93 protein-coding genes and 6 pseudogenes (1 of these 99 cut by a window edge) are annotated in these 115,343 nt (G+C 64.2%); 54 read left to right on the top strand and 45 right to left on the bottom strand.

Annotated features, from left to right (window positions below):
- The first annotated feature begins 23 nt into the window (after window positions 1-23).
- The 5 genes from WS68_RS26765 (at window position 24) to WS68_RS23480 (ending at window position 5,165) form a co-directional block, all read left to right on the top strand.
- The gene (locus WS68_RS26765) at window positions 24-221 is read left to right on the top strand and encodes a hypothetical protein (RefSeq protein WP_082710259.1); all 198 of its coding nucleotides are present in this window, start codon (window positions 24-26) and stop codon (window positions 219-221) included.
- A gap of 274 nt (window positions 222-495) precedes the next feature.
- Window positions 496-1,533, top strand: coding sequence for a sugar ABC transporter substrate-binding protein (locus WS68_RS23495; protein WP_059573032.1), 1,038 nt, complete (start codon window positions 496-498; stop codon window positions 1,531-1,533).
- Window positions 1,530-3,173 (top strand): sugar ABC transporter ATP-binding protein, encoded by a 1,644-nt coding sequence (locus WS68_RS23490; protein WP_059573031.1) that lies wholly within the window; start codon window positions 1,530-1,532, stop codon window positions 3,171-3,173. The genes WS68_RS23495 and WS68_RS23490 overlap by 4 nt, the downstream gene beginning before the upstream one ends.
- Entirely contained in the window at window positions 3,170-4,201 is a 1,032-nt protein-coding gene (locus WS68_RS23485) for an ABC transporter permease (protein WP_059573030.1), read from the top strand. The genes WS68_RS23490 and WS68_RS23485 overlap by 4 nt, the downstream gene beginning before the upstream one ends.
- On the top strand, window positions 4,194-5,165 hold the full coding sequence (locus WS68_RS23480) for an ABC transporter permease (protein ID WP_059573029.1): 972 nt from the start codon (window positions 4,194-4,196) through the stop codon (window positions 5,163-5,165). Before WS68_RS23485 ends, WS68_RS23480 begins: the two co-directional genes overlap by 8 nt.
- Window positions 5,166-5,414: 249 nt before the next feature.
- On the opposite strand, the gene WS68_RS23475 is transcribed toward WS68_RS23480, so the two are convergent.
- The 4 genes from WS68_RS23475 to WS68_RS23460 form a co-directional block, all read right to left on the bottom strand.
- Complete coding sequence (locus WS68_RS23475; protein ID WP_059573160.1) at window positions 5,415-6,206, bottom strand: hypothetical protein; 792 nt, start codon at window positions 6,204-6,206, stop codon at window positions 5,415-5,417.
- Between the two features lie 97 nt (window positions 6,207-6,303).
- Window positions 6,304-8,769, bottom strand: a complete 2,466-nt coding sequence (locus tag WS68_RS23470; protein WP_059573159.1) for a TonB-dependent siderophore receptor — start codon at window positions 8,767-8,769, stop codon at window positions 6,304-6,306.
- A gap of 364 nt (window positions 8,770-9,133) precedes the next feature.
- The gene (locus WS68_RS23465; RefSeq protein ID WP_059573028.1) at window positions 9,134-10,132 is read right to left on the bottom strand and encodes a FecR domain-containing protein; all 999 of its coding nucleotides are present in this window, start codon (window positions 10,130-10,132) and stop codon (window positions 9,134-9,136) included.
- Complete coding sequence (locus tag WS68_RS23460) at window positions 10,129-10,638, bottom strand: sigma-70 family RNA polymerase sigma factor (protein ID WP_059573027.1); 510 nt, start codon at window positions 10,636-10,638, stop codon at window positions 10,129-10,131. The genes WS68_RS23465 and WS68_RS23460 overlap by 4 nt, the downstream gene beginning before the upstream one ends.
- A gap of 286 nt (window positions 10,639-10,924) precedes the next feature.
- Here WS68_RS23460 and WS68_RS23455 point away from each other — a divergent pair.
- The 5 genes and pseudogenes from WS68_RS23455 to WS68_RS23430 form a co-directional block, all read left to right on the top strand.
- Window positions 10,925-11,821 (top strand): annotated as a pseudogene (locus tag WS68_RS23455) (helix-turn-helix transcriptional regulator); the annotation flags it as partial.
- A 500-nt stretch (window positions 11,822-12,321) separates the two neighbouring features.
- Window positions 12,322-13,026 carry a fumarylacetoacetate hydrolase family protein gene (locus tag WS68_RS23450; protein WP_059573026.1) on the top strand — a complete coding sequence of 235 codons (705 nt, stop codon included), beginning with the start codon at window positions 12,322-12,324 and terminating at the stop codon, window positions 13,024-13,026.
- 185 nt (window positions 13,027-13,211) lie between these two features.
- Complete coding sequence (locus tag WS68_RS23445; RefSeq protein ID WP_059573025.1) at window positions 13,212-14,087, top strand: CPBP family intramembrane glutamic endopeptidase; 876 nt, start codon at window positions 13,212-13,214, stop codon at window positions 14,085-14,087.
- A 129-nt stretch (window positions 14,088-14,216) separates the two neighbouring features.
- Window positions 14,217-15,035 (top strand): hypothetical protein, encoded by an 819-nt coding sequence (locus tag WS68_RS23435; RefSeq protein ID WP_156429634.1) that lies wholly within the window; start codon window positions 14,217-14,219, stop codon window positions 15,033-15,035.
- Between the two features lie 520 nt (window positions 15,036-15,555).
- The gene (locus WS68_RS23430; RefSeq protein ID WP_059573022.1) at window positions 15,556-16,641 is read left to right on the top strand and encodes a calcium:proton antiporter; all 1,086 of its coding nucleotides are present in this window, start codon (window positions 15,556-15,558) and stop codon (window positions 16,639-16,641) included.
- A gap of 95 nt (window positions 16,642-16,736) precedes the next feature.
- On the opposite strand, the gene WS68_RS23425 is transcribed toward WS68_RS23430, so the two are convergent.
- Window positions 16,737-17,714, bottom strand: a complete 978-nt coding sequence (locus WS68_RS23425; protein WP_059573021.1) for a LysR family transcriptional regulator — start codon at window positions 17,712-17,714, stop codon at window positions 16,737-16,739.
- A gap of 1,501 nt (window positions 17,715-19,215) precedes the next feature.
- On the opposite strand from WS68_RS23425, the gene WS68_RS23420 reads away from it, so the two are divergent.
- Complete coding sequence (locus WS68_RS23420; RefSeq protein ID WP_059573020.1) at window positions 19,216-19,560, top strand: hypothetical protein; 345 nt, start codon at window positions 19,216-19,218, stop codon at window positions 19,558-19,560.
- 221 nt (window positions 19,561-19,781) lie between these two features.
- Here WS68_RS23420 and WS68_RS29105 read toward each other — a convergent pair.
- Window positions 19,782-20,282, bottom strand: a pseudogene (locus WS68_RS29105) (GFA family protein).
- A 197-nt stretch (window positions 20,283-20,479) separates the two neighbouring features.
- On the opposite strand from WS68_RS29105, the gene WS68_RS23410 reads away from it, so the two are divergent.
- The 4 genes from WS68_RS23410 (at window position 20,480) to WS68_RS23395 (ending at window position 24,291) form a co-directional block, all read left to right on the top strand.
- Window positions 20,480-21,781 (top strand): UDP-N-acetylglucosamine 1-carboxyvinyltransferase, encoded by a 1,302-nt coding sequence (locus WS68_RS23410; protein WP_059573018.1) that lies wholly within the window; start codon window positions 20,480-20,482, stop codon window positions 21,779-21,781.
- 218 nt (window positions 21,782-21,999) lie between these two features.
- On the top strand, window positions 22,000-22,341 hold the full coding sequence (locus WS68_RS23405) for a PadR family transcriptional regulator (RefSeq protein ID WP_059573017.1): 342 nt from the start codon (window positions 22,000-22,002) through the stop codon (window positions 22,339-22,341).
- The gene (locus WS68_RS23400; RefSeq protein WP_059573016.1) at window positions 22,338-23,453 is read left to right on the top strand and encodes a DUF1700 domain-containing protein; all 1,116 of its coding nucleotides are present in this window, start codon (window positions 22,338-22,340) and stop codon (window positions 23,451-23,453) included. The genes WS68_RS23405 and WS68_RS23400 overlap by 4 nt, the downstream gene beginning before the upstream one ends.
- Window positions 23,454-23,511: 58 nt before the next feature.
- Complete coding sequence (locus WS68_RS23395; protein WP_059573015.1) at window positions 23,512-24,291, top strand: hypothetical protein; 780 nt, start codon at window positions 23,512-23,514, stop codon at window positions 24,289-24,291.
- Between the two features lie 36 nt (window positions 24,292-24,327).
- On the opposite strand, the gene mqo is transcribed toward WS68_RS23395, so the two are convergent.
- From mqo to WS68_RS23370, 5 genes are all read right to left on the bottom strand, one after another.
- Window positions 24,328-25,971, bottom strand: coding sequence for a malate dehydrogenase (quinone) (gene mqo / locus WS68_RS23390; RefSeq protein ID WP_059573014.1), 1,644 nt, complete (start codon window positions 25,969-25,971; stop codon window positions 24,328-24,330).
- A gap of 570 nt (window positions 25,972-26,541) precedes the next feature.
- Window positions 26,542-27,891, bottom strand: coding sequence for a cytochrome c (locus WS68_RS23385; protein ID WP_059573013.1), 1,350 nt, complete (start codon window positions 27,889-27,891; stop codon window positions 26,542-26,544).
- 1 nt (window position 27,892) lies between these two features.
- Complete coding sequence (locus WS68_RS23380) at window positions 27,893-29,506, bottom strand: GMC family oxidoreductase (protein ID WP_059573012.1); 1,614 nt, start codon at window positions 29,504-29,506, stop codon at window positions 27,893-27,895.
- The gene (locus tag WS68_RS23375) at window positions 29,506-30,021 is read right to left on the bottom strand and encodes a sugar dehydrogenase complex small subunit (RefSeq protein ID WP_059573011.1); all 516 of its coding nucleotides are present in this window, start codon (window positions 30,019-30,021) and stop codon (window positions 29,506-29,508) included. The genes WS68_RS23380 and WS68_RS23375 overlap by 1 nt, the downstream gene beginning before the upstream one ends.
- 252 nt (window positions 30,022-30,273) lie before the next feature.
- The gene (locus tag WS68_RS23370; protein ID WP_059573010.1) at window positions 30,274-31,176 is read right to left on the bottom strand and encodes a glutamate/aspartate ABC transporter substrate-binding protein; all 903 of its coding nucleotides are present in this window, start codon (window positions 31,174-31,176) and stop codon (window positions 30,274-30,276) included.
- 257 nt (window positions 31,177-31,433) lie between these two features.
- On the opposite strand from WS68_RS23370, the pseudogene WS68_RS26755 reads away from it, so the two are divergent.
- Window positions 31,434-32,578 (top strand): annotated as a pseudogene (locus WS68_RS26755) (S8 family serine peptidase).
- Between the two features lie 719 nt (window positions 32,579-33,297).
- Window positions 33,298-36,060: a magnesium-translocating P-type ATPase gene (gene mgtA / locus WS68_RS23355; RefSeq protein WP_059573157.1), complete on the top strand. Its 2,763-nt coding sequence runs from the start codon at window positions 33,298-33,300 to the stop codon at window positions 36,058-36,060.
- 70 nt (window positions 36,061-36,130) lie between these two features.
- Here the strand turns inward: mgtA and WS68_RS23350 are convergent, their stop codons facing one another.
- Both WS68_RS23350 and WS68_RS23345 read right to left on the bottom strand, forming a co-directional pair.
- Window positions 36,131-36,460, bottom strand: a complete 330-nt coding sequence (locus tag WS68_RS23350) for a hypothetical protein (RefSeq protein ID WP_059573007.1) — start codon at window positions 36,458-36,460, stop codon at window positions 36,131-36,133.
- Between the two features lie 24 nt (window positions 36,461-36,484).
- A complete protein-coding gene (locus WS68_RS23345) occupies window positions 36,485-37,903 on the bottom strand; it encodes an aminotransferase-like domain-containing protein (protein ID WP_059573155.1) in 1,419 nt (472 codons plus the stop codon).
- A gap of 160 nt (window positions 37,904-38,063) precedes the next feature.
- Between WS68_RS23345 and WS68_RS23340 the strand changes: the two genes are divergently transcribed.
- Both WS68_RS23340 and WS68_RS28030 read left to right on the top strand, forming a co-directional pair.
- Window positions 38,064-40,394, top strand: coding sequence for an FdhF/YdeP family oxidoreductase (locus WS68_RS23340; protein WP_059573006.1), 2,331 nt, complete (start codon window positions 38,064-38,066; stop codon window positions 40,392-40,394).
- An 87-nt stretch (window positions 40,395-40,481) separates the two neighbouring features.
- A complete protein-coding gene (locus WS68_RS28030; protein ID WP_156429633.1) occupies window positions 40,482-40,781 on the top strand; it encodes a hypothetical protein in 300 nt (99 codons plus the stop codon).
- A gap of 371 nt (window positions 40,782-41,152) precedes the next feature.
- Here WS68_RS28030 and WS68_RS23335 read toward each other — a convergent pair whose 3' ends face one another.
- Window positions 41,153-42,466, bottom strand: a complete 1,314-nt coding sequence (locus WS68_RS23335; protein ID WP_059573005.1) for an Nramp family divalent metal transporter — start codon at window positions 42,464-42,466, stop codon at window positions 41,153-41,155.
- A 195-nt stretch (window positions 42,467-42,661) separates the two neighbouring features.
- On the bottom strand, window positions 42,662-43,918 hold the full coding sequence (locus tag WS68_RS23330) for an oxalate decarboxylase family bicupin (protein WP_059573154.1): 1,257 nt from the start codon (window positions 43,916-43,918) through the stop codon (window positions 42,662-42,664).
- Between the two features lie 304 nt (window positions 43,919-44,222).
- On the opposite strand from WS68_RS23330, the gene WS68_RS23325 reads away from it, so the two are divergent.
- The 8 genes from WS68_RS23325 to WS68_RS23290 all read left to right on the top strand — a co-directional run bounded on the left by WS68_RS23325 (window position 44,223) and on the right by WS68_RS23290 (window position 53,018).
- Window positions 44,223-45,818, top strand: coding sequence for an ABC transporter substrate-binding protein (locus tag WS68_RS23325; protein ID WP_059573004.1), 1,596 nt, complete (start codon window positions 44,223-44,225; stop codon window positions 45,816-45,818).
- A gap of 220 nt (window positions 45,819-46,038) precedes the next feature.
- On the top strand, window positions 46,039-46,956 hold the full coding sequence (sapR, locus tag WS68_RS23320) for a sap1 transcriptional regulator SapR (protein ID WP_059573003.1): 918 nt from the start codon (window positions 46,039-46,041) through the stop codon (window positions 46,954-46,956).
- Window positions 46,953-47,534 (top strand): D-alanyl-D-alanine dipeptidase, encoded by a 582-nt coding sequence (gene ddpX, locus WS68_RS23315; RefSeq protein ID WP_059573002.1) that lies wholly within the window; start codon window positions 46,953-46,955, stop codon window positions 47,532-47,534. Before sapR ends, ddpX begins: the two co-directional genes overlap by 4 nt.
- Before the next feature lie 40 nt (window positions 47,535-47,574).
- Window positions 47,575-49,173 carry an ABC transporter substrate-binding protein gene (locus WS68_RS23310; RefSeq protein WP_059573001.1) on the top strand — a complete coding sequence of 533 codons (1,599 nt, stop codon included), beginning with the start codon at window positions 47,575-47,577 and terminating at the stop codon, window positions 49,171-49,173.
- A 20-nt stretch (window positions 49,174-49,193) separates the two neighbouring features.
- Complete coding sequence (locus tag WS68_RS23305; protein ID WP_059573152.1) at window positions 49,194-50,264, top strand: ABC transporter permease; 1,071 nt, start codon at window positions 49,194-49,196, stop codon at window positions 50,262-50,264.
- 45 nt (window positions 50,265-50,309) lie between these two features.
- Complete coding sequence (locus WS68_RS23300) at window positions 50,310-51,251, top strand: ABC transporter permease (RefSeq protein ID WP_059573000.1); 942 nt, start codon at window positions 50,310-50,312, stop codon at window positions 51,249-51,251.
- A gap of 1 nt (window position 51,252) precedes the next feature.
- A complete protein-coding gene (locus tag WS68_RS23295; RefSeq protein WP_231753091.1) occupies window positions 51,253-52,209 on the top strand; it encodes an ABC transporter ATP-binding protein in 957 nt (318 codons plus the stop codon).
- Between the two features lie 41 nt (window positions 52,210-52,250).
- The gene (locus WS68_RS23290) at window positions 52,251-53,018 is read left to right on the top strand and encodes an ABC transporter ATP-binding protein (RefSeq protein ID WP_082710235.1); all 768 of its coding nucleotides are present in this window, start codon (window positions 52,251-52,253) and stop codon (window positions 53,016-53,018) included.
- A 279-nt stretch (window positions 53,019-53,297) separates the two neighbouring features.
- On the opposite strand, the gene bla is transcribed toward WS68_RS23290, so the two are convergent.
- The 11 genes from bla to WS68_RS23230 form a co-directional block, all read right to left on the bottom strand.
- Complete coding sequence (gene bla / locus WS68_RS23285; RefSeq protein ID WP_059572998.1) at window positions 53,298-54,191, bottom strand: class A beta-lactamase; 894 nt, start codon at window positions 54,189-54,191, stop codon at window positions 53,298-53,300.
- A gap of 521 nt (window positions 54,192-54,712) precedes the next feature.
- On the bottom strand, window positions 54,713-55,681 hold the full coding sequence (locus tag WS68_RS23275) for a peptidoglycan DD-metalloendopeptidase family protein (RefSeq protein ID WP_442857185.1): 969 nt from the start codon (window positions 55,679-55,681) through the stop codon (window positions 54,713-54,715).
- Window positions 55,682-56,063: 382 nt separating this feature from the next.
- The gene (locus WS68_RS23270) at window positions 56,064-56,462 is read right to left on the bottom strand and encodes an acyl-CoA thioesterase (protein ID WP_059572995.1); all 399 of its coding nucleotides are present in this window, start codon (window positions 56,460-56,462) and stop codon (window positions 56,064-56,066) included.
- A gap of 175 nt (window positions 56,463-56,637) precedes the next feature.
- A complete protein-coding gene (locus tag WS68_RS23265) occupies window positions 56,638-57,468 on the bottom strand; it encodes an alpha/beta fold hydrolase (RefSeq protein ID WP_082710234.1) in 831 nt (276 codons plus the stop codon).
- A gap of 192 nt (window positions 57,469-57,660) precedes the next feature.
- Window positions 57,661-58,776 (bottom strand): cupin-like domain-containing protein, encoded by a 1,116-nt coding sequence (locus WS68_RS23260; protein ID WP_197419664.1) that lies wholly within the window; start codon window positions 58,774-58,776, stop codon window positions 57,661-57,663.
- A 163-nt stretch (window positions 58,777-58,939) separates the two neighbouring features.
- Window positions 58,940-60,529, bottom strand: a complete 1,590-nt coding sequence (locus tag WS68_RS23255; RefSeq protein WP_082710233.1) for a long-chain-fatty-acid--CoA ligase — start codon at window positions 60,527-60,529, stop codon at window positions 58,940-58,942.
- A complete protein-coding gene (locus WS68_RS28025; protein WP_231753090.1) occupies window positions 60,526-62,178 on the bottom strand; it encodes an SDR family NAD(P)-dependent oxidoreductase in 1,653 nt (550 codons plus the stop codon). The genes WS68_RS23255 and WS68_RS28025 overlap by 4 nt, the downstream gene beginning before the upstream one ends.
- Window positions 62,115-66,920, bottom strand: a complete 4,806-nt coding sequence (locus tag WS68_RS23245; protein WP_059572991.1) for a type I polyketide synthase — start codon at window positions 66,918-66,920, stop codon at window positions 62,115-62,117. The genes WS68_RS28025 and WS68_RS23245 overlap by 64 nt, the downstream gene beginning before the upstream one ends.
- Window positions 66,921-66,923: 3 nt before the next feature.
- On the bottom strand, window positions 66,924-67,277 hold the full coding sequence (locus tag WS68_RS23240) for an acyl carrier protein (RefSeq protein ID WP_156429631.1): 354 nt from the start codon (window positions 67,275-67,277) through the stop codon (window positions 66,924-66,926).
- Window positions 67,278-67,322: 45 nt separating this feature from the next.
- Window positions 67,323-67,835, bottom strand: coding sequence for an FcoT family thioesterase (locus WS68_RS23235; RefSeq protein ID WP_059572989.1), 513 nt, complete (start codon window positions 67,833-67,835; stop codon window positions 67,323-67,325).
- 31 nt (window positions 67,836-67,866) lie between these two features.
- A complete protein-coding gene (locus WS68_RS23230) occupies window positions 67,867-68,784 on the bottom strand; it encodes a TauD/TfdA dioxygenase family protein (RefSeq protein ID WP_059572988.1) in 918 nt (305 codons plus the stop codon).
- Between the two features lie 850 nt (window positions 68,785-69,634).
- Here WS68_RS23230 and WS68_RS28020 point away from each other — a divergent pair.
- On the top strand, window positions 69,635-69,886 hold the full coding sequence (locus tag WS68_RS28020; protein WP_156429630.1) for a hypothetical protein: 252 nt from the start codon (window positions 69,635-69,637) through the stop codon (window positions 69,884-69,886).
- Window positions 69,887-70,007: 121 nt separating this feature from the next.
- Window positions 70,008-70,922, top strand: coding sequence for a LysR substrate-binding domain-containing protein (locus WS68_RS23220; RefSeq protein WP_059572986.1), 915 nt, complete (start codon window positions 70,008-70,010; stop codon window positions 70,920-70,922).
- Between the two features lie 94 nt (window positions 70,923-71,016).
- On the opposite strand, the gene WS68_RS23215 is transcribed toward WS68_RS23220, so the two are convergent.
- Window positions 71,017-72,171 carry a porin gene (locus tag WS68_RS23215; RefSeq protein WP_059572985.1) on the bottom strand — a complete coding sequence of 385 codons (1,155 nt, stop codon included), beginning with the start codon at window positions 72,169-72,171 and terminating at the stop codon, window positions 71,017-71,019.
- Between the two features lie 414 nt (window positions 72,172-72,585).
- On the opposite strand from WS68_RS23215, the gene WS68_RS23210 reads away from it, so the two are divergent.
- Window positions 72,586-73,767: an OpgC domain-containing protein gene (locus tag WS68_RS23210; protein ID WP_059572984.1), complete on the top strand. Its 1,182-nt coding sequence runs from the start codon at window positions 72,586-72,588 to the stop codon at window positions 73,765-73,767.
- A gap of 66 nt (window positions 73,768-73,833) precedes the next feature.
- Window positions 73,834-74,709: an alpha/beta hydrolase gene (locus tag WS68_RS23205; protein ID WP_059572983.1), complete on the top strand. Its 876-nt coding sequence runs from the start codon at window positions 73,834-73,836 to the stop codon at window positions 74,707-74,709.
- Here WS68_RS23205 and WS68_RS23200 read toward each other — a convergent pair.
- Window positions 74,681-75,667, bottom strand: coding sequence for a delta(1)-pyrroline-2-carboxylate reductase family protein (locus tag WS68_RS23200; protein ID WP_059572982.1), 987 nt, complete (start codon window positions 75,665-75,667; stop codon window positions 74,681-74,683). The genes WS68_RS23205 and WS68_RS23200 overlap by 29 nt on opposite strands.
- Before the next feature lie 348 nt (window positions 75,668-76,015).
- On the opposite strand from WS68_RS23200, the gene WS68_RS23195 reads away from it, so the two are divergent.
- Window positions 76,016-76,891, top strand: a complete 876-nt coding sequence (locus WS68_RS23195) for an alpha/beta fold hydrolase (RefSeq protein ID WP_059572981.1) — start codon at window positions 76,016-76,018, stop codon at window positions 76,889-76,891.
- Between the two features lie 115 nt (window positions 76,892-77,006).
- On the opposite strand, the gene WS68_RS23190 is transcribed toward WS68_RS23195, so the two are convergent.
- Entirely contained in the window at window positions 77,007-77,402 is a 396-nt protein-coding gene (locus WS68_RS23190) for a carboxymuconolactone decarboxylase family protein (protein ID WP_059514437.1), read from the bottom strand.
- A 387-nt stretch (window positions 77,403-77,789) separates the two neighbouring features.
- Window positions 77,790-78,053, bottom strand: coding sequence for a hypothetical protein (locus tag WS68_RS28015; RefSeq protein ID WP_156429629.1), 264 nt, complete (start codon window positions 78,051-78,053; stop codon window positions 77,790-77,792).
- A gap of 81 nt (window positions 78,054-78,134) precedes the next feature.
- Between WS68_RS28015 and WS68_RS28535 the strand changes: the two genes are divergently transcribed.
- Complete coding sequence (locus WS68_RS28535) at window positions 78,135-78,311, top strand: hypothetical protein (RefSeq protein ID WP_231753089.1); 177 nt, start codon at window positions 78,135-78,137, stop codon at window positions 78,309-78,311.
- A 306-nt stretch (window positions 78,312-78,617) separates the two neighbouring features.
- The gene (locus WS68_RS23180) at window positions 78,618-79,472 is read left to right on the top strand and encodes a helix-turn-helix domain-containing protein (RefSeq protein WP_059572979.1); all 855 of its coding nucleotides are present in this window, start codon (window positions 78,618-78,620) and stop codon (window positions 79,470-79,472) included.
- A gap of 127 nt (window positions 79,473-79,599) precedes the next feature.
- Here the strand turns inward: WS68_RS23180 and WS68_RS28010 are convergent, their stop codons facing one another.
- Complete coding sequence (locus WS68_RS28010; protein WP_156429628.1) at window positions 79,600-79,779, bottom strand: hypothetical protein; 180 nt, start codon at window positions 79,777-79,779, stop codon at window positions 79,600-79,602.
- 295 nt (window positions 79,780-80,074) lie between these two features.
- Here WS68_RS28010 and WS68_RS23170 point away from each other — a divergent pair, with 295 nt between their 5' ends.
- A complete protein-coding gene (locus tag WS68_RS23170; protein WP_059572977.1) occupies window positions 80,075-81,742 on the top strand; it encodes an ATP-binding domain-containing protein in 1,668 nt (555 codons plus the stop codon).
- A 93-nt stretch (window positions 81,743-81,835) separates the two neighbouring features.
- Here WS68_RS23170 and WS68_RS23165 read toward each other — a convergent pair whose 3' ends face one another.
- A complete protein-coding gene (locus WS68_RS23165) occupies window positions 81,836-83,398 on the bottom strand; it encodes a methyl-accepting chemotaxis protein (protein WP_059572976.1) in 1,563 nt (520 codons plus the stop codon).
- A gap of 315 nt (window positions 83,399-83,713) precedes the next feature.
- On the opposite strand from WS68_RS23165, the gene WS68_RS23155 reads away from it, so the two are divergent.
- The 6 genes from WS68_RS23155 to WS68_RS23130 all read left to right on the top strand — a co-directional run bounded on the left by WS68_RS23155 (window position 83,714) and on the right by WS68_RS23130 (window position 89,800).
- Window positions 83,714-84,289, top strand: a complete 576-nt coding sequence (locus WS68_RS23155; protein WP_059572974.1) for a GNAT family N-acetyltransferase — start codon at window positions 83,714-83,716, stop codon at window positions 84,287-84,289.
- A gap of 27 nt (window positions 84,290-84,316) precedes the next feature.
- A complete protein-coding gene (locus WS68_RS23150) occupies window positions 84,317-85,183 on the top strand; it encodes a MerR family transcriptional regulator (RefSeq protein WP_059572973.1) in 867 nt (288 codons plus the stop codon).
- Between the two features lie 311 nt (window positions 85,184-85,494).
- Complete coding sequence (locus tag WS68_RS23145) at window positions 85,495-86,160, top strand: lysoplasmalogenase (RefSeq protein WP_059572972.1); 666 nt, start codon at window positions 85,495-85,497, stop codon at window positions 86,158-86,160.
- Between the two features lie 174 nt (window positions 86,161-86,334).
- A complete protein-coding gene (locus WS68_RS23140; RefSeq protein ID WP_059572971.1) occupies window positions 86,335-87,933 on the top strand; it encodes a flavin-containing monooxygenase in 1,599 nt (532 codons plus the stop codon).
- A gap of 20 nt (window positions 87,934-87,953) precedes the next feature.
- Window positions 87,954-88,889, top strand: coding sequence for an SDR family NAD(P)-dependent oxidoreductase (locus WS68_RS23135; protein WP_059572970.1), 936 nt, complete (start codon window positions 87,954-87,956; stop codon window positions 88,887-88,889).
- Entirely contained in the window at window positions 88,886-89,800 is a 915-nt protein-coding gene (locus WS68_RS23130; RefSeq protein ID WP_059572969.1) for a metal-dependent hydrolase, read from the top strand. Before WS68_RS23135 ends, WS68_RS23130 begins: the two co-directional genes overlap by 4 nt.
- Before the next feature lie 366 nt (window positions 89,801-90,166).
- Here the strand turns inward: WS68_RS23130 and WS68_RS23125 are convergent, their stop codons facing one another.
- The 3 genes from WS68_RS23125 to WS68_RS23115 form a co-directional block, all read right to left on the bottom strand.
- Window positions 90,167-91,015, bottom strand: a complete 849-nt coding sequence (locus WS68_RS23125) for an arylamine N-acetyltransferase family protein (protein WP_059572968.1) — start codon at window positions 91,013-91,015, stop codon at window positions 90,167-90,169.
- A 151-nt stretch (window positions 91,016-91,166) separates the two neighbouring features.
- Window positions 91,167-91,874 carry a hypothetical protein gene (locus WS68_RS23120; RefSeq protein ID WP_059572967.1) on the bottom strand — a complete coding sequence of 236 codons (708 nt, stop codon included), beginning with the start codon at window positions 91,872-91,874 and terminating at the stop codon, window positions 91,167-91,169.
- A 101-nt stretch (window positions 91,875-91,975) separates the two neighbouring features.
- Window positions 91,976-93,448, bottom strand: a complete 1,473-nt coding sequence (locus tag WS68_RS23115) for an amidase (protein ID WP_059572966.1) — start codon at window positions 93,446-93,448, stop codon at window positions 91,976-91,978.
- Window positions 93,449-93,986: 538 nt separating this feature from the next.
- On the opposite strand from WS68_RS23115, the gene WS68_RS23110 reads away from it, so the two are divergent.
- Together WS68_RS23110 and WS68_RS23105 are read left to right on the top strand one after the other, a co-directional pair.
- Entirely contained in the window at window positions 93,987-94,379 is a 393-nt protein-coding gene (locus WS68_RS23110; RefSeq protein WP_156429627.1) for a DUF6670 family protein, read from the top strand.
- A gap of 545 nt (window positions 94,380-94,924) precedes the next feature.
- Window positions 94,925-95,359 (top strand): universal stress protein, encoded by a 435-nt coding sequence (locus tag WS68_RS23105; protein ID WP_059572964.1) that lies wholly within the window; start codon window positions 94,925-94,927, stop codon window positions 95,357-95,359.
- Between the two features lie 356 nt (window positions 95,360-95,715).
- On the opposite strand, the gene WS68_RS23100 is transcribed toward WS68_RS23105, so the two are convergent.
- The 4 genes and pseudogenes from WS68_RS23100 to WS68_RS23085 form a co-directional block, all read right to left on the bottom strand.
- The gene (locus tag WS68_RS23100) at window positions 95,716-98,157 is read right to left on the bottom strand and encodes a YadA-like family protein (protein ID WP_082710230.1); all 2,442 of its coding nucleotides are present in this window, start codon (window positions 98,155-98,157) and stop codon (window positions 95,716-95,718) included.
- Window positions 98,158-98,721: 564 nt separating this feature from the next.
- A pseudogene (locus tag WS68_RS29425) lies at window positions 98,722-99,168 on the bottom strand (MFS transporter); the annotation flags it as partial.
- Window positions 99,169-99,204: 36 nt separating this feature from the next.
- Window positions 99,205-99,483 (bottom strand): annotated as a pseudogene (locus WS68_RS29100) (IclR family transcriptional regulator); the annotation flags it as partial.
- Between the two features lie 121 nt (window positions 99,484-99,604).
- Window positions 99,605-100,234: an alpha-ketoglutarate-dependent dioxygenase AlkB family protein gene (locus tag WS68_RS23085; RefSeq protein ID WP_059572961.1), complete on the bottom strand. Its 630-nt coding sequence runs from the start codon at window positions 100,232-100,234 to the stop codon at window positions 99,605-99,607.
- Between the two features lie 158 nt (window positions 100,235-100,392).
- Between WS68_RS23085 and WS68_RS23080 the strand changes: the two genes are divergently transcribed.
- The 3 genes from WS68_RS23080 to WS68_RS23070 all read left to right on the top strand — a co-directional run bounded on the left by WS68_RS23080 (window position 100,393) and on the right by WS68_RS23070 (window position 103,236).
- Entirely contained in the window at window positions 100,393-100,980 is a 588-nt protein-coding gene (locus WS68_RS23080) for a malonic semialdehyde reductase (protein ID WP_059572960.1), read from the top strand.
- Between the two features lie 63 nt (window positions 100,981-101,043).
- Complete coding sequence (locus WS68_RS23075) at window positions 101,044-102,213, top strand: metallophosphoesterase (RefSeq protein ID WP_059572959.1); 1,170 nt, start codon at window positions 101,044-101,046, stop codon at window positions 102,211-102,213.
- Window positions 102,214-102,519: 306 nt separating this feature from the next.
- Complete coding sequence (locus tag WS68_RS23070) at window positions 102,520-103,236, top strand: MgtC/SapB family protein (protein WP_059572958.1); 717 nt, start codon at window positions 102,520-102,522, stop codon at window positions 103,234-103,236.
- A gap of 171 nt (window positions 103,237-103,407) precedes the next feature.
- Here WS68_RS23070 and WS68_RS23065 read toward each other — a convergent pair whose 3' ends face one another.
- Window positions 103,408-104,127 carry an autoinducer binding domain-containing protein gene (locus tag WS68_RS23065; protein ID WP_059572957.1) on the bottom strand — a complete coding sequence of 240 codons (720 nt, stop codon included), beginning with the start codon at window positions 104,125-104,127 and terminating at the stop codon, window positions 103,408-103,410.
- Window positions 104,128-104,198: 71 nt separating this feature from the next.
- Between WS68_RS23065 and WS68_RS23060 the strand changes: the two genes are divergently transcribed.
- The 3 genes and pseudogenes from WS68_RS23060 to WS68_RS23050 all read left to right on the top strand — a co-directional run bounded on the left by WS68_RS23060 (window position 104,199) and on the right by WS68_RS23050 (window position 106,370).
- Window positions 104,199-104,654, top strand: a complete 456-nt coding sequence (locus tag WS68_RS23060) for a DUF4902 domain-containing protein (RefSeq protein WP_059572956.1) — start codon at window positions 104,199-104,201, stop codon at window positions 104,652-104,654.
- Between the two features lie 217 nt (window positions 104,655-104,871).
- Window positions 104,872-105,495 carry an acyl-homoserine-lactone synthase gene (locus WS68_RS23055; RefSeq protein WP_059572955.1) on the top strand — a complete coding sequence of 208 codons (624 nt, stop codon included), beginning with the start codon at window positions 104,872-104,874 and terminating at the stop codon, window positions 105,493-105,495.
- A gap of 97 nt (window positions 105,496-105,592) precedes the next feature.
- Window positions 105,593-106,370: pseudogene (locus tag WS68_RS23050) on the top strand (hydroxymethylglutaryl-coenzyme A reductase).
- Here WS68_RS23050 and ribA read toward each other — a convergent pair.
- Window positions 106,333-106,995: a GTP cyclohydrolase II gene (gene ribA / locus WS68_RS23045; protein WP_173678661.1), complete on the bottom strand. Its 663-nt coding sequence runs from the start codon at window positions 106,993-106,995 to the stop codon at window positions 106,333-106,335. The pseudogene WS68_RS23050 and the gene ribA overlap by 38 nt on opposite strands.
- A gap of 166 nt (window positions 106,996-107,161) precedes the next feature.
- Between ribA and WS68_RS23040 the strand changes: the two genes are divergently transcribed.
- Window positions 107,162-107,629 (top strand): CBS domain-containing protein, encoded by a 468-nt coding sequence (locus WS68_RS23040; protein ID WP_059572953.1) that lies wholly within the window; start codon window positions 107,162-107,164, stop codon window positions 107,627-107,629.
- Window positions 107,630-107,820: 191 nt separating this feature from the next.
- Here WS68_RS23040 and WS68_RS23035 read toward each other — a convergent pair whose 3' ends face one another.
- Window positions 107,821-108,159 (bottom strand): DUF4148 domain-containing protein, encoded by a 339-nt coding sequence (locus WS68_RS23035; protein WP_059572952.1) that lies wholly within the window; start codon window positions 108,157-108,159, stop codon window positions 107,821-107,823.
- 519 nt (window positions 108,160-108,678) lie between these two features.
- Between WS68_RS23035 and WS68_RS23030 the strand changes: the two genes are divergently transcribed.
- The gene (locus WS68_RS23030) at window positions 108,679-109,077 is read left to right on the top strand and encodes a GreA/GreB family elongation factor (protein WP_059572951.1); all 399 of its coding nucleotides are present in this window, start codon (window positions 108,679-108,681) and stop codon (window positions 109,075-109,077) included.
- A gap of 149 nt (window positions 109,078-109,226) precedes the next feature.
- Here the strand turns inward: WS68_RS23030 and WS68_RS23025 are convergent, their stop codons facing one another.
- Window positions 109,227-110,348 (bottom strand): porin, encoded by a 1,122-nt coding sequence (locus WS68_RS23025; RefSeq protein WP_059572950.1) that lies wholly within the window; start codon window positions 110,346-110,348, stop codon window positions 109,227-109,229.
- Between the two features lie 595 nt (window positions 110,349-110,943).
- On the opposite strand from WS68_RS23025, the gene WS68_RS23020 reads away from it, so the two are divergent.
- A complete protein-coding gene (locus WS68_RS23020) occupies window positions 110,944-112,005 on the top strand; it encodes an alkene reductase (RefSeq protein ID WP_059572949.1) in 1,062 nt (353 codons plus the stop codon).
- A gap of 77 nt (window positions 112,006-112,082) precedes the next feature.
- On the opposite strand, the gene WS68_RS23015 is transcribed toward WS68_RS23020, so the two are convergent.
- Window positions 112,083-112,565 (bottom strand): GNAT family N-acetyltransferase, encoded by a 483-nt coding sequence (locus tag WS68_RS23015; protein WP_059572948.1) that lies wholly within the window; start codon window positions 112,563-112,565, stop codon window positions 112,083-112,085.
- A 192-nt stretch (window positions 112,566-112,757) separates the two neighbouring features.
- On the opposite strand from WS68_RS23015, the gene WS68_RS23010 reads away from it, so the two are divergent.
- A complete protein-coding gene (locus tag WS68_RS23010; RefSeq protein ID WP_059573144.1) occupies window positions 112,758-113,369 on the top strand; it encodes a LysE family translocator in 612 nt (203 codons plus the stop codon).
- A 727-nt stretch (window positions 113,370-114,096) separates the two neighbouring features.
- Window positions 114,097-114,639: a hypothetical protein gene (locus tag WS68_RS27995; protein WP_156429625.1), complete on the top strand. Its 543-nt coding sequence runs from the start codon at window positions 114,097-114,099 to the stop codon at window positions 114,637-114,639.
- Between the two features lie 142 nt (window positions 114,640-114,781).
- Here the strand turns inward: WS68_RS27995 and WS68_RS23005 are convergent, their stop codons facing one another.
- Window positions 114,782-115,343, bottom strand: partial view of a helix-turn-helix domain-containing protein gene (locus WS68_RS23005; protein WP_059572947.1) — the 3' portion only. Its footprint extends 377 nt past the window's final position; only the last 562 of its 939 coding nucleotides appear in the window; the start codon falls outside the window, past its right edge — the gene reads right to left on this strand; the stop codon is at window positions 114,782-114,784.

Below are 115,343 nucleotides of genomic sequence, written 5' to 3'. Positions count from 1 at the left end.
TCCAAACCGAGCAAGAGACCACGATGAAAACGTCGACCATCGTCATCGCGGCGAGCATCGCACTGGCGGCCTGCGCGCCGCTATCCGGCAAACATCGGGACGGCACGATGCTCTCCAACAAGTCGACGCCCGCTACCGTCGACTATGCGGGCCGCGCGTGCGTCAATCAGAATATGTACGTGAAAATGCAACCATGCATTTTTCCGCGCGAGCAACGCTGACGGCACGCGCACGCAACGCACGCGCAGCTGCCTCGAACCCGCCGCGCAGCGGCCAATACCGCGATACAGCGGCCCATTCAGAGGCTGATACGCGCGCGTACAAGCGGCTGAGCCGCTAAATCGTACCGGCCTCGCCCGCATCCGCGAAGAACGGATCGCCCGCGCAATTGCCGATAATCGATAAAGAAAGCACGAATCCATCGTTCCATTCGGCGAGACGCTTGCACAAAATGCTTAGCTCGTCTCAACGTCTGCTACCGGATTTCGTCGAAACATGGCCAAGCCGCCCTCGCCGTTCGCCCGCCTGCTGCCCGCCTTGCTGCGTACCGCCGTGCTCACGGCAGGCCTGATCGCCGGTTTTGCGCAGGCGGGCGCGCCAGACAGCGCCGATACCGCACGCGTTACGCTCGCTGGCAAGCGGATCGGCATCACGGCCGCCGGCACCGATCACTATTGGGATCTGCAAGCGTATCAAGGCGCGGTCGATGAAGTAAAACGCCTCGGCGGCACGCCGATCGCGCTCGACGCGGGACGCAACGACAGCCGTCAGATCGCCCAAATTCAAACATTGATCGCGCAAAAACCCGATGCGATCATCGAACAGCTCGGCACCGTCTCGGTGCTCGAGCCGTGGCTGAAAAAAATCCGGCAGGCGGGCATTCCACTCTTCACGATCGACACTGCATCGCCGTCCAGCTTGAATGTCGTCACGTCGGACAACTTCGTGATCGGCTCGCAGCTCGCGCTGCAGCTCGTCAACGACATTCGCGGCGAAGGCAATATTCTCGTCTTCAACGGCTTTTACGGCGTGCCGGTATGCACGATCCGTTACGATCAATTGAAGGCCGTGCTCAAGTGGTATCCGAAGGTGAAGATCATCGAGCCCGAATTGCGCGACGTGATCCCGAATACCGCGCAAAACGCCTACGCGCAGATCAGCCAGTTGCTGCAGAAATATCCGAAGGGCTCGGTCGCGGCGATCTGGGCTGCGTGGGACATTCCGCAGATTGGCGCGACGCAGGCCGTCGACGCCGCGGGCCGCCATGAAATCCGCACGTATGGCGTCGACGGCAGCCCCGATGCGATCACGCTCGTCAGGAATCCGAAATCGAGCGCGGCGGCCGTCGTTGCGCAGCAGCCAGCGCTGATCGGCCGGACCGCCGTGCGCAACGTCGCGCGTTATCTCGCCGGTGACCGGTCGTTGCCCGCGTATACGTTCGTGCCATCGGTGCTCGTGACCAAGGATAATGCAAACGCCGTGCAACGCGCGCCCGGGCAGGTGCCGGCCAGCGCCGAGGCTGCCCGGCGATGACGTCGGCCCCGGCTCCGCTCGCGCTCGACGTATCGCGCGTCAGCAAAAGCTTCGGCGGCGTAGCCGCGCTGCGCGGCGTATCGCTCGCGGTGCGGCGCGGCACCGTGCATGGGTTGATCGGCCAGAACGGCGCGGGCAAATCCACGCTCATCAAAATCCTCGCCGGCCTTCACGCGCCGGACCAAGGCAGCATTCTCGTCGGCGGCGCGCCGCTTGCGGTTCGCCGTGGCGCGCGTGCGCGCACGCAGGCGGCAAGCATCGGTTTCATCCATCAGGAACGGTTGCTGCCCGCGACGTTCACGGTTGCCGAGGCGCTGTTCTTCCCGCACCCGCCGACGATGCTGAGCGGCCGATCGCGGCTCAGCCAGCTGCTGCCGCTCGACGTGCGCAGAATGCGCCGCGAGAGCCGCGCGGTATTACATGAGCAGTTCGGCATCGATCTGCCACCCGATCGCCTGATCGGCGAGCTGTCTGTCGCCGAGCAGCAGATCGTGCAGATCACGAATGCACTGTTGCGGCGCAGCGAGATTCTCGTGTTCGACGAACCCACTGCCGCGCTCGTATCGGGCGAGATCGACCGGCTGCTGAAAACGATCGAGCGGCTGCGCGATGACGGCCTCACGATTCTTTACGTATCGCATTATCTCGACGAGATCCCCCGCATTTGCGATCACGTGAGCGTATTGCGCGACGGGGTCGACGTCGCGCATCTCGACGCGCGCGCCACATCGCACGACGTACTTGTCGCCGCGATGCTCGGCACACCATCGGCGGGCCCCGTTCGGTGCCACAATGCGGCCAAGCAGCCGATCGTGCCGCGCGTGCCGAGCGGGCTCGCGCTCGACGCACGCGGCCTGACGCTGCCCGGTCGTTTCGGCCCCCTGTCTTTCACCGTGCATCGCGGCGAAGTCGTCGGGCTGACCGGCGTGCTGGGCTCCGGCGGCAAAGAGGTGATCCGCGCCTTGTTCGGCCTCGAACGCGGCATGCGCGGCGAACTCACGGTCGACGGCCGGCCCGCGAAGGTGCGCCGGCCGCCCGACGCGCTCGCGCACGGCATCGCACTCGTGCCGGAAAACCGCATTGCGCATGGTGTCGCAGGCACGCTGCCGGTTCGCGAAAACATCGTGCTTGCCAGCCTGCCGCGCGTGTCCCGTTTCGGCTTCGTGCGCGAGCGCAGCGCCGCCCAGGCAGCCGAGACGTTGATCCGCCGGCTCGACATCCGTCCGGCTCGCGCCGATTGGCCCACCCGCTTCCTGTCCGGCGGCAACCAGCAAAAAGTCGCACTCGCGAAATGGCTCGGCCGCGCATCGTCGGTCTACCTGCTCGACGAGCCGACGCTTGGTGTGGACGTCGGCGCGAAAGCGCAGATCTACCGGCTGATCGACGAACTCGCCCGTGCGGGCGCGGCGGTGCTGCTGTTCACGACCGACCTGACCGAGTTGCTCGACATAACCGACCGCGTTTATGTGATGGCGCGCGGCCAGATCGTTGCCGAGCGCGCGTCGTTACAAACGACCACGCAGGACATACTCGGATGGGCAACGCTGACGCGAACCGCGCGCCGCGATGCCGGCGGCAGGCCGGATGAAGCCGCACGGTACTCGGATGCTGCGCCCCCAGCCAACGGTGCGACGGCATGAGCGACACATTCAAGCTCGGCTCGTCCCGCGCCGCCGCACCCCGCCGTAGCCATCGCGGCCTGAGCCGCCGCATCGCGTTGCAAAGCGCCGCGTGGCTGACGCTCGCCCTGGTCTTCGTCGGCTTGTCCGCCAGCTCGCCGTTGTTCCTGAGCATCGCGAACCTCGGCAACGTGCTGCAGCAAAGCGTCGTGACCGGATTGCTCGCGTTTGGGCTGACGATCGTGATGATCGGCGGCGGCGCGGATGCGATCAAAGGCGGCCTGGATCTGTCGATCGCCGCGAATCTCGGCTGGTGCTCAGCCGTATTCGCCGTGCTCACGCGCAACGGTTACGGCGATGCCGCCGCATTCGCCGCCACCTGCGCGGCTGGCGTGGCGATCGGCGCATTGAACGCCTGGGCGGTCACATCGTTGCGCATCCTGCCGCTGCTCGCGACACTGACGACCATGAACATCTGCGCGGGCCTCGAACTCGTTCTGACTGAAAACACGCCCGTTCCAAGTACGAGCCCGCTCGCGGCCGCGCTGCTCGGCAGTGGCCCGTTTGGCCTGCCGTGGCTCGCCTATGTGCTGATGACCGGCGCGGCGGCGCTCGCCGTTCTCGTCCATCGAACGCGTTACGGATTGACGCTCCATGCAGTCGGCGCGCACCGCACGGCAGCACTCGCCGTGGGTGTCGACGTCGATCGCTACGTGGCATCGAGCTATCTGGCCAGCGGCTTGTCGGCCGCGCTCGCCGCCCTGGTATCGTGCGCGCTGCTAAGCGGCAGCGCACCCGGCGCGGGTGACAATCTGCTGCCGGTCGTCGCGGCGGTGCTGCTCGGCGTCGTATTCTCGCGCCGGCTCGTGCCGACGATCCCCGGCACGCTCGTCGCGGTGCTGTTCGTCGGCATGCTCGCGAACGGCTTTCAGTTGAACAACGTATCGAGCTATTGGGTCAGCGGCATCGAGGGCGCGCTGATTCTTTGCGTCGTTGCGGCCGTCGCGCTGCTGCGCCGGCGCCAATCGGAGGGACCGTTCGATGCATGATCTCGCCGATCGCCTGCAGCGCTTCGCCGCCGTCGGCGCGCTCGCCGCGGTGCTCGCATTCTTCGCGTTCGCGGCGCCCGGATTCGCGACGCTCGCGAACGCCGAGCGCGTGCTCGTCAATAATTTCGCATTGCTGGCGATCGCCGCGCTCGGCGTGACACTCGCGCTGTCGATCGGCGCGATCGATCTATCGCTCGGCACGGCGGTCGATGTCGCGAGCCTCGTGTGCGTATCGGCGCTCGCGCATCATGCCGGTTTCACGAGCGCCGCGTTCGCCGGGCTGGGCGCGGCGCTCGCCGTCGGGACGCTCAACGCGCTGCTCGTCACCCGCCTCGGCATCGCGCCGTTTCTTGCCACGCTCGGCACGCTGTTCATCGGCCAGACGATCCAGCAGCTCGCGACCGGCGGCGGGCAACCGATCTACCTGTTGAGCACCGCGCCGCCGAGCGCATTCGGCGCGCTCGCGCACGGCGCGTTCGCCGGCGTCGCGCTGCCGCTGTGGATCGTCGCGGCGCTTGCGATCGCGCTCCATCTTGCGCTCGAACGCTCAACGTTCGGCCGTCAGGCGCGCACGCTTGGCGCGCACCCCGGCGTCGCCCGTTATACGGGATTGCGCATCGGCGCCCTGACGGCCGGCGTATTCGTCGCGAGCGCGTTGATCTATGGGGTCGCGGGGCTCGTGTTGTCGTCGACGGTCAAATCGTATGCGCCGCAGGCAGGCAATGCGTATCTGTTGAATGCGATCGGCGCGGCCTTCATTGGCACGACGTTGTCCGCGACGCATCGGCCGAATGTCGCCGGCACGATGGTCGGCGTGCTGCTGATGAGCTTCGTCGCAAACGGGCTGCTGCTGATCGGCTGGAATTTTTATTGGCAGCAAGTCGCAGCCGGTGTGCTCGTATTCGCGGTGCTGGCACTAGGTTCGGCGTTCGGCCGCGAGCGGCACGCGCAGCAGGCGGCGTGACCGGAGCGGCAGCGGCGCGGGACCAGCCCGCCGGCAAGCGCCGCGCGCTGGCGAGCAAGCGCGTCGAAGCAGCGGCTCGCGCGCCGCGCCGCATACCGGGTCAAGCCACGAAGCGGGCGCCGCCGCGCGGCCATGGCATGCATGCCGCTTTCGCAAAGTTTCGCGAAAATTCAATCCAAGCGTCGGACCTTATAAGCGGATCGGCTTACGCAATTGTTTTCCGGATCGCCGCGGCCGCCGAGCACGGAATCATTCCATCAGGCAGCGCGCGCCCGCTGCCCAATCGACCGCGGCATCGAACAGCGCGACACCCTCCGGCGACAAATTGCCGAACGTGTCGTTATCCAGCAGGAACATCACACGGCGCTCAGGGGCGAGTGACTCGTAGTCCATCGTCGCGCCCTTCTCGTAGGCAAAAATCGCGGCCTTGCCCGGCTCGCCATATACCGTCGCGATGATCGTCGCGCCGAGTCCCGGCTTGCCCCAGCTCATCGGCATCCGCTTGCCGTAGACGTTGATCTTGCCTGCTGGCAGTCCTGCCGCAATCGGATGTGGCGCGTTGACGAGCCACAGGTAACGCTCGTTGGCTGTCGCGCCGAAATCGACATCGTGCCGCTTGCCCGTCATCGCGAGGCTGTCGAGCATGTCGTTTTCCCACGTCAGCAGCGGCTTGGCGAGCGCGCGCCAGCCGCTGCCGACCCGTTTGCTCGACACCGTCGACGAGATGACCACGAGATCGGCGTCGGCGGCTGCATCGACGGGTTGCGCCTCGTCCACCAGGCGCACGTTATAGCCGCGCGCCTCCAGATGCGTTTTCACGCGCTGGTCGGTCGCGAGATTGGGGCCGGCGAGCTGCACGAGCATCGTCACCCGCTTGCCCGCGCCCGGCGCGGCGCAATGCGCTCCAGCCGGGGCGGTTTCGGCCGCCGAAGCGGCGTGCGTCCCGCCCGGCGCGGCCACCGCGCATGCCAGCGCCACGCACGATAGCGCACGCAGCACCGTGCGGCGTGCCTTCATTCGATGATCGAATCGGTTTTTCATGAATTGTCTCTGTCCGGCGCGCAGTCCGTTCACAACCCGCGGTGCCATTGATCGATTGGGATGACGAAATACATCCGCCGGCGGTGCGAAACCACGCTCAAAATTCCAACGTCGTCAGCAACGACACCTGCCGTGCATCGCCGATCGACACGAAATACCGATTCACGCTCGACGGATAGTAGGTGCGGTTGAACAGATTCTTCACGTTGAGCTGAAGCTGAAGCTTCTGCTTGCCGATGCGCGTGCCGTAGGTCGCAAATGCGTCGGCGGTCGCATAGGCGGGCAGCGTGAAGCTGTTGGCCGAATCGCCCGGCCGGGCGCCGACATAGCGGCCGGACGCGCCGAGACGCAGATCGTCCCCGCCGAACACCGTGCCCACATCGTAGGCCGCCGTAATCGACGCGGTATGCCGCGCGACGTTCCATAGCCGGTTGCCGGCATACAGAGGGTCCTCCGTCGTCTTCGCATCGAGATACGCGTAGCTCGCCATCACGTTCCAGCGCGCGCCGAGTTGCCCCGATACGTCCAACTCGACGCCGCGCGAGCGCGCGCGGCCCGACGTCCGCCAGTCGGTCTGCCCGGTCGCGTCGTTGAATTGCGAAACGAGCACGTTCTTCTTGTCGATGTTGAATAGCGCCAGCGTGCCGGCCATGCCGTTCTTCATGTCGAGCTTCGCGCCAAGCTCCCACGACGTGCCCTGCTCGGGGGGCGTCGACGCGCCGATCACATAGCCGCCCGCCATCGGCGCGATCTTCGACGTGGGCTTGAGCGATTGCGTATAGCTGCCGTACAGCGACAGCGCGTCGTTCCACTTGTAGACGGCGCCCGCCCGCGGCAGCCATTTCGTGCCGGAGATGTCGGTGTTCGCGTTAAATGGCCGGCCACGCCCCGCGACCTGGTTGTAGCGCAAAAAACGCGCACCGCCGACCACGATCCACTTGTCGGTCAGATGCACGCTGTCCTGAAAAAATAGCGATTGGTCGTGCAGCGTATCGGTCTGATCGCTGTCCGACGCGGACACCTGGCTCGACGGCGAAATCCGCCCATAGACCGGATCTCGGTAATTGAACGGTGTCTTGATCGGCTGGCGCAGCAGATCGGCGCGATAGATCCGCCGGTATTCGCTATCGACGCCGATCTGCACATCGTGCCGCATGCCCGCGAGCGTCACATGCCCGTCGACATACGCGATCGCATAGCTGTCGACGCTGCGCGCGCCGTGCGTCGCATCGTTGCTGCGCGTCAGCGTGCCTTTGACGGGGTCCACCCCGGTCACGCGGATCTGATTCGCGTCATAGACTTCCCGGTTGTAGCTGTATCCGAAATGCGCGTTCCAGTCGGGGGCGAGTTGGTGATCGACCGTGAGCTGCGCCAAATTCGATTCACCGCGCATATCGTTGAACGGCTCGTCGAGCCGTGTGCGGCTGGAAATCGCAAGCGGCGCGTTGGTCCGCGGATCGAGCGCGGTGCCGCGGTCGAACGGCATCAGAAATCTCCGGTACTCGTAAGACAGCACGACCTGCGTATCGCGCCCGTACCAGGCGAGAGACGGCGCGACGAGCGTTTCGCGATGCTCGCCATAGTTGCGCCAGTACAACTCGTCGGTCTGATCGACGATCAGCCGATACGCAAGCTTCGAGTCGCCGAGCACGCCGGTCGAGTCGAGCCCGATCTCGCCGCCGTTCTTGCCGTGCCCGTATGTCGAGCCGCCCGCCCAGATCGCGTGACGGCGCGCTAGCTGCGGCTGCTTGGTGACGACGTTGATCACGCCGCCAGGGTCCATGATCCCGTATAGCAGCGATGCCGGACCTTTCAGCACCTCGACGCTGTCGGCCGTCGCATTCAGCGAGCGGCCCTGAACGATCGGCATTCCGTTGCGCATCACCGAGCCGTCGCGGTTGTCGCCGAAACCGCGCTTCATCACCGTGTCCTGCGTGCTGCCGAGCGTGTTGCCTTGCGTGATGCCGCTGACGTTCGCGAGCGCATCGTCGAGATTGCGCGGGCGCTGATCGCGCAGCACCTGCCGCGGCACGATATTGACCGCCTGCGGCACGTCGGAAAGCGGCGCGTCGCTGCGCAGCCCGGTTGCCTCGCGCGGCGGCCGGTAGCTGTCGGCATGCGGCTGGCTGCCGCGCACCGACACAGTGGGCAGCGTCATGTCGGCCGCCAGGGCCGCCGCCGACGGCGCGGCCGCCGCGCCAGGCAGCTTTTCGAGCGTATAACCGCCGTGCGGCTGTTTGACGGCGACGAGGCCAGTGCCGGTCAACAGCCGGTCGAGCGCTGACGGCGTATCGGCGCGGCCTCGCAGGCCAGGGCTTGTCAACCCGGCAGTCAGTTCGCCAGGGAACGCCAGCAGGATGCCCGCCTCGCGGCCGAAGCGGTTCAGCGCCGCTTCGAGCGGGCCGGCCGGGATGTCGTAGATGCGCGACGACGCGGCCGACGGCTCGGCCGCGGCCGCCTGAGCCGCGACGGAAATGGCCAGCGCCGAAAACAGCGTCGCTGCGGCCAAATTTACGGCGGCGGCCAGGCGGATGCACGACACGGCCGGCCGGCGGGCGCGCAGGGTTCGCGGACTCGGCGCCACGCCGAAAGTGGCGATTGCAGAATAAATCCATGATCGATGACTCGTTGGCGATGGGTGGAATGCAGCCTTCACCTCCCATGTCACGCGAGCATCGAAAACAGCTCACGCTGGGGCCGTCATCGAGTCGACCAGGCAGAAAATTTTTTACCGGACCAAACGATATCGAGCCATGCTGGCCGGCCCAACGACGCGCGCGCGGCCTGTCTTGCGGAAGCCGTTCAACGTGCCGTCACGCTCGCCGCGCCCACAGGTCGAACGCGCCGGGCCACTGCCACGCGGCCGCCTCGCATGCTGACGTGTATGCGCACCGCGTATGCGCGCTCGGCAATGTGAAACACATCGCCTAACCGCGAGCAGGCACGACCGTCACCCAATAGCGGGTTAAATAGTCGAGATCGATCGGCAACGTCGCACGCAGCGTCGCGAGGATGCGGTCGGGATCATCGAGCGGATACGTGCCCGACACGCGCAGGTTCGCGACCGCGCTGTCGCAGCGCACACGCCCGCGATAGTAGCGGCCGATCTCGGCGAGCAGATCGGCAAGGCGCAGATTCGACGCGACGAACATTCCGTTCACCCACGCGGCGGCATCCAGGCCGATCGGCTGCGCGGGCCGCGCGAGCGCGTCGCGCGTGAAATCCGCACGCTGGCCGGCGGCGATCACCGGGCCCATGCCGGCAAATCGCGCCGGCGCGATTCGCACCGCGCCTTCGAATACGTCCACGCGCGTCGTCGCGCCCCGGTCGCGCACCGCGAAACGCGTGCCGACCGGGCGCACGTCACCGTGCACGGTCGCGATCACCAGCGGACGCGGCAAACGGCGCACGCCGCCGGCGCCGTCATGGCCGCTCGTCACCATGATCTCGCCGCGCACCAGTTGCACGCGGCGCATCGCGTCGTCGAAACGGATGTCGATCGCGCTATCCGTGTTGACGACGACGATCGTGCCGTCGGCAAGATGAAGCGTGCGCCGCTCGCCGACGGCAGTGCGCACGTCCGCGACCCACACGCGCCACGGCGCGTAGCTGTTGGCCATCCAAGCCGCCCCGCCCGCGACCGACAGCGCGACCAGCGTTTTCGCGGCTGTACGGCGTCGCGCCTGCGCGGGCGGCGGCAGCAGCGCGGCACGCACGGCCTGCGCATTCAATCCGCTGGCGACGCGATCGAGCCGCCCATTGACCGCCTCGATATGCCGCCACGCGGCATCGTGCGCGGGGTCCTGCTCACGCCAGCGTGCAAGATCCGCGCGCGTCACATCGGTCGCCCGGCCCGAGCCGAGTTCGACCCACCATTCGACCGCGCGTCGCGCTACATGCGCGGGTACGGCGGGCGGCCCACTCATGCGGCGATCGCGAAATAGCATTGCGCGCCGGCCTTGACGAGGTAGCGCTTGACAGTCGCAAGCGACACGCTCAGTTCGGCCGCGATCTGCGCATGCGTCATGCCGTCGAGTTGCGCGAGCAGAAACGCTTGCCGGACGGCCGCAGGCAGCGTGTCGAGCATCCGGTCGATCTCGACGAGCGTTTCGAACAGGATCACGCGCGTCTGCGGCGACGGCGCCACGTCCTGCGGCCATTGCGCGAGCGCATCGAGATACGCGCGCTCGAGCCGCTCACGCCGCCAATAGTTGAACAGCACGCGCTGCGCGACTGTCGTCAAGAATGCGCGCGGTTCGAGCGCATTAATCGGCTCGGTACGCGCGAGCAGGCGCATGAACGTGTCGTGGACGAGATCGGCGGCCCGCTCGCTGCAGCCGAGCTTTTTCGTCAGCCAGCCGTGCAGCCAGCCGCGATGACCGGTGTAGAGCGCAGCGATTTCGTGCTGCAGTTGCAAAGGGTTGGCTGCCATGGACAGGATGCCGGCGTCGCGCCGGGATGTTAAATTGTAAATGAGAATGATTATTATATAAGAAATCGCAATCATGTCGCGAGACCAACTCGTGCCTGTGCGGCGCACCTTCTTTTCCGGTGGGTCGAAAACGCGGAAAACGACGCGCCGCCTTCCCCAGGATCGTGCATTTTTAGCGACAATCCGACGATTCCGGGGCGCACGAGTGCTCCCGCCCCCCGACTTGCCCCTCGTCCAATCCGCCTGACCGCCCATGCCTGCCATCACCCAGCCGCGCACCTACGGAATGTCCGAGCGAAGCGACCGCCTCGATTTCTATATTCGCGACGAAACCGTCCGCCGGGCCATCGCCGAGCCGCACCGGCATGCCTATTTCCAAATCCAGTTCAATCTCGGCGGCGACACCGAGCAGCGGATCGGCGACGCCACGCGGCCGTTTCCACGCGGCGCACTCGCGTTCGTGCCGCCGTATCGCGAACATCTGATTCCGCATCCGCCGGGCGCGCATTTCATTGTGATCAACTTTTCGCTGCCGTTCCTGCGGGCCGATCTCGATATCGATCCGCTCGATCTCGACAGCCTTCCCATGCAGCACACGCCAGAGCTTGCGCCGTTCCGGCTGCAGGAATCCATCGACTTCATTCTGACGGGCGCCTCGTTCGACCATGCGCGCCAACTCGCGCAACGCATGCTGGAGGCAGATCGCGCGCGCACGTTCGGCTCGGTGCCGCTGTTGCGCGGCTATCTGCTGCAACTGATCGGGCTCGTCTGCACGCAGTATGCGGACGCACTCGTAAAACTCGCGCACGAGGGCGCGCCGCACACGGGCCGCCGCGATGCGCTGGCACGCGCGTTGCGGCATGTGCGCACCCATCTGACGGACGAACGGCTCACGCTCGCCGGCACTGCGCGCGCCGCGTTCGTGACACCGAACTATCTTGCCCACCTGATCCGCAAGGAAACCGGCCGTACCTTCATCAATCTCGTCACCGAACGGCGGATCGCGCTCGCGCAATCGTTGCTCGTGCACACGATGCGCCGAATCGCAGATATCGCGCATGCGGTCGGGTTTCGCGACGAAGGTTATTTTTCGAGGCGCTTTCGCGCATGCGTCGGGGTATCGCCGAAAGATTATCGGGACGCGCATGCAACGGGCGGCGCGCGGCGCGCGGGTGATGCTGCCGCGCGTATGCCGGGCGATGCGCGTGCGTCCGGCGCACCGCACCCGCCGCGCGAATCGTATTTCTCGAGCACCCCGAATCGTTCGGACCACCCTCCCGCGCCGCGCATGCCGAATCATTCGCATACGCCGCCCCGCTCAAGCGCTTCGGAGCGCACGGACAATGCGCGCCTATCGAGCGCGCCGGAGTGTCGGCACGCGTCGCCGCGCCCAGATGCATCGCATTATCCGGGCGACTCCAATGCGTCAAATACTCCGGTATGTTCAGACATCCCGAACACCTCGTCTGCGCCAGCCCGCCGCCTCTGCGATCCGCTCACCCAACACGCATCGAAAAACGCAACACCGCACACGTAGTTTTGTCCATGAAGACGATACATTCGTCGCATCGGCACCCGCTTGGCGCTGCTATCGTCGACATGCGACACACCGCCTGCCTGCAACACCGGCGGTGACGCGCCCTTTTATCGTTACTTTCATCGCCTCCTTTGCGAAACCCCACCATGACCGAATACGTTTTCGCGCCGCCCGCCCCCCCTTGCGTCGAAATCGGCGGAACCGACGCCCGCTTTCCAGTGCGCCGCGTGTTCTGCGTCGGCCGCAATTACGCGGACCACGCCCGCGAGATGGGCGCCGATCCGGCCCGCGAGCCACCGTTCTTTTTCACGAAGCCAGCCGACGCGATCGTCGCGGCAAGCGGCACGGTTCCCTATCCGCCGCTCACGTCGGATTTGCACCATGAGATCGAACTCGTGATCGCGATCGGCCGAGCCGGCCGCGCGATTGCCGCGGATACGGCACTCGAGCACGTGTGGGGCTACGGCGCGGGCGTCGATCTGACGCGCCGCGACTTGCAGGCGCAAGCCAAGAAGCTGGCGCGCCCGTGGGACTGGGCGAAGGGCTTCGACGCGTCCGGCCCCATATCGGCGCTTTATCCCGCCACGTCGATCGGCCATCCGCAGCGCGGCCGCATCTGGCTTGCCGTCAACGGTGGCACACGCCAGCAAGGCGATCTCGCCGAGATGATCTGGCCCGTCGCCGACATCGTCAGCTATGCGTCGCACGCCGTCGAACTTCGGCCGGGCGATTTGATCTTCAGCGGCACGCCGGCCGGCGTCGGCGCGCTGCAACCGGGCGACCGCGTGACGGGAGGCGTCGACGGCGTTGCGTCGTTCGAGTTCGTCATCGGGATGAAGCCTACGATCTAGAGCCGCGAGCAGGCCGCGCACTGAAGCGGATCACGGCCCTTACGCCAGCCGCGAGCCGCGCTCGTGCGCCGCTTGGCGCGCGTCGCGCCGCATGGCGCTCGAACGGCCGCCGAATCCCGCGCACGAGCCCGCGAAGCGCGAAAACGGTATGATGTGCGGCCTTTCATAAAACTTACGATTACTTGATGACTGGCAATTCCTTCTGGTTCGCGGCTGTGTGGGCCGCACTGTTTGCCGCCGCGTTCGCGGCCGTCTGGCTTGGGCCGAAGCTGCGCTCGGCAAGCATCGGTCTCGGCGCACTGGCCTACGCAGGCGCGCTCGCGACCGGCATGCTGGCACCCGTCGCGCTTGCGCCCATCGCGCTGCTCGTGGCCGCTGCCTACGCGGTGGCGCCCGAGCGCAACCCATCCGTGCGCTACGCGGGCCACGCGCTGTTCGCCGTGCTCGCCGTCGCACTGATGCTGCACTGGCTGCCCGGCTTCCATAATCCACGCGTCATCGACTCGGTCCGTTTCACGCCGGACGCCGTACCGTTCTCGATGTATCTGAATCTCGACAAACCGCTCGTCGGCTTTTGGCTGCTGTGGGTGCTGCCGTGGCTGAGATCAGACGAACGCTGTGCGCGCACATGGCGCGTCGGCATCGGCGCGGCGGTCGCGACGTCCGCGGCCTGCCTCGTGTTCGCGCTCGGTGTTGGCCTCGTCGGCTGGGCGCCGAAATGGCCGGCATCGGGCTGGCTATGGTTCGCGAATAATCTGCTGCTCGTCTGCTTCGCCGAGGAAGCGCTGTTTCGCGGCTATCTGCAAGGCGGTCTGAGCCGGTTGTTGGCGAATCGCGTGCGCGGCGGCCACCTGTGGGCACTCGCGATCGCCGCGTTGCTGTTCGGCGCGGCGCACGCCGCCGGCGGCTGGCAATGGATCGTGCTCGCCGCTGCGGCAGGCGTCGGCTACGGGCTCGCCTATCGCGCGGGCGGATTGCGGGCCGCGATACTTGCGCATGCCGGCCTGAACGTCATTCATTTCGGACTGTTCACCTATCCGATGCTCGCCGCGGCGGCTTGACGCCGCCGGCTGCCGATCCGTGCCGGGCTTTCGCCGTCATGCTGGCGATTTCGGCGCCATTGCCCGGCGCGACGCTGATTTCCACTAGATTGACCACTTTAGGTCATCGAATTCGACAGGTGGTAAATCATGGTCAACCCCAGCGTAAACGAACTGACGCCTTCGTTTTCATTCCATGCGGCCAGTGCGGCCAATGCCGAGCCAAATGCTAATTTAAACCTGAAAAGCCGCAAGCCATCGACCAGCGGTGCGGCGCCTGCTCCAGCCTCTTCCGAACTGCGTGGCGGACTACCGCCGCGCAGCGCCACGCTTGGCTGGTCTTCCCAGCTGCGCCGCGCCGCGCCGATCATGCTCGATGCGTTGGCGTCGACGACCAACGCCATCAACGCATTGAAAAATCATTCCACGGGCAGCGGCTTACCCGCCGGCGTCAATCTGATCAACTCCGACCTGCCTTGGGCCGCGGGCTCGGCCATCAACCTCGGCCAACGGCTGGCGCAGACTCCATCGCAAGCGCCCCGGCGCGCCACGGAAAAGATCGCCGATTACAGCGCGCACGCATCGGACGGGTTGGCTACGCTGGCCGCCGCCGCGTCGGCCGCATCGACTATCCGCCCGGATACGTCGAACGATTCCGCCAGGCTCAGCGGCGGATTATGGGCACTCAGCGCCATTGCGAAAGGCATCCATGCGCTGTTCGATCAAAATCGAACCTGGCTCTCCCGTGGCTGCCAACTAGTCAGCGCGGCATGCGACGGCTTCGCGGGGCTCAACCTGATCGCCGCCCAAAACGCATCGGCGCGCGGGGATACCGCGGCATCGGCCGATCATGTGCTCAAGACCGCTGCTGGTTGGTCTGCCGGCACATTCGCCGCTGCGATGGGCCACGCGCTGCAAAACAGCCCCAGCGTTTATCCGTCCGCCGAAGCGAGCGTGCGCCCCCTTTGACGCAACGATCCCATCGGGGCCGACGGATGGATTCACGCAATTCCCGGCGATCGCGCAATCATGCTGACGCCAACCGGCTTGGGCAAACCCGAACCAACCAAACGATTCGATAAAGCCTCTCTACCACGCGACGGATATCGGGCATCTCGGCACAGTGCGCCGCCCATACCCCCCGCCAAACGTCGAACGTCGCCGAACCGCAGGCGGCGGCGTGCGAGATCGCTGCCCGGCGCGCGGCGACGTCGGCCGCGACAGCGCGCGGCCAGCATTCGACGTCATGCCGATACACCGCGCGCATCGGCTCGGACACAGCAGAAGCAGGCGTCATGCGCGGCCGTGTCGCCCGCACGCCCTTGGCCACTCGGCCCGGCGCGGCATGCCGGATCGGCCATCGGAGCGCGGACAGGCCGCCGCACGGCCCATGCGCGGCATGGCACACTGATCGTTGCGCTCCGATATGTCGGCGCCGACCCGCCTGCTAGAATGTCCCGCTTGCGCCCGCTTCGATCAAGGACATCATATGCCGGCTTCATCGCCCACTCTTGCGCGCTGGACACTCGCCGCACCGCTCGCCGCTTGGCTCGTGCTCGCGCTGTCGCGCGTCGTGCCCGCCGAGGGTTTCGCCATTGCATTCGTTGCCGCGGCACTCGCGGGCGCCGTGTTCGCCGCAGTCCATCACGCCGAAGTCGTCGCGCACCGGGTCGGCGAGCCGTTCGGCACGCTCGTGCTCGCGATCGCCGTGACGGTGATCGAGGTCGCGCTGATCGTATCGGTGATGCTGTCGGGCGGCCCGGAAAAATCCGGGCTCGCGCGCGATACGGTCTACGCCGCGGTGATGATCGTCAGCAACGGGATCGTCGGGCTATGCCTGCTCGTCGGAGGCTGGAAGCACGGCGAGCAGGACTTCCAGGGACGCGGCGCGGCCAAGGCGCTCGCGGTGCTGGCGTCGCTGTCGGTACTCTCGCTTGTGATGCCCAACTATCTGAGCGCCGCGCCCGGCCCGCATTTCTCGACGTCGCAGCTCGCGTTCGCGGGCGTGTCGTCGCTCGTGCTTTACGGCATGTTCGTGTTCGTTCAGACGGTTCGCCATCGCGACTATTTTCTGATCACCGACAGCGCCGACGAATCCGTTCACGCGGTGCCGCCATCCGGCCGCACCGCGCTCGTCAGCATCGTATTCCTGTTGTTGAGCCTCGTCGCGGTCGTGCTGCTCGCGAAGCTGCTGTCGCCGGCGGTCGAGCGCACGGTGATGCGGCTCGGCGCGCCGGAAGCGGCAGTCGGCATCGTGATCGCCGCGCTCGTGCTGCTGCCGGAGGGGCTTGCCGCCGTCGGCGCCGCGCGCGCGAACCGGCTGCAAACCAGCATGAATCTTGCGCTCGGCTCGGCGCTCGCGAGCATCGGGCTCACGATCCCCACCGTCGCCGCCGTGTTCATCTGGACGGGCGCGCCGCTCACGCTCGGCATTGGTGCAATGGAAACCGTGCTGCTGTCGCTCACGCTGCTCGTCAGCACACTTACGCTGAGCACCGGGCGCACGACCATGCTGCATGGCGTCGTGCATCTGTCGCTGTTTGCCGCGTATCTGTTCCTGTCGATCACGCACTGACGCAACCGCGCCGCGCATCGCACACCCTGCCGCCAAGCGGCGGCGGGCTCACCCGGCGTGCTGCGCGTGAGCAAACGCCCGCGCCGAAACGCGCATTACACGATTTCGCGCTTAGCCCGCGCCACCCGCTTCGCCGCCGCGCTCATCCGGTCGAGTTCCGTCAGATCGTTTTCGAGCATCGGCGTGAGCGTCGTGCGCAGATGATCGAGGAACGTGCGGATTTTCGCGTCGAGATAGCGGCGCGTCGCGTATACCGCATAGACACTCAGCGTATCGAGCCGATAGTTCGGCAACACGCGCACAAGCCGCCCTTCACGAAGATCATCGAGCGCCGTGTACAGTGAAATCGAGCCAATGCCGCGCCCCGCGCGCAGCACGGCGCGCATTGCATCCGGCACGTTCACCTGGAACGTCGCGGGCGGCAAATCGTAGGTCGTCACCTCGCCATCGTCGCCTTCGAGACGCCACGTGCCGCCCGGCGACGCAGGCGTATCGAGCCGCAGGCAAATGTGCTTGGCAAGCTCGTCGGGCGTCTTGGGCGCACCGCGCCGCTCAAGATACTCGCGCGATGCGACGAGCACGCTGCAACTCGCCCCGCAAGTCTGCGCGACATAACCCGAATCGGGCAGATGGGCGGCCGACACGATCGACACATCGTACCCTTCCTCGATCAGATTCGGCACCCGCTGCGCGAGCGTCAGCTCGACCGACACGTCCGGATTGTCCTCCTGATAGCGCACGATCGACGCCACCACGTGGGTTTGTCCGAGCCCCGTCATCGCGTGAATCCGCAGCTTGCCGGTCGGCCTCAGCAGCGCGTTGCGCGCCTCCGCGTTCGCGTGATCGATCTCGGCGAGAATCGATTTCGTGCGTTCGAAATAGCGCTGCCCGCTTTCGGTCAACCCGAGATGGCGGGTCGTCCGGTGCAGCAAACGCGTCTGCACGTGCGCTTCGAGATTCGAGACGGCGCGCGAAACCTGGGCCGTAGTCGCATCGATTTCGCGGGCGACGGCGGTGAAACTGCCTGCTTCGACGACGCGCACGAACAAGCGCATGTTTTCGAGCATGTCCATTGGATGGGTATGACGAGTAGCGGGGAAACGATGGCCGGCGGCAGCAATGGTTGGCGCACACCGCTGAATGCGGCCCTGGGTCGATACGCTGATCGATAATCGGCCGAACGGATGCGCGGGCCATTGGGCAAGCTAAGGGCGGGCATCGCGGACGGCAATTATTTTGAATTCGTCAGAATCGGATGCGGCGCATTGTACGCCGATGCATCGGAACGCGCGCTGCCGAGCGCTCATCAAGCGCGTGATTCGCCGCCTGACGGACATTACGACCGAGCGCCCGCACCCGCCCCGCAACATGGCAAAGCGCTCCATTGGCCCGCCCGCCAGATCGGAATTATCCGATGTTCGTCACGGCCTTCTAACGATTCGCGGTAAGCGCCCGGCGGCAGCCGCAGCCGCCGTCAACTAAAAAGCCGCCGGCGCCCCATCCCGGCGCCGGCGCGCTCGATCGCCCAGCGGCGAATTCGTTACCGAAACAACGCACTGAGCAAGCGTTTGCAAGCGCCAAGCAAACCTCGCTGCTTCGGCTCGCGGATATCGGGCGAAAGCAGCGCGTCGTAATACGCCCGCGATTCATTCAGGTGAGGCAAATCAGAAACGAGAAGTGCGAAATGCATGGTGTGCGTCCTGGTTCATTACGTTGAAGTAAAGCGCTCGCGCAACGAACCGGGGCAAGCAGCGCGGCATCTCAGGCAGCTCGAGAAGGCGGCGTGCGGCGTGCGAAACGGTTTGTCACACGAACCGACCACGAAAAGCGTCGAGGTGTCGACATAAGGGGTAAGGGTCACTGTCGTCGGGCATTGATCCTCCTTCATCACGTGCTTGCGCATGCGTCAACGCCCGCACCGTCGCGACGTGCGCGGCGCGGGCAAGGTGTGCGCCGCATCGGCGGCACACCGATGCCGCACAGGCCAATCAATACGAAGCGCGAAAGCATTGAAATCGCGTAGCGTCATGCCGCGACGCGCGCCGTTCGCCTACTAGCGGAACGACGGCTGGAATGATGAAGCGGAAAACCGGCAGGCGTTCTGCATGTCAGGCGGGAAAACCTTGCGAATATGACTATCGCTGTTCAAAACGTAAGCCCGTGATCTGAACGTTCGGCCAGTGTAAGGACGCCTGCATCGACCGTCAAACAAATAAGGCACCCTGAACAATCTATGACAATTCTGGCGATCGATTTGAAGGTGCTTAACAGACATTGCGCCGCCACTTTGCGATGATGAACTCAAACAGCGACGGGGCCACCGTTAGCACGAACCCTACGCCAAGCGGCCATCAGAGCCGTGGCGTAGGCTGACGGTTTCGATCGCATCTTTCATTCTTTTTCCGTCCCGCATCTTCTTTGCTTCCTTCGCTTCGCAGAGCCAAATTTCATCGTTTGGCAAGCGCCTTAACAACTTGTTTCCGAATCCACGGAACATTGGCGCAATTCCGCACTCCATTTCATCGCAGTACCCGTTAAGAACCGAATCGTGAATCACGACCAGAAGGAGATAACATGAAATACTTACCGCTGATCGCGTTGGTTGCGGCAACCTCCGCCATCGCCGCGCCGGCCGCTGACGTTCAAAACGTCGGACAAAGCCAAAAGCCGGCCGAAGAAGTCGCAACCTGCATCGCGAAGACCTGGGCCGACAAGGCGCAGCAGCAGGTCGTCTCGCAATATGAACTCGCGAACGGTCTGGCAACGGACGTCTACGTGCCGGGGCAGCAGCCGCCGAATGGCGCAGCCGCCGTCGTGCGTCCGGCGTTCGCCAGCAACGCGAAGACCTGGGTTGGCTTTCGCAGCGGCAGCGGCTCGGCCGGCGGCGCAGCCGCAAGCGACATCAACAGCTGTCTGTAATGCTTGAGATGCCGGCTCCCGCCGGCATCGAAGACGTGCCGGCGCAGGCTGTACAGCAATGCGCGCCGGCGCGTCGATCAGCGGGAAGCCGCACATGAATCGCGCGCTTTGTCCCGCAGCGGCGCCTACGCCGCGCCCCTGTCACCTTCCACCCCCTCCCGCCCTGCCCTGAACGTGCCTGCGTCGCCGTTAGACGCCCGGAAATCGCCCGCCCATGAGGATTACACGTGCCCCGCTCCGCGCGCTTCGAGCATCGCGGCACGCCGTGCAAGGCTTGGTGCCGGCCAAACTTCGCCCAAACGCATAGTATTTGGGTACGGCGCGCGCTTTGGGCGGCAAGACCAGCCAGGGCTGCTTCGAAGACGTAAAAATATGAATGTCCGGCGGCAGCCGATCGGGCTCATCGAGCGCGCCAACGCGAACGAACGACACCAGCTCGCCGCCGCCCGCATAATGCCCCCACCGCCACGCGACATGGCGGGCAACGCACGATCGTTTGCCTCTTGCCAATCTGCGAACGCATGCGCGCGCTCGATCTCGCCATGTAACAACAACAGCCTGGCGGATTCGATCAATGCGCGCAGCGCGAACGATGCGCCCGTCTGCCGCTGGCGCCAGCAGCAATGGCAGCAATGCACGATGAGCAGCGCGCCGGTCATCCGGCAACGTACCGCGCGACAAGTGCAGCCGCCTTCGTAAAACGAGGGCTTTTCGGCCGGCATGTGCCGCCTCGCTTGAAAGGGCCCGATCGACGGCGGCGCGCGCCGATGATCATCCCGCCGCGCGCGGCTCCAGTGAAGCGCAATATGCTTGCGATGCAAACGCGGCCTCGCCTTCGCCGTGCAACGAAAGCGCGAAAGTCCGGCGGAACGATGGCATGATATCGACCTTGCGCGTCATTACCCACCTGCACTCAGTTATGTCGAATCTGATCGTCCACGGCGGCGCCCCGCTTCGTGGGGAAATCACCCCGTCCGCCAACAAGAATGCCGTTTTACCCATCCTATGCGCGACGCTCCTCACCGATCAGCCGCTCAGGCTCATCGGCGTGCCGGACATCACCGACGTCCGCAAGATTCTCGAGATTTTCCGCACGCTGGGCAGCGACGTATCGATCGACTATGCAACGGGCGTGCTCGATCTGCACCATCGCGAAACGCGGTTCGATCCGGCCGTGCACCGGCTGCCGGAAGAAATGCGCTCTTCCATCATGCTGGTGCCGCCGCTCGTCGCGCGCTTCGGCGTCGCGCGGCTCGAAAACGACGTCAAGGGCTGCACGCTCGGCGTGCGCGAAATCGATCCGCACGTCGAAGTGTTCGAACGCTTCGGCGCACGCATCGAGCGCACCGCGGATTCGCTGATCGTGCGCGCCGACGGCCCGCTCACGCCGAATCATCACTGGCTCGACTATGCCTCCGTGACGACCACCGAGAATTTCGTGCTGTGCGCGGCATCGGCCGGCGGCGTGTCGACGCTCGTCAACGCCGCCTCGGAGCCACACGTGCAGGAGTTCTGCCGGTTTCTCGCGATGCTCGGCGTGCCGATCGACGGCATCGGCACATCGCACCTCAGCGTGCAGGGCGGCCGCCCGCTCAGCGGTGGCGAGCACCGCTTCGCCGAGGATTTCCACGAAATCGCCACTTTCCTCGCACTCGGCGCGATTACGGGCGGCGACATCGCGGTGCGCAACGGCTCTCCCGAGCAGTTTCCGCTGATCGACCGGACCTTCGCGAAGTTCGGCGTGCAAGTCAAGCACGAGAACGGCTGGTCGCATGCGCTGCGCGACGGCCCGCTGAAGGTCAAACAACCGTTTACCCGCAACATTCTGACGAAAGTCGAAGCGGCGCCGTGGCCGTACCTGCCCGTCGACCTGCTGCCGATCTTCGTCGCGCTCGGCGTACAAGCGCAGGGAAGCGTGATGTTCTGGAACAAGATCTACGACGGCGCGATGGGCTGGACAGGAGATCTGTCGAAATTCGGCGCGCATGTGTTCCAGTCCGATCCGCACCGCCTGATCACGTTCGGCGGGCTGCCGCTCGGCCCGGCGCGGGTCGAGAGCCCGTACATCATCCGCGTCGCGATCGCGCTGCTGATGGTCGCATCGAGCATCGACGGACGCTCGGAAATCCTCAACGCCCAGCCGATTCGCCGCGCGCACCCACATTTTGTCGAGAACCTGCGCTCCGTCGGCGCAAACGTTGAATGGACCAGCAGCGAATGACGGCCGCCTAGCGGCCGCCCGAGCGGGCCAGGCATGCGCGTGGCCCGCCCTTGCTCGCCCCGCCTCACCTCATCTCGCCTCAAGAAGGCTTGCATAAAACAGTACCTTGCATAGAACAATAGTGGCTGCTATAGTGCAACCACGTTTTCCAAGGTCTAAGCTGCCACGCTGTATCATGCATTACACAATACCTTGCAACGCAGGTTAAACCGATCGGCATGAAGACCCAACTGAAGAAAGGCACGCTCGACATGTGCGTTCTCGCGGTGCTCGCACGTGGCGACAGCTATGCATATGAATTGGTATCGACGCTGTCGGCCACGATGGAAATCAGCGAAGGCACGATCTACCCGCTGATGCGGCGTTTGCAAGGCGAATCGTGGGTGTCGACCTACCTCGTCGAATCGAATTCGGGGCCACCCAGAAAGTACTACTCGGTCACGGCCGAAGGACGGCGCGCGCTGCGTGAAATGGAAGACGAATGGCGCAGCTTCGTCGACGAAGTCAACGGCGTATTGGGCTTGCCCGGCCCGGCAGCGGACGATAAGGAGTCGAGATGAAACAGGATGCGTTCATTCAGCAATTGCGACACGAGCTGCGCAGTCTGCCCAAGGAGGCAATCGACGAGATCGTCGCCGATTATCGGGAATACATCGGCGATGCGATCGCGGCCGGGCGCAATGAGGAAGACGTGATCGCCGCGCTCGGCGATCCGGCCAGGCTCGCACGCGAGCTGAAAGCACAGGCGAATTACCGGCGCTGGGAAAAACGCCGCTCGTTCGGCAACTTGATGCGAGTCGTCGGCTCGATCGCCGGGCTCGGCCTGCTGCACCTGGTGCTGCTCGTGCCGCTCATGCTCTACATGCTGGTGCTCACGGCCGGCTATATCGCCTCAGGCGCGCTCACGGTGGCCGGGCTGGTCGCGCTCGCGCTGTTCGGCAGCCACGCGCTGCTCGGCAAGCCGGCCGAGACGGCACCGTTCAACATTCATTTGTTCGACGGCGACGCCAAGCATCGCGACGCCAGCCACGGCACGCTGACGCTCGACGACATCGACGCGCTGAAGGTGGTCGGCGATCGCTACCGGCTGATGCTCGACAACGGTACGCGCATCTCGATCGTGACGTCCGCAGGCCCGATCGTCCTGCGCCTGCAGGACGACAAGCCCGTGATCGACACGCCGAGCGAAGCCGCGCGCAAGCTGCTCACGCCCGATGGCGATGCCGCGTTCACGATCGCGCGCCGCGACGTCATCTCGCTCGAGCTTCACACCGACGACGGCGATCGCGTGTCGCTTGCGCGCACCGGCCGCGACAATCCATCGACCATTTGGAGCATGGCCAGCGACGACGGCAAGACGGCGAGCTTCACCGAAGACGAGCACGGTAAAACCACCGGCGCGGCCATTCATGACGGACCGGCATCGGTCGCGATCGAGAACGGACAGATTGCTATCGACACGGCGAACCAGCATGTGCACATCGTCGCGTCGAACATCAACGCGCTTTCCAGCTACTCGTCACGCGCGTCGCTCGCGATGCTGCCGATCGGTATCGCCGGCCTGTTGTTCTGCATATGGCTTACTCGTATCACGTGGCGCGCGCTCGCCCGCTACGTCAGGCGGCAGATCGGCGTGATCTCGGCCAGCCTGGAGCGCGACGCGTCGGTTTGAGCGGCCGGCGCGCCGAACCTGAGCCCATCTTCGCTTCGCCTCAAGCAAGGAGACCAACATGAGCATCGAATATTTGAGACTCATTCATCGGAACGCCCGGCCGTCGCCGCTTGCCGCCCTGCCCCATCCGGACGGCCGCATGGTCCGCATCGCACGCATCGGCGGCTGGCTTGCGAACGGCTGGCAAGCCGCCTGCGCACAACCGCTGCTGTGGCTGAACATCATGCTGCTGTGCGCGGACATCGCAACGCTCGCGCAACTCGCCCCGGTGCTGAGCCCACTCGCACTGCTGCTTGTGCCGTATGCGGTCGGCATCCTGATTGTTGCGCAGCATCGCGCGCAATCCGGGCGTGCTGCCACGTTCAGCGAAATCAGGTCGATCGTGATCGCGCGGCGCGACGCGCTGATCGTCGTTGCATTCGCGATGCTTGCGTACTGGGCGATAGCCTATGTATTCGCCATCGGCATGCGGGACATCTTGCAACCGATTGCCGCGTCGAACGACGTGCGCGCATTCGCGCAGGCGCCGCGCGGCATGATCGAGATTGCGCCCGGCGTGCCGGCGCTGGTCATCGCGCTCGCCGCGAGTGGATTCGCGCCCGCGCTGGTGGTACTGCACGATGCATCGCCGCTCGAAGCGATGACGGCAAGCCTGAAGGCCGCCGCACTCAATTGGCGGATCGCGCTCGCCTGCGTGCCTGCATTCGTTTGCGCCGCCGCGCTGCTGCCGACGATGAGCGCGATGCTGCGCGCGCTCGTCGCAACTCCGCTCGTCACGGCACTGCCGCTGCTGGCAATCTACGGCGGCTACCGCGACATATTCGTCGAACGTCGTTGATGCCGAACGGCCGCGACCTCGCAGGCGCCGTTGCAGTTACAGCGCCATATCCTGCGCCGCTTTCGCGGGGCGCGGCGCGGCCGGCGCGGCCGCGCGCGGCGGCGCGCTCAAGTCGATCTGCGGCGGCGGCGTGAGTTGCAGCACATCGCTCGTTTCGGCCCACTCCCGATAGACCTTGGCCGGATCGTCGTTGAGCTTGGTTCCGTAGCTAGGCACGATTTGGCGAAGCTTGTCCTGCCATGCCGGAGTCGCGACCTTGTCCTTGAACACTTTTTGCAACAGGCTCAGCATGATCGGCGCGGCGGTCGACGCGCCCGGCGAAGCCCCGAGCAAGCCCGCGATGCTGCCGTCCTTCGCGCTGACGATCTCGGTGCCGAGCTTCAGCACGCCGCCCTTCTCACTATCGCGCTTGATGATCTGCACGCGCTGGCCAGCCTGCCACAAGCGCCAGTCTTCCTTCTTCGCATTCGGGAAATACTCCCTCAGCGCGTTGAAGCGGTCGTCGTCGGATAACATCAACTGCCCCGCGAGATATTCGACGAGCGCGAATTCGTCGACGCCCACATGCATCATCGGCATCACGTTGTGCATATTGGCACTCTTGAGCAGGTCGAAATATGAGCCCTGCTTCAGAAATTTCGTCGAGAATGTCGCGAACGGCCCGAACAGGATGATTTTCTTACCATCGATGATTCGCGTGTCGAGATGCGGCACCGACATCGGCGGCGAGCCGACCGACGCCTTGCCATAAGCCTTCGCGAGATGCCGGCGCACGATATCGGGATTGTCCGTCACGAGAAACGAGCCGCCAACCGGGAACGCGCCGTAATCCTTCGCTTCGGGAATGCCTGACGCCTGCAGCAGCCGCAACGCGCCGCCGCCCGCGCCAATGAATACGAACTTCGCATCAACGTCCCGCCCGTCGCTGCCCGTCTTCGTATTCACGTAAGCCACATGCCACGTGCCGTCGGCATTGCGCTTGATCTCGCGCACCTCGCTCGACAGCGACAGCGCGAAATTCGGCTGGCTCTGCAGATAGCCGACGAACTGGCGCGTGATCTCGCCGAAGTTCACGTCGGTGCCGATCGGAGTCCAGGTAGCCGCGACTCTCTGCTTCGGATCGCGGCCCTCCATCATCAACGGCACCCACTTCTTGATCTGTTCGTAGTCCTCGGAATACTGCATGCCTCGGAACAGCGGGCTCGCCTGCAATGCTTCGTAGCGCTTCTTCAGATAGCGGACATTGTCGTCGCCCCAGACGAAACTCATATGCGGCGTCGAGTTGATGAACGAGCGCGGGTTCTTCAGCACGCCGTTCTTCACCTGCCACGCCCAGAACTGGCGCGACACCTGGAATGCCTCGTTGATTTCGATCGCCTTCGAAATATCGATCGAGCCGTCCGGCTTTTCGGGCGTGTAGTTGAGTTCCGCAAGCGCGGAATGGCCGGTGCCGGCGTTGTTCCAGCCGTTCGAACTCTCCTGCGCAACGCCGTCGAGCCGCTCGATCATCATCATCGACCAGTCGGGCTGCAATTCGTGCAACCACACGCCGAGCGTCGAACTCATGATCCCGCCGCCCACCAGCAGCACGTCCACCTTCTTCGTCTCGGCCGCCTGCGCGGACAGCGCGGTCAACGATACCACCCAACCCGTTACCACCCAGCGTATTGTTCTCAACATCTCGATAAACTTCTCTCTATGGCACACAACCCGCCGCCCGACGCACGTCTGGCGACAGACGCCGACATCCGCGTCCGCCTGCCAAACCCGGACGAAAGGGGCGAAGAATAGAATCAAAAACTCAATAAATCAACGATAACCCCGTGAAAGACAGGCTTTGCGGCCTCGCGCAGCCGTTCGTAACCACTGATGGTAACCGCTTATGGTTTGCGCTCGTGCGAAGCCCGGTGTCCGCACGGCGGCATCGGTATGGATACGGCCCGCCCGGCCTTACGTTACCACCGCTTGCGGCCAGTCTACCGGCCGGCAAGGTGCTCGCCGCCAATCGGCATTGCCGTGCCGCCGACGATCGCAACAATGGTCGAACCCGTGTCGGCGGATATGTCGGGGGGCGCCGCCAGCCTATGCGGCACATTGCAGCAAACGGAGAGTCATGGGCACGGCGATAACGCGCGCGGCAGCAACACCGGCAACGCAGGCGTGCGCCGCGCGTGCTTCAAATTCTTCCAGCCGCCGGGCGCGCGCCCGGCGGCTCGTCGAGCGGTTGGTTCGGCGCGCGGGATGCGAACGTTACCGCGCGGCGCGCAGCTTCGCGACGTCCTGATCAGTCACCTGCTTCGCGCCCGGATTGCCGAACCGCTGGGTCAGGTAATTCGTGAGCGCGGCGATTTGCGCATCCGACAATTCATAGCCAAATGCCGGCATCCCGACATCGTTGCTACCCGCCTTGCGCTGCACGCCATGCAGAATCACTTGCACCAGATTCGTCGGATCCGACGCGCCCACCGTCGAATTGTGAAACAGCGGCGGATAGTAGCCGTCCGGCGTGCCCTTGCCGCGCATCTGGTGACATGTCGCGCAGTTGCCCAGGTAAAGCCGCGCCGGATCGACCCCCGCCGACGACAGCGCGACACCGCGCAACTTCACACCGTCGTTCGTCGGCTTGCCCCATGACGAGCGCGACTGCTTGCTGCCGTCGCTCACCGCCGGCACCGTGCGGATATACGTCGCGATCGCGCCGAGGTCCGCATCCGTCATTCGCGAGAAGCTGTGCTCGATCGCTTCGGCCATCGGGCCCGCCGCCTGTGCCAGGCCCGGCACGCTACCGGTGCGCAGGTACTGGACGAGCTGCGGTTGCGTCCAATCGCCGATCCCCGCGTTCCGGTCCGACGTGATGTTGTAGCCCTCCCAGCCGGCCAGCACCGAGCCCGACAGGAAACTGCCGCCCGTCTCGTCCAGCGACTTCTCCTGCATGGCCACACCGCGCGCCGTGTGGCACGTCCCGCAATGCGCGAGCCCCTGCACCAGGTACGCGCCGCGATTCCACTCGACACTCTGATTCGGCTTGACCTGATATGGGCCGTCCTTCAAGAACATCGCGTTCCAGATCTTCAACGGCCAGCGCATATTGAGCGGCCACGGAATCTCGTTGCTCGGCGGCGCCTGCTTGACCGGCTCGACGCCGTGCATGAAATACGCATACAGCGCCTTCACGTCGTCGTCACTGACCTTCGCATACGACACATAAGGCATTGCCGGATATAGATTGTCGCCGTTCTTGGACACGCCGTGACGCACCGCGCGCTCGAAATCCTCGAACGTCCACTTACCGATGCCGTTGTCCGCATCCGGCGTGATGTTGCTCGTATAGATCTTGCCAAGCATCGGCACCGGCATCGGCAGCCCACCCGCGAACGGCTTGCCGCCCTTTGCAGTGTGACAGGCCATGCAGTCGCCCGCGACCGCCAAGTAGCGGCCCCGCTCAACGAGCGCCGCGTCGCCCGAGGCGGCGGCCGACGGCGCGACCGCTGCAACGGCGGGCGCGGCCGCCGCCGGCGACGACGCCGCGCCCGCTGCGCTCGACAAACCCGGCCATGCAAGGCAACCGGCCAGCACGAAGGAAAGAGTATGTTTCAGCACGTCAGATTTCCTTCTTCAACTGATCCGAAATTCGCAGCGCCAATGCCGCGATCGTCAACGTCACGTTCACCGTGCCCACCGTCGGCATCGTCGCGCTGCTCGAGATGAACAGGTTCGCGTGATCAAACGTTCGGCAGTCCTTGTCGACCACTGAGTCGCGAGGGTCCGCGCCCATGATCGTCGCGCCCGTGATGTGGTTGTTCGGTGCAAATTCGTCGTTGAACACCACGTCCGTGCCGCCCAGCACCTTCGCCGCCGTCGCGTATACCTCGCGCGTATGCACGGCGCCACGCTTCACATAATCGTCGATCCGATAAGTGATCTCCGGACGCGCGATGCCGATCGCATCCGTTGCGCTCCTGCTCGGCACGATCCGGTTCTCCGGCTGCGGCAGGATCTCGTGGAAGCAGTCGAACTGCACGTAGCGCGCCGAACGGTCGCGGATCTGCGCATCCAGTTCGGCCGGTTTGATCAGCTTGCCGCTCTTGAAAATCTTCTGCGTTTCCTGATCGATCCGCGACAAGTTCGACAAATGGATTTTCTTCCCTGCCTGCGTCGCGCGGAACGCGCCGTCGCGAAAACCGATCAGTGACGTCATTTCCTGCGGGCCGCGCCCCGGCCACAGCTTCTCGCTCGCATAGAACGACACGCCGGTACCGGGATGGTCCATCAGATTGCGGCCCACCATGTCGGAGCTATTGCCCACGCCGTTCGGGAAATCATGGCTCGTCGACATCAGCATCAGCTTCGGCGTCTCGATCCCGTTGGCCGCCAGCACGAAGTACTTGCCCTCGACGCGGTGCTCGACACCCTGCGGGTCCTTGTACAGCGCCGCCGTGATCTTCTTCTGCGCGCCGACTTCGAGTTTGTAGACCACCGCGTTCTCGATCAGCTTCGCGCCCGCGCGCTGCGCTTTCTCGACATGCACGATCCCGTTGTACATCGCGCCGATCGGGCAGATCGGCATGCAGTTGTTGTTGCCGCAGCAGGTCGGCCGGCCGTCGTATGGCCGGCTGTTGCGCGCCACCGGCTCCGTCACCACATGGAAAGACGCATCGTGCGCGTTCAACGCTGTCTTGATCGTCTGCTCGTTATACGACAGCGGCAGCGGCGGCATCGGATACGGCTGGCTGCGCGGCGAACCCAGGTCCTCTTCAGCCCCCGGTCCCCAGACGCCCAACTCCTCCTCGGCGCGTTGATAGTAGTGCTCGAGATCGCCATATTGAAGCGGCCAATCGCGCCCCACGCCGTACACCGTCTTGATCTTGAAGTCGTTCGGCAGAAAGCGCCACGCCGACGCGGCCCAGTGCCACGTCGTGCCGCCCACGGCGCGGATGTACTGCGAATTGAACTTGTGCTCGCCTTTCAATACCAGGTAATCGTTCGGCGGGCCGTATTCCGGATGCGGTGCCCATGCCGTCGACGGATACGGCGCCATGAAATCCATCTTGTCCGCCTGGTTGCGAAAGCGCTCGACGATCTCGCCGCGCGGCAGCCTCGGGCCCGCTTCCAGCAAAATCACCGACTTGCCCGCCAACGCGAGCTGATGGGCGACGATCGCACCCGCGACGCCCGAGCCGACCACGACGACATCGGCTTGTTGTGTATCGGCCATCAGGCTTGCCTCTCGATCGGTTTGTCGGCCCAGAATCCGGGCTTGTTGGGGCAGTAAGAGCGAACCACCAGCGTATCGGACACGACGCTGAACATCAGCGCGTCCTCATATATGATCACCGCGTTGTCGACGAGCCCGGTGTACCACGCCTCCAGGATCTTCAGCGCGACAGCTTCCTGCTCGGCGGTGAGCGTATTCGATGCGAGCGCGCCCGCAAGCTTCGGCAACTGGTCGCCGAACGACAGCGAGCCCTTCTGCAACGCCGCCAGCAACCGCTCGCCGACGGCGCGATCGAGCCCGGTCTTGCCCGTCAATGCTTCGGACAACGTCATGAATGCGTCGAGTGGCGCCTTGCTCGGCGTGTCGGCCAGCGCCCGCAAGGTCAGCGAGCCGGCGAGGCTCGCCGCCGTCAGCGCCAGCGCGCCTTGCAGCCATTGGCGCCGGGTGAGCCCGCCCGCGGCAGGCCCGGCGGCGTCGTCCGAGCGACGCGTATGGGGGGTGATGTCGTTGTTCATTGTTCCTTCTCTCTTGCACCGAATACGGGAAAACCTATCTTGATATTTCTCAAACTTCGATGCGGACTCGAAATGTACGCGCTCGCCGCGATTTGAACAATCCCCTCCAGCGATCTAAATATCGCCAGTTTTTTGCAACAATATGAGTTCTAGCCGTTTTTGCGTTTCTAGCAAGAAATTATTTCGCTCCAGCGTATTGCACAATTCCCGTCGCCCCGTCACGAACAAATCTCGGCGGCGCCTCCCTGCAGTTCAGTACTGCGCACGATCGCTCGGGCTGCGGAAAAGCGCCCGCATTTCCGGTGACAGCGGGTAATTCAGATTCAGCCCGCGCGGCGGGATCGGCTGCGTAAACCATTTGTCGTAGAGCTTTTCGGCATCGCCGGAGGTCTGCATCCTCGCGATCACCATGTCGATCAGCTGCTTGAATGCAGGGTCGTCCCTGCGCATCATGCATGCGTAGTTCTCGTGAACGAGCGGCGTGCCCGTCACCTGGTACGCGAACGGGTTCTTCTCCTTCGCCAGTTCGCCATACAACAACGGCTCGTCCATCACGAACGCCGCCGCCCGCCCCGTCGTCACGTTCATGAACGCTTCCGCGTGATCCTTCGCGCTGATGATCGTCATGTTCATGGCCTTGTCTTCGTTGAGCTTGCGCAGCAGCCGCTCGTCGGAAGTTCCGGCCGTCGTCGCGACGGTCTTGCCCGCGAGGTCGCCGAAATCCTTGATGCCCGAATCCTTGCGGGTACTGAAGCGAATGCCATACAAGAAAATACTGTTCGAGAACGCCGCCTGCTTCTGCCGCTCAAGCGTATTCGTCGTCGACCCGCATTCGAAATCGATCGTGCCGTTCTGCACCAGCGCAATACGGTTCTGCGACGTGATCGGAATCTCCTTGACGATAAGCGCTGGTAGTTTCAACTGCCGCTTGATCTCGTCGATGATCTTCGCCGCGATGTCGCGTGAATAGCCGATGTTCTTCTGTTGGTTGTCCGAATATGAGAACGGCACCGATGATTCGCGAATGCCGAGCCCAACAACGCCAGTCTCCTTGATCTTCTTCAGCGTGCCGGCCAATTCCTGCGCATGCGCAACGCCCGCCGCAACGCAAACAACGGCGGCCGCGATCCATTGCAAATTCAATCGGATGCCCATCCTTGTCTCCTGAAGGGGTGAACGAAAACCGATCGTAATGCGATCAAAAAGCACTCGGCCATCGATCCGTCCGTTATACGCCGCAACGAGGCAATTTCTACGGCGCCGGGCCGTCTCGATCGGCAATATCTGCCGCTGCGCCATCAAGAAATCTTGATCCCTGCCGTTACCCGCATCAAAGCCCCAATCGGACAAATCCGCGCCGATCACGAGGAGCCCGAACCAACCCGTTCAGCCCCAGCGATAACCCAGGCGCCATGAATCGAACCCGCAACCAAGCCGACAAGACGCGGCCCGGCCAACTCCACGCATTCGCCGGCGCTGTCTCGCTGTGCATCCTCGCCGCGCTGTCCGGCTGCGGAGGCGGCGACGGAAGCGGCACCGCGTCGCCGGCAGCACAACCGATGCCGGCCCCTTCCACGCCACCGCCCACGCCGGCGCCTTCGCCGCCCTCGCAAGCCGCCCCCCGCCAAATACGACCGTCTATTACGCCGCCATGCAAATCTCGCCGAATGCCCGCAACACATCGATTACGCCGACGAGCGTGCGCCCGCCCGCCCGCGAGAGTCGATCATCTGATCGTCAAGCTGCGCAAAGCGGCTACCACATCCACCGCACCCGCAAGGGCGCGCATCATGGCCGAGGCGAGCAGCGCGGCGCGCATCGACGCCGTTATCCAGCGGGTTGCCGCACAATGGAGCGGCAAACAGAGAGCCGCGTCCGCCTACGCGCAACGCAGCGCATCGGGCTCGATACAGGCTGAGCGCACGACGTCCGACGGCGCGATGCTGATCGCACTCGGACAAAAACTGAATGCCGACACCACCGATACGCTTGCGCGAGCATTCGCATCCGATCCGGATGTCGCCTACGCGGAGCCGGATCACCGCGTGTTCGTCGATGCGACGCCGACCGATCCCGCCTATCGTCAACAGTGGAATGCGTCCGATCCGACCGCAGGCATCGATCTGCCCGCCGCATCGTCGACCACGGCTGGCTCGTCCGCCATCGTCACCGCCGTACTCGATACCGGCTACCGGCCGCACCCGGACCTCGCCGCGAACCTGCTGCCCGGCTACGACTTCATCTCCACATCGACTTCGGCGCATATGTCACATTGAACGTGCCGGGTACAGATATTCTTTCGACGTCCAACACAGGCGCGACGACGCCTGATCAAGACACCTACAGCGTGCGCACCGGCACGAGTTTCGCCGCGCCACAGGTGGCGGGCATCGCCGCGCTGATGCTCGCGGCCAATCCGGCTCTGACGCCCGCACAAATCGCGCAGAAGCTCACGAGCACCGCACGAGCGCCTGCGGCGAGCGTATCGTGTCTCGCCCGGGCGCCGGGCGCCGGAATCGTCGAGGCGGGGCGGGCCGTTGCATCCGCAACCCAATGATGGACAACGCACGCCGCGGCCAACACATATTCGCGTGCGTCACACTCCGCTCGGCGATCACGCCGCCGAGCGCGGCGCAGCGCTCGCAAACGAACCGCGGCCCACACGTCAACCGGCCGTAAAAAACTTGACGCTTCGCACACCGACCCATTACCATCGCCCCGTCTTAATATCTGGAGCGTTCCGTGAACCCCGATGCGAGTTGTAGTCGGTTCCACACCGGCTCAACTGCTGACTGAGGCATTCGCGCAGAGCCCCCCCGCTTCTGCCGCATCCCGGCCAGCAGGATGCGGCGTCTTTCAGGCCACTGCGGCCCGACCTTCCCGCGACGATTTCTTGAACGAACCATACCCGCGCCCTCACGCGCGGGCACGCGTTCGCCCGCACGCGTATGGCCGTCGCCATGCGCACCATTGCATGCGCACGGCTTCGCACGCTCAATTGCACCGCGTGCGTGTACCGCGCCGCGCCGACCGCGGATGCGCGATTGCGCCAAACCAACCTTCGATAGGAGTCCGGATGGAAGCAGACGACAGTAGCCGATTACCGCTCGCCGGTGCGACAGCGCACGACGCACGCGTCGCGCCATCTGCGCCGGCGGGCCTTCCCTACCTCTTTGCCATTCAGCCGAACGCGCGCGGCGCGAAGCGGCGGGACGCGCTCGTTCGCCTATGACGCAGACGCTCTCCGCTTGCCGCGCGCGGCAAACGGAGCGTCCAATGAAACAAACCTTCCCATCGAAACGCAAACAGCGCGGCTTCCTGAATTACGGCGCGCGCAACGACGGCAACGGCCGCCTTTCGATGCGTATCGCGCAAGCAGCCGCGCAATCGCTCAACGATACCTTGAAGAATCTGCGCACAAGCGCAGATGGCCTCACCGCCGCCGACGCCGCAAATCGGCTGCTGCTGGACGGCCCGAACGAAATCGCGCACCACGGGCCGCCTCATTGGAGCCGTCAGCTTGTTCAGTCGTTTCACAATCCGTTCGTCTACGTGCTGCTCGCACTCACCGCGATCAGCTTTTTCACAGACATCTATTTCGCCGCGCCGGGCGATCGCGATTACGTGGGCATCACGATCTTGCTGACGATGGTGACGATCAGCGCACTGCTGCGTTTCGTTCAGGAATTCCGCTCGCTGCACGCCGCCGAAAAGCTCAAGGCGATGGTTCGCACGACGGCGACCGTTCAGCGCCGTTCCGACGATGCTGCCGAACCCATTAAGCAGGACATGCCGATGCAAGAGGTCGTCGCCGGCGACATCGTGCATCTGTCGGCCGGCGACATGATCCCCGCCGACGTGCGCCTGATTGCATCGCGCGATCTGTTCATCAGTCAGGCGGCGCTCACGGGCGAAGCACTTCCCGTCGAGAAGTACGACACGCTCGGCGCGGTCGCGCAGAAATGCGCCGCGCATGGGGCGCCCGGCGGCGACACGCAACCCGGCTCACTGCTCGAGCTGTCCAACGTGTGCTTCATGGGCACGAACGTCGTGAGCGGCACGGCAAGCGCGGTAGTCGTCGCAACCGGCGCCGACACTTATTTCGGCGCGCTGGCGAAAAACGTCGTCAGCCACAAGCGGGGCGAAACGAGCTTCGATCGCGGCGTATCGAGCGTGAGCTGGCTGCTGATCCGCTTCATGTTCGTGATGGTGCCGATCGTCTTCGTGATCAACGGTCTCACCAAGGGCGATTGGCTGAGCGCACTCACCTTCGCGCTCGCGGTGGCAGTCGGCCTCACGCCGGAGATGCTGCCGATGATCGTCAGCGCGAATCTCGCGCGCGGCGCGGTCGCGATGGCGCGGCGCAAGGTGGTCGTCAAGCGGCTGAACTCGGTGCAGAACTTCGGTGCGATGGACGTGCTCTGCACGGACAAGACCGGCACGCTTACGCAGGACAAAATCATCCTCGAGCATCATCTCGACGTATGCGGCCGCAAGCACGAGGACGTGCTGCGCCTGGCCTGGCTGAACAGCTTTCATCAAAGCGGCCAGAAGAACCTGATCGACATCGCGATCGTCAATCGCGCGAACCAGATCGGCGAGCGCGCGAAACCGCAGGGCTACCGGAAGATCGACGAGTTGCCGTTCGATTTCGTGCGGCGGCGGCTGTCGGTCGTCGTCGAGGATACGCGCGGCGCGCATCTGCTGATCTGCAAGGGCGCGGTCGAGGAGATGCTCGCCGTGTCGACGCATGTGCAGGACGGCAGCGACGTGCATCCGCTGGACGCCGTCCGGCGCAAACGGTTGCTCACGCACGCGAACTCATACGCCGAGGACGGCTTTCGCGTGCTGATCGTCGCCACCCGCGCGATCGCGCCCGGCGACGAGCGCGAACAGTACCGGAACTCGGACGAGCGCGATCTCGTGATTCACGGCTTGCTCACCTTTCTCGATCCGCCGAAAGATTCGGCCGCGCCGGCGCTCGCCGCATTGCTCGAAAACGGTGTGGCGCTCAAGGTGCTGACGGGTGACAACCCGAGCGTCACGCTGAACGTCTGCCGCCAGGTCGGCCTCGCGCCGGGCCGGCCGCTCGTGGGCGCGGAAATCGACGCGCTCGACGACGCCGCGCTCAAAGCGGCCGCCGAACGGACCACGGTGTTCGCAAAGCTCACGCCGCTCCAGAAGGCGCGCATCGTCCAGGCACTGCAGGCGAACGGTCACACTGTCGGCTTTCTCGGCGATGGCATCAACGATGCGCCGGCATTGCGCGACGCCGACGTCGGCATCTCGGTCGACAGCGGCGCGGACATCGCAAAGGAAACCGCCGATATCATCCTGCTCGAAAAGAGTCTGATGGTGCTCGAGGAAGGCGTGATCAAAGGGCGCGAGACGTTCGGCAACATCCTCAAGTATCTGAACATGACCGCCAGCTCGAATTTCGGCAACGTGCTTTCGGTGCTGGTCGCAAGCGCGTTTTTGCCGTGGGAGCCGATGCTCGCCGCGCAATTGCTCGTGCTCAACCTGATCTATGACACGTCGCAAATGCTGCTGCCGTGGGATCGTATGGACCCCGAATTCCTGAAGAAGCCGCGCAAGTGGGAGGCGAACAACATCGAGCGCTTCATGCTATGGATCGGGCCGAGCTCGTCCGTATTCGACATCACGACCTACGTGCTGATGTGGACCGTGTTCGGCGCGGGCGCGATATATCATGTGCAAGGCGGCGCGGGCGGCCAGATCGTGATGAACTCGGGCTGGTTCATCGAGAGCCTAGTGTCGCAAACGCTCGTCGTGCATTTGCTGCGCACACAAAAATTTCCGTTCCTGCAAAGCACCGCCGCGCTGCCGGTACTGCTATCGACGGCCATTGCGATCGCGATCGGCTGCTGGCTACCGTTTTCGCCGTTCGCGGGCGCGCTCGGCTTCATGCAACTGCCGGGCAGCTACTGGCTGTGGCTCGTCGCGACGATGGCCGGCTATATCGTGCTCGCGCAGGCCGTGAAGACCCTCTACGTGCGGCGTTACAAGCAGTGGTTCTGAGGTAAGCCGTCTGCCATGCGTGCGACCCGCGCAACGCGGGCCACACGCACGGTCCGGCTGCTTGCGCCGCTCACTGCTCGGCCAGCGCGTCGCTCAACTCGCGCCCCAGCGCAGTCAGCGCAGCGCGGCCCGTTGCGTCGTCGCGCATCAGCGTTTGCGTCAGGCCCGCCGCATCGAGCTGGGTCAGCGCGCGCCGCAACACGCTCATCGGCAGGCGTGCACGCTTGCTGAGCTTCGCAAGCGACCACGCTCCTCCGGGCCTCTCGACAGCGGCCTCACGCAGCCGCAACAGCACCGCGACGATCGCCGGATCGAGTGTGTCGCCGCCTGCCTGCCCATCACTTTCGCTTAAACGCGCGTGCCCGCCAGAGCCGCCGTCATGTTCACGATTCGCATCCATCGCCTGTCTTTTTCCGTCTGCCCGTCATCGCCGCGCGCAGGAGGCCGCCAGCGTGCCGAGCGTCTTGATCGCCTCTTCGATCTGCGGCGACCAAGGATAGCTGTAATTCAGCCGGATGAAATGCCGATACGCATCCGACGTCGAAAACATATGTCCCGGGCCGATCGTGATTCGCTGCGCGAGCGCAAGCCGGTACAACTCCATCGCGTCGACGTCGCGCGGCAGTTCGACCCACAGCACGTAACCGCCCTTCGGTTGCGACAGCCTCGTGCCATCGGGAAAGAAGCGCCGCACCATCGCCGCCATCAGGCTCGCCTGTTGCGCATACAGCTTGCGGATGCGGCGCAGATGACGATCATAGCCGCCGTGCTGCAGATACTCGGCGATCGCAAGCTGATCGATCGCGGGCGTCGCGAGTGTATTGAGGAATTTCAGTTTTTCGACCTGATCGCGATAACGCCCCGGCATCGCCCAGCCAACCCGATAAGCAGGCGACAAGCTTTTCGAAAACGACGCGCAGTGCAGCACGAGCCCATGCATATCGAACGCCTTTAATGTGCTCGGCCGCGCGTTGCCGTAGTACAACTCATGATAGACGTCGCTCTCGATCACCGGCACGTCGTGACGCGTGAGCAGATCGACGAGCGCGCGCTTGCGCGCATCAGGCATCAGGAACCCTAATGGATTCTGGAAGTTCGGCATCACCATGCAGGCAGCGATGCGCTCGCGCTCGAGCAGCCGCGCGAGCGCATCGATGTCGATCCCCTCGCCTGGATGCGTCGCGACTTCGATCGCTCGCATCCCGAGCCGCTCGATCGCATGCAGCAGCGCATAGAACGTGGGCGATTCGACCGCGATCGTATCGCCCGGCTTCGCGACCGCCTGCAAGCAAAGGTTGATCGCCTCGGTCGCGCCGATCGTCACGACGATCTCGTGCGGATCGAATGCGATGCCATGCTCCAGGTAACGGCGCGCGATCTGCCTGACGAGCGCCGGGTTACCGGGCGGCAGATCGTCGATCACGCCCCATCGGGTGCGGCGCAGCGCGATCGCATGGGCATGCCGCGCGATGCGCTGCGACGGGAACGGTGTCGAATCCGGGTACGGCGAGCCGAGCGGCACCGCGTCGTCGCGCGCGATCGAGCGCAGCGTAGACAACACGAGCCGGCTCACGTCGACGGCCGACGGCGCGGCATCGGGCGCTGACGCGCGCAGTTCGAGCGCCGCCGTATCCGCGCGCGCGCGCACGAAATAACCGGATTGCGGGCGGCTCTCGATCGCGCCGCGGCTTTCGAGCACCAGATACGCGCGCACCACGGTCGTCATGCTGAGCCCGTGCTGGCGGCTTGCCTGCCGCACCGACGCAATGCGCTCGCCGGGCCGGTAGACGCCGCGCCGGATCATCGCGTCGATCTCGTCCGCAAGCTGTTCGTAACGCTTCATGTTGCTTTTCGATGGTCGATTCATCGCATAGATGGAGTACAGTTTTCCGCCAAATTTCGCCAAAAACGCAGACTGTACTCTTTTTCTTTCGAACGAGGTGTGCCGCCGCAGGCGCCGCCGCGCGCGTAGGCTTCACTCGTCGCCATTTCAACCGCTCTTCATGAAAAGCAAGGACTCCGACGCGCGCATCGAACCCTATGCCCATCCGGCAGGCGGTTGGGGCGCGCTCAAATACGTCGCGATCAATCTGATCAAGGAAAAAGTGCCGGGCGTCAATTACCGCACGCTGCTGCGCCAGAACCAGCCGGACGGCTTCGACTGCCCCGGATGCGCGTGGCCCGACCGCGAGCACGCGTCGACTTTTGAATTCTGCGAGAACGGCGTGAAGGCCGTTGCGGCCGAAGCGACCGCGAAACGCGTGACGCCGGCGTTCTTCGCCGAGCACACGGTCACGTCGCTGCTCGAGCAATCCGATTACGAGCTCGAGCAGCACGGGCGGCTCACCGACCCGATGATCTACGACGCCGCGACCGACCGCTACGCGCCGATTACATGGGACGACGCGTTCGCGCTGATCGCGCGGCATCTGCGCGCGCTGGACGATCCGAATCGCGCGGCATTCTACACGTCGGGCCGCGCAAGCAACGAGGCTGCGTTTCTCTATCAGCTTCTCGTGCGGCGCTACGGCACGAACAATTTCCCCGATTGCTCGAACATGTGCCACGAGGCAACGAGCCGCGGGCTGCCCGCGACGGTCGGCGTCGGCAAGGGCACCGTCACGCTCGACGATTTCGAGCAGGCCGATACATTGCTGATCTTCGGCCAAAATCCCGCGACCAACCATCCGCGAATGCTTGGTGAACTGCGCGAATGCGCGCGGCGCGGCGCGGCGATCGTATCGATCAATCCGCTTCGGGAGCGGGGGCTCGAACGCTTCGCGAGCCCGCAGCATCCGGCGGAAATGCTGACGATGTCGAGCACGCCGATCGCGTCGATGTTCGTGCAGCCGTCGATCGGCGGCGATTTCGCGCTGATCAAGGGGGTCGCCAAACGCGTGCTCGAACTCGACGACGCCGCGCGCGAGCGCGGCGGCGAGCGTGTGCTCGACGCCGAGTTCCTCGCCGCGCATACGCACGGTTTCGACGCGTTCGCAGCGGATCTGCGCGCGCAAAGCTGGGCCGCGCTAAGCGCGCAAAGCGGCGTGCGATATGAGCAGATCGATGCGCTCGCGCAAGTCTACGCACGCGGCAAGCGCGTGATCGCGACGTGGGGCATGGGCCTCACTCAGCACAAACATTCGGTGGCCACCGTGCAGATGCTGTCGAACCTGATGATGATGCGCGGCAATATCGGCCGCCCCGGCGCCGGCCTGTGCCCCGTGCGCGGACATTCGAACGTCCAGGGCAATCGCACGGTCGGCATCGAGGAAAAGCCGAGCGCCGCGTTCCTCGACCAGCTCGGCCGTGTGTTCGGCTTCGAGCCGCCGCGCGAGCACGGCTACGACGTCGTCGAAACCATCGAGGCCATGCTCGACAGCCGCATCAACGTGTTCATCGGGCTTGGCGGCAACTTCGCGATGGCGACACCGGACACGCCGCGCACCTGGCAAGGTTTGCGCAACTGCGACCTGACTGTCCATATCACGACCAAGCTCAACCGCAGCCATCTCGTCCACGGCCGCGACGCGCTGATCCTGCCGACGCTCGGGCGCGCCGAGATCGACATGCAGAACGGCGTCGCCCAGGGCGTGACGGTCGAGGATTCGATGTGCATGGTGCACGTATCGTATGGGATGAACAAACCGGCGTCGCCGAACCTGCTGTCGGAGACCGCGATCGTCGCACGGCTCGGCGACGCGCTGTTCGGCAGCGAAGGCGCGATCGACTGGCTCGGCTATATGAACGATTACGCGAAGATCCGCGATGCGATCGAGGCCGCCATTCCCGGCTTCGACGATTACAACGCGCGGATCGCACGGCCGGGCGGCTTCCATTTGCGGGTCGAATCGCGCGAGCGCGAATGGCTGACGCCCACCGGCCGAGCGAATTTCATCGTCCATCCGCTGCCCGCCGACACGCCGATCCAACGTGCCCGCGCGCGCCACGGCAAGCGCCTGATGACATTGATGACGACGCGCTCGCACGATCAGTACAACACCACGATCTACGCGCTCGACGACCGCTATCGCGGCGTGTTCGGGCAGCGGCGCGTGGTATTCGCGAATCCGGAGGATCTCGCGATGCTCGGTTTCGAGGCGGGCGAGCGCGTTGATCTCGAAACGGTGTGGGACGACGGTATCGAACGGCGCGCCGAAGGTTTCCTGCTTGTTGCGTATGACATTCCGCGCGGCTGTCTCGGCGCATACTATCCGGAAACCAACCCGCTCGTGCCGCTCGACAGCGTCGGCGACGTCTGCAATACACCTACGTCGAAGTCGATTCCGGTGCTGATGCATCGGTCGGCTCGCACGGCCGCGCCGCAAGCGGCGTGACGCAAATTGCAAACGCCGTCGCCCGGGCTGCGCTTGCGCAGCAGTTCGGCAGAATATGAAAACCGCCGAACATGCCGGCGGTTTTCGGTGTTGACCGAAGAGAATGACGCTGATTTATTCGTATCGGCCAAAAAAGTAATAGGGAAAGCGCATTATCTCGAACACCCCCCAATCGGTTCCGCCACCCCCGCTATCGCCGACAGTCCGTCCAACCGGGCCACCGACGATATCATCCACGACGCCACCCGAGACTTGAGCGATTTCTGCATCATTCAACGTTTCCATCGATCTACCCCCTGGTCAGTAACAGGATGCCCCTGCCTGGCATCGACCATGCGCCGACTGCCGCGCGCATCGATCAATCACGAAATTTGGTCAAAGACGTGAGCATCGGCTCAACGCGATCTAGAACGGCTAATCATGGCGGAATAATGGGCGCACCGTTTCACGATCGCTCGCATTGGTTTTGTGATTCTAATGGACGCAATGACATTCGACGCCTCGCTTTCTTGACAGGATTTCACGCGCAACGAGCTTGGCGGCCGCGAATCGTTCGAATCACGAAACATCGGTTTTCTTTTTTTCCCCGCCGCGACCAATACTGGCGAATACGGCAGGCGAAAAATCGAACGCGGAATCAATCAGGCTGGAACACTGGAGCCGGCGAGCACCCGCCATGCAGCGAATTACCGGCCCGCCGCGCTCACAAGCCCTGCACAATCGATGCCGGATTCGCGATGCATCCACTCGCCGCCGCGTCAACCGAGCGCCGCCCAGACCAGATACCCGTTCAAGCCGACGATTACCGCGCTCGCCACGCCAGCCGCCACGATCATCGGCACACGCAGCGCATACGCACCGAGCACGTCGCGCCGGCTCGACAGCAGCAGCAACGCGACCATCGGCAGCGGCAGCACGAAACTCAGCACGACCTGGCTCAGCACCATTGCATGCGTGACGTCGCAACCGAGCGCAACCATCACGAACGCGGGCAGAATCGTCACGACACGGCGCACCCAGATCGGCACCTGGCGGCGCAGGAAGCCCTGCATCACGACCTGCCCCGCGAGCGTGCCAACCACCGAGCTGGACACGCCCGACGCAAACAGCGCGACGAGAAAAAGCGCGCCGGCGGCCGGCCCGAGTAGCGGAATCAGCGTGTGATACGCGTCGCCGATATCGGTCATGCCGGGCATCGTCGCGTGAAATGCCGACGATGCCATCATCACCATCGCGATATTGACGAAGCCGGCAATGCCAAGCGCGACGGCTACCTCGCGGTTCGAAAAGCTCAGCAACAGGCGGCGCTCGCGCTCATCGCGCGGCGTCGTGCGCCGTTGCGTGAGGCCGGAGTGCAGATACAGCGTGTGCGGCATGATCGTCGCGCCGATGATGCCGACCGCGATCGTCAGCGCAGCGCCGTCCCGCAGTTGCGGCACGACGAGATGATAGGCAGCGGCATGCCAGTTCTGCGGCGCGATCAGCAGCTCGCCGAGATAGCTCACGCCAATCACGCCCACGAGCGCCGCGATCGCCGCCTCGAGCGGCCGGAACCCGCGCTTCTCGAGCGTCAGGATCGCGCCGGTCAGCACCGCCGTCGCGGCCATGCCGGCCAGGAGCGGCAAATGAAGCAGCAGGCCAAATGCGAGCGCGCCGCCGAGAAATTCGGCGAGATCGGTCGCCATCGCGGCAATTTCAGACGCTGCCCACATTCCCCAGACCACCGGCTGCGGAAAGCGTTCGCGGCACAGCTCAGCCAGGTTGCGGCCCGTCACGATGCCGAGCTTCGCCGACATCGCCTGAAACACCATCGCGATCACATTCGCGAGCAGCACGACCCACAGCAGCGTGTAACCGTAGGCGGCACCCGCCTGGATATTGGTCGCAAAATTGCCAGGGTCCATGTAGCCGATCGACGCGATCACGGCAGGCCCGACGAACGGCAACACGGCCGACAGACCTTTGCGCCGCCCGTCGAGCGCATCGCGCGCCGCGCTGATCGTGCGTGACGTCGCCGCGCCGGGCATCGGGAAATCGCCGGCGGATGCCGGCGATGCGGGAGTGGATAGCATAGTCAAAATCCGGTCGAATGTTGGATTCGCAATGGCCAGCACGGCGGCCGATCTGCCGGCCGGCCGGCGGAGAGCTGGCTTGCGGGCCTGATTACGGACGTGATTGCAGGCCGGCTTGCGGGCAAACCGCGGCCGCGTCGACGCCGCGGCCAGCGGCCCGGCGCCGCGCGCCGCCACGCCTGCCCATCGTCCTGCTCAGATCGGCACCACGTCCGGCCGGTTGCGCGGGATGCGTGCGATCACGTCCGGGGCAAGATTCAGATGCGCCTCGACGAGCTTCGGCGGCGTATGCGCAAGCCAGTCGGACAGTGATACCTCCGCGTAGTGATCGGCCTTGAAGATCTCGAGAAACACGAGATCGGTTTGGCCGGTGTTCTGCACGTAATGGCCCAAGCTTTTCTTCACGTAACCGACGTCGCCCGCGCGAAAATCGGCCGTTTGCGCCTTCGGGCCGGTATCGAACACTGTCATCCGCGCTTCGCCCTGTATGTAGTACTGCCACTCGTCCGCGTTCGGGTGCCAGTGCAGTTCGCGCATGCCGCCCGGCCGCACGGTAACGAGCGCGGCCGCCACCGTCTTCGACACGTTGAAGTTCGTGCTGTCGACGATCCGCACTTCGCCGCCGCGCGTCTTCACATTCGGCTTCATGTCGCCCATCGAGAAGACGAACGGCCGCTCCGGCGCGCCCCGCGACGACGCCGACGCCCGCTGCGCATCGGCAAGCGGCCCCGGATCGCCGCCTTGGAAGATCCAAAGGTTGTCGAGCGGGATCTGCTTAAACGCATCGGCGGGCACGCCGAAGTTCAGCGCGAGCACGTCCGGCGGCGTGTGCGCGATCCAGTCGGTAACGAGCAGCGTGTTGAATTCGGACGCCCGACCATTGTCGAATGCGAGCAAAAACTCCGCGCCATCGACGCCAAGCCCTTGCAGCGAATGCGGCAGGCCGGGCGGGAAATACCAGAGATCTCCCGTCTTGACGTCCTGCACCGATGGCCGCCCCTGCTCGTCGAGCACCGTGATCCGACAGCGGCCGTCGAGCATGAACGCCCATTCCGCCTGCTGGTGCCAATGCATTTCGCGAATGCCGCCGCGCGTCAAGCGCATATTGACGCCGGAAATGGTTTCGGAAATCGCAAAATCGTCCTGTGTGACTTCGCGTGCCCAGCCGCCGTTTTGAATCCGTTTATGCGCATTATTGAAAGACGCCCAGAATAACGGCATTCCGTTTATATCGGTTGCCGGCGGATCTTGAAACGACGGGAATTGCTCCATCAACGCCCGGTTTTTCGGACCGGGATCGGTCAGGCTCTGCGGATTGCGTGCGTTGAGCGCGCCCTCGGCCGGTCTGTCGGGATTGCCGAACGAAGCGGCCTTGGCGGACACGGCAATGCCGGCGGCGGCGACTGCGCCGGCCGTGTGCGCAAGCATTTTGCGCCGGGATAGATTTGTCATCGAAACCTCTTCATCAATTCTATTTTCGAAATAAAGCCCGAACGGATTAATCATTCGATTTTCTTCAAATCAAACGTTCCGCAAGGCAAGTTAAATACAAATAACCGGAAAAATTAAATGATTTGTTAAGATGGTTTAATGAATTAATCTGATTCCCTTTAAGTTTGTAATCCTAGGGCGGCGCGAGCGTGGCTTGGTCGCGACCGCGCGACTGCCGCGCAGCGACGCGGCGTGGCGCCCCCGATTTCTGGATTCCGGCCCGTAATGCGAAAATCGGGTTCGTTCTTTTTCTGACGGAGCATCGATGAAGCATTTGCTGTCCAAGCTCGCGATCGGCGCCGCGCTCGGCGCGCTTTCGCTCTCGCCCGTGTTCTGCGCTCACGCCGCCACCCCGCCCGGTATCTTCGTGATCGCCACGCAGCTCGGCGAATTCACAACGCTCGATCCGGCCGAGATCTACGAGTTGGTGCCGTCCGAATATGTCGCGAACACCTACGAACGGCTGGTTCGCGTCGATCTGCGCGATCCGTCGAAATTCGAAGGCCGGATCGCGCAATCGTGGAGCGTCGGCGCCAACGGCACGACCTATACGTTCAAGCTGCGGCCCGGTCTCAAGTTCCATTCGGGCAATCCGGTGACGGCCGACGATGTGGTGTGGTCGCTGCGCCGCACCGTGCTGCTCGACAAGGGGCCAGCCAGCGTGCTCGCCGATCTCGGCCTCACCAAGGACAACGTCGCGCAAAAGATCCAGCGCATCGACGATCAAACCGTCTCGATCGAAACCGCGCACCGGTATGCGCCGAGCTTCGTGCTCAATGTGCTGAGCGCCGATCCGGCATCGATCGTCGACAAGAAGCTGCTGCTGTCGCACGAAAAGAACGGCGACCTCGGCAATGGCTGGCTGAAGAATGCCGATGCGGGTTCCGGCCCGTACCAGCTCGTCAAGTGGACGCCGAACGAAAGCCTCGTATTGCAGCGCTTCGAAGGCTACCGCACGCCGTATCCAATGAAGCGCATCGTGCTGCGCCATGTGCCGGAGGCCTCCGCGCAACGGCTGTTGCTCGAGAACGGCGACGTCGACGCGGCGCGCAATCTGAGCCCGGACAGCCTCGCGGCACTGACGAAGGCCGGCAAGATCCAAGTAGCGTCGTGGCCGGTATCGGCGCTGCTCTATCTGAGCCTGAACACGAAGAATCCCAATCTCGCGAAACCCGGCGTGCAGGAAGCAATGAAGTGGCTCGTCGATTACGACGGCATTCAGCGCAATATCGTCGGCACGACGTACAAAGTCCACCAGACTTTCCTGCCGGAGGGCTTTCTCGGTTCGCTAAACGCGAATCCGTACCGGCAGGACGTCGCGAAGGCGAAAGCGCTGCTCGCGAAAGCCGGGCTGCCGAACGGCTTCGCCGTGACAATGGACATGTCCAACGATTATCCGTACATCGAGATCGCGCAGGCGCTGCAGGCGAATTTCGCGAAAGCCGGAATCGTCGTGAAGCTGATCCCCGGCGACGCAAAGCAAGCGATCGGCAAATATCGCGCGCGCGCGCACGATATCTTCATCGGCGAGTGGTCACCCGACTACATGGACCCGAACAGCAACGCGCGCGGCTTCGCATGGAATCCTGACAATTCGGATAACGCAAAGTACAAGCTGCTCGCGTGGCGCAATAGCTGGGACATCGAGCAACTCACCGCGCAGACCGATGCGGCGCTTGCCGAGCCGTCAGCCACAAAGCGCGCGCAGCGCTACGAGGCGTTACAGAAGGCTCTGCTCGCGAACTCGCCGTTCGTGATCATGTTCGAGAAGGTCGTGCAAGTCGCAACGCGCCCGGGCGTGACCGGGCCGGAAATCGGGCCGATCAACGATCTCGTGTCGTACCGGACGCTGAAGAAGTGAGCACGGCCGCAGCCGGCGGCTGGCGGCCGGAGCAGGCCGCCGGCCGGCCAATGCGAGGGCGCATCGGCGCCATTTCGTGCGGCAACGAATAATTTCCAACTATTCGATATTTTATCTCTATTTATTTTATAAACTGGCACGCAGGTTTTTGTCTTTGTTAGATCGATGACAACGCACAACCAAACGACAACGATCCAACAAACCGCCATTCATACGCCCGATGCCGTCCGCTTTCGTTCAGACCGTCGAAACCCGCTTTGCCGAGCTGACGCCCACCGCCAAGCGCATTGCGAGTTACATGCTGGCAAATCTGGAGCGGCTCGGCCTCGAAAGCGCCGACCAGATCGCGCGGCAGACCGGGACAAGCGGCATTTCGGTGGGGCGCTTTCTGCGCAGCGTCGGCTATCGCAACCTCGATGATCTGAAGCGCGAACTGCGTGGCGTGTCCGAGCGGCCGTGGATGATCACCGATCGCCTCGACGAATACCGGCGCGTGACGGGCGTGCTCGTGCACGGCCGCGGCGCGCCCCCGCCGTTTGCGGCGCGTGATGCTTCGCCGGCCGCTTTGCCTGCCGCCCACCTCGACGACGCGCTCGCGCGCGAACTCGACGCAATTGGCCACGTGTACGAACTCGCGCGCACGCCAGCGTTCGCGCAAATCGCCGATCGCATCGCGCACGCGGATGCGGTCTTCATCCTCGGCATTCAGTCAACGCGTGGAATCAGCAATGCCTTGCACAGTTATCTCGAATATCTGCGGCCGCGCGTCTTCTATTCGGATGGCATGTCCGGTTCGTATGTCGATTCGCTGAACTCCGGCTTCACCGATCCTTATTGCATCGTCACCGACATCCGCGCGTATTCGCGAATCGCGCGACGCTATTGCGAAGCAGCCGCCGCGCACGGGCTGCGCTTCGCGCTCGTGACCGACGTCTACTGCTCATGGGCGCGCGAACTGCACTGCGATCTGCTGCAGGTGAAGACCGACGTCGGTCTGTTCTGGGATTCGCTCGCGCCGCTCACGTGCCTGTTCAATCTGTTGATCAGCGCGGTGGTCGATCGGCTTGGCAGCGCGCTCGACGCGCGCATCGAACGCAATCGCGAACTGCAGCGCGAATTCGATCAATTCGAACCATGAAACCGTCCGTTGACACCTGCGCCCATCGGCTCGTCGAAATCAAGCCGCACACACACGGCGTCGACATCGACCTCGTCTACGCGAGCGCACGCAACCTGACCGGCCGGCCGATCTATCAACGTGCGCATTGCCTGCTGCTCGAGCCCGCCGAGGCTGCACTGCGCCGCGCGGTCGCAATTGCCGCGCAACTCGGCTTGAGGCTGCGCATTTACGACGCTTACCGGCCGCCGCAAGCGCAGCAGGTGCTATGGAACTTCCTGCCCGATCCGGATTATGTCGCGGACCTCGAACGCGGCTCGAACCATAGCCGCGGCACCGCACTCGACCTGACGCTCGCCGACGCGAACGGCACCGCGCTCGATATGGGCACGGGCTTCGACGAAATGAGCAACACATCGAATCATTTCCACGACGGCCTGCCCGAATCCGTGCAACGCAACCGGCTGCTGTTGCTCGGCGTGATGCATGCCGCCGGTTTCACGCACATCGCGAGCGAATGGTGGCATTACGAATTGCCCGACTCGCGCGCATGGCCGCTGATCGACAATCAGACGAGCGGGCCGTGGCGATTGATGTGAACCCGGCCGCACGCCGCCCCCTCTGCCTCATGGAGCACGTATGAAATTCCCGCTGCCCAAACTCGCCGTGGCGCTCGTCGCCTCCTGCACCTTGTTCGCGGCCGCGCCGTGCACACGCGCGGCAACGCCGAAGGACATGTTCGTGATGGCCACGCTGCTCGACGAATTCATTTCGCTCGATCCCGGCGAGATTTACGAACTCGTGCCCGAGGAGTACGTGGCGAACACATATGACCGGCTCGTGCGCGTCAATCTGGCCGACCCGTCGAAGTTCGACGGCGACGTCGCGCAATCGTGGAGCGTGAGCCCGGACGGACTCACCTTCACGTTCAAGCTGCGGCCAGACATCCAGTTTCATTCGGGCAATCCGCTCACCGCCGACGATGTTGCCTGGTCGATCCAACGCACCGTGCTGCTCGACAAGGGGCCGGCTGCCGTGCTCGCGGGCCTGGGACTCACGAAGGCGAATGTGCTCGCGAACGTGAGGAAAATCGACGATCTGACGATGTCGGTCACCGCCGACAGGAAATATGCGCCGACCTTTGTGCTGAACGTGCTCGGCTCGTGGCCCGCATCGGTCGTCGACAAAAAACTGCTGCTGTCGCACCAGCAACGCAACGACTTCGGCAACGGCTGGCTGAAAACACACGAGGCGGGCTCAGGCGCGTACCAGCTCGTCAAGTGGACGGCGGGCGACAGCATCGTGCTGCAACGTAACGACCGCTACCGACTGCCGCTCGCGATCAAGCGCATCGTGCTGCGGCACGTGCCGGAAGCGTCCAGCCAGCGTCTGCTGCTCGAAAGCGGCGATGTCGACGCGGCACGCGACCTCAGTCCCGACGATCTCACCGCTGTCGTCAAAAACGGCACTGCGAAGGCCACGGCGGCGCCGCAAGCGACACTGCTCTATCTCGGCCTGAACACGAAGAATCCGGTGCTTGCGAAACCGCAAGTGCAGGAAGCGCTGAAATGGCTCGTCGACTATAACGGCATCCAGAACCACGTCGTGAAAACGACCTACAAGGTACATCAAACCTTCATGCCGGACGGCTTTCTCGGCGCGCTCGACGCGAACCCGTACCGGCAGGACGTCGCGAAAGCAAAGGCGCTGCTGGCGAAAGCCGGCGTGCCGAACGGCTTCACGATAACGATGGACGTGCGCAACGATTATCCGTACACCGAAATTGCGCAGGCCGTGCAGGCGAATTTCGCGCTGGCCGGCATCAACGTCAAGCTCATTGCGGGCGATAACAAGCAGACGCTCGCGAAATACCGTGCTCGACAGCACGACATCTACATCGGGGAATGGTCTGCCGATTACATCGATCCGCATAGCAACGCGCAAGGCTTCGCATGGAACCCTGACAACAGCGATCAGTCTAGCTACAAGATGCTCGCATGGCGCAACGCGTGGGACATCGCGCCGCTCACCGCGCAAACCCAGCAGGCGCTCGCCGAGCCGTCGGCGGCAAAGCGCGCGCAGCGTTACCAGGCGATGCAGAAAGAAGTGCTCGCGAAATCGCCGTTCGTGATCCTGTTCGAGAAGGTCGCGCAGGTGGCGACGCGGCCCGGCGTGAGCGGCCTCGAAGTAGGCCCGATCAACGATCTCGTATCGTATCGGCATCTGAAGAAACAATGACGCAACCTGCGAATCCCGATATGTCGACACCCGCCTCCGCTTTCGAAACGCTACGCACGCTGCCCGCGCGCCGTCCCTGCGTGCGCCGCGCACTGCGTGCGGCGCGCGCGGCGCTCACGCTTGCCGTAACGTTCGCGGGGCTGCTCGCGCTGACGTTCGTGATCGGCCGCAAGGTGCCAATCGACCCCGTCCTCGCCGTGCTGGGCGACCGTGCATCGGCCGAGGCCCACGCGGCCGAGCGGATCGCACTCGGGCTCGACAAGCCGCTCGCGACGCAGTTCATGATCTATGCACGCGACGTGCTGCACGGCAATCTCGGCATGTCACTGCTGACGTCGAACCCGGTGCTCGACGATATTAAGCGCGTGTTTCCCGCAACGCTCGAACTCGCGACGCTCGCCACGCTGATCGGCGTCGCGCTCGGCGTGCCGCTCGGCGTCGCGGCGGCCGCGCGACACAACCGGCCAATCGATCACATCGCGCGCTTCGTCGGCCTGATCGGCAATTCGGTGCCGGTGTTCTGGCTCGGATTGATGGGACTCCTGCTGTTTTATGCGAAATTGCGCTGGGTCGCGGGGCCGGGGCGGCTCGATCCCGTCTACGACGGCATGGTTGAGCCGCGCACCGGCAGCCTGCTGATCGACGCGGCGCTCGCGGGCGAATGGGACGTGCTGCGCAACGCGCTGTCGCATATCGTGCTGCCCGCGGCGATCCTCGGCTATTACTCGGTCGCCTACCTGAGCCGGATGACGCGCTCGTTCATGCTCGACCAGTTGAGCCAGGAATACATCGTCACGGCGCGCGCGAAAGGGCTCACCGAACGCGCCGTGATCTGGCGGCATGCATTCGGCAACATTGCGGTGCCGCTCCTGACGGTGATCGCGCTCACGTACAGCAATCTGCTCGAAGGCTCGGTACTGACCGAGATCGTGTTCGCATGGCCCGGCATCGGCTCGTATCTGACCGGGGCGCTGCTCAATGCCGATATGAACGCGGTACTCGGCTGTACGCTCGTGATCGGCGCGCTGTTCATCACGATCAATCTGCTGACCGACGCGCTCTATCGCGTGTTCGACCCGCGCGCCCGTTGATTTGCCACATCCCTCATCCTCATCGAACGACTGAACGATTTCGACATGCCTTCGCCCTCCCACCGCTGCTCGCCATCGTCGGCCGCCCCCACGCTGCGCGAATGGCTGCTCACCGATGCCCCCGCGTCGCGCCGCCAAGCGGCGCTCGGCCTCGCATACCGGCGCTGGCGGCGCTTCGCCGGCAATCCGCTGAACCTGATCGGGCTTGCGATCCTGGCCGCGCTCGTGGCCGTCGCGATCGTCGCGCCATTCGTCCTGCCCCACGATCCGCTGCGGCAGGTGCTGGCCGACCGGCTGCTGCCGCCCGGCTCGCCGTCGCACTGGTTCGGCACTGATCAGCTCGGCCGAGACATTCTGTCGCGGATGATCGCCGGCTCGCGTCTGACGCTCGGCATCGCGATCCTCGTCGTCGCGATCGTCGTGCCCATCGGGCTCGCGATCGGCACCACGGCGGGCTTCTGCGGCGGCTTTGTCGACAGCGTGCTGATGCGCGTCACCGATATCGCGCTGGCATTCCCGAAAATCGTTCTCGCGCTGGCATTCGCCGCTGCGCTCGGGCCAGGCGTCGTCAACGCGGTCGTCGCGATCTCCATCACCGCGTGGCCGGCCTATGCCCGGCTCGCGCGCGCCGAAACACTGCGCATCGCGCACGCGGATTTCATCGATGCCGCACGGCTGCAAGGCGCATCGCCGCTGCGCATCCTATTGCGCTATGTCACGCCGCTGTGCGTGTCGTCCGTGATCGTGCGCGCGACGCTCGACATGGCGGGTATCGTGCTGACTGTCGCCGGGCTCGGTTTTCTCGGGCTGGGCGCGCAGCCGCCGAGCCCCGAATGGGGCTTCATGGTCGCCTCCGGGCGCAACGTGCTGCTCGACGCCTGGTGGGTCGCGACACTGCCCGGCATCGCGATCCTCATCGTCAGCATCGCGTTCAACCTGCTTGGCGACGGCCTGCGCGACGTCTTCGATCCACGTCACGGAGCCTGACATGCGATTGCCCGCACGCACGCTTCACGCACCTTCGCCCGACGCCGCGCATGCTTCGGCCGGCTCGGCACGCGGGGGCACAACCGGCGCCGTGACGCGCCCGGCATCCGTCCCGCCTCTTTGCGAAATAGAAGGACTGCAAATCGGTTTTCGCACCCATGACGGCACGCTCGTCGACGCGGTGCACGACTTGTCGCTGTCGCTCGCGCCCGGCGAGCGGCTCGGCATCGTCGGCGAATCCGGCTCCGGAAAATCGTTGACGGGCCGTGCGCTGCTCGGCCTGCTGCCCGCTGCCGCGCAATGGCGCGCGCGAGCGCTGCGCTTCGAAGGCCGCGACTTGCTCGCGCTCGCGCAGCGCGAGCGCCGCCGGCTATGCGGCAGCGCGATGGGGATGATCCTTCAGGACCCCAAGTATTCGTTGAACCCGGTAATGACGGTCGGCCAGCAAATGGCCGAAGCGTTCCGGCTGCGCGAGCCTGGCTTGCGCGGCCGCGCGCTGCGCGAGCGGATCGTCGATGCGCTCGCCGCCGTCGAGATTCGCGATCCGGCACGCGTCGCCGACGCGTATGCGCACGAATTGTCGGGCGGCATGGGGCAGCGCGTGATGATCGCGATGATGGTATCGACCGGGCCGCGCCTGCTGATCGCCGACGAGCCGACGTCCGCGCTGGACGTCGCCGTGTCGATGCAGGTGCTCGCGGTACTCGACGACATGATCGCCCGCCATCGCACCGGGCTCGTGTTCATCAGCCATGACTTGCCGCTCGTGATGTCGTTTTGCGACCGGGTCGCGGTAATGTACGCAGGGCGCATCGTCGAGACCTGCGCGGCGCGCGATCTGGCGAGTGCGACCCATCCTTATACGCGCGGACTGCTTGCCGCGACCCCACCGCTCGCCGACCCGCCCGACACGTTGCCGCTGCTCGAGCGCGATCCGGCTTGGCTCGGCTCCACGTGAAATAGTGCGCCGGACATGGAATCAGAAACAGGAGCCCCACAATGACGACCGCCCCAATGATCGAGATCCGCGATGCGTCGATCCGTTTTGCGACCCGCGCCGGTCACGTCGACGCGGTGCGCGACGTGAGCCTATCGATCGGCACGGGCGACGCGTTCGGGCTGGTCGGCGAATCCGGTTCCGGCAAATCGACGCTGCTGCGCGCGCTGACGGGCCTCGTGCCGCTTGCACACGGCACGCTGTCGATTGGCTCGCGCCCGATCGGTGGCAAGCTCGAGCGCGCATTGCGCCGCGACGTGCAGATGGTGTTCCAAGACCCTTATGCGTCGCTGCATCCGCGCTTCACCGTCGACGAAACGCTGCGCGAACCGCTCGCGATCCATCGGCTGCCGAACCCGGACGAGCGGATTCCGCGCGCGCTCGCCGAAGTCGGCCTCGGGCCCGCATTTCGCTTCCGCTATCCGCACCAGTTGTCGGGCGGGCAACGGCAGCGCGTGGCAATCGCGCGCGCGCTGATCATCGAGCCGCGCGTGCTGCTGCTCGACGAGCCGACGTCGGCGCTCGACGTGTCGGTTCAAGCGGAGATTCTCAATTTGCTGAAGCGGCTGCATCGCGAACGCGGGCTCACGATGATCGTCGTCAGCCATAATCTCGCGGCCGTCGGATTTCTATGCAGCCGCGTTGCGGTCATGCGCGGCGGCATGATGATCGAGCAGCTTGGCATCGAGGACGTGCGTGCGGCGCAGGTCGGGACCGATTACACCCGCACGTTGCTCGCGGCGACGCAGGGATACCGGCGAGCCGGCTGAAGCCGGCGCCGCACCGGCCACATCAATGCATTCGGCTGCACCGGGCAGCGCGGCGCATCGCGCCACCCGACGCTGCGCGCCTTTACGACAGGCCGTTTATGGCGAACCGTTCGTTTATGGCTTCGTTCAACCAGATCGACAATGGCTCGCCTGCGCGCTCAGTGGCGATGTGCTGAGAAACCGCGCCGCCCGAAGCCGGATCGTCCACGGGCGTAAGCCGCTATCCAAGACAGGGCAAGGCAAGACAATGCTTCGCGGCGGGCGGCAATAAGTTGGACCTCAGCTGAACGCGCGCGCGACGATCCGCGCAGCCGACGCGATCACGTCATTGCGCGCGCGCGCCTGCTGAACACGCCCCGTCGTATAGATCGCGAGCACGATCGGCGCGCGGCCCGGCGGATACAAGACGCCGATATCGTTGGCTGTCCCATAGTCGCCCGTCCCCGTCTTGTCGGCGACGCGCCATGCCGTCGGCACGCCCGCGCGAATCCGCTCGTTGCCCGTCGTGTTATCAAGCATCCACCCATTGAGCTGCTCGCGCTGCACTTGGCCGAGCGCATCGCCAAGCAGCAGGCGGTGCAGGCTCGCCGCCATCGCCGAAGGAGTGGTCGTATCGCGGAGGTCGCCGGGAATCGCGGTATTCAGCTCGGTCTCCCAACGGTCGAGACGAAATACGGCGTCGCCGATCGAACGCGCATAGGCGGTAACTGCCTGAGGGCCGCCCAGCAGCGAAATCAGCAGGTTCGCGGCCGTGTTGTCGCTGTATTGCAGCGCCGCCGCACATAGCTCGGCTGCCGTCATGCCTGCGCCGACGTGCTTGCCGGTAATCGGCGAATACTCGACGAGGTCGCGTTTTGCATAGGCGATTCTGCGCGGCAGCAGATCGGGTTCGGCGGCGCTGCGCGCGAGAACCGCCGCCGAGAGCATCATCTTGAACGTGCTGCAGAACGCAAAGCGTTCGTCGGCACGGTGCGCGATTTTCGCGTTCGTCGCCGTGTCGAGCGCGGCCACGCCGATACGGCCGTCGAATGATGCTTCGAGTTCACGTAGCGACCGTTGGGCGTCGGCTGTGCCGACGTTGTCCGAATGTCCGGCAAGCGGTGCGCACGCGCCGATCAACGGCGCGGAAACGGCGGCGATCAGCACTGAGCGACGCGATAGGGAATGCTTCATGATCGATGGATGAATAATGAAGTGAGGTGGATGCCGGCCAATCCGGCGCGCGGCACTCGCATGCCGGATTCGCAGCCGGTGAGAGTATCAGTTCTCGATGTGTGCGATCGTGCGGATTTGTCGTCGCGTCGAGGCGCGTTGCGCTCTCCCGGCGGCATGCGTGGCCGGCGAGGATGCCGGCCTTTGGCGAGATTTGCATGACGCGCCGTCACCCGGCGTCAGGCCGCGTCGAGAAAAGCCGTGAATCGCGCCTGCGTCCGCTGCAATGCGACGGACGTTACAAGCCGAGTTGCAGGCGTTCGTCGACAGTGCCCGGCGCCATTGTCCGCTGCACGGCGTTACACACAGACCGCATTACGTGCGATCCGCATCCGGTGCGCGCGGCGGTAAACGCCATGCGATTTGCGCGCCGCATCGCGGCAGTACAGGCTGCCGCGATGCGGCGCACGGCCAATCAGCGGGCGCCCAGCCGCTGGCGGGCCTCATAGCCCGCATTGCGCGCTTCGCACGCCTGTATCGGCTCACCCCTGCTGCTTGCCCGTCAAATAAAGCATCGGATTGACTGGCTTGCCGTCGCGCCGCACCTCGAACAGCATTGCAGCGCGCCCATTGTCCGCACCGCCCCCCATCTCGGCAATTTGCTCGCCTTGCCGGACAATATCGCCCGGCTTCACGAGCAGTTTGCGGTTGCGCGCATAAGCTGTCAGGAAATCTGCATTGTGCTGGACCAGGATCAGCGTACCGTAGCCGTTCAAACCCGCGCCCGCATACATCACGCGCCCCGCCGCGGCCGCGCGCACCGGATCGCCCGCACGGCCCGCGATCTGAATGCCGCGGTTGCGGCCCGGCTGGAATGTTTCGACGACCGTGCCGGCCACCGGCCACGCAAGCGCGATCGACTGCGCATGACGCTTCGTCTGTTGGACAACGCGCCGGTCAGCTGCGCGCTCAGCAGCGCTGCCGGAGTCCGCCGGTGTTTGGGACGTTTGCGGCACTTGCTGTGCTCGGAACGCTTGCTGCGTTTGGAACGCTTGCTGCGCTTGGGACACTAGCTGCGCTTGGGACATTTGCGCCAGCGCCGCGCCGGCTCCCGCCAACACGGGCACATTCGCGTTGCCCCCCGATGCAGCGCTCGCCGGACTGGCCGCGAGCGCATCGCTTAGCGCAAGCACATCGCTTGCTGCGCGAGCATCGCCGGTCGCGACATCGGCCGGCGATGGCTGCAAACGGGCCGAATCGGTGAATGCCCGCGCGGCGTCGCCCGCTTCGGACGAGTTCGCGCTGCCTGGCTTTAGCGCACCGGCCGGACGCGTCGCCTCCGAACTGACCACGCCGCGCGCATCCGGCGCCGCAGTCCACAGCACTTGGCCGATCGCGATCCGTGTGCGGCGGCCCAGCCGGTTCCATTTTTGCAACTCCTTGACCGTGCAGCCCTTCGCCTGCGCGATCACCGACAACGTATCGCCGCGCTTCACCACGTAGCGGGCCATGGCCAACTGCGACGCGGCCTGATCCTGGCCGTTTGGCGCGAGCGCCGCCGTCGCGGCCTGCGCGGCGCTTGCCTGCGATGCGGCGGCTGCGCTCGCGAGCGTATCGGTCGGCTCGACCGGCGACGATTGCGTCGCGCAACCGGCAACGATCAGCGCGGCGGCTATCCCGGAAAGCCATAAGACACGGCGGTCGATCTCGCTCTTGCTCATGCTCGAGTCAACTCCAGACGATGAAGCCCTCAAGCATCTCAAAATCGGCGGCACACACATGTAACCGGATGCAAGCAATAATGACAAAGTGCTCGCTACCACCAATCTCCTCCCAATGCGGCATGACCTCGGTGATCTTTCATACCTTGGCGCCGGTTCGTCGAACGCCTGCTCACTCGTTACCCTTCAGCGCGCGCAACAGCACCTGCGGCACCGGTTTTTTCCCGCTTCCGTCTGTTGCAATGCACACATAGACGACTTTCGCACTGGCAATCTCGGCCGAATCTCGCCAGATGTCAAAACCGAGCGTAAAGCTGGTCGTGCCGATCCGAAGCGGCCGCACGTCAATGCGCGCCGAATCGCCCATCGACAAACTGCCACGCCAGTCTATTTCGAGATGAACCAGTTGCACTTCCGTGCCCGCCGACGCGAGAACGCGATACGGCAATCCGCGAAACTCGAGGAACGCGGCCCATGCCTCGCCGAGATATGCGACATACCACATATTGAATACCACGTTCTGCTGATCGATTTCGCAGTATCTGACTCGGATGTCGGTGGAGAATGTCATGTCGAAAACCTGAATGGCGGATAACGAACGGATACTGCGATCGAAAGCATGGATTCCTGACGATTCCGGATCGTCGCTAGCGCGCGGGAACCGCAACGCCACGCGATCCGCGCCGGCGTCTGACTTGGATCGACGCCCCACGCCGGCGCGGGGTTTCCGCCGAATCCCTTCGCATTCATGATTGCGTGCGCGCGATCCTGTCGAGCGCATGCGCGACTACCGCCGGCTCGCTCAGAATGCGGCGATGCCCGAGGCCGTTGAACACCTGCAGGTCAGCGGCGCCACCGAGCGCGGCCAGAAGTTTTTCGGACTGGGACAATTCGACAAACTCATCATCCGCATCGTGAATCAGCGTGACCCGCGCCCGCAATCCGGCGAGATTATTGTCGGATGAAAACTCATGCCAGATCGTCGGCCTGCCGAACAGGGCTTCAAGGTGGCGCTTGAGCAGGTCGACCGTTTCTGGCCGCAGGTTCAGCGACGCGGTATAGCGGGTGATCAAATACGAAAAATCGCAGATGCCGGACAGCGCGACGAGATGCGACGCTTGCACGCCATGATTGAGCGCGTAAAACGCATACAGCACGCCGAGCGAATGCGCGACAACGACGTCGGCCGGCCCGTTGCGCTGTTGCAGCGCCATCAGAATCGCATGCACATCCAACAAGGTAGCGGTATCGCCGCCCGATTCGCCGTGACCGAGATTATCGAACGCCACCACCCGGTAACCCGCCTCGGTCAGCGGCTCGACGAACGCGCCAAAATCCGTCGCGCGCGCGCTCCAGCCATGCACGCACACTGCCAGCCGATCGCCGTGCCCCCACTGATAGACCGCAACCTGCTGACCGTCGATGTCGAGCACCGAGCGCTGCGCGCTGGCCATCACGGGCTCGTCAGCCGGCCGCAACGCGACGCGGGAAGGTTTCTTGAACGCCTCGAAAATCAGGCGTGCAGCCGTTTCGGGCGGCATCGAATTCAAATCATGAGTCGCAGTTGCGTTGGCCATCGCTTCGTTATCTACGCATCCCGTCCGCCGTCACCGCGCTCGGCTTCGCGTCGCTCGCCAGGCCGGCGGCTCGCGTGAACCGCTCCATTCGCCGCACCCGGTCACCGCACGGACTTTCCGCGTCGCTCCTTGATCAAGGGTGGATGTTTGGCGTCGCGCGGGATCGGAACCAGCGCCCTGCGCGGCGTCGCGTCATTTCACTTCGCGCCGCGTTGCGTTGCGCGCCCCGCGCGGGGCCGCAATCACGGCTTGCGTCGTCGGCCTGTTCTTGCGCAGATCATTCTTCGGATCGGCAAATGCATATAGCGAAGCGGCGATATCGTCATCGAACAAACGGCCGTGACTTAGTACCTTGCGCCGGATTTCCTTCGCATTGGGATCGCTCCATTTCAAATAATTGAGCATCGGCGCATACACATTGGGCTCGGCGAGCGTGCGAAAGGTCAGTGAGATCGAATGGGAGCCCTGCACATTCGATACAGTATGCCACCACCAGGGCGGTAAAACCAAAATATCTCCCGCCGATACATGTGTCTTGTATTTCGGCATGTATTGATAAAGCGGAAAACCGCGCCGCGCGATCACCTCATTTGATTCGCGGCCGTCGACGCGCGATACGTGATAGGTGGAATTATCCTTGATCACGGCATACAGGCCAGGTGAATAATACGGGGACGTGACCCGCCAATCCTTTTCTCCGGCGATCGCGACAAAATAGTTGTAGCCCGGCTCGGTATGCCACAGCGTATGCGAACGCCGCGACTGCATGAACAATTGCTTCGAAATCACATAACCGACCGGAACCATTTTGAAATACCATTTCTTCCGGTATTTCATCAGCCCAGAGAGATAATGAATATAATCCAAGTCGCAATAATCCTTGATCAAAGACCCGCCATTTTCATGCATGATGTCCTCGATCGCCTTGGCGCTGTAGCGCTGATCCGTGACGATCGATTCCACCAGATCCCGCATCTTCACATAACTCATCTGATAGAAATTCTTTAACGGAACGGGTTTGCCGTCATCCGGAAATACCTGATTCGGCTCGGCGTGCACCGGCACCTCGATATCGCCGTAATGATTCGCGAAGAAATTCAAATCGAATTCTTTAAATGCCCGCCAGCCGCGTGCGCCGCCCTTGATCAGCACCGGCAGCTGCTGCTTGCGAAAGTGCGCCATCACCTGGGGCGTTGCGCCTTTCGCGTCGATCTCGTGAATCGGAATGTCGTCGACGTGCTCGGGGACATGCTGGCGGCAATACTCGAGCAGTTGCCTTTCGCCGCGCCGGAACAGCGTCAGCCCCAACGACGGTTCGAACCGATGCTGCTCCGGAATGCCGCCCTCGAGCTTCCCATATCGCGTCAGATGGCCGAATCCCAGCCAATAGGAAAGCCGCGCCGTGCGGGGCAATGAGACGGGAGGTTGGTACATGGTGAAGGTCTCGCAGTCAAAGGGATGATTTCAGCGGTCATACCCGGCGGGCCTTGTCGGCCCAAAAAGCATCTCGTAGTTCGCGGCGAAGCAGCTTGCCGCTCGGATTGCGCGGCAGGCGCTCGACCGGAACGATTCGCGTCGGACGCTTGTATGGCGCCAATCGCGTGTCGAGATACGCGTACAGCGCGGTGACGTCGACGCTCGCGCCAGACTTCGGCACCAGCAGGCAAATCGCGCGCTCACCCCAGTTGTCGTCGGGAATGCCGATGACCGCGCACTCATGCACCGACGGGAACGATGACACGACGTTCTCCACCTCCGCCGGAAAGATTTTTTCTCCGCCGGTGATGATCACGTCCTTGATCCGGTCGCAGATGAACAGATAGCCCTGCTCGTTCAGATAGCCAGCGTCGCCGGTGTGAATCCACCCGTCGCGCAGCGTCAGCGCCGTCGCGTCCGGCAGCCCCCAATAGCCGGTCATGCGCGCCGGCGTCCGGATGCAGACTTCGCCGACTTCGCCTGCCGGCAGTGCGTCGCCGTCGATGTCGACGATCTTCAGCGACACGCACGGATAAGGCCGCCCCGCGGCTTGCAGCAGCGCCGGATCGCGATGACTGTCCGGATCCAGGCAAACCGCGGTATTGCCCGTTTCGCTGAGCCCGTAGATCTGCGCGAAGTCGCAGCCGAGCCTGTCGATTCCGCGCTGCAGCAGCGCGGCCGAAATGGGCGCGCCGCCGTAGACGATTTTGCGCAAATGCGGCAGGCGCACCGCTTCGTCGTCGAGTGCGTCGAGCAGCAAATTGATCATCGCGGGAACCATGCACGCATTCGACACGCGGTGCGAGCGCATCGCGTCGATGCACAGGCGCGGCTCGAATTGCGGCAGGCTGACGATCGCCGCGCCCGCGCTGAAGCTTTGCAGCGCCCACCACAGGCCGCCGATATGAAACCCGGGAATGCCGACCAGGCAGCGATCGTCGGGATACCAGTCGAGCCACGTGAGCGCCTCGGAAATCAGCGCCTCGCGAATCTGGAAGAACGCGCGGTGAGGCAGGCATACGCCCTTCGGCAAACCGGTGGTGCCGCTTGTATACATCAGGCAGAACGTCCGGTCCGGATCGGGCGGCGGCAATGTCTGTCCAGACGGCGCATCCGTCAACACGTGCCGGTAATCAAGCGCCGTGACGCCTTCGGCCAGACAGACGACCTCGGCGCGATGCTCGCTCGCACGCAGGCCTTCCTCGACCACGTGCCGCGTACCCGCGTCGCAAAACAATACGGCGATGCCGGCGTCGGCCAGGATGTGGCCGACTTCGCGAGCGGTGAGCCGCCAGTTGATCGGCACGAAGACGACGCCCGCCAGCGCACAACCGAACATCACTTCGTAATACGCTTCGCACTCGCGGCCGATGAAGCCGACCCTGTGCGCGGCGCCGGGCAGGGTGGCCCTCAGATACGCCGCGACCTGGCTGCCGTGCGCGTGCAGCGTGGCGTAGGTCGTCGTGCGCCCTTCGCAGAGAATGGCGGGCTGGTCCGCGCGCGTTCGCGCCTGCAGACGCAGGATCTCGCCGAAGTCCTTGATCCGATAGAGCCTTGGAGGCTGCGCCGCACTCGATCGATTCACGTTTCATTCTCCAGTTGAACGGATTGCGCGCCCCGGTCGGCATTCGAAGCCGCATCCCCCGCGCCGGACGAACGCGAGCGGGCCAATTGCTCGAGCAGATGCGCGCTCAGCACCGGCACCGTCGGATAGTCGAACACCAGTGACGACGGCAGGGCAACGCCGAACGATTTTTCGAGCGCATTGCGCAGCTCGACGGCCACCAGCGAATCAATCCCGAGATCCGCAAACGACACGCGCCGCGGCACCCGGCCGTTTTCTCCGAATTGCAGCACCCGCCGCAAGACGTTCAGCACTTCGTCGAGCACGCGCTCCTTGCGCTGCTCGACCGGCATCGAGAACAGCCGTTCGAGATCGAATGCATCCGCATCGACCTCGCTGCTCTGCGTATCGACCTGTTCGTACAACGCATCGGCGGCGGGCAGGCTGGCCTTGTACGATTTCCAATCGACTTCGCCAACCACGACCTGGCCCTGTCCCCGATGAATCAGACGGCCGAACGCTTCGATGCCGCGCTGCATCGGAATCGGAAAAATGCCTTTGCGCTCAATCGCCTTTTTCTGCTGCTCCGTCAGCGCGGCGGCCATGCCCGCACCCGCCCACGGCCCCCAATTCAGCGACAGGCCAACGCGGCGCCCCGCTCTGTGGCGATTCATCAGGCCGTCCATAAATGCATTCGCCGCCGCATAGTTGGCCTGACTGACCGAGCCGATCACGCAAGCAATCGACGAATAGCACACGAACAGATCGACGCCGCCGCGCGACTCGGCGGCCCGCCATAGATGCCACGTGCCCGCCACTTTCGGCAGGAACGTCATCCGGAATGCGTCCCAACTCTGCTCGACGATCGGCGCGTCGTGAACGACGCCTGCCAAATGGACGATTCCGCAAACCGGACGCCCTCGCCCGGCTGCGTCGGCAAAGATGCGCTCGACCAGTTCGCGATCGGCGACGTCGCCCGTCAGCAGTTCCAGGCTGTGCGCGTCCGCGAGCCGCGCGCGGATCGTCTCGAGCGCGTCCGATTCGGGCAGGCGCCGGCCCAGCAGCGCGACGTGCCGCGCCCCCGCGCGCACGAGCGATTGCGCGGCGCGTTGACCCAGGCCGCCGTAGCCGCCCGTGATCAGATAGGTGCCGTCCGAGCGCACGTCGCGCGAAAGCGACAAATCCGGATGCGGCGCTTCGCCGAACGTCAGCACGATCTTGCCGATGTTCTCGCCGCGCGCAAGGACGCCGAACGCGTCCGCCGCGCGCGCAATCGGATAACACGTCACCGGCGGCGGCACGATTTCTCCCGCCGCGAGGAAACCCGCGATGTCCCCGAGGATCGCGTGATTGACGTCGAGCCGCTCGTCTTGCGGCATTTCGCTGAGATCGAATTGCGCATAGCCGATGTCCGGCCGCGCCGCGGCCACCTGCGCGGAGGTCCACGCGCCGAGCTTGCCGATCTCGATGAACCGTCCACCGTGCGCCGTCGCGTTCAGCCCGGCCGGAATGAAATCCTGATTCAAACTGTTGAGCACGACGGAAACGCCCTGCCCGTTTGTCAAGCGGCCGATCTCGTCAGCGAAACCGGTATTGCGCGAGTCCATCACGTGCCGAACCCCTTGCGAGCGCAATCGATCCCACTTGCCTCGGCTCGCGGTCGCGAACACCTCCGCGCCGACCCGGCGGCAAAGCTGCAGCGCCGCCTGCCCGACTCCGCCAGCCGCCGCATGAATGAGGACGCGATCCGACTTGCCGATTTTCGCGAGGCGGTACAACGCGTAATAGGCCGTGATGAAGGCAGTCGGGATCGCCGCCGCCTGTTCGATGCCGATGCCGCGCGGCAGTTCACGGTCACGTAGCGCTGCATGCAGCCCAATTGGCTCACCATCACCGTGTCGCCAACCGAGAAACCCGAACGCGCGCCCGCCGCGCTCACCACGCCGGCGCACTCGAAGCCCAACGGCAGCGGCTGGTATCGGGTTGCGGCGCTGTCCGCATGGGCCTTCAACAAACCGAGCGCGTTCAGCACATCTTTGAAATTGACGCCCGCGGCATCGACGCGAACCTCGATCTCGTCGTCGGCCGGCGCCCTGCGTTCGGCCGGCTGCCGGCACAGGCCCGACAGCAGCCCGTCGTCGCTCGCGCTCAGGCGGAAGTTCGCGTCCTCGTCCGCGATCTGCGCCGCAACGAGGCGCCGGACCCATCGTTTGCGCTGGCGATACGCAATCTGCGAATCCGTCCGGCTGTCGCCGGCGTGCAGCTCGCTTAGCAGCGACTGCGCGCGCGCGTCGTCGTCGTCGATGCCGGACAAATCGATCGTCTTCGCGCGAATCCGGGCAAATTCGGCGTTCAGCACGGAGCAGAAACCCGACGCGCTCGCCTGCAACTGGACGCCGAACGACAGCGGCGCGGACGCGTCCCGCGCGACGTCAAACGGCTCGATCGATTGCGCATCCTGGGTGACGATGCACAGCTCGACTACCTGGCTGAGCGTGCGCCGTTCGAGCGACTTCACGAAATCCAGCAGCGGCTCGTAGAAAGACCGGCAGGCGGCCATCATCGCGTCCGTATCCGTGTCGGCGCCTGCTGGCACGGATACAGCATTCCAGAACCATACGAGCCGGATGCGGCCATAAGGATTCGGCGGCGGATCGCCGAGCGCGCTCAGCGCGGTCGACAGCTCGGCGGCGATCGCCGTTTGCGGCGGCAGATGCGGCTTGAGCCAATCGGGACACCCGACGACCACCAGATGCGGCGTTCGGTATTCCCGCGTATCGATCGGGTCTTCCTGCCATGCAAGCTGGTGGAGAAAAGGCGCGGCCGGCCGTTCGTGCGACTTGACTTCACGCAGCCGCAGGCCGTCCGCGCGCACGGCGAGCCGGCCGTTCGCATAGATCGCCAGATCCGCGCGGACTTCGCTCGCGAACGGATCGCTATCGTCGGGCAGCCGGGCGACGCAGACGAGCGTTCCGCGCGGCTTGCGATACAGCCTGACGCGCGCCCAGCCGACCGGAATCAGCGTGCGCGCGTCGTCCAGCAATATCCCGAGCGTATGGAGCGCACCGTCGAACAGGCCGGGGTTCAGAATCTCCCACACGTCGACGTCGGCGCCCGACAGCGTGCCGACGGCGCATCGCGCGCCGTGCTTGCCCAGCGCCTCGACACGCCGGAACTGCGGCCCATATTGCAGGCCGATCGCCGCGAACCTGCCGTACAAATCGTAGTCCCCGGCCGACGTCCCACCTGCTTCGCGCAGCACTTCGTGCGGCACGTCAGGCAGATCGTCGGCCCGCGGCGGCTCGCCGTCGTCCGACAGGCGGCAGGTGAAGTGCGTGCGGGACTGGCCATGCGCGTGCGAGCGGATTTCGATGCGGTAAGCGCCGCGAGCGTCGCGCTCCATCTGCGTCGACAGCTCGGTAACGCCGTCGTCGGACAGCAGCAAGGGTTCGTGGATTTCCAACGTGTCGATCGGCATCCCGGTATCGCCGAACACGGCGTCCTGCAGCGCCAGCACGAGTTCGACGTAGCCGGTGCCGGGGAAGATCGTCCGCCCCATCACTCGATGATCCGCCAGATACGCCGGCGAACCCGGCGCGATGCGCGCCGCGTACCGCCACCGGTCCTGCTCGCGCGCGACGAGCCGGCCGAGCAGCGGATGCGCATCGAAGCGCGTTGGCGACGCACGCCCCGTGTCGGGCAGCCAGTACGATTCGTTGTCGAACGAATAGGCCGGCGCATCGCAGATCCCGGCATGGATCGAATCGTGCAGCGCTCTCCAGTCAAGCAGCTGGCCCGCGGCATACAAGCCGGCGCTCGCGCGCTCGACACTGTCGGCTTCGGGCATGCTTCGGTCGATCGTCGCGATCCAGCCATGCTCGGCCGCCGCCACGCAGGCGCGGCCCATCGAAATCAGATGCGGGCTCGGTCCGGTCTCCAGAAAGATATGCGGGCCGCGCGCCGCGATCGCCGCGATGCCCGCTTCGAAATTCACCGGCTCGCAGATGTGGCGCGCCCAGTATTCGGCTGACGCGACCGTCTCGTAGCGGGCTACGCCGCCCGTCACATTCGAGACGAATTCGCGTTGCAGCGGGTGGAACTCGATCGTGCGCATGAACTCCCGGAAAGCCGCCGCCGCGCGCGTCATGTGAGCCGAATGGAATGCATGCGAGACGTCCAGCCGGCGGAACGCGATGCCGTGCGCCGCCAGGCGCTGCATGATCGCCTCGAGCGATGCGCTTGCCCCGGACAACACGGTCTGCTCCGGGCCATTGAAGCCGCCGAAGCCGACGTCGTCGTGCGACGCGAGATAGGCGCTCAAGACGTCACGAGAGGCCTTCACGGCGATCATCCCGCCGTCCTCGCTCACCGATTGCATCAGCGCCCCGCGCCGAAGCGTCATCCTCGCCGCATCCTCCAGCGAAAACAGGCCCGCCAGGCACGCGGATACGATTTCCCCGATGCTGTGGCCCAGCAGAATCGACGGCTCGATCCCATACGACATCCACATGCGGGCAACCGCGTAGTTGAACGCGAACAGCGCCGGCTGCGTGTAACGCGTCTGGCCGAGCCGAGCCTGCGCAGGCCCGCCTTCGTCGAACATCAGATCGCGTATCCCGACGTCCAGTCCCGCATCGAGATGTCGCGCGACCTCATCCAGCGCACGGCGAAACGCCGGATGGCGGCAATAGAGCGCCGCGCCCATGCCTGCGGCTTGCGAGCCCTGTCCGGTGATCAGGAAAGCGACGCGAGCATCGGCGAAGGCTTGATTGCGTTCCGCGTTCGCGACTAACGCATCGGGATCGGCGAGCGCATCGCGCAGCGCCAGCGCAAGCCCGCCGCGATCGCGCGCGGGCGTGGCCCACCGATACGCATGGTGCTGGCGGCCCACGCTCGTCGTCCATACGTAGCGGTCCAGATCGAAGGGCTTCGACGATTCGATCGCGGCGACGTGCGTTTCGAGATTCCGGATCAGCGCGGTTGACGATTTCGCCGAGATCGTCAGGATTCGCGCGGCCACGGATGCCGCATCGCCCGCGCCGCTTGCCGAAGCCATCCCGGCCGCCGCGGCGGCGGGTGCCTGCTCCAGCACGACGCTCGCGATCGTGCCCGCGAAGCCGAACGAATTCACCAACGCCCGGCGCACGGGCTGGTCCCACGACGTCATCTGCGTCGGCACCTCGACCGTCAGCGACGGCCAGTCGATCTTCGACGACGGCGTATTGAACTGGATATGCGGATAAATCACCCGGTGGTTCAATTGCGCGATGCACTTGATGATGCCGCCCGCGCCGGCCGCCGCTTCCATGTGCCCGAGATTGGTCTTCGACGAAGCGACATAAACCGTCTGTTCGAGGTTCTCGCGCGTCGAAAAAAGCGAGTTGATGGAATGGATCTCGATGGGATCGCCAAGCGGCGTGCCCGTCCCATGCGCCTCGACATAGCTGATATCGGCCGGCGACAGCAACGCGCGCCGCAGCGCCTCACGCATCACGGCTTCCTGCGCCCGGCCGTTCGGGACGGTCAAACCGCCGCTTTCGCCATCCTGCCGCACCGCGCTGCCGCGCACGATCGCGAGAATCCGGTTGCGCTCGGCGAGCGCATCCGACAGCCGGCGCAGCACCAGGACCACGGCGCCTTCGCTGCGGCCGTAACCGTCGGCCGCTTCGTCGAAGGTCTTGCAGCGGCCGTCCGGCGCAAGCATGTTCGCGCGGGTGAAGACGATATGACTGACCGGATCATGCACGACATTGATGCCGCCCGCGAGCGCCACGGACGTCTCGCGATTGCGCAGCGCGCTCGACGCCAGGTGAATCGCAACCAGCGACGACGAGCACGCGGTATCCACCGTCATGCACGGTCCGCGCCAGCCAAGGAAGTACGAGATACGCCCCGAAATCGCGCTGTTCGCCGTTCCGGTGCCAAGCTGGCTCACCAGTTGCGATTCGCTGAGCTTGCCCATCGCGCGAGCGTAATCGAGACTGCTCGAACCCAGGTACACGGAGCCGTCGCCACCGCGCAGCTCGTCGGGATTCAGGCCCGCATGTTCGAGCGCGTGCCAGCTAAGCTCGAGCATCACGCGCTGTTGCGGGTCCATATAGCGCGCTTCTTTTGGGGAAATCGAGAAAAAAGCCGGATCGAACTTGTCCAGATCGTCCAAATATCCGCCTTCGTTCGTGCAGATCAGGTTGCCTGCGTCTGCGTCGCCTGAATAGTATTTCTGATTATTCCACCGGGAACTTGGAATCGGGACGATATTGTCCCGCCCTTCGCTCAACAGCCGGTGAAATCCATCAAGATCGGTAATGCCTGCCGACAGCCGCAACCCGACACCGACGATCGCGATCGGCTCGTGCTTTTCCGCGAGCAGTTGCCTGCCCATGCAAGCCAGGCTCGAGTTCAGATCTTCCATATGTCAGACTCCAAATTGCTGCCTCAGGATGTCGCGCACGAGCGCCTCTTCGAGCGCGCGGTGCCCGGCGCGCGCCGCAGCGGGTTCCGCCGCCGCTGCAGCTGCGTCGCCGCCGAGCGCATTCATCGTGAAGGCCGCTAGATCGGCGAGCGTCGGATAGTCGAATACGATGCTGGAGCGAAGCGTGATCTGAAATCGGTCCTCAATGCGCGTGCGGATTTCCACGGCGCCGAGCGATGTCAACCCCTGCTCGAACAAGCTCGATTTCGTTTTCAACGCATCCTTGTGCATCACGGATTTCGCGATCGCGAGCAATGCCTGCTCAACCAGCGCGCGGTTGGCGGATGGTGGATTCAAAGCGTTTCCTTTATTCCGGATACTCGTTGGAACGAGCGGTGGATGTCACGGATTCGTGATGGCCAGATCGACCTCGCCTATCGCCTCTCCATTCGCATTGTCGAAAAAACGGCAATCGGTCTTCAGATACAGAAACGACTTGCAGGCTCGATGCAGTCGCGCCGACAGGATCGAGAATTCGCCGTGAAACTGGGTGGGCTCGATCGGCCTGCTGAACCGGCTATGAAAGCGGGTAATCAGGATGTCCGGCAATTGACGCAGAAAAAACCCCTCGACGCCCCAGGCGGAGAAATACGACGTCAACCCGTATTTCGATGCGTGGGCAATCGTGTCGTACATGATCTGGTTGTAGCAGATGTTGAATTCGACTGAATTGAAGTGCCCTGTGCTCTGGATGTAGCACGATTCGGGAATCGAGAAGATGCCGCGCGACGACACTACTTTCCCGTGATCACCCGGATTCACGCAGATATCGGCGGATTTCAAATAGCGAGCCGTATCGAAATAAGCCGACAACACCTGAGAGCGCAGTTCCGTATCGTTGAGGGTCGGCGGCATGGCCGCCTCCCGTTCGATGGTCCGTTCATGGCTAAGCATGGCTCAGTCCCTCCGTTTCGCGGGATGTGCCGGCCGCCTGCGCGCTGAACGCAAATTCGTCGTACCCGGTCAGGCGGAAAGTCTTGGCCGGCTCGATCTTTTCGCTGTGCTTGGCATGGTGAACGAACCGGCGGTTGTCCCAAATGATGATGTCGCCTTCGCTGATGTTCAGCAGTTTGATGCCCGGATGGGTGAACGTATCGTCCATCTGGCCGGATTCGACCAGCAACTCGTGCAGGATGGCCGCTGCGTCGGCGTCGGCGTCGGCGTCGGCCAGCGTCAACGCTTCGGTGAAGCCGCGGCTGACGTACAGGATCGATTCGCGCGTCACCGGATGGCGAATCACCGCGGGATGTTCGACCTGCGGAGTGTTGCGGTCGACTTCAGCAAGCACTTCTCCGATCGGCCGATAGACGTCGGACGGGCGGATCTTGAAGTAGCGGCGCACGGAATGCGTCGCCTTCGCGCCGATCAGTTGCGTCTTCAAATGGGCGGACAGGCGCCGATACGCATCCGCCATATCGATGAAGTACGTACCGCGGTTTTGTGACGACACGATTTGCGGATACGTCATCGTGAATGCGAACGGCTGCGACATGAACGCGTAATCCGAATGCCAGAATTTTCCGGTTCTCGGCACGCCGTTCGCCTTGCCGTCCGTTTGAACATTCGACGATACGAAAATCTCGTCATGCTCCAAATGGCGATACATAGCCTCGTAATAAGGCCGGATGTCACCCATGCGATGGCCGAAACGGACGAATTCCGCCGCACTGGCGGTCTGCTCCTTCAGCACGACGATCCCGCTCTTGTAGACCGCCTGCCTTATCTCGTGGATTTCGCTATCCGTCAGATGAAGAATTGAACGATGCAGGCACGTAGAAGTCCCATCGATCGCTAAGGTATCCATAAAATTTCCCGTTGACGTGTCGATATATAATTGAATCCGCAAAAATCGAACAGCACACCCAGGCTAGCGAAAATTATTTTTATTTTAGATTCACATAAAATGACGATTCAATATCACACCCCATCCGAAAATCGAATATGCGATCCAGGCAGGTGAAATCAGAAATTAAAAAACCTCTTCACGCAATCTGATTTTATTTAATTTTCAACCCCAACAGAACCATGCCCCTCCATTTTTGAAATGTATTTACCGTCCGCTCGGCACACCCAAGAAGCGAAGGGCATCACCAATCGATTCATTGGTCAAAAACATTCAATCATCTACAACTCAAACCACCCCCTTCTTCGAATTGATCGAAGAATATTTGCACATCCTTAAATATTCACGGGATTTCAAATAGTACGGTTGGCACCTCGTTGACGCGCATCCGCGACGCAACCGGCCACCATTTTTCTATTTCCACCAGTCTCCATGTGATTTTTATTGAAAAACGTAGAATCTGTTTTATTGCAAAAAATAAGATCACCGAAAGAACAAAAAGTTATAAAACACTATCCAATTCAATCGATCCCCGATAGGTTTAGGCAAATCCCAATGGAATATTGTCACGCCAATGAATAACGCACCGAGCATTGATCCATTTGAACACAAATTAAAAAATCCGCTCCATTCCAACATCGATCGATGCGATAATTTCCCTCGATGATCGCCCCCGCCGAGCATGGCCCGGTTTTATTATTGATTCTCATTAGGCCCGCACATGCCGAATAAAAATAAGCGATCCTTGAAATACGATCAAAAACCGGCATAAACGCGTATCGGCCTACATAAGCGCCGCCGCTAATCCGCCGTGGCCGACGAAACCGGCATGGCCCTCAGCCCAACAGCGGCCGATGCGTTCGCACGCGTCAGCGCGTTGCGCGTCAAACCTTCCGCCACCGCGCCGAAACCGGCTTGTGGCGGCCGGACAAAAACCGCATCGATCGCCACCGCAACGCCGCAGCAAACGAAGAAAATAAGCAACGCGACCTTGAACGCCAGCAGCCAAGACGAATCGTCGCCGTACATCTGCGCTCCCATGTCTGCCCATCAGCGAACATGATGCGCAGCATTTCGCCGCGAAAAAATGCGGAAACGGGCGAAGCTTGGCTCAGGCATCACCTGAACGCGGCGCGCAACATTCCTGTTACCGTATCGCCCATTACAACGACAGCCCCCACGCCATGCGATTCGATCTGACCGATCTGCGCCTTTTTCTGCATGTCTGCGACGCAGGCAGTATCACGGGCGGCGCCGAGCGCGCGCACATCACGTTGCAATCCGCGAGCGAGCGCATCCGTGGCATGGAAGAAGAACTCGGCGTGCCGCTATTGCAGCGCGCCAAACGCGGCACGCGCGCGACCGATGCCGGCCGCGCGCTCGAACATCACGCACGCGTGGTACTGCAACAGATCGACCACATGCGCGGCGAGCTACAACAATACGGCGGCGGCCTGCGCGGCCACATCCGCCTGCTCTGCAACACCGCGGCGCTCAGCGAGTACCTGCCGGATGCGCTCGCCGAATATCTGCCGCGCCATCCGACACTGTCGGTCAGCGTCGAGGAACGTTCGAGCCAGGAAATCGTGCATGCGATCCGCGGCAAGACAGCCGATTTCGGAATCGTCGCCGATTCGGTCGGAATCGATGGGCTCGAACAAAAGCCGTTTCGCGAGGATTGGCTGATCGCCGTCGCAGCGCTCGATCACCCGCTCGCCGCGCGCGAGCGGGTGACGTTCGCCGAACTCGTCGACACCGACTTCATCGGCATGACCGACGGCAGCGCACTGCAAGTTCATCTCGCCGAGCAAGCGAAGGCGCTGGGCAAACGGATCGATTACCGGGTTCAGTTGAAGAGCTTCGACGCGATCTGCCGGCTGATCGAGCGCGGCGTCGGCATAGGCATCGTGTCGCGGCATGCGGCGCTGCGCGCGCAGCAGACGATGAAAATCCGCCTGATCGAGTTGACCGACGCATGGTCGCATCGGCGGCTGACGATCTGCGCGCGACGCTTCGACGAGCTGCCGAAGTACACGCGCGATTTCATCGCATTCCTGTCGCGCCAGCCGGGCGGCGCGCAGACGGAAGGCGAAAACTGAGCGGCGCAAGCGCAACGGCGGCGGCACACAGTGCGCGCCGCCGCCGACCCGCCGTCAGGCGGTCAAACAGTCAAACAGTCAAACAGCGGACCGATCAGAACTTGTGGCGGATCGCCGCGCGAACCGCGAACTGGTTCCCCGAGGCCGACGGGCCGTCGGTGCCCACCACATAGCCGCCATCCGCGATCGTGCCCGTCTTGTCTCCCGCGACCTTCTGATACGCGCCTTGCAGATAGACGTCGGTACGCTTGGACAGGTTGTAGTCCGCCATCAGGCCAACCGTGTGGTACTTCGGCTTCACGTTGCTCGCGGCGGTGTCGAACTTGCCGTCCGTGTACACGTACTGCGCGCCGATGAAGAGCGCCGGCGTCAGTTGGTATTTGCCGTTGACTTCGAAGTTCTGGAATTTCGTCGCCGTCAGGCCCAGGCCCGCGAACGTCGATGTCGGCAGATAAACGGTCGACACCGGGTTCTTGATGTCAGTCTTCGTATACACGAAACCGACCGTCGCCGGGCCGAACGTGTAGTTGACGCCGCCGCCGAAGATCCGCAAGCGGTCGGCCGTGAAGTTCGCGTCATCGCCCGAAATCGCCCCGGCCGCCGTTTTGCCCGGATTGTTCGCCTGCAGATAAGCCGCCGCGAGTTGCAAGCCGCCAACCGTGTACTGCGCGCCGGCGCTGTACTGGCGGTTGTTCGAGAAGCCCGTGCCGTTGCTGAAGCTGTACGTGCCGCCGAACGACAGGCCGTTCCAATCAGGGCTCGCGTACTTGATCGTATTGTTCACACGGAACGAGTTGTCCGTGTTGTCGTTGTCGAACGGGTGCGAGAACAGCGTGCCGCCCCAGTTGCCGTTCGCGGTCAGCGGTGCAAGGTAGTCGACGACCGAATCGTACTGGCGGCCGAGCGTGAGCGAGCCGAATTGGCTATGCGTCAGGCCCACGAACGCCTGGCGGCCGAACATCCGGCTACCCTGGCCGAGCCGGCCGTTGTTCACATCGAAGCCGTTTTCGAGCGTGAAGATCGCCTTCAAGCCGCCGCCCAGGTCTTCCGAACCGCGCAGCCCCCAGCGGCTGCCCTGCGCATAGCCGCTTGCTAGTTGATAGTTGCTCTTGTTGATCCCGTTGACGTTGACGTTGCTCGTATAGTTGAAGCCCTCGTCGATCACGCCGTACAGCGTCACGCTGCTTTGCGCGAGAACCGGCGCGGCAAAGGCGAGCGAAACCGCTGCGCAAACAACTTGCTTTTTCATTATCGGTATCTCCAAACCTAGTTGCTCAATCGGCTGCCTGGCAATGCAGCCTTGAATAGTGGTCGTCCTGGCACCCGGCGCCGGAGCGCATCTATATTGTGTCAACCTCGACGAATCATTTCGTAGGATTGATACGATGTTCGCAATACTGTCATGCACAAAATACACTGTCCATGTCAGTGCATGGAATTGCTTACCTATGTTGCGTGCGACCAACTAACGCGCCGCCAACACACCGAAATCGGGGCAAGAACGGCATTTTCCGGTGTAAACCCTTAAATGCGGCGATCGATGGCAAAATGTGCAGCTATCGTCCGGATTCCTCGTCGCGCCGCTTTTCGCCATGCCGCCATCGTCCGCCTCTGTTTGCATGCCCTTGTCACGTCGCCGCGTGGTTCACGCGTGCCGCGCCACATGAACGCTGCGGCCGCGCCGTCGCGGCGCTTCGTCGAACTCGATTTCTTTCGCGGCCTCGTGCTGCTTGTCATCGTCGTCGACCATATCGGCGGCAGCATCCTGTCGCGCGTTACGCTGCACGCGTATGCGTTGTGCGATGCCGCCGAGGTGTTCGTGTTTCTCGGCGGTTTCGCAACCGCGATCGCATACAACTCACTCGCCGAGCGCCAAACGGAAGCGGCCGCGCGCCAGCGCTTCATCAAACGTGCGTTTGAAATCTATCGCGCCTTCCTGCTGACCGCTGGCTTGATGCTGTCGATCACCGCGGCGCTCAGCGCATTCGCGATCGACGCGCCGAACATGCCGACCAACGATCTGGACGGGCTGATGAGCGCGCCGCTCGCCGCGCTGCGCGATATCCTGCTGTTGCGGCGCCAACCCTATCTGGCCTCGGTGCTGCCGATGTACGCATTCTTCGCGCTGCTCGTGCCGCTCGCGCTGCCCGTCGCGAGAAGCCGTGCATGGTGGCTGCTGGTTGCGGCGAGCGCCACGCTCTGGCTTGCGGCGCGCAATATCGTCGGCTATCTGCCCACCGCCGAAGATACGCAATGGGATTTCAATCCGTTCGCGTGGCAATTCCTGTTCGTACTTGGCATCGTCGCGCGCTGTCAGCCTGTCTACCGCGTGCTCGCGCGGCGGCCCGCCCGCTCGTACTGCGTGACGGCCATTGCGCTGGCCGTCGTCGCGGCGGGCGCGTATTACCGGTTGCGCATCGAGCCGTTCCCGGCCGACCCGTCGATCAAGCAGAACCTCAGCGCGTGGCGGCTCGCGAACTTCCTGGCGATCGCGTGGCTCGCCGCCAAGCTCGTGCATCTCGGCTGGATGCATCGGGTGGCGCAGGCCATGCCGTGGATCGGCACGATCGGCAGGCAGGGGCTTTTGTGCTTCGTCGCGGGCACCGGCATCTCGTTGCTGGTCGACTCGCTGTTGTACGCGGCTACGCAAGGCTATCTGAACGTGCCGCTCGGCCTCGCCGCGGATGCGGCGGCGCTCGGGCTGCTGTATGCCGTGGCGAAGCTGTATCCGCCGGCGGCCGCACGTATCGCCGCGCAATTCCAGCGAATGCCGCCGGCGCGGCCGCCGCGCACGCCTGAGCCGCAGTGGCCGATCCGCCTGCCGCAGCGCCGGCACAAACGCTGAAAATCCGAGTGACGGCTGTCATCCGACGCTGATAGCCTACGCGCTCGCCATGATAATGACGCCGCCATGCGCCGATTCTTTCCGCCTCTCGTCACGCTGTTCGTCACCACGCTCGCTGCCGTTACGCTCGCCGCCCACGCGGCCCCACCCGCTCCGGCGGCAGCGACCGCCAGCAGCATCGTCGCCCGCTCGTTCCGCTCGCCGGCGCTGCACCGCGACTGGTCTTACCTGGTTTATCTGCCGCCCGGCTACAACCCGGAAGGTGCGCGCTACCCGGTGCTATACCTGCTGCACGGCAACGCCGGCAACGCCTACGACTGGATCATGCAAGGCCGCCTGCAAGTCACCGCCGACGCGCTGATCGAGCGCCGCGAGATTCCCCCTGTCGTGATCGTGATGCCGCAAGGCGGCACCGACTGGTACGTCGATCGCAAGGAGAAGATGCAAAGCGCGTTCCTGGACGATCTGCTGCCGGATGTGGAAGCGCATTATGCGGTGTCGAACCAGCGTGCGGGGCGGGCGATCGGCGGCGTATCGATGGGCGGCTACGGCGCGCTGCGCTTCGCGCTCCTCGAGCCGGAGCGCTTTTGCGGCGCGATGCTGCTCAGCCCGGCGATCTATTCGAACGAGCCGCCCGCCGGATCGGCCGCGCGTTACGTCGGCGTGTTCGGCGATAAACAGTTCGACCCGAAGATCTGGCACGAACTCAACTATCCGGCACTCTGGCACGGCTACTTCGCGCAGCCGCTGCGCCTGCCGATATTCATCGCCGCCGGCGACGACGACCTGTCGATTCAGGCCGAATCGAGTGTGCTCTATACGAACTTGCGGCGCGCGCAAAATCCCGCAGCGCTAAGGATCGTCGGCGGCGCGCATACGTGGGACGTGTGGCGGCGGTTGCTCGGCTCTGCGCTCAAATACACGCTTGAGTGCGTAAAGTAGCGGCGGCAAGCGCCACCCGGCACGCGGCAAGATCCCATGCCGCGCAACCGACGCTCTTGAAAAATACCGGCATTGCCCGATCGTGCGAAACCGGGCGACGCACCGCGTGGCCGGCCGCCGCGCTGGCCAGCGCGGCGCGCTCGCGCAGCGCATCGGCCAGCGAGCGCACACGCGACCACTCGACACCCGCGACGAGCAGATCGCCCGCCTCATGGCGCGCGCCGTCCGGATCGTCGACATAGAGCGTGCTGCCCGCGATCGTGCGCACGCCAACCTCGGCCGCATCGCGCGTAAACGCGCCCACGCCGACGACGAGCCGCCCCGCACGCGCAGGCTCGTCGTAGACCGGCGCGGCACTCGTCGTCGATGTGATGACGACATCCAGCGCATCGGGCAACGCGGCATCGCACGCGAGCGGTTCGAGCCGCGCCGGCGACGCGGTGCGCAGCCTCTCACAGAACGCCGCCGCTTGCGCGGCAGTGCGCGCCTTCACATGCACCCGGGCCGTGGGAAACAGCGCGGCCAGCGCGGCGACATGATGCTCAGCCTGCGTTCCCGTGCCGATCAGCAGCACGTCGCGCGGCGCGGCGGGCAGGAACGTGCGGATCGCGAGCAGCGTGACGGCCGCCGTGCGGCGGCCGGTGACGGTCGGGCCGTCGAGCGCGAGCAGCGGCGTGCCGGCCGACGGATCGACCACGCTGACCTGCCCGTGTATCGTCGACAAGCCGCTGGCGCGATTGCGCGGGCAGACCGTCACGAGTTTGTGAATCGCGAGATCGGATGCCGCCGCGGGCATCGACAACAACAGGCCGCCTTCGTTGAGCGGCACGACGAGCCGCGCCGGACTCGCGATCCGGCCATCGGCGGCGTCGAGCGCCGCTGTCTCCAACGCATCCACCAGTTCGGCGAACGGAGTCAACCGTGCCGTTTGTGCGGCGTCGAATACTGCTGTCGTCATCGCGTCTCCCGTCGTTCGTCAAGCTCAAGCATGTCCGGCCGCCGCCCGGCCGCTTCGCGCGTGCGCGTGCGCGGCGCGCACCCTCGTTCGGCCGAACCTGCCGGTTCATATCGCGCGCGGCGCCCGGCTTCGGCCGCGCGTTTCATATGGTCAATGCTGCAACGCCCATAAAAAACCGTCCAGACTCCGTCATCCAACCGACGAATATTTCATCCGCTTGCCGCCGCACACCGTGTAGTCGTCAGCTAGACTTTTATCGCACGAACGTTCGCGTCCGTGCGCCGCGACGGCTTCACCGCCGCACCGCAAAACCGGAAACGCCGACAATGAAATCAGGGAGATAACATCATGGAGCAGTCGCAACGCGTGACTTCGTTCAACAACGATGGCCTGACTTTCGACGTCATCGATACCGGTCCGCTCGACGGTGAAACCATCGTCCTGCTGCACGGCTGGCCGCAAACCGCGAAATGCTGGAGCAGGGTCAGCGCCACGCTCAACGCCGCAGGTTATCGAACCATCGCGCCGAACCAGCGCGGTTATTCGCCGGGCGCACGGCCGTCGCGCGTCGGCGCCTACCGGATGTCCCGGCTCGTCGGCGACGTCGTCGCGCTGATCGAGCGGCTGGGCGGGGGAGCCGTTCACGTCGTCGGGCACGACTGGGGCGCGGCCGTCGCGTGGGCGCTCGCCAGCAAGCGCCCGGACAAGGTGCGCACGCTGACGACGATATCCGTGCCGCACTCAGGCGCGTTCATGCTGTCGATGCTGACGAGCGATCAATTGCTGCGCTCGTACTACATGGGGCTGTTCCAGTTGCCCAGGCTGCCGGAGTGGTTCATCACGCGCTTTCGAGGGCTGTTCAAGCGGCTGCTGTTCAGCTCCGGCATGACGCCGGCCGACGCGGATGGTGTTTATGCCGATATCTTCGATGCCGGCGCGCTGACGACGTCGCTCAACTGGTATCGTGCGATGGCATTGACACCGCCGGGCGATCTGTCCCGCAAGGTGTGCACGCCCGTACTGCATGTTTTCGGCGCGCGGGATTCGGCGCTGTCGCCACGCGGCGCCGAACTGGCTCGGCGCTTCGTGAATGGGCCCTATCGGCTCGAGATACTACCGAACGCGACGCACTGGATTCCCGAGCAAAACCCCGTGCAGCTTGCGGCGCTGATCCTCGAATCGATCGCGGTGCGCCCGCTCGCGGCCCGGCTCGCCGCCGCCTGAACCGGCCTCCACGCAAACACCACGGCATCGCAAGCGAAGCCCGCGGCGGCCTCAACGCAGCCGGCTGCGCGCCGTCGCCCGAGGCCGTCGCCGCACACGGCCCGTTCGGCGGCGCTCATTCGTCGTCAGGCACGCTCAGGCCGAGCGCATCGATGACCTCGCGCGCATGACGAAACGCCTCGACGGCTGCAGGCGCCCCCGCGTAGAGCGCGCTATGCAGCAACACCTCGCGAATCTCGGCGAGGCTCGCGCCGTTGTTGAGCGCGCCGCGGATATGTCCCTTGAGTTCGTTGCCTCGGCCGAGCGCGGCGAGCATCGCGCACGTGCAAAGGCTGCGCGTCTTCAGATCGATACCGCCGCGCTGCCACGTGCTGCCCCATGCATGCTCGTTGAGCCAGTTTTGCAGCGGCCGGGAAAAGCCGTCGAGATCGCTCATCGCACGCTCGACGAATGCTTCGCCCATCACCTGCGTCCGGCGCGCCTTGCCCTGCTCGCGGTCTGCTTCGCTCATGCTGCTCTCCTGATCCTGATAGTCGGGAAAACCAGCAGTTCAAACGATTTGAAGGATGTGCGCAATAGCATGCATGCCCGCGGCACCGGTTCCGCCGCGGCGCGGGCCGGCTTCCGCGAGGCCGCTTTTCCGTGGTGAACTGTGGCGCCCGGCGCCAAATATGCGCGCACTGCGCCACACTCGATTCGTTGCCGGCCCTGGGCCATTCACGAACGAGCCGCTCCCGAATCGCACGCTGTAAAAACGCGATCGAGCCGCCGGCAAGACCGGCGCGGACAGCTCCAGCCTCGCCCGGCGGCCATGCCAGGCTGACATCGCAGAACACCTTCATTACATCCACTCAATTTATATTGAAACAGAAATTTCATAAAAATATCCCAATGAGATTCAATAGTCGTTGCCGTACCACCCGCACGCCATACCTCTCGGCATGAAAAACCAGCCGGCGCGGACGATCGCCTTGCCGAAAGAGGCACCGCGTTGCCGCAATCGCCAAGGCGATGCGCATCGCGCTTCAAGTTTTTTAACAAAATTGCCGTTAACGGAATCTTGTTGCGGCAGTTGCCGCCGCCTTTCGCTCGTGCGTTCGATGCCGTCGCGGTTTTTGTCGGATTGACGGCCCGCAAGCGCCCCACAAGCCGATTGAACCAAGCCGGCCGCACCTCATCAGGCTATATGAATCAGCTACACGTATACGGAGTTTCGGATGTGCGCGAGGAAATCGCACGCGTCATGCTCAGTTCTGCGAAGAATGACGGCCGCATCGCCTGGGATCGCCAACATGACCGGCCCGACTGGCTGAACGGCCAGATCCTGCTGGGCGGACGCTTCACGTTGGACGAGTTGCGCGCACTCGTCGCGCTATCGGCCGGCAGTGCCGCGCCTATGCCGTATGATCCACTCGGGTAGCGCCGAGCATCGCCTCGCGAACGTCCTGCGCGTGTCTATTCGCGGCGATTCGTGGCGATTCGCGGCTTATCCTCCGGCTCGCCGGATACCGTCGGATGTCCATCGCGAATGGTTGTTACCTGCGGAAACACCTTTCACAGAAAAAGCGCACATAGGTACGCGGAGCGAACTTTGTTTTGCGGTAAAGTTCACTCTTTCACGCGTGGCCGGTCGGCTCGCTTCACACAGGGGCATCGTGCGATGCCGTACCGTGCGCCGCGAGGCGTGCATGTTTGAACGTCATTCGATCCGATCGTTTTGCGCAGCATGGCCAACGAAGCAATCACTACGGACTCTCTTGCCGTCGCAGAGCGTGTGCGCGAGCTCATGACTCGCCACGGCATCGGCAAGCGCCAGCAGACCACCGAGCTTTGCCGCATTCTAGATTTGAGTTTTTCGCAGGGGCATCGCAAATTGCGCGGCAGCAGCCCGTGGACGCTGTCGCAAATCAAGAAAGTCGCCGAAGCATACGGCGAGCCCGCCGCGCAATTATTCGGCGCGCAAGCCCTCGATCCGGGTATGGTCGGCGCATGCGCTCAAGACGCCATGCTGTACTCGGGCATCGCCGAAATTCCATGCACCGCATGGATTGGCGGCCTGCTCGAACCGGGCGCGCGCCCCGAGTTCGTCGCTTACGAACAGCACGGCCGCTGGCGTGTGATGCGTCACACCGGCACGCTCTATCAAAACGCATACGACGTTCACAAAATTGAAATCTATCCGCGCCGCGCGGAGAACGACAAACTGCTCGTCGCGGTGATCGACGCCGACACCATAAGCGCCAGCGAAGTCTGCCGCTATCTCGACGAACAAGGTTTCGTGACCGTGCGCTTCGCGAGCGCGGCCGCGTTCATTGACGCGCTGCAAGGCCAGGCGTTCGACGCGGTCGTCACCGAATGGATGTTCGACAATCGCACCGCGGCCGACGCGATTCAGGCAGTGCGCGCATCGGACAATCCGGGCGCGCCGATTTTCGTATTGACGGGCGACCTGCTGACCGGCCGCGCGAGCGAGGCGGAAATCAGTGAAGTAATCCGTATGTACGACGTTGTCTGCTACGAAAAACCCGCGCGCCTCGCGATTCTGAGCGCCGATTTGGCGAAGCGTTTGTCGCGCTCCTGATCGCGCGCGAACGAGCCGCGCCCGGGATGGCGCAGCGTGACGGCAAACGCGGGCCGCGCCAATTCAGCGAGCGTCCGTTTCGGATGGCGCCGCCGGCGCGGCAGTTTCGATCTGAAAAGCGGCGCGCTCAAAGCAAGTTGAACTCGGCGGCGACGGCATGAGTCGTGCCGCCCGGCTTCGGCTTCGGCTTCGGCTTCGGCTTCGGCTTCGGCTTCGGCTTCGGCTCCCAATCAATCCCGTTTCGAATAACGCCGGCTTCAACAACATCGCGCCTCCCGTTCCGGTCTTCGGGCAGCGTCAAACTCATGGAGCGCCGCCACAAGCGGCTTCACCACCGAACCGCGCCAACCCCCAACAGCGCCAACCCCATCTGGCGGCGGCAGCCAAACGCTCGAACTCATCCGCCACCCCAGCAGGCGGCAAGGGCCTCTCGACCCGCGCCGACCTCGCACCGCATCGCCGCCGATCTTACCGGCCCTAACGGCGTCCGCTGCCGACGGCATCCCTGACCGAAAACGCTGCTCTCGCCCCCAGCGGGCGTGCGCGCGACGTGCGTACAATACGCCGACGCCTTTCGAACGCACGCACTGCCAGGACCGACGATGGCCCGCATCATTCCCGACGACTGGAAACATCTTGCCGCCGCTGGCGCGGCCGAGCGCGAACGCGAAACGCTCGCGATTCTCGAACGGACGCTGCCCGACGCCTACACCATCTATCACGGCGTGCACTGGACGCGCGCCGACCAGAATTTCTCGGTGTTCGGCGAAGCCGATTTCGTGGTCGTGAGCCCCGCCGGCCGCATCATGCTGATCGAGCAGAAAGCAGGCTTTCTGCGCGAGACGCCGAAGGGGCTCGTCAAGGTCTATCTGCAAACCGAGCGCAACGTGTCGATCCAGCTTGCACGCACGCTCGAACATCTGCGCAGGCGGCTCACGGCCGCATTCGGCGCGGGCGCGTATGGCGTCGACGCGCTGCTTTACTGCCCGGACTACACCGTGAAGGAGCCGGCGATCGCAGGGGTCGCGCCCGCGCAGATCGTCGATGCGGCACGCAAGCATTTGCTCGCCGAGCAGATCGTCGCGGCGCTGCCCGCCGACGAACCGCCGTTTCCGGGCGCGGCGAAAATCCATCACTTCCTCGCGGACGAACTGGCGCTGACGCCGGATACGAGCGCGCTCGTCGGCCATGCCGATACGCTCGTCACGCGGCTGTCCGGAGGGCTCGCGACGTGGGCGCGGCGGCTCGCGTTCGAGCCGTTCAGGCTGCGTGTAATCGCCACTGCCGGCTCGGGCAAGACGCAGCTCGCGGTGCAGGCGATGCGCGATGCCGTCGCGGCAGGCCGGCGCGTGCTATATGTGTGCTTCAACCGGCCGCTTGCCGATCACGTCGCGCGCATCGCGCCCGAACACGCGAAAATCGCGAACTACCACCAGCTCTGCGACTGGGTGCTGCGCGACAGCGGCTATGCACCCGATTTCGGCTCACGCGACGCGTTCGCGCAACTGGAGGCGCGCTTTGCGCAAACGCCGATCGCCGAGCGCTGGCGCTTCGACACGTTGATCGTCGACGAAGGACAGGACTTTCAGCCGCCGTGGGCCGCCGCGCTCGAGCGGCTTGTCGCACCCGGTGGCGCGTGGTGGTGGCTCGAAGATCCGCTGCAGAACCTGTACATGCGCGAGAGCGTGCCGCTGCCCGGCTGGGTGACGATCGAGGAAACGACCAACTACCGCAGTCCGCGCGATATCCTCGACTACGTGCGCGAGATCGTCGGCGGCGTCGAACCGCTGGCGGCCAGGCTCGTCTCAGGCAGCCCGTTCGGCGGCTCCGACCTCTCGATTTCCCCATACGATCCGGCGTCCGGCAACGCAGGCGCGCAAGCGTGCATCGACGCGACGAAGCGCGCGATCACGCACGCGCTGTCGCTCGGTTTTCGCAAGCAGGACATCGTGGTGCTGTCGTTCCGCGGCCGAGAAGGCTCGGCGTTCACCGCGCTCGAACAGCTCGGCCCGCATCGCGTGAAGAGCTTCACTGGCCGCTACGATTTGTTCGGCAACCCCGAATATCGTGAAGGCGACGTGATGCTCGATTCGATCTACCGCTTCAAGGGGCAGGCCGCGCCATGCGTGATCCTGACCGAAGTCGATTTCGACGCGTTCGATGCGCGCGCAGCGCGCAAGCTGTTCGTCGGCGCGACGCGCGCGACGATGAAACTGATCATCGTCGCATCGCAACGGGCGGCCCCGTCGATCGCGCCGGCGCCGGCCTGACGCCGCATGCACGCCGGCGGGCCGCGCAAATGAGCGCGCCCGCCGCTCAAGCGGCATTCGGGCCAAGCGCCGCCCGCCGCCCGAGCGCTCAGCTCACACCGCCTCGGCCACGCGGAATACGCCGACCGTGCGGCGCAGCCCGTCGGCCTGCTCCTCCAGCGAGGCCGCCGCGGCCGCCGCCTGCTCGACGAGCGCGGCATTCTGCTGCGACACCTGGTCCATCTGCGACACCGCGCGGTTCACCTGCTCGATACCGTCGCGCTGCTCGTTCGACGCAGCTGCGATCTCGGTCATGATGCCCGTCACGCGCGCGATCGCACGCTGAATTTCCTGCATCGTGTCGCCTGCCGAGCCGACGAGACGCGAGCCCGTCGCGACGCGCTCGACGGATTCGCCGATCAGCGCCTTGATCTCTTTCGCGGCCGACGCCGAGCGCTGCGCGAGCGTGCGCACCTCGCCCGCGACCACCGCGAAACCGCGCCCCTGCTCGCCCGCGCGCGCGGCCTCGACGGCCGCGTTCAGCGCAAGAATGTTCGTCTGGAACGCAATCCCTTCGATCGTGCCGATGATGTCGGCGACCTTCTGCGAGCTTTGATCGATCTCGGTCATCGTGCCGATCACCTCGCCTACCACCGTCGCGCCTTTCGTCGCGATTTCGGTCGCGCTGTCCGCGCAGTGCTGCGCCTCGCGCGCGTTGTCCGCGTTTTGCTTGACCGTTGCGGTGTGCTGCTCCATGCTCGCGGCAGTCTGTTGCAGCGCGGCCGCCTGCTCCTCGGTGCGCTGGGACAGGTCGGTGTTGCCGGCCGCGATCTGGCGCGTTGCAGTGGCGATCGACTCGGAGCCGTCCGTCACCTTGCGTACCGTGTCGGCCAGGCTCTTCTGCATCGTCGTCAGCCCCTTCACGAGTTCGGCCATTTCGTCGTGCGACATCCAGCGCAGTTCGGCTGTCAAGTCGCCGTCCGCCAGGCGGCGCAGGTGCGCGAGGATGCGGGCGAGCGGCTGGGAGATCGCGTAGTGCAGACCGATCGCGCACCCCACGCACGCGGCCAGCCCGCACGCAATGCCGATGCCCATCGCGATGCGCAGCCACGCGTACATCCGCTCGGCCTCGTCGTAGGCGGCTTGGCCGCGCGCCGCGCGCACGTCGTCGAGCGCGGCGGCGGCCTTGACCCATGCGACCGACAGCGGCGGCGTGACCGTCATCGCCAGGCGGTCGGCTTCGTCGTGCCTGCCCGCCTTCAGCGCGTCGAGCATCGGGCGGATCGCGCTATCGATCAGCGCGCGGCGCGCAGTGCCCGCCTGGGCGATCAGCGATTTCTCGCTGTCATTGTCGGGCAGCGCGTCGTAATCACGCCATGCGCGATCGGATGACGCGAGGTACTGCTCGGCCTTCGCGACCGTGGCGGCAACGTCCGGCGCCTCCGGACGCAGAATCGCACGATCGAGCGTGGTGCGTGCGATCGCGAGATTGAGGCTGGCCGCCGACAGCGCGGCTTTGCCGGCGAGCTGCCGCGTGTATGCGTCGTCGAGTGCGTCGTTCGAGCGCTGCATGCCGTAGAAGCCGACGCTGCTCGCAACTGCCAGCAGCACCGCGACGAACCCCAGCGTCGCGAAAATCCGGGTGCGAATTGTAAAACGGGAGAAAAAAGCGTTCATGACCGAAAGATGTCGCGGCGTAGCCGCCTGGTTCGAAGGACAGTCGCGCGTTATTACGGCCCGCCGCGCGAAAACTTGAGCCGGCACGCCGGTGCGTGCCAGGTGCCGCGATCGGCGCCGCGCTTCATCGTGCCGGCCTGCCTTGCCAAACGGCCCCTCCCGCGCCGATCTCCCGCGCCAGCCTCTTGCGCCGCAACCGGCGCACTCACCGCCGCGCCGCGACACTGGTCAACCGGCAGCCGCGCGCCGGCCTTTGTGCGAACAATTTTGAATACGCGCATAGTGACGGCTTGCCCAACCTTGCCTGCCCCTGCCATGACCAGCACTGCCCCCGCGCCCGCCCTGTGCGTCGTCGTGCGCGACGCGGCCGACCCCGATCTCGGCGCCATCCATGCGATCTATGCCCATCACGTGCTAACGGGCGTCGCGTCGCTCGAAGAAACGCCGCCCGCCGTCGACGAACTGCGCGCCCGGCGCGACGCAGTGTTGCGGCACGGCTTGCCGTATCTCGTCGCCGAATTCGACGGACAACTCGCTGGCTATGTGTACGCGACGCCGTACCGGCCGCGTAGCGCGTACCGTTACGCGATCGAGGATTCGATCTACGTCGCCGATGCACATCGCGGCCGCGGCATCGGCCGCGCGCTGCTCGCCGCGTTGATCGCGCGCTGCGAAGCCGGGCCGTGGCGGCAAATGATCGCCGTCATCGCGGACGGCGGCCGCGGCGGCTCGGCCTCGCTGCATCGCGCGCTCGGCTTCGAGCCGGCCGGCACGTTGCGCGCGGTCGGCTTCAAGCACGGCCGCTGGATCGACACCGCGCTGCTGCAGCGCCCGCTTGGCAACGGCGCGCAACACCCGCCGTCAGAAGCTGTTATCGACGTTTCACATTGAGACACATCGCCGCGTTAAAATCGCCGCATGTCGAAATCAAACCCAACCCAATCCGCCGAAGGCGCCGACGAAGCGACGGCGCCGAGCGAATACACGGTCGACGAGCTAGCACGCATGGCCGACACGACGGTGCGCAACGTGCGTGCGTACCAGGATCGCGGCCTGCTCACGCCGCCGCGCAAGCGCGGCCGCGTCGGCATTTATGACGACACGCACGTCGCGCGCCTGAAAGTCATCAATCACTTGCTCGCGCGCGGCTACACGCTGTCGAACATCCAGGATCTGATCAAGGCGATCGACGACGGCCACGATCTGCGCTCGATCCTCGGTCTCGAGAACGCGATAGGCGGCCGCTGGTCGCACGAGCGCCCGCAAAGCTATTCGCTCGCGCAACTGATCCAGATGTTCGGTCCGCAGACGCCCGCTTCGCTCGGGCGCGTCGCCGAATTGGGGCTGCTCGAGCGGCGCGGCCTGTCGTTCATCGCGAAAAGCCCGGCGCTCATCGAAGCCGCGGCGGCGATGGTGCGTGAAGGCATTCCGGCGCGCGAACTGCTCGACGCGATCTCGCTCACACGCCCGTACTTCGATGCCATCGCACGCGTGCTCGTCGAACTCGTCGTGCACCGCCTCGACCGCTACGACGAAGGCTCGCTGCCGCCGCCCACCGACGTGCCGGCGCTCGTCGACGCGATCTGGCGGCTGCGGCCGCTGTCGGCGGTATTCGTCGAAGGGGAGATGAATCGCGCGCTCGAAGCGGCGTCGAGCGACTATCTGGGCGGCAGGGTCGCGACGATACTCGACAAGAAGCTGAGCAACCAAGCCGCGCAGGACACAGCGCTCGCGCTTGGAAAGGCAGCCTCGAAAACGCCGAAGGGCGGGCCGAAAAAGCGCTAGGCGCGCCCGCGCCCACCATAGCGGCCGGCCCGCGCCCCGCCCGCGGGCCACGGCGCGTGCGGTAGGTAATTTCCCGCGCGGCGCCGGGCCGCCAGGCGGCAGCGGAACGATCAGCGGCCTGCTTCGCCTTCCCGCTTCACCCTCTCTCCTAACCCGCCGTTGGCGCGCGCTGTAGCGATCAACCGTCCTTCGCTGCGCTTGACGGATGATTATCCGTCCCTGAAATTGTCTTCCTGCTCATCACGCAGACCTGCGCGCCGCATCCGCCGCCCGCCCGCGCGCGTCAATCCGCTACATGCAAGGAGACAACCTTGTTATCCAACCTGCCCGTGCGCACGCGCGGCCTCTGGCTCGCTGCGGCGCTCGCTGCGCTGCTGTACGGGCTGTCGCTCGGCCATATGCACTACCCCGGCCAGCCTGCCGCCAAAGCGGCGCTCGGCGTGCTGTTGCTCGTCGCGGCGCTCCAGCATTCCGCCGCACGCGAGCGCGGCTGGCTCGTCGCGGCGCTCGGCGCGTCGGTGCTAGGCGATGTGCTGCTCGCGCTCCCGCAGTGGCCGCCGTCGTTCGTCGCCGGCCTCGGCGCATTCCTGCTCGCCCATCTCGCATACTGCGCATTGTTCGCGCCGTGGCGAGCCGCGCCACGCGGGCCGCGGGCGGCCGCGCTCGTGGCGCTGTGGGTCGCGGCGCCCGGGTTGTACGCCGCGTTCTTTCCGCGTCTGGCCGTGCTCGCGGCCCCGGTCGCCGTCTATATCGCGGCGCTCGGCGTGATGGCGAGCCTCGCGCTATGCGCGCGCACGCCCGGCCCGCAGATCGCCGCCGGCGCGCTCGCGTTCGTCGGCTCCGATGCGATGATCGGCATCGAGCGTTTTCTTCCCGCCTTCGCATTCGCCGGTATCGACGGCTGGATCTGGTTTCTCTATGCGGCCGCGCAACTGGCCATCACGTTCGGCGTATTGCGGCGGCGCACATCGAATTAATGGGGCCGCCAATCAAACCCTTATCCACACGAATAACCGCTGATATGGCGGCGCGATAAACGCGCGCGAGCACCTAGAGTCTCCGGTCTATCCGCCTTGCGGATCAGACTTGCATGGCTTATTGTGACATCATTTAATGTCACATTTAAAAGTGAGCCAATAGGAGACGCTTGGATGAACGCGCGCAGCAAGTTGCCCCTCGTTCCGCTCGATAGCGCGAACGTGGAAGAAACCGTGGACATCGCAATCATCGGCACCGGTTTCTCCGGGCTCGGGATGGCGATCCGCCTCCGGCAAACCGGCCATGAGGATTTCGCGGTATTCGAAAAAGCGGATTCGGTCGGCGGCACTTGGCGCGACAACCATTACCCCGGTTGCGCATGTGACGTTCAATCGCACGTCTATTCGTTTTCGTTCGCCCCCAACCCGAATTGGACGCGGATGTTCGCCCCGCAGCCGGAAATTCGCGCATATCTCGAAGACTGTGCGCAGCGCTTTGGCGTGTATCCGCATCTGCGTTTCGATCACGAGCTTGTCAACGCAACCTACGACGAGGCCGCGCGCCGCTGGCGCCTCGCGTTCGCCAACGGCAGGCGCGTGGTCGCGCGCGTGCTGGTCTCGGGCATGGGCGGCCTGTCGCGCGCGGCATTGCCGGACATTCCCGGTATCGAATGTTTCAACGGCGAAGCGTTCCACTCGCAGCACTGGAATCACGACTACCCGCTCGAAGGCAAGCGCGTCGCGGTGATCGGCACCGGCGCGAGCGCGATTCAGTTCGTGCCGCAGATCGCGCCGCGCGTCGCACGGCTGTCGCTGTTTCAGCGCACGCCGCCGTGGATCATGCCCAAGCCCGATCGCCCGATCAATGGCTTCGAGCAATGGCTGTTCCGCAATCTGCCGTTCACGCAAAAGCTGCTGCGCGGCGGCCTGTACTGGATGCTTGAATCGCGCGTGCTCGGTTTCGCCGTTCACCCGTCGACGATGAAACTGGTGCAGAAACTCGCGCTGCGCCATCTGCACCGCCAGATCTCCGAGCCAGAGCTGCGCGCGGCCGTCACGCCCGATTACACGATCGGCTGCAAGCGCATCCTGCTTTCGAACGACTACTACCCGGCGCTCACGCGCAAGAATGTCGATGTCGTCACGACCGGCATCGAGCGGATCGAAGAAGATGCGGTCGTCACGAAGGACGGCAAGCGCCATGAGGTCGACTGCCTGATCTACGGCACCGGCTTCCAGATCAACAATCCGTTCCCGCGCGGCACGATCGTCGGGCGCGACGGCGTCGACGTGGTCGACGCGTGGCGTGACGGGCTGCACGCCTACCTCGGCGCAACCGTTCCCGGCTATCCGAACTGGTTCATCCTGATGGGCCCGAACACCGGCCTCGGCCACAACTCGATGGTGTACATGATCGAGTCGCAGATCGAATACGTGCTCGGCGCGCTGAAGTCGATGCGCACCGAGCGTGTCGAGGCGATCGACGTGCGCCCGATCGTCGAGCACGACTACAACGACCGGATCCAGACCAAGCTCAAAGGCGCGGTATGGTCAACGGGCGGCTGCAACAGTTGGTATCTCGACCCGAAAACCGGCAGAAACACCACGCTGTGGCCCGATTTCACCTGGCGCTTCCGGCAAGAGACGGAATGCTTCTCGATGTCGGCCTACCAGCCGTATTACTACGAATCCAAGCCCCGCGACGCGCAGCGCGCGGCGGCGGCCCACGCTCCCGCGCCGGCCGCCGCCGCGCCAGCCCCCGCCGAAGCCTGAACCGCACGAGGTCATCGAACATGAAGAGTTTCACCAACAAAGTCGCGGCGATCACGGGCGCAGGCTCGGGCATGGGCCGCTCGCTCGCCGTGCAGCTCGCGCTGGACGGCTGCAACGTCGCGCTGGCGGACAAGAACGAAACCGGTCTCGCCGAGACCGAACGGATCGTGCGTGCGCTCGCGCCTTCAATCCAGGTCACCACCCGCGCGCTCGACGTGGGCGATCGCGCCGCGATGCACGCATGGGCCGACGAGACTGCCGCGGCGCACGGCCGCGTGAATCTCATCTTCAACAATGCGGGCGTCGCGCTGTCGAGCACGATCGACGGCATGGAATACAGCGATCTCGAATGGATCGTCAACATCAACTTCTGGGGCGTCGTCCATGGCACGAAGGCGTTCCTGCCGCACCTGAAGGCGTCCGGCGACGGCCATATCGTCAATACGTCGAGCATTTTCGGGATCTTCGCGCAGCCGGGCATGAGCGGCTACAACGCGACGAAATATGCGGTGCGCGGCTTCACCGAATCGCTGCGCCAGGAACTCGATCTGATGAAGTGCGGCGTGTCGGCGACTTGCGTGCATCCGGGCGGCATCCGCACCAATATCGCGCAATCGGCGCGGCTTGCGAAGAACATGATCGGCTTCATCGTCGAGAGCGAGCAGCAGGGCAAGGCGGATTTCGAGAAGTTCTTCATCACCACCGCCGACGAAGCCGCGCGCGTGATCCTCGACGGTGTGCGCAAGAACAAGCGCCGCGTGCTGATCGGCCGCGACGCGCACGGCGCGGACTGGCTCGCGCGCACGCTGCCCAGCGCGTATCAATCGCTCGTCGTACTCGCGACCAAACTGCAACGCTCGCGCGCGCGCCGTGCATCGGGCCGCACGCCGCCCGCGCCGGCTCCGGTGCATGCCACCTATGACAACGCAGCCAACCAAGGAGGCGAACAATCATGACCCATCCTCATCTGCTGCCGGTGCGGCGCGACATCCGTTTCGCGCTGCCCGCCGATCGGGCGCAGGACTGGCACGTCCAGGGCGCGCCCGTCACGCATTTCATGAACGCGCTGTCGCTGCTGTTTCCGGCGGGCGAGCGCTTCTTCATGGATTCGGTGCGCAACTACCGCGACCAGATTCAAGATCCCGAGCTGAAGAAGCAGGTCGCGGGCTTCATCGGCCAGGAAGCCATGCATACGCGCGAGCACATCGAATACAACGATCTGCTCGAAGCGGCGGGCCTGCCCGCGCATAAGCTGGACAAGCGCCTGTGGACGTTCCTGGGCTGGGGCAAGAAGGTGCTGCCGCACTCGGTCCAGCTCGCGATCACGATCGCGCTCGAGCATTACACGGCGATGTTCGCGAATCAGTTGCTGGCCCACCCGTCACGCTGGATCGAAGGATCGGTTCAGGGCTATACGCAAATGTGGCTGTGGCACGCGACGGAGGAAACCGAGCACAAATCGGTGTCCTACGACGTCTGGAACGCGGTGATGCCGTCCGGCGTGAAAACCTATCTGCTGCGCACCGGCACGATGCTCGTCACGACCGTGATCTTCTGGACGGTGATCTTCGATTTCCACGTCCGGCTGATGCTTGCGCATCGGTTGCGCCACGGCAAGCTCAAAGGCATGTGGCGGCTCTTCAAGTTTCTGTACAGCCCGACGAAGGGCCTGTTCGCCAGCATCGCGCTCGAATGGCTCGATTATTTCCGCCCGGGCTTCCATCCATGGGATCACGACAACCGCCATCTGTTGAAGAACGTCGATACGCTGCTCGCGAACATCGACGCCGCCAACGAGCGTTATGCCGATCAGGCCGCGCCGCGCCGCGTGCCGCTGCATCCGGCGCCCGCCGCGGCGCAGTCTTGAGCGCAACCGCGAGCGCCGCCCGCGACACGCGCGGGCGGTCCGCTGCGGCAACGAAGCGCTCGCGGCCCGCGTAAGCGCGCCGCGCGCCCGTGGTTCTCGTAGATGATCGTCCGGATTCGGCGCACGTCTGGAGAATCGTGCGGGCGAGCCTCTGCGCAAGCGCGCCTGAGCAATCGCAAGCGATATACGCGGCGCACGTGCCGGATGCGCGGCCGCGCTACGCCCGCCAAGGGCCACCACGCCTCGCGCGGATCAAGTCACACCGCCGCCGCAGCTGCCAGCCGCTGGCCGCTCGTCGGCCGCGGCCGGGCCTGCTCCAAGGCTCGGCCGCCCGCCGGGCCGTTACGCCGCCGGTCACCGGCCGGCTCAGGCGGCCGCCATCCCCGCATCGGTGCGCGCGACCGCGCGCGCATAAAGTGCCGGCGCGTCGAATCCAGCCAGATCGAGTCCGAACCGCTCACGCAAGCAGCCCGTCCATGCATCGAAATCCGGCAGCCGGGACGTCTGCGCGTCCCCGCGCAATCCGCGCAGCGTCAGCATGTCGTTGAACAGATTCGCGCGCGAATCGGGCATCACACGGCACACCACCAGATCGCGCGTAAAAACCGATTCGGGATGCGTCGACGTAAACCAATTCGCCACCTCACAGTCGATCCACTCGACGGGACTGAGCGCGAAACGGTACAGCGGCTTCCAGCCGGACGGCGTCTCGCATTCGAGATCGAGTTCACCCGCCGCCGGCGCATCGGTCACGCGAAATCGACCATGCGGCGTCGATTGCGCCTGATTGAGCGACACGCGCAGCGGCGCCGTCAGCGTGACCGAGCCGAAACCGACGTCCGCGAGCCACGTCGCGCCGTCCAGTTCGACGCGCAGCAGCATGTGCGTGCGGGGTGGCGGCGGCAGTTCGGGCGCCCGCTGCCAGTAAACGCGTGCGATCAGCGGCTTCACGCGAAAGCCGAGTTGCGTGAGCACCGCGTGGAACAGCTTGTTCTGCTCGAAGCAATAGCCGCCGCGCCGCCGCTCGATCAGCTTGCCGCACACCGAATCGAGATCGAGCGCGACGCGCCCGCCCGCATACGGATTGAGGTTCTCGAACGGAATCGCCAGCGGATGGTGCAATTGCAATTGACGCAGCACGTCGAGCGTCGGCTCGGCGGGGCCGCGATAGCCGATACGGGCGAAATAACGGGAAAGATCGACAGTGTTGCGCATCGGGCCGCTCGCAGAGGACGAAACGCCTCACCATAGCACTCTGCGAATAACCCCGCGCGACAGGGGGCAAGCGGGCCGCCGCCCCGCGCGCACCACGGGCGGCCCGCCGCGAAGGGCTCGGCGGGCGCCTATGAGCGCGGCTGAAGCGGCATTACGGTAGCAGCTTGAGCGCCGACGACGCGACGTCCGGCACCGGAATGCCGTGGCTCGTCGCATACCGCACGGCGGCGCCAAGCGTACTGCCGATCGACTGAAGTTGACCCGGCGCGCTCTGAGCGATGTACGACGCGGCCTTCAGATTGTTCGGATCGAGCCCCGCCTGCAGCAGCGAAGCGGGATTCTCCCCGCTCAGCCCGCCGAGGCCCGATTGCAGGTGCGAATACTGCGTCAGGCCTTCGCCAAGCGACGTGAGGCCACGGGTAAACGCAGCTTTGTCGACACTGGCCCCCGCCGCGCCGCTTGCGCCGCGCGACGCGAAAGCCTGCGTCAGCGCCTGTCCGACCGATTGCTGCGCGCCGCCCACCCGCGACAGCGCGCTCGGCGTCAATGCTGACGCGCCGCCCTGGGTCAACAAACCTGCCGCCTGCTGCGCCTGCCCGGCCGCGCCGCTGAGCCCCATCGCCGACGCAAGGCTCGCTTGCCCGGCAAGCACCTGCTGGTTCGCGCCGGCATACGATTGCAGCAATTGCGACACGCCCGTCGAGCCCGCCTGCTGTTGCGACGCGCCAGCGCCACCCAGCAGCGACGAGCCGAGATTCTGCAAATCGAGTTGCGCGAACGCGCCGTTGCCCGCCAGCAGCATTGCGCCCGCGCAACCGGCAAGCGCCGCGCGCTTTGCCAAACGGTGAATCGTCTTCATTCGAATCTCCCTATGAATCGAGTCGTGCCGAGTCGAATTGTCGGGGCGGGATTACGGCCAATGCAATCACGGATACATATCGAAACGAATCGCCGGCCGGCTCACGCGCCCGGCAGCGAGGGACGGCGCGCGCTCACCCAGTCGCATTCGCTTTCGTATGCATGCGCGAGCTGGAGCACCGCAAAGTCATCGCGCGGCCGGCCGATCAATTGCATTCCCATCGGCAGGCCCGCCGCATTGAAGCCTACCGGCACACTGACGACCGGGCAGCCGGCCAGTGTCCACGGCACGACGGTTTCCATCCAGCGATGATAGGTGTCCATCCCGCGCCCTGCGATCGTCGTAGGCCAGCGCATGTCGACGTCGAACGGGAAAACCTGCGCGGCCGGCGCGGCGACATAGTCGTAGCGGTCGAAAAATGTCGCGAGCGTCTGATGCCACGCGCTACGCGCGGCGCTCGCCTCGAGGATGTCCGCAGCTCCCAGCTTCAGCAAGCCCTCGACTTCGTAGATCGCCTCCGGCTTGAGCAGCGCGCGCCGCGCCGGCTCGCGGTAATGCATCAGCAGGCTGCCGCCGGCCAGCCAATGGCGGTGCGCGAGCCAGGTTCGCCACAGCCGCTCGGGCGAAAACGGCGGCAGCGCCGCGTCGATCTCGCAGCCGATCGCACGCAGTGCGCCGAAGCTCGCTTCGCACAGCTCGAGCACGCCCGGCTCGGTGGCGAGATAACCGTTCCAGTCGCCGACCCACGCGATGCGTGCGCCACGCAGATCGGCATCGAGCGATTGCGCGAAGCGGCGCGGATCGTCGGTGAGCGACAGCGGATCGCGCCGGTCGTAGCCAGCCTGGATCGCGAGCAACTGCGCGACGTCGGCGACCGTGCGCCCCATCGGCCCTTCGGTGCCGAGTTGCTGGACGAACACGTCGAGTGCCGGCCAGTGCGGCACACGCCCCTGCGAAGGCCGCATGCCATACACGTTGCAGAACGCCGCCGGATTGCGCAGCGATCCGCCGAAGTCGCTGCCGTCGGCGACGGGCAGCATCCGCGCCGCAAGCGCGGCCGCCGCGCCGCCGCTGCTGCCGCCCGCGCTCTTCGTCCAGTCGTAGGGGTTGCGCGTCGCGCCGTAGACTTCGTTGAACGTATGCGAGCCGAGCCCGAACTCCGGCGTGTTGGTCTTGCCGATGAACACCGCGCCCGCTGCGCGCATGCGCGCCGCCACCAGCGCATCGGCCGACGGCATCATCGCGCGGAAGATCGGCGAGCCGAGCGTCGTCACGATCCCCTTGGTCATCAATAGATCCTTCGGCGCCTGCGGCATTCCGTGCAGCCAGCCCTCGTACTCGCCGCGCGCGAGCGCGGCGTCTTTGTGCGCGGCCTCGTCAAGCAGCGCGGCGCGCTCGCGCAACGCGACGATCGCGTTGATCTCGCCATTGACGCGCTCGATGTGATCGAGATACGCGCGCATCGTCTCGACGCACGAAACCTCCTTGCGCCGGATCATATCGGCAAGCCGGTGCGCGGGCATCTCGACGATCGGATCGAGCTGGGCGCCACGCAGTGCATTCGGCTCGGACATGCAGCCCTCCTGTTGATGTAATGGACGGTGGGTTGGACAGCTTGGCGGGCCGTCGCTCCGCCGGACAGCGGCCACGCTCGGCTCGAAGTCGCCTGCCGCCGCGTGGGACGGCGCGGACGTCTGCTTGGCGGACCGCGCGTTATCGGCGCTTCCGCTGTTGGACTGTTCACGCCGCCGACAGTCGCGATTTTGCTCTGACGGCATTACAAGCGCATCGCCCATGGCCACTCGGGCCATGCGTTGTCTGCGCGAGCTTTTTCCCAACTTTCATGCCCCGACCCAACCGTCGATAGCGACCGTCCCGCCGCAGACATCAAAGGCAAACTGGCCACCTCGGCGCGAAGTTCGCCAGCCGCCTGCTCGGAACCATGCAGCCGTATCAGCATTTCAGGATGCCGTCGCCGGCGCCGTTGCGCCGCACGAGAACCGCGCCGTTATGGCGCAACCCATTTCGGCGTGATGATTCCCGACCTCCCGGTGCCACACTCGTTTATGGCATGCGCATCGTTGCTTGGCATGACCGGCATGAAAATCACGGATGCGGCCAACATCGATGGAGTGGGCGGCACCCAGCTTCTGCTTGCGTGCGACCTTCATGGGCCGGCCGGGCGCTTGCCCTGCCCATCTGCGGCGCGCGGGGCGCGGCGCCGCCACTCAGGCCGACGAAAAAACCAGCTCCAAGGTACTCACCGTGCAGGACAGCCCGGCCGTTGCGCCTGACGCAAGCGTGATGTTCCTGCCGCGCACGTTTCGCTGGACGATTACCGATCGCAGCGGCAAACAGCTATTCGAAATCAACACGACGGCGGATACGGCGATGCTCTATGGCCTTGCCTCCGGCTATGCCGGGGGCTATTGCTGGGAAGGCTCATATAACGGCAAGCCCGAGAATGAGCGCGGTTATATCGAGTACATCGACCAGCGGGGATGAAATTCCGTTTGCACGGCAGAATTCGGGCCGCGTTAAAACGGTTTCCGATGATTCGCCGATCATCGGCTTGCGCTCGCCGGACATGAATCGGCGGGCTCTTTGACAACCGAGGCCCCAAAGCGAGGCCGCTTGCCCGTTCTCCGCCGGCGGCAGCGCTGGCGCAGCGCGCAAGCGCCACGCGATTCGCATTCGGTTCGTTCCAGCATAACGGGTTTTGCCGCCGGCTCGACCGGCTCGACCGATACGCCGCTTCGCCTTGCCGGCGCGGAGCCACCGCTGTCGCCCATGCCCTCGCCCGAACGCCCAAAGGCAGCATCGCCTCCTGGTTCAATGGCGCGCAGTGAGCCAATTTCGCGCGAATCATGCGCGGTTGGATCGGCACCGATTATTTATGCGCATAAACTTATATTTTTTATAATTTCAATAACTCTAACGCGAGCGAGACGCCGTTTACGACATTTTTATGCGCCCGTCGATTTTCTTTAGCCCATATCGACAGCAACCGCACTAGCCTACGAGCATCTCGTTACGCAACAGGTTTGATCATGCTCAAACTGCTGGTTCCCATCGGCCACTCGCCTCGCTCGCTGCAGGCCGTGCGGCACGCCGTGTTTCTGTACCGCGAGCGATGTGCATCGGAAGTCGTCTTGGTCAACGTCCAGCCTCCCCTCGAATCCACCCGCCTCGAAGCCTTCCATTCGCTCGCAAAACTCCGCCGGATCGAACATGAGTTTTCGACAAGCGATCTCTCCCAAGCCATTCGCATCCTCAACGACGCGCACGTCAAATACTCGGTCACGATGAAGGTCGGCCCCATCGCCGATACGATCGCTGCCTGCGCGGCCGAAAACGGCTGCGACGAAATCGTCGTCGCCGCGCCGCGCCGCGACCCGCTTCACACCCTCACCCATTTCTTTCGCCGCAGCGTCCTCGATCGCCTGGTGCGCGTGACGACCGTCCCCGTCACCGCCGTGCGCTGACGTTCGCGCCCGTTCGCGCCCGTTCGCGCGCATCCGCTCGCGGCCGGACCGGGCCATTGCCCCTCCCCCCCCGCGCGCGAGCCATGCGCCATACGAAACCGCGCGGCAATGTGCGGCGCATGCCGCCGCACCCGCTCGAGACACGTGCCGCCAATACGACACGACCGCCTGCCGGCATAAGCCGGCAGGCGGTCGAGAAAAACAGGCTGAAATATCGGCTTCCCGATCACACCGGCCGGCAGGCCGGCGCATCGATCAGCCTATGCCGGGTCGCCCCGGCTCCTATGCCGGCGCCGCCTCGCGAAACAGCGAACGAGGCCAGCGCCGTGAAAGGCTACTTCAGGCTTCCCACGCGCTTACCACTGATATCCCGCACCCAACGTCGCACCAGCGCCGCCGCGCGTGCTGGTGGTCACCGAGCCCTTGAACACCCACTTGCCGTTGTCCGTCACGGTCGACACGCCCAGCGCGAAGCCCTGCTGGCCATGCCACGTCGAGCCCGCGACCGCCACCATGCTCTTGCCCGCGCCGGTCGCCTGCGGCAATCCGGCCACCGCCATCGCAGCAGCCACGCCGCTGTACATGTCGCGGCGCGCGCTGTCGATCTGCTGGTTGGTGTACTGGTTGGCCTGGTTCACCGCGCCGCCGACGCTCGCGTTCAACTGGTTGACGTTCACCGCATCCGTGCCGTTGACGCCCGGCGCGACATTGGAGATCGTGCGCTCGTTGCCGACCGAGCCGACCGACACCGTATTCGATGCGCTCGCAACCGAATGCGCACCCAGCGCGACCGAGTTGTTGCCGGATGCCGACGCGCCGTCGCCGATCGCGACGCTGTTCGAGCCGGACGCCACGCTGCCGCTGCCGACCGCCGTCGCTCCTGCGCCGCTCGCCACCGGCGCCGTGTAGTTCGACGGATTGCCCGTCGCCCATTGCTGCACCGGCTGGCCGCCGCCATTCGTGCCACCGTTCGAAATGTTGGCGATCGACTGATTCAGTTGCGAGACGGCCGATTGAAGCTGGCCGAGGTTCACGGCATCCGTCGCCTGCGTGCCCGCCGCAACGTTGGTGATCTGACGCAGCGAGCCTTCGAGGCCAACGGACACTGCGCCCATCGCCGTCGTGAAGCTGCTGCCCGAGATCGGGTCCGTATAGGTGCCGGCCGCGCGGTTCGCGACCGACCCAGCGCCAAGCGCCACGCCGCCCGCCGTCGTAACCGACGCGTTCGCGCCCAACGCGAGCGATTGTCCGCCCGTTGCCTGCGCGCCGCTGCCGAGCGCGACGTCACCCTTGACCGCCGTGTTGCCGCTCACGCCGGCCACCGCGTTCAAGCCCTGCGCGATCGATTCGTCGCCATAGGCGGTTGCCGCCGGTCCCACCGCGACGCTGTCGGTGCCCGCCGCCAACGAATCGGTGCCGGTCGAGTTCGCGTGGAAATATTTGATCCCGCCGCCGTTGACGGCGTTATCCACGGCGCTCGCCACCGCATACAACTGGCTGCCGTTGACGGCATCCGTCGACGTCGGCGAGATGCGGCCCGCCGCGACGTTCGTGATCTGACGCTCCGCACCCTGGGCGCCGACGCTGACGACGCTGGTCGGATTCGCGCCGGCGAAGCCGGACAGCGTGATCTGGCCGCCAGACGCGGTCGTGATCGTCGCGCTGCTGGTGGGGTTGGCTGCCGCGACCGACGAACCGTTGCCGATTGCAACGGAGCCGTCAAGGCCCGAGCCGATCGTCACGTTGTTGCCGAGCACGAATGCGTTGCTCGATTGGATCGTGTTGCCATTGCCGAACGCGCCGGAATTGGCGCCCGACACGACGTTGCCCGTGCCGATGCCGATTGCCTGGCTGCCGCTTGCTTGCGAGCCCGAGCCGATCGCCACCGCGTTGACGCCAGTGGCGCTCGCAAAGCCAGACAGCGCCGACGCACTATTGACGCTCGTTGCGCCGCCGATCGCCACCGCGCCCTGCGCCGTCGCTTGCGCGCCGCCGCCGACCGCGACCGCACCAGGGCCGCCGGCCGTCGAATAAGCGCCGAGCGCGTTCGAATAATAAGAGGACGACTGCGCGCCTTCGCCGAGGGCCACCGTGCCGCTCGCCGTCGCTGCGGCATTCGTGCCGACCGCGGTGGGCGACGAGACATGCAGCGGATCGCTGCTATCGCCTTGCGCCTTCGCGCTCCAACCGATCGCCACTCCGCCGCTGTCTTGAACACCTGCCGCCGAGCCGGTGTCGCGCAGTGCTTGCGCGTTCAGGCCGATCGCGACGCTATACGGCATGTCGGCGATCGCGCTGGTGCCCATCGCGGTCGCGCCGTCGCCGCTCGCGCTGGCATACGCGCCAAACGCCGAGCTGAGGCGGCCGATCGCGCTTGCGTGATCACCGTAAGCCGAGCCGCCCTCGCCGTTCGCATTTGCGTAATTGCCGACGGCCGTGCCATACAGCAGCGAGCCTGCGCTGAAAGCCGGATTGTTGAGCACCCACGGCGCGCCAGGCGCGTACCCGGTATTCGCACCAGGGCCGGCCGACGCGTTATAGCCTGCCGCATAGCTAACCTGTGCGACGGCGTCGGTCGCGATCCAGCCGGTCGCCGCGAAAACCGACAGCGACATCAAGCTCAGCTTCACCCATGAAAAACGCGCTTGGCGGGAAACCGCCGCTTCGCCGCCGGCGCGAGCGATCACCCGATCCGCCGACGCAACCGTTCCTGTCGATCCCTTCGATCCCGAGATTTCAGAAACCGCAACCAATTGGCCTCGCGCCTTATTCCAGACAACGTTGTAGATTTTGTTCACGCAATATCCCCTATTAATCGGATTCGCGCGGGGCGTTATCAGGGTGAATAATCCGATAAAACGATTATCGGACAGTTGCCGGAAACAGAAACTTGCAGCACATCGAGAATGTCAAATCATTTATCGATTTTCGATCTACTGCCCGCAAACCCTGGTCACTCCTCGCAGCCACGGATATTAAGTACTTTCTACCTTTCGATCTTTCAAACACTTTAAAAGAGTGGCCTAACCAACATTGCGGATAACAGCTAAAAAAACAGAGTAGACCAACGAACATTCTTTTAAAAAACTTGAAATAGCGGGCCATTTAATACTCAGGCCGCTATTTTTTACATTGAACGGTAAGCCACCGAACACTCGGCGCCTTTTCAAAACAAAATTTGTCTTTTCAAAAAAGTAAAAATCAGATAATTCCAGGCCCGATTAAACGCAGCGCTTATCCGATCGCTCGCGCCAAGCCTTCGCCCACTGTATTTTTTTTCCAACACACAAAAGCAAACTGCCCGGGAAATTCCCGGGCAGCGGGTCTGCGATTTCAATATCCGCTTAAGAGCGGCGGGCGCGTCATGTCTTCAGCCTTTCGAGCATCTGCCTTTGCGTCTCGATGCAGGCCAAATGCACCGGCCGCGCAGCAGCAAACCGCACGATCGCAAGCCGGTAAAAGTCGAACTCAGATCACCGCCTACGATCGCACGCGGCACCGCCATGGGTGCGACGGCGAATGACGCGATCTTCAGCCTCGCGCTGTCGAGCCCGCAGCCCCACCGGCTACCGGCTGCGGGAATGCTGGTCGGATAGTGCCCGGGCGTGTAGGCGGATGAGGTGATGGAATCCGACGCCATCAGGCCGAGCGCGAGCAAGCAAAATGCCGCGATGACATATACACGGACGCCGCGTGATTCCCCCCGCCAGTGCGCACGACACGAACGACCGGGCGATCATCGGCTTGCCCCCTTCGACGGCAAACGTCGAGACGAGCGAACCCGGCACGCCCGTCCCCGAGCCGATCACCACCGAACCTCATGCGATCGCACGCACATGAATGACGAGCGCCTGCGACAGGTGAAACGTCGTCGTGCGCGAAATACCAATACGCTTGGACAACTCCGGCGCGCTCAATACCAGCTCAAGCGCGGAAAATTCGGACAGGATGCGCTGCCCGCGCTCTAGCTCCAGCATGAGACAGGTCGATGCGTGCGCGGCAGCCCCGCCGTCCGGCGTGTCCGGCGTGTCAAGCGCATTGGGCATGATGCCCGCGGCCTTTCGCGACTTACCCGATACGGTATCGACGGCAGGCTTCGCCGCCGCCGTAGCGATTTTGGCCATGTCGGCAGCAGTGGAAGGAAAGAAATCGAATCACAACGCGATGGCCAGGCGATTTCGCCGCCGCGTGCCGGCAGCCCCTGCCGTGCGGCCACGCGAGCCAAGCGCGCGTCACGCCCTCCGATCAAGCCGCCCGCATCAGCCCTGCGCACACGGGCGCGCCATCGGGCCGCGCCGTCACCCAGCGAAACGTCAGATTAATCCGCTCGCCCAGCACCGCCGGAGCCTTCGGCACCCGATGCCGCCATTCCCGCTGCGTGCGGCCGCGCATCACGAGCAGACTGCCGTCGGTCAGCCGGTACGCGTGCGTGGCGCCTGTCGCGTTGTGCCGCAAATCGAACACGCGCGCGGCGCCCAAGCTCACGGAAGCAATCACCGGCTCCGGGCCGAGTTCGGGCTCGTCGTCGGCGTGCCAGCCCATGCTGTCGAAACCGTTGCGATAGCGATTCAGCAGCACACTGTTGAATCGCGCGCGGCACGCCGCCTCGACCCGGCGCTTGAGTTCGAACACGGCGGGCGTCCACGGCGCCGGCACGTTGCGGATGCCCGAATACACGTACACCGCGTCCGGCTCGCCCTGCCATGCTGTCAGGCGCGGCAGCGGCAACGGGCCGCGCGGAGTACGCATCGTGTCCTGCCGCCACACGGCCTCGTCGACGATGCGCGCACGCAGCCGCCCGGCCTCGGCTGGCGCGAGCCAATCCGGATACCAGTCGACATCGGGTTGAGGCAAATCGTCGAACAAATCGAGCATCGTCGGTCAAAATCTCCGCATCCAGCTATCATCGCGGCATGGCGCTCGCGTCGCTCCATCAGGCGCGCCGCCGTTTCACTGAAATTCTAGCCGCGCGAGCACGGTGCCGACGTAACCGTCCACGCTCCGCCGTTCGCGCGCTCACTTGGACGTTCATCATGGCACGACTCCCCGATTCCGCCCTCGACCAGATCTTTCGCACCGCGCGCACGCACAACGCCTGGCTCGACAAGCCCGTGGACGACGCGTTGCTCCACGAACTGATCGATCTCGTCAAGCTCGGGCCGACGTCGGCAAACGCGAGTCCGGCGCGCTTCGTGTTCGTCAAATCGCCGCAGGCCAAGGCCAAGCTCAAGCCCGCGCTATCCGAGGGCAATCTCGCGAAGACGATGAGCGCGCCCGTCACGGTGATCGTCGGCATGGATCTCGCGTTCCACGATCAGTTGCCGAAACTCTTTCCGCAAGCCGACGCGCGCAGCTGGTTCGCCGGCAACGACGCGCTGATCGAAGCCACCGCATTTCGCAACGCATCGCTGCAAGGCGCGTACCTGATCGTCGCCGCACGCGCGCTCGGCCTCGACTCAGGCCCGATGTCCGGCTTCGATCAGTCGGCTGTCGACGCCGCGTTTTTCGCGGGCACGTCGATCAAGTCGAACTTCCTGATCAATCTTGGCTACGGTGACCCCGCCGGGCTGTTCCCGCGCAATCCGCGCCTGTCGTTCGACGAAATCGCGCGCATCGCATGACGTGACGCCATCGCGGGTGGCGCGCGCGCCACCCGCCCTTTTCCGCCTTTCTCCCCCTCGCCCATGCGACGCTTCTCCTCGTTTCTGCTGCGCTTCATTGCCATCGGCGTGCTGCTGCACGTCTATGTCGGCCTGCGGCTCCTGCCCGACCTCGATTCACCCGTCGCACGCTACGCCGGCGCGTTATGGCTCGTCGCATCGTGTGTGCTGATCCCGCTCGGAATGCTGTCGCGCGTATTCGAGCGCCAGCCGCTCGGCGATCGCGTCGCATGGGTCGGATTGATCGCGATGGGCTTTTTTTCGTCGCTGTTCGTGCTGACGCTCGCGCGCGACGTGCTGCTCGCGTCGCTGCTGAGCATCGACTCGCTCGCGCCCCGCACGGTATCGCTCGCGCACTGGCGCACACTGACGGCCGTCGGCGTGCCGCTTGCCGCGCTCGCGGTCAGCATCGTCGGCTTCTTCAATGCGCGGCGCCGCGCGCGCGTCGTCGACGTCGACGTGCCGATTGGCGATCTGCCCGCCGCCCTCGACGGCTTCACGATCGTCCAGATCAGCGACATCCACGTCGGCCCGACGATCAAGCGCGACTATGTCGAGGCGATCGTCAGCGCGGTCAACCGGCTCAAGCCCGACCTCGTCGCGGTGACGGGCGACATCGTCGACGGCCCGCTCGCGCAGCTCGCCGGCCATGCCGCGCCCCTCGGCGAGCTGCGCGCGCGTCACGGCGCCTACGTCGTGACAGGCAACCACGAGTACTACTCGGGCGCCGACGAATGGATCGCCGAGTTCCGCCGGCTCGGCCTGAACGTGCTGCTCAACGAGCATCGCACGCTGGAGCACGGCGAAGGCCAGCTCGTGATCGCGGGCGTCACCGATTACTCGGCAGGTCACTTCGACCCCGCGCATCGCAGCGATCCCGATGCAGCGCTTGCGGGCGCCCCCGTCGACGTGCGAATCCGCGTGCTGCTCGCGCACCAGCCGCGCAGCGCGAGCGCGGCTGCCGATGCGGGCTTCACGCTGCAGTTGTCAGGCCACACGCACGGCGGCCAGTTTTTCCCGTGGAATCTGTTCGTCAGACTGCAGCAGCCGTTTACCGCCGGGCTCGCGCGCCTGAACGGTTTGTGGGTCTATACGAGCCGGGGCACCGGATACTGGGGGCCGCCCAAGCGGTTCGGCGCACCGTCGGAAATCACACGCGTGCGTCTCGTGCGTCCTGAAGCGGAAGCAGGTTAGATCACCGCCTCGCTCGGGTTGACGCACACGACGAGTCCCCCCTAGAATCCCGGCCATCCATTTTTGTCAGGAACCGTCGTGGACAGTAGCAGCATAAGAAGAAAGTCCGCACGCCGTTTCGCCTGAACGCCCGCCCGCCGCATTGGTCTGCCGCCGCTCGCGTTCAACGGAACGCGGGCGATTTCCGTTTCACACAACCGCACTCGTTCGCACGCTAAAGTGGCGTGCGGCCTTCGCAATACGCGCGATCCCGCGAGGGCGGCTCGCGCGCATCGCGCGCGGCGCATTCAGCACGGCAGAACACCCATGACTCTCGAATTCGCACTTCGTCTTTTCACCGCCTTCGCATGCGGAGTCGCAATCGGCCTCGAACGGCAGATACGCCAGCGCACGGCCGGGCTGCGGACGATCACGCTCGTCGCCAGCGGCGCATGCCTGTTCGTCACGCTCGGCGTGCTGACGGGCAACGGCATTGCCGGCGTCACGCAAATCGCCGCATACGTCGTATCCGGTGTCGGCTTTCTCGGCGGCGGCGTCATCATGCGCGACAAGGGCTCGATCCAGGGTATCAACACCGCGGCGACGCTCTGGTGCTCGGCCGCGGTCGGCGTGCTGTCAGGCGCCGGCCACTATCTGCCGGCGCTCGCCGGCACCGGGGTCGTGCTCGCCACGAACACGCTGCTGCGCGGCGTCAGCCACGCGATCAACGCGACACCCGTATCGAATGCCGATCTCGTGCGCGAATACCAGATCGTCGTGATCTGCGTGGCGGCCGACGAGGTGCACGTGCGCACGCTGTTATCGAACTCGATGTACGCGAAGCCGCTGTCGTTCCAGAGTCTAACGAGCGAGGACGTGCCGCACGAACCGAATGCGCCCGAGCGCATCAAAGTGACGGCCACGCTCAAGCTGCATCCGAAGGATCAACCGAGGCTCGAACAGATCGCGAGCCGGATGAGCATGGAAAAAAGCATTTCGAGCGTAAGCTGGACTGCTAAGGAAGCCGAACCATTGATGGAGTGAACCGCGCGAACGGCCTACCGCGACAAGCGGGCCGCGCGAAACATTCATGCGGGCTGAGCCGCGTAAGCGCTGCACGCTTCGCCTTGGCGCCGCGCCACTAGCCGCCGACGCGGCTCGGTGCGCGCCATGGCGGCATGCCCCGGCCGCGATTGCACGCCGGCGCTCCGGCACTCAGGGCGCGTCCATCAGTCCCATCGAGATCGCCTTGACGACCGCTTGCACCTTGTTCGTCGCGCCGAGCTTATCGAGAATGTTGTTCACATGGAAGTTCACGGTGCGCTCGGAGATGCTGAGGATCTGGCCGATCTCGCACGCCGTCTTGCCTTCGCCCGTCCAGCAGAGTACTTCGCGCTCGCGCTGCGTCAGCGTCACGCACGCCTCGGGCGCGAGCTTGGGCACCAGAAAACGGCTCATCAGCGAATGCGACATATTGGCCAGCCAGTTCGTTTGCAACGTGAGCTGATTGATCTCGGCTTGCGTGAGACGATCCGCGTGCCGCGAAATCGTCAGGAGGCCGAACACACCACGCGGCGCCCAACTCGATTGCGCGACGCCAACCGCGAGCCCGTGCTCGCGCGCGTCACGCCAGAGCGACGTCCCCTCCGAGGCGTCCGCCTCGGGCCAGATGATCATGTTCGGGCTGAGCACGCCATCGCGCACGGTCGAGTCGACCTCGAGATAATTCATCTCTTGATACCGCTCCATCCAGCCATCCGGATAGGTATCGAAGATCGCAACGGCGGGCTTCGAGATCGGCAGCGGCACGCGTATGCCGTAGCAACAATATTCGAAGCCGAGCCGCATCGAATACGCGGCGATCTGCTGAAAGAGCTCCTGCTCGTTCTTCGCAGCGCTGAGTTGAAGATAGGCATCCTGCCAACGCAGTTCCATATGATCTCCGGCTGTTTCACGCTGTCATACTTGCTAGGTTTCAGCACGCGCGCCGGCTGATACATTGCGGCATGAATTCACCTTTGCTCCACCGCTTTCGCGGCCCATCCACCGACGGCTACGTGCGTTTGCCCATGCAAGCGCTCGCCGTGCTCGAACTCGTCCATGTGTCGTCCGGGCTCGATTCCGAATTGCTCGCCGAGTTGCGCACGAGTGCGATCAACGCACGCGTTGCCGGCTACACCGAATGGGAGCGCCCACCATCCGCCGGCGCCGCGCATCTGACGTTCGGCTGGGATTGGTACATCGATAGCGCCACCCACGCGTTCGTCATCGCATGGGGCGACGTACGCAGCAACGTAATGGGCATCGACCAAAACGGCCTGGACATCGGCATGGCGTTCACGGCAGCCGAGCTGTCGCGCCGGCTCGCCCAGCTCAATTGGCAAACCGTTGTCGCCGCGGCAATACGCGACTACAGCGGCCGCGAAAGCTTCTGGCCTCACGCGGGGCAAATGCTGCAATGATCGGTCCGGCTGCTGCGCAGTCCGTATTGTCCAATATTCCTTGAACATAGTGGATTGGCAAGCGATTTATCAATTTTCCGCTGGCAAATCACCAAAAAGTCCCCGTCCCCATATTCCTTCCCCGTTGTCCCGACCCTGTTAGGGTTAACAGTTACTTGTCCTCGGAGCGCGCGATGTAATGCGCCCAATCCAAAGCACACGCAACGAGGACGACAGCATGCAAACTTTCGTTCATGGCGACGGGCATCTGCCTAACAGTCTGGCGAATGATCTGGGCATTTATCGGCACCGCGTTTTCGTCGAACAACTCGGCTGGAAACTGCCATCGGCCGGCGAAGGCTTCGAGCGCGACCAGTACGACCGGGACGATACCGTCTACGTGATTGCCCGCGATGACGCCGGCGCCATCTGCGGCTGTGCGCGGCTATTGCCGACCACACGCCCCTATCTGCTGAAAGAACTGTTCCCAAACCTGGTCGCCGAAGATCTCCCGATGCCGCAATCCGCCGCCGTCTGGGAATTGTCGCGCTTCGCGGCAAATGGCGACGATCCGTCCGGCGCGGGCAATTCGAGCTGGATGGTGCGGCCGATGTTGGCAGCTGTCGTGGAATGCGCTGTCCGGCTCGGCGCCAAGCAGCTCATCGGCGTGACGTTTCTGAGCATGGAGCGGCTGTTCCGCCGCATCGGCGTTCACGCTCACCGGGCCGGCCCCGCGCAACAGATCGACGGGCGCATGGTCGTCGCGTGCTGGATCGATCTGGACAGCCAGACGCTCGCCGCGCTCGACCTTGCTCCCACGCTGACGCCACTACTTACGACGCAGCAGGCCGAAATGGCCTGAGCCCACCGGCCGGCACGCATCAGTACCAGTCCGGTTGGTTATTCGCTCATTTCAAGGAGAACGACATATCGTGGACCACTCATCGGTCTTTCGCACGATGCTGCCCACGCTCGACAACGGCGCGACCCCGCACATCACCATCGCCTACCCACCGTTTGCCAGCCGCCTGCCACTCGTGCGGCTTGGCCGGCATGGGCTTGTCTTCCGTGCGCACGGCACAATGCCACCTGTCTTCGGCGTGCCGCGTTCGGCCACGCTCTATCTGGACGAGGTGCCGCTTTGCACGCTGCGGCTCGTGGTACGCCAGAGCGCGCCGCGCGATGATGGCACGCACGATCTGACGATGCAGCCATCGACCGCGAACGGCGACGCTTTGCTCTGGCACGCATTGCACGCGCACTGCCGGGACGCCGGCATACTCTCCCAGCAGGATGGCGCGGCGCTGGCCACTCCGAGCGATGCCGCGTCACGCGAAGCATCCCCGGCCTCAGCCACACTTCCCGATGCCCGCCCGACACGCCGTGCGGCCTTTCGTCTCGCGGATCGCGGCGACGCACGCTTTTTCGCCGACTGGCTCGAATATCACTTCGACGAGTTGCGCGCGCTCGCGCAGGGCCACTCGCCGGGCTTGCACCTGAATGAGCTTGAACATCGACAGACCGGCGACGAGGTGAACGTACGCTTCGTCTATGATATCGACGGCCATGCCGACCGCCAGACGCTCACGGACTGCGCGCGGCGCACGTGCGACTGGATCGCCGCCGAAGTCCGGCGCCGCTTCGATCTGCCGATCGCCGAGCAACGCTTCGGCGCGCGCCAGCCTCGCCACCCGTCGGCCTATTCGTTTTCGTCGAAGTAATAGTGACCGAATTTGAGCTGTTTAGTGCGGATATAACGCTCATTTTCCTCGCGCACCGGCACCGCGAGCGCGACGCGTTCGCAAACCGGGATACCGTGTGCCGCGAGGGTGTCGAATTTCTTCGGATTGTTGCTCATCAGCCGGACTGACGTGACCTTCAGAATGCGCAGGATCGCGGCTGCGGAATCGTACTCGCGCGCGTCGTCCGGCAAGCCGAGATCGAGATTCGCCTCAACGGTATCTCGCCCCTGCTCCTGCAGCGCATACGCGCGAATCTTGTTGCTCAAACCAATTCCACGCCCTTCGTGCCCGCGCAGGTACAACAACACGCCGCGCCCTTCAGCCGCGATATAGCGCAACGCAAGATCAAGCTGCTCGCCGCAGTCGCACCGGTATGAACCGAATACATCGCCCGTCAGGCATTCGGAATGGAGCCGCGTCAGCACCGGCGATTGCCCGGTGACATCGCCCGCCACCAACGCCAAATGCTCGGCCTCGCTGCCGGCAACACGAAACGCGTAGGACGTAAACGTGCCGTAGCGGGTTGGGAGCATCGCGGTTGCGACAAGCGTCACGCACTCGGAGGCGGCGCCGTCGTCCGGCTGCGTCGAAAAGGGACACGAAGACATCTTGGAATGCATCGAATAAAGAAATTAAGGAATGTACTGGATAGCGGGCGAACAAAGTTTACCGCTAATCTAACAACAGAATGTCGTGTTAGCCGCTCGAGCAGGCCTATACTGAATTCTTCCTCGGCGCCAAGCCGGCGCCGCTTTCTGTGCACCGCCCAGCCAACGGAGACCGCGTATGAGCATCACCGTCGCACAGATTCTCAAATCCAAGCCCGATTCCGGCCACACGATCCATTCGGTCAAAAGGTCCGATTCCGTCTATGACGCAATCAAACTGATGGCGGAAAAAGGCATCGGCGCGTTGCTCGTGATGGAAGGCGCGAAGATCGTCGGCATCGTGACAGAACGGGACTATGCACGCAAAGTCGTTCTTCTGGACCGGTCGTCCAAAGCAACGCACGTCGAGGAAATCATGACGTCGAGGGTGCGCTATGTCGAACCGACGCAAACGAGCGACGAATGCATGGCGCTGATGACGGAACATCGTATCCGCCATCTGCCGGTTCTCGACGATGGCCATCTTGTGGGCTTCATATCGATCGGGGATCTTGTGAAAAGCGTGATCGCCGACCAGCAATTCACGATCAATCAACTCGAGCATTACATCCACGGCACGCCGCACGCCGCCACGCACTTGCAATAAGCGCGGCCCCACTGTCGCCAAAAAATGCCCAAACGCTTCACGTTTGGGCAAAGCCGCCGGGATGCGGCGACGGAGGTTCGGTTCCCGCATCGCGGGCCTCGCGCAGCCTGCGCGGCCCTGCCGCTTATCGAATCGGTTTTTGCGCGCGGCGCGCCAACAGCACGCGTCCGGGTCGGCCGGACGCGCCACGTTCAATGCCCAAAGTAGATCGAATTGAGGGACGAAGCCGGCTTCGCCACGCGGCGGCCGGATTCGGCTACGCCAACCGGCTGCACGCCGTAGCCGCTCGTGTCGGCATGCGTGAGCGTTTGCTGCGCCGGCTGCGCCGGCTGCGCGCGGCGCGTCGCCGCCTGGACGTTTGCCGGGTATTGGGAATCGCTGACTTCAGGCTTATAGCCGTTTTGCTCGAGTTGCACCAATTCCGAGCGCACCTGCTCGCGGGTCAGCGATTGCTGATCGGCTTGCGCGAAAGAAGCGAGCGGCGCGGCGAGAATGGAAACGGCTACGGCTGCGTGGACGAACGATTTCATAGTGCTGACCTCCGAAATGTTTTATTAGCGTCGCGTCGAACTCATCCGTCGTGTCCGAAGCGATTGATTTCAGTCTAGTCAGCAGGCCATCAAGGGAAAATACCTAGTTCGAACATACACCGTTGCAAGGATGGAAAAAATCGCGAGCCTTGGTCAGTCGACAAAAAGCAAAAAGCATCGTATCGGCAACAATAGTCGGATGTATGCGAAGCCATAGCTGCCCGTTCTGTCACTTTATTGTATATTTGTAAAGTCACGTTTTCCGCAACCTTATTCTCCCAATCATGCGCGCGCAGGCCATCTCCGCCTTCACAACATGCTGCCCATGCGGCGTGCGCGTGATCACGGCCGCCAGCGCGATGCTCCCGCTTCTTCGAAGCATGCTTGCCGCACCGCTCGCCGACGCCCGGCGCCTGATCTGACGTCACCCTCCGCCGGAGCCGCGTCAGCCAGGCTCCGGGCGATTCCACACACAGGTTGGCCTCGCCGCCTTTCCCTTATCGCCTATCGGAGACGGTCATGAAAAAACGCATTTACCAGCTTACCGAACTCGACGTCGCACGCCTGGAAAGGCATGCGGAACGCAATCCGCATTATCAGGCGATGCTCGACACGCTGCTCGAGCGCGCGGATATCGTCGAATCGCCGAAAATTCGCGCCAATGTCGTCACGATGAATTCGCAAGTCAGCTTGATCGACAAGACATCCGGGCAGCAGATGATCTGGACGATCGTTTATCCAGACGCGGCGGACTTCGCCCAAGGCCACCTGAACGTGTTTTCGCCGGTCGGCATCGCGCTGCTCGGCGCACGCCGGGGTGAGCACGTGACAGTCGCGTCGCCCGACGGCGGCACTGCGGTACTGACGATCGATGAGATTCTGTACCAGCCGGAAGCGAGCGGCGATTACACGCACTGACCGGCGATCGCCAGCCCAACAAAAAAGCGAGGATGCTGGCAGGCAACCCTCGCTTTTTTGCTTTCGCCCTGTGCTTGCATGCGCGCATCACGCATAAAAAAAGGCGCCCGAAGGCGCCTTTTCGAGACTGGACAAGCCAGCCGTCACGCTTAGAAGCGGTGACGCAGACCAATCGTCGCTGCGGTTTGGTTGATCGACGTGCTTGCCGGCGTCGTCGGATCGCCATTCCAGATCGATGCGCCGCCAGCGTTCTTCGACGCACGCTGGTACACAGCTTGTGCGTACACGTCGGTACGCTTCGACAGCGCGTAGTCGGCTTGCAGGCCGAACTGATTCCAGTGTGCGCTGTCGCCGTTCAGCTTCGCGTTCGTGTACGTGTAAGCAGCACCCAGACCCAAAGCCGGCGTCAGGTTGTACTTCAGGTTCGCTTCGTAGTTGTCTGCACGCAGCGTACCAGCGCCGTTTGCACGGTCGTCAAGACGCGATTGCGTCCAGAGCAGGCCGCCTTGCAGCGGGCCGTAAGCGTAGCTCGCGCCAGCACCGTAGACGCGCGAACGACCTTGCGAGGCGTAAGCCGAGTTGTCGATTGCGCCGATCACGCTGCTGTTAGCACCGTTAACCGGCTGACCAGCGTTGTTCGCTTGCGAATACGAACCGCCGATACGCAGGCCTTGGTACTGATACGAGAAACCGCCGCTATACGCACGGTTGTTCGCGAACTGCGAGCTGTTCGAGAACGAGTACGTGCCGCCGAATTGCAGGCCGGCGTAGTTCGCGCTCGTGAACTTGATCGTGTTGTTCACAGCGTAGCCGCCGTTCGTGTTCAGGTTGTCGTTGTTGAGCGGGTGCGCGAAATACGTGCCGCCCCAGGTGCCCGTTGCCGACAGCGGAGCCAGGTAGTCATACGTCGAGTCGAACTGGCGACCCAGCGTGACCGTGCCGTAGTTGCTCGACAGGCCGACGAACGCTTGACGGTTGAACATGCCGCCGTTGTTCTGGAACTTGCCGTTACCGATGTTGAAGCCGCTCTCCAACGTGAAGATCGCCTTCAGGCCGCCGCCGAGGTCTTCCGAACCACGCAGGCCGAAGCGGCTTTGGTCGATGCCGCTACCAACCGACCACAGCGACTTGCCGCTGCCCGACGGCGTAGCGACGTTGCTTTGGTACGTGACGCCCGCGTCGAGCACACCGTACAGCGTGACGCTGCTTTGAGCGTGTGCGACAGTGGCGAACGATGCAGCGACTGCTGCAACAATCAGAGTCTTTTTCATGCGTGAAGCTCCCTTTACAAAAAAGGTCAGACCTTGCGGCCTCGTTTGTTAAACGGTCCACAACCGCCCGGAAGCGCCACGTCGGCTTTGTGAAACATCCACATGGCCGCGCCCGGATGGTTGCCCGTTCTGGAACCGAGAGTTTAGGGGTGCACCCTAGGGTCGCCATTCGCACAAGGCGAAATAAGCTTTTCCAGAACTAGAAATAATAGAAATGCCGCCTCCTTATAAGCTTTTGTTTTATATAAACTTTTTGGGTTATTGACGGCACTTTTTTGGTGGGGTCACTTCGGCCATTACTTTGTGTCAGCGTCTCGACGGTTGCATAGAAACAACAAGTCCATCTGCCTGAAAACGCCCGAAAACGCCACGACCGGCAATTTTTACTGAATTTTACACCCACATCGTCGCTCAACCGAAAGCTTGTATGCGGAGAAATGCCCCCGAACATCGGACTTTCCGCCGTCGCCCATCGAGAATTTCTATCGAACATCCCTATTCGATGCAGTGTTGTTGGCTATCCGACCATGCGCCGGTCTAAGCTTCGGGAACCGGCTGTACCCATTCTCCCCACCAAGTACTCGAGGCCACTGCCATGCCCACCCTGTTCGACCCGCTGACCATCGGCGACCTGACGCTCCCGAATCGCATCATCATGGCTCCGCTCACGCGCGCCCGCGCAGGCGGCACGCGCACTCCCAACGCACTGATGGCCCGCTACTATGCGGAGCGCGCATCAGCGGGGCTCATCATCAGCGAGGCGACGTCGGTCACGCCGCAAGGCGTCGGTTACGCGAATACGCCCGGCATCTGGTCGCCCGAGCAAGTCGCGGGCTGGCGGCTCGTCACCGATGCCGTGCACGAAGCGGGTGGCCGCATTTTCCTGCAGCTTTGGCATGTGGGCCGCGTATCAGACCCAATTTTCCTCGACGGCGCATTACCCGTCGCGCCGAGCGCGCTCGCGCCAGAAGGCCATGTCAGCCTAGTTCGCCCGGAGCGGGCCTATACGACGCCGCGCCCGCTCGAGCTTGCCGAGATTCCCAACGTCGTCGCAGCATTCCGGCGCGGCGCCGAGAATGCGCGTGCGGCAGGCTTCGACGGCGTCGAAGTGCATGGTGCGAACGGCTACCTGCTCGACCAGTTTCTCCAGGACAGCTCGAACCGGCGTACTGACGCATACGGCGGCCCAATCGAGAACCGCGCGCGGCTGCTGCTCGAAGCAGTCGATGCGGCGATCGACGTCTGGGGCGCGGGGCGCGTGGGCGTGCATCTCGCGCCCCGCGGCGACGCCCATACGATGGGCGACTCGAACCCCGCCGCAACGTTCGGCTACGTCGCCCGCGAACTCGGCCGGCGCAAGATCGCTTTTCTGTTCGCGCGCGAATCGGCCGGCGACGATTCGCTCGGCCCGCAATTGAAGGAAGCGTTCGGCGGCCCGTTCATTGCAAACGAGCGATTCACGCTCGACAGCGCGCAGGCGGCGCTCGCAGCCGGACGCGCCGACGCGGTCGCATGGGGCAAGCTGTTCATCGCGAATCCGGATCTGCCGCGCCGCTTTGAATTGAATGCGCCGCTCAACAGAGCGGACGCCGCGACCTTCTATTCGGACGGCGAAACGGGCTATACCGACTATCCAGTGCTTGAAGGCGCTGCCTGATGCCGGCCCGCGCATGGTTGAGCCGATGCGCCTTCCCTATCTATTCTCTATCTAGATAGACACGCGCCGGCCGCCGGCTAACGCCGCCCAACGCCGAGCGTGCGGCTCATGAACACGCGCTGCGATTCGTCGAGCCCATGCGCGACGTGCGCCGCGCGCACCGCAACGAGCGCGGCGTCGAGCGCGTGGCCGTCGAGATCGACGAAGCCGAGACGCCGGTAGTACGGTGCATTCCACGGCACGTGCCTGAACGTCGACAGCACCACCTGCGCGGCGCCAGCCTCCCGGGCACGCGTCACGACGGCGTCGATCAATGCAACGCCGATCCGCCGGCCGGCGTGCTCGGGCGCCACGTCCAGTTCCTCCAGATAAAGACGCGCGGCATCGAGCATCCGATAGATTGCGAAACCGGCGATCCGCCCGCCGTCCAGCGCGACAAGCGCACAACCTTCGCCGATCCGTGCGCGCAAATCGGCAAGATCGGTCGGCGGGCTCGACGCGATGTGCGGCATGCCGATGTCGTTGAAACGTTGCGCGGCAGCGGATTCGAGGTCGGCCATCGTCGACGCTTCGTCGGCGCGCGCAGCGCGGATCAGAATTGGGGTTCTGGTTCGGGGCGGTATCGAGCGGGCTTCGAGATCGTGTCCGGTCACGGTGAGAACTGAAAAAGAACGCGGGGCTTCGTATCGGCGTCAATATAATCGACTTTCCGCCTCAAAATATCGTTGCACGATGCAACCGGAGAATTCGACGTGCCATTGTCCAGCCTTGCTATCTTCGCCGCCGCGTTATTGATCGCGGCGGGCTCGCCCGGCCCCAGCATCGCCGCGCTGGTCGCGCGCGTGCTGACCAACGGATTGCGCGATATTCTGCCGTTTCTCGCAGCGATGTGGCTGGGTGAGGTCATCTGGCTCACCTGCGCGGTAGCCGGGCTTGTGGCGCTCGCGCATGCGTTCGCACTCGGATTTCTTGCGCTGAAATTCGCCGGCATCGCTTATCTGATGTCTCTCGCGTGGAAGATGTGGTTCGCGCCGGCAGACGCGCCGTCCGACGTGTTGCCGAGCGCAAGCTCGCCATTGCGCATGTTTCTGACCGGCTTTGCGATCACGATGGGCAACCCGAAAATCATGGTGTTCTATGTCGCGCTGCTGCCGACGATGGTCGACATATCGCATGTCGGCGTTGTTGCGTGGTTCGAGTTGACGCTGACGCTGCTCGCCGTGCTGATCACCGTCGATTTCGCATGGGCGCTGCTTGCCACCCGCGCGCGCAGGCTATTGACGAGCCGTCGCGCGGTCAAGGCAGCCAACCGCGCAAGCGCGGCTGCCATGGCCGGTGCGGCGATCGCCATCGCGGCACGCTGAAGAAACAGGCCGCCAACGCATTCGCGGCCGCCCGCCTCCGCCCGCGATTTGCGCCGGTCACAACCACATAGCGCGCAGTTCGCTTCGATGCGCTGCCGTTTGCGCCGACGTTCAGTTGATAAAGGCGCGCCGTCTCCCGGCCATCGGCTTTCGGACGGTTGAAATATTCGCAACGCTGCTAGGCAGCAGCGCGGTAAACGCATGAGCCGCATTCAGTTCGACGGCATCGAAGGTGATCGATGCGCGCTGAGGATGCGCCGGCGTCGAAAAGACGGCGTCCGCCTCAGAGTCAAATAACCTTGCGGTCAATGAAACTGGCGCTCGATTGTACAAGGCGGCCGCGCGGCATGTTCTTATCGTCACCCATGAAAGCCTGCCGCGAATATCGCATGGGAATTTTTCGAAGTTAATCGCCCCTTGCAGTCGTGGCCTCATCGATATATTTTTTAATGAATCCCAAGACACACAAGCTCACTTTCATTTCTCACACATAAACCGCCACAATTTCACATCCAACACTCCCAATTTTTATCGAACTTACTCAATGCAGCATTAAGTAAACCGACCGATTCGCACGCGAAGATTCGCGCTCACGCTCTTTCCGATACACCCGCGCGCGACCAAAATATTGAAACAACCGCTACGAAAGCAAACCAAATTAATTACATAAATATTCAAAGCCCCGTTATCTCATCAATGAAAAATATCATTCATTCAAAACACCATCATGAACAAAGCCCCCACATCAAAGTGGACAATTTTCTTTATTTCCGCATTGACAGCCGGCGCGGCCTCCATTGCCCATGCGGATACAGGAAGCATTACATGGAACAATAGAACGCCCCATTCCTATAGCATAAAAATTGCCAGCCATAGCCAATGCGTGATGGCACCCGATACAACGTCCCATGACGTTAACAGAGGAGGGCATCAGACATACACATTCAATATAAACAGAAATGCTTGCAGCGACAACGTCTGGATTGTATTTAATTACATCCAGATAGTATCATCAAATAAAATCATCTCGGGCACAGTCAAATATCGCGAGACTCTGGACAGGGAATATAATTTGATGGCTAGAGTCAGCCCCTCCATCAATTATCCCAGCCGCGTCAAGCCTGACGGTTTTAGAGCCTCATGCGGCCCGCTTGCCCTGCCCTGCGGCCAGCGATCGGTCAAAGTAGGAAAAACCCTGGTAAGTATTAACGTCGTCACTCTCGCTGCGCTTGAGGCGACCGTATCCGCCACCGCACCTATCTTTCGTTAGCATTGCCCGAAATGCCAACCGCCTGGGGAAATGTTCATGCTCGGCCACTCATGCGAGCCGTCTCCAATGCGCGGATTTGGCTTGACGAATCCGGCAACCGCCGTCCACAACGCCGCGCGCGCCGAAGCGCGCGCTTCAACGCTCACGACAAACGCTGCGTCTGTGACGGCAATTCGCCAAACAGCCCACGATACGCTCGCGCGAAATAACCGAGATGCGTGAAGCCCCAACGCGCGGCCGCCTCGCCAACGCATAGTTCGTCAGCGCCGGTCATGCGCAGCAGCCGATGCACCGCGTTCAGACGGATCGTGCGCAAATAAGTAACGGGTGTCACGCCGGCAACCCGCTGAAAGCTCGTCTGCAGCGTGCGCCGGCTGCAACGCAATGCGCGGCACAGCTCGAGCACCGTTACCGGCTGTTCGGGCCGCTGCCGTAAATAGCGCTCGCTGCGCCGGACGATATCGCTATAGGTTGCATGCGTGATATCGCGTCGCGCTTCGTGGGCCGCGTCGGCGAGCGCATCGAGAAACACGCCGAGCAATGCGTCGCGAAATATCTTGCGGGCGGCATCGTACCCGAGCCATTCGGGGTTGCGCTGCGCGTCGTCGATATACGACGACAACCGCGCACCGAGCGCGATACCCCGTTCGTGCGCGAGACGCGTCACGTGCCGCGGCATCCGGCCTTCGCGCGTGCCGAACTCG

This window comes from Burkholderia sp. TSV86, from assembly GCF_001522865.1.
Lineage (GTDB): Bacteria > Pseudomonadota > Gammaproteobacteria > Burkholderiales > Burkholderiaceae > Burkholderia.
The sequence above is the reverse complement of the archived record's forward strand: the minus strand, read 5'-3'. Positions and strand labels throughout refer to the sequence as shown.

Bases quoted from the DNA above. Each gene is read 5' to 3' on its own strand.
- WS68_RS23265 (WP_082710234.1), bottom strand. From the start codon at position 57,468: ATGGCCAACGCAACTGCGACTCATGATTTGAATTCGATGCCGCCCGAA.
- WS68_RS23450 (WP_059573026.1), top strand. From the start codon at position 12,322: ATGACCGAATACGTTTTCGCGCCGCCCGCCCCCCCTTGCGTCGAAATC.
- WS68_RS23350 (WP_059573007.1), bottom strand. From the start codon at position 36,460: ATGGATGCGAATCGTGAACATGACGGCGGCTCTGGCGGGCACGCGCGT.
- WS68_RS23150 (WP_059572973.1), top strand. From the start codon at position 84,317: ATGTCGAAATCAAACCCAACCCAATCCGCCGAAGGCGCCGACGAAGCG.
- bla (WP_059572998.1), bottom strand. From the start codon at position 54,191: ATGAAGCATTCCCTATCGCGTCGCTCAGTGCTGATCGCCGCCGTTTCC.
- WS68_RS23060 (WP_059572956.1), top strand. From the start codon at position 104,199: ATGAATTCACCTTTGCTCCACCGCTTTCGCGGCCCATCCACCGACGGC.
- WS68_RS23290 (WP_082710235.1), top strand. From the start codon at position 52,251: ATGACGACCGCCCCAATGATCGAGATCCGCGATGCGTCGATCCGTTTT.
- WS68_RS23375 (WP_059573011.1), bottom strand. From the start codon at position 30,021: ATGAACAACGACATCACCCCCCATACGCGTCGCTCGGACGACGCCGCC.
- WS68_RS23205 (WP_059572983.1), top strand. From the start codon at position 73,834: ATGCGCCGATTCTTTCCGCCTCTCGTCACGCTGTTCGTCACCACGCTC.
- WS68_RS23215 (WP_059572985.1), bottom strand. From the start codon at position 72,171: ATGAAAAAGCAAGTTGTTTGCGCAGCGGTTTCGCTCGCCTTTGCCGCG.
- WS68_RS23465 (WP_059573028.1), bottom strand. From the start codon at position 10,132: ATGAGTGGGCCGCCCGCCGTACCCGCGCATGTAGCGCGACGCGCGGTC.
- WS68_RS23075 (WP_059572959.1), top strand. From the start codon at position 101,044: ATGCGACGCTTCTCCTCGTTTCTGCTGCGCTTCATTGCCATCGGCGTG.
- WS68_RS23235 (WP_059572989.1), bottom strand. From the start codon at position 67,835: ATGCCGCCGACCCTCAACGATACGGAACTGCGCTCTCAGGTGTTGTCG.
- mgtA (WP_059573157.1), top strand. From the start codon at position 33,298: ATGAAACAAACCTTCCCATCGAAACGCAAACAGCGCGGCTTCCTGAAT.
- sapR (WP_059573003.1), top strand. From the start codon at position 46,039: ATGCCGTCCGCTTTCGTTCAGACCGTCGAAACCCGCTTTGCCGAGCTG.
- WS68_RS23420 (WP_059573020.1), top strand. From the start codon at position 19,216: ATGAAATACTTACCGCTGATCGCGTTGGTTGCGGCAACCTCCGCCATC.
- WS68_RS23200 (WP_059572982.1), bottom strand. From the start codon at position 75,667: ATGACGACAGCAGTATTCGACGCCGCACAAACGGCACGGTTGACTCCG.
- WS68_RS23425 (WP_059573021.1), bottom strand. From the start codon at position 17,714: ATGGACATGCTCGAAAACATGCGCTTGTTCGTGCGCGTCGTCGAAGCA.
- WS68_RS23370 (WP_059573010.1), bottom strand. From the start codon at position 31,176: ATGGGCATCCGATTGAATTTGCAATGGATCGCGGCCGCCGTTGTTTGC.
- WS68_RS23155 (WP_059572974.1), top strand. From the start codon at position 83,714: ATGACCAGCACTGCCCCCGCGCCCGCCCTGTGCGTCGTCGTGCGCGAC.
- WS68_RS26765 (WP_082710259.1), top strand. From the start codon at position 24: ATGAAAACGTCGACCATCGTCATCGCGGCGAGCATCGCACTGGCGGCC.
- WS68_RS23345 (WP_059573155.1), bottom strand. From the start codon at position 37,903: ATGAAGCGTTACGAACAGCTTGCGGACGAGATCGACGCGATGATCCGG.
- WS68_RS23270 (WP_059572995.1), bottom strand. From the start codon at position 56,462: ATGACATTCTCCACCGACATCCGAGTCAGATACTGCGAAATCGATCAG.
- WS68_RS23305 (WP_059573152.1), top strand. From the start codon at position 49,194: ATGTCGACACCCGCCTCCGCTTTCGAAACGCTACGCACGCTGCCCGCG.
- WS68_RS23105 (WP_059572964.1), top strand. From the start codon at position 94,925: ATGCTCAAACTGCTGGTTCCCATCGGCCACTCGCCTCGCTCGCTGCAG.
- WS68_RS23055 (WP_059572955.1), top strand. From the start codon at position 104,872: ATGCAAACTTTCGTTCATGGCGACGGGCATCTGCCTAACAGTCTGGCG.
- WS68_RS23170 (WP_059572977.1), top strand. From the start codon at position 80,075: ATGGCCCGCATCATTCCCGACGACTGGAAACATCTTGCCGCCGCTGGC.
- WS68_RS23140 (WP_059572971.1), top strand. From the start codon at position 86,335: ATGAACGCGCGCAGCAAGTTGCCCCTCGTTCCGCTCGATAGCGCGAAC.
- WS68_RS23120 (WP_059572967.1), bottom strand. From the start codon at position 91,874: ATGAAGACGATTCACCGTTTGGCAAAGCGCGCGGCGCTTGCCGGTTGC.
- WS68_RS23310 (WP_059573001.1), top strand. From the start codon at position 47,575: ATGAAATTCCCGCTGCCCAAACTCGCCGTGGCGCTCGTCGCCTCCTGC.
- WS68_RS23080 (WP_059572960.1), top strand. From the start codon at position 100,393: ATGGCACGACTCCCCGATTCCGCCCTCGACCAGATCTTTCGCACCGCG.
- WS68_RS23430 (WP_059573022.1), top strand. From the start codon at position 15,556: ATGCCGGCTTCATCGCCCACTCTTGCGCGCTGGACACTCGCCGCACCG.
- WS68_RS23300 (WP_059573000.1), top strand. From the start codon at position 50,310: ATGCCTTCGCCCTCCCACCGCTGCTCGCCATCGTCGGCCGCCCCCACG.
- WS68_RS23485 (WP_059573030.1), top strand. From the start codon at position 3,170: ATGAGCGACACATTCAAGCTCGGCTCGTCCCGCGCCGCCGCACCCCGC.
- WS68_RS23340 (WP_059573006.1), top strand. From the start codon at position 38,064: ATGAAAAGCAAGGACTCCGACGCGCGCATCGAACCCTATGCCCATCCG.
- WS68_RS23335 (WP_059573005.1), bottom strand. From the start codon at position 42,466: ATGCTATCCACTCCCGCATCGCCGGCATCCGCCGGCGATTTCCCGATG.
- WS68_RS23395 (WP_059573015.1), top strand. From the start codon at position 23,512: ATGAGCATCGAATATTTGAGACTCATTCATCGGAACGCCCGGCCGTCG.
- WS68_RS23480 (WP_059573029.1), top strand. From the start codon at position 4,194: ATGCATGATCTCGCCGATCGCCTGCAGCGCTTCGCCGCCGTCGGCGCG.
- WS68_RS23030 (WP_059572951.1), top strand. From the start codon at position 108,679: ATGAAAAAACGCATTTACCAGCTTACCGAACTCGACGTCGCACGCCTG.
- WS68_RS23040 (WP_059572953.1), top strand. From the start codon at position 107,162: ATGAGCATCACCGTCGCACAGATTCTCAAATCCAAGCCCGATTCCGGC.
- WS68_RS23380 (WP_059573012.1), bottom strand. From the start codon at position 29,506: ATGGCCGATACACAACAAGCCGATGTCGTCGTGGTCGGCTCGGGCGTC.
- WS68_RS23125 (WP_059572968.1), bottom strand. From the start codon at position 91,015: ATGCGCAACACTGTCGATCTTTCCCGTTATTTCGCCCGTATCGGCTAT.
- WS68_RS23220 (WP_059572986.1), top strand. From the start codon at position 70,008: ATGCGATTCGATCTGACCGATCTGCGCCTTTTTCTGCATGTCTGCGAC.
- WS68_RS23025 (WP_059572950.1), bottom strand. From the start codon at position 110,348: ATGAAAAAGACTCTGATTGTTGCAGCAGTCGCTGCATCGTTCGCCACT.
- WS68_RS23495 (WP_059573032.1), top strand. From the start codon at position 496: ATGGCCAAGCCGCCCTCGCCGTTCGCCCGCCTGCTGCCCGCCTTGCTG.
- WS68_RS23070 (WP_059572958.1), top strand. From the start codon at position 102,520: ATGACTCTCGAATTCGCACTTCGTCTTTTCACCGCCTTCGCATGCGGA.
- WS68_RS23180 (WP_059572979.1), top strand. From the start codon at position 78,618: ATGGCCAACGAAGCAATCACTACGGACTCTCTTGCCGTCGCAGAGCGT.
- WS68_RS23210 (WP_059572984.1), top strand. From the start codon at position 72,586: ATGAACGCTGCGGCCGCGCCGTCGCGGCGCTTCGTCGAACTCGATTTC.
- WS68_RS23135 (WP_059572970.1), top strand. From the start codon at position 87,954: ATGAAGAGTTTCACCAACAAAGTCGCGGCGATCACGGGCGCAGGCTCG.
- ddpX (WP_059573002.1), top strand. From the start codon at position 46,953: ATGAAACCGTCCGTTGACACCTGCGCCCATCGGCTCGTCGAAATCAAG.
- WS68_RS23230 (WP_059572988.1), bottom strand. From the start codon at position 68,784: ATGGATACCTTAGCGATCGATGGGACTTCTACGTGCCTGCATCGTTCA.
- WS68_RS23475 (WP_059573160.1), bottom strand. From the start codon at position 6,206: ATGAAAAACCGATTCGATCATCGAATGAAGGCACGCCGCACGGTGCTG.
- WS68_RS23410 (WP_059573018.1), top strand. From the start codon at position 20,480: ATGTCGAATCTGATCGTCCACGGCGGCGCCCCGCTTCGTGGGGAAATC.
- WS68_RS23035 (WP_059572952.1), bottom strand. From the start codon at position 108,159: ATGAAATCGTTCGTCCACGCAGCCGTAGCCGTTTCCATTCTCGCCGCG.
- WS68_RS23245 (WP_059572991.1), bottom strand. From the start codon at position 66,920: ATGGAAGATCTGAACTCGAGCCTGGCTTGCATGGGCAGGCAACTGCTC.
- WS68_RS23330 (WP_059573154.1), bottom strand. From the start codon at position 43,918: ATGACAAATCTATCCCGGCGCAAAATGCTTGCGCACACGGCCGGCGCA.
- WS68_RS23400 (WP_059573016.1), top strand. From the start codon at position 22,338: ATGAAACAGGATGCGTTCATTCAGCAATTGCGACACGAGCTGCGCAGT.
- WS68_RS23275 (WP_442857185.1), bottom strand. From the start codon at position 55,681: ATGGCCCGCTACGTGGTGAAGCGCGGCGATACGTTGTCGGTGATCGCG.
- WS68_RS23020 (WP_059572949.1), top strand. From the start codon at position 110,944: ATGCCCACCCTGTTCGACCCGCTGACCATCGGCGACCTGACGCTCCCG.
- WS68_RS23195 (WP_059572981.1), top strand. From the start codon at position 76,016: ATGGAGCAGTCGCAACGCGTGACTTCGTTCAACAACGATGGCCTGACT.
- WS68_RS23065 (WP_059572957.1), bottom strand. From the start codon at position 104,127: ATGGAACTGCGTTGGCAGGATGCCTATCTTCAACTCAGCGCTGCGAAG.
- WS68_RS23405 (WP_059573017.1), top strand. From the start codon at position 22,000: ATGAAGACCCAACTGAAGAAAGGCACGCTCGACATGTGCGTTCTCGCG.
- ribA (WP_173678661.1), bottom strand. From the start codon at position 106,995: ATGCATTCCAAGATGTCTTCGTGTCCCTTTTCGACGCAGCCGGACGAC.
- WS68_RS23110 (WP_156429627.1), top strand. From the start codon at position 93,987: ATGCGGCCAACATCGATGGAGTGGGCGGCACCCAGCTTCTGCTTGCGT.
- WS68_RS23165 (WP_059572976.1), bottom strand. From the start codon at position 83,398: ATGAACGCTTTTTTCTCCCGTTTTACAATTCGCACCCGGATTTTCGCG.
- WS68_RS23460 (WP_059573027.1), bottom strand. From the start codon at position 10,638: ATGGCAGCCAACCCTTTGCAACTGCAGCACGAAATCGCTGCGCTCTAC.
- WS68_RS23190 (WP_059514437.1), bottom strand. From the start codon at position 77,402: ATGAGCGAAGCAGACCGCGAGCAGGGCAAGGCGCGCCGGACGCAGGTG.
- WS68_RS23325 (WP_059573004.1), top strand. From the start codon at position 44,223: ATGAAGCATTTGCTGTCCAAGCTCGCGATCGGCGCCGCGCTCGGCGCG.
- WS68_RS28535 (WP_231753089.1), top strand. From the start codon at position 78,135: ATGCTCAGTTCTGCGAAGAATGACGGCCGCATCGCCTGGGATCGCCAA.
- WS68_RS27995 (WP_156429625.1), top strand. From the start codon at position 114,097: ATGAACAAAGCCCCCACATCAAAGTGGACAATTTTCTTTATTTCCGCA.
- WS68_RS23085 (WP_059572961.1), bottom strand. From the start codon at position 100,234: ATGCTCGATTTGTTCGACGATTTGCCTCAACCCGATGTCGACTGGTAT.
- WS68_RS23435 (WP_156429634.1), top strand. From the start codon at position 14,217: ATGGTCAACCCCAGCGTAAACGAACTGACGCCTTCGTTTTCATTCCAT.
- WS68_RS23015 (WP_059572948.1), bottom strand. From the start codon at position 112,565: ATGGCCGACCTCGAATCCGCTGCCGCGCAACGTTTCAACGACATCGGC.
- WS68_RS23130 (WP_059572969.1), top strand. From the start codon at position 88,886: ATGACCCATCCTCATCTGCTGCCGGTGCGGCGCGACATCCGTTTCGCG.
- WS68_RS23445 (WP_059573025.1), top strand. From the start codon at position 13,212: ATGACTGGCAATTCCTTCTGGTTCGCGGCTGTGTGGGCCGCACTGTTT.
- WS68_RS23295 (WP_231753091.1), top strand. From the start codon at position 51,253: ATGCGATTGCCCGCACGCACGCTTCACGCACCTTCGCCCGACGCCGCG.
- WS68_RS23115 (WP_059572966.1), bottom strand. From the start codon at position 93,448: ATGTCCGAGCCGAATGCACTGCGTGGCGCCCAGCTCGATCCGATCGTC.
- mqo (WP_059573014.1), bottom strand. From the start codon at position 25,971: ATGTTGAGAACAATACGCTGGGTGGTAACGGGTTGGGTGGTATCGTTG.
- WS68_RS23490 (WP_059573031.1), top strand. From the start codon at position 1,530: ATGACGTCGGCCCCGGCTCCGCTCGCGCTCGACGTATCGCGCGTCAGC.
- WS68_RS28010 (WP_156429628.1), bottom strand. From the start codon at position 79,779: ATGAGTTTGACGCTGCCCGAAGACCGGAACGGGAGGCGCGATGTTGTT.